This window comes from Pantoea sp. C2G6, assembly GCF_051336815.1.
GTDB lineage: Bacteria > Pseudomonadota > Gammaproteobacteria > Enterobacterales > Enterobacteriaceae > Pantoea.
In genome coordinates this window covers 569034-684376 of sequence record NZ_JBGMNJ010000001.1, presented here as the reverse complement: position 1 = coordinate 684376, position 115343 = coordinate 569034, and the positions used below count along the sequence as shown (strand labels likewise).

The 115343-nt window shown below is 58.5% G+C and carries 108 protein-coding genes (2 of these 108 cut by a window edge); 45 read left to right on the top strand and 63 right to left on the bottom strand.

Annotation, left to right across the window (positions count from 1 at the left end):
- Positions 1–316, top strand: partial view of an NADP-dependent oxidoreductase gene (locus ACCW71_RS03275; protein WP_436369608.1) — the 3' end only. 713 nt of this gene lie to the left of the window's left edge; 316 of the gene's 1029 nt are visible here — the last part of the coding sequence; the start codon falls outside the window, past its left edge; its stop codon occupies positions 314–316.
- Positions 317–359: 43 nt separating this feature from the next.
- Here the strand turns inward: ACCW71_RS03275 and ACCW71_RS03270 are convergent, their stop codons facing one another.
- The 7 genes from ACCW71_RS03270 to ACCW71_RS03240 form a co-directional block, all read right to left on the bottom strand.
- Positions 360–1220, bottom strand: a complete 861-nt coding sequence (locus tag ACCW71_RS03270) for a PfkB family carbohydrate kinase (RefSeq protein WP_436369606.1) — start codon at positions 1218–1220, stop codon at positions 360–362.
- A 2-nt stretch (positions 1221–1222) separates the two neighbouring features.
- Positions 1223–2080 carry a MurR/RpiR family transcriptional regulator gene (locus ACCW71_RS03265; protein ID WP_436369604.1) on the bottom strand — a complete coding sequence of 286 codons (858 nt, stop codon included), beginning with the start codon at positions 2078–2080 and terminating at the stop codon, positions 1223–1225.
- Positions 2080–3051: an ABC transporter permease gene (locus ACCW71_RS03260; protein ID WP_436369603.1), complete on the bottom strand. Its 972-nt coding sequence runs from the start codon at positions 3049–3051 to the stop codon at positions 2080–2082. The genes ACCW71_RS03265 and ACCW71_RS03260 overlap by 1 nt, the downstream gene beginning before the upstream one ends.
- 32 nt (positions 3052–3083) lie before the next feature.
- A complete protein-coding gene (locus ACCW71_RS03255; protein ID WP_436369601.1) occupies positions 3084–4586 on the bottom strand; it encodes a sugar ABC transporter ATP-binding protein in 1503 nt (500 codons plus the stop codon).
- Positions 4587–4602: 16 nt separating this feature from the next.
- Positions 4603–5643 carry a sugar ABC transporter substrate-binding protein gene (locus ACCW71_RS03250; RefSeq protein ID WP_436369599.1) on the bottom strand — a complete coding sequence of 347 codons (1041 nt, stop codon included), beginning with the start codon at positions 5641–5643 and terminating at the stop codon, positions 4603–4605.
- Positions 5644–5698: 55 nt separating this feature from the next.
- A complete protein-coding gene (locus ACCW71_RS03245; protein WP_436369596.1) occupies positions 5699–6679 on the bottom strand; it encodes a TIM barrel protein in 981 nt (326 codons plus the stop codon).
- Between the two features lie 310 nt (positions 6680–6989).
- Positions 6990–9347, bottom strand: coding sequence for a membrane-bound PQQ-dependent dehydrogenase, glucose/quinate/shikimate family (locus ACCW71_RS03240; protein WP_436369595.1), 2358 nt, complete (start codon positions 9345–9347; stop codon positions 6990–6992).
- Between the two features lie 669 nt (positions 9348–10016).
- Here ACCW71_RS03240 and ACCW71_RS03235 point away from each other — a divergent pair.
- Together ACCW71_RS03235 and ACCW71_RS03230 are read left to right on the top strand one after the other, a co-directional pair.
- Positions 10017–11000, top strand: coding sequence for a GT-D fold domain-containing glycosyltransferase (locus tag ACCW71_RS03235; RefSeq protein ID WP_436369594.1), 984 nt, complete (start codon positions 10017–10019; stop codon positions 10998–11000).
- Positions 11001–11186: 186 nt separating this feature from the next.
- Positions 11187–12509: an MFS transporter gene (locus ACCW71_RS03230; RefSeq protein ID WP_436369593.1), complete on the top strand. Its 1323-nt coding sequence runs from the start codon at positions 11187–11189 to the stop codon at positions 12507–12509.
- A 33-nt stretch (positions 12510–12542) separates the two neighbouring features.
- Here the strand turns inward: ACCW71_RS03230 and ACCW71_RS03225 are convergent, their stop codons facing one another.
- From ACCW71_RS03225 to ACCW71_RS03205, 5 genes are all read right to left on the bottom strand, one after another.
- Positions 12543–13187 (bottom strand): DapH/DapD/GlmU-related protein, encoded by a 645-nt coding sequence (locus ACCW71_RS03225; protein ID WP_436369592.1) that lies wholly within the window; start codon positions 13185–13187, stop codon positions 12543–12545.
- A gap of 621 nt (positions 13188–13808) precedes the next feature.
- A complete protein-coding gene (locus tag ACCW71_RS03220; RefSeq protein ID WP_436369590.1) occupies positions 13809–15110 on the bottom strand; it encodes a PQQ-dependent sugar dehydrogenase in 1302 nt (433 codons plus the stop codon).
- Positions 15111–15122: 12 nt separating this feature from the next.
- Entirely contained in the window at positions 15123–15530 is a 408-nt protein-coding gene (locus ACCW71_RS03215) for a DUF2231 domain-containing protein (protein ID WP_436369589.1), read from the bottom strand.
- 165 nt (positions 15531–15695) lie between these two features.
- The gene (locus ACCW71_RS03210) at positions 15696–16811 is read right to left on the bottom strand and encodes an ABC transporter substrate-binding protein (protein WP_436369587.1); all 1116 of its coding nucleotides are present in this window, start codon (positions 16809–16811) and stop codon (positions 15696–15698) included.
- Positions 16812–17058: 247 nt separating this feature from the next.
- On the bottom strand, positions 17059–17697 hold the full coding sequence (locus tag ACCW71_RS03205; RefSeq protein ID WP_436369586.1) for an RpiB/LacA/LacB family sugar-phosphate isomerase: 639 nt from the start codon (positions 17695–17697) through the stop codon (positions 17059–17061).
- Positions 17698–17836: 139 nt separating this feature from the next.
- On the opposite strand from ACCW71_RS03205, the gene ACCW71_RS03200 reads away from it, so the two are divergent.
- Both ACCW71_RS03200 and ACCW71_RS03195 read left to right on the top strand, forming a co-directional pair.
- Positions 17837–18157 carry a cupin domain-containing protein gene (locus ACCW71_RS03200; protein WP_436369585.1) on the top strand — a complete coding sequence of 107 codons (321 nt, stop codon included), beginning with the start codon at positions 17837–17839 and terminating at the stop codon, positions 18155–18157.
- A 274-nt stretch (positions 18158–18431) separates the two neighbouring features.
- Complete coding sequence (locus ACCW71_RS03195) at positions 18432–18677, top strand: hypothetical protein (RefSeq protein ID WP_436369584.1); 246 nt, start codon at positions 18432–18434, stop codon at positions 18675–18677.
- A gap of 171 nt (positions 18678–18848) precedes the next feature.
- On the opposite strand, the gene ACCW71_RS03190 is transcribed toward ACCW71_RS03195, so the two are convergent.
- Positions 18849–18974: a hypothetical protein gene (locus tag ACCW71_RS03190; protein WP_436369583.1), complete on the bottom strand. Its 126-nt coding sequence runs from the start codon at positions 18972–18974 to the stop codon at positions 18849–18851.
- Positions 18975–19273: 299 nt separating this feature from the next.
- Here ACCW71_RS03190 and ACCW71_RS03185 point away from each other — a divergent pair, with 299 nt between their 5' ends.
- Both ACCW71_RS03185 and ACCW71_RS03180 read left to right on the top strand, forming a co-directional pair.
- Positions 19274–20578, top strand: a complete 1305-nt coding sequence (locus ACCW71_RS03185; protein WP_436369582.1) for an MFS transporter — start codon at positions 19274–19276, stop codon at positions 20576–20578.
- 10 nt (positions 20579–20588) lie between these two features.
- A complete protein-coding gene (locus ACCW71_RS03180) occupies positions 20589–21398 on the top strand; it encodes a substrate-binding domain-containing protein (RefSeq protein WP_436369580.1) in 810 nt (269 codons plus the stop codon).
- Here the strand turns inward: ACCW71_RS03180 and ACCW71_RS03175 are convergent.
- The 17 genes from ACCW71_RS03175 to ACCW71_RS03095 all read right to left on the bottom strand — a co-directional run bounded on the left by ACCW71_RS03175 (position 21373) and on the right by ACCW71_RS03095 (position 35547).
- A complete protein-coding gene (locus ACCW71_RS03175) occupies positions 21373–22272 on the bottom strand; it encodes a LysR family transcriptional regulator (protein WP_436369579.1) in 900 nt (299 codons plus the stop codon). The two genes, ACCW71_RS03180 and ACCW71_RS03175, sit on opposite strands and share 26 nt — an antisense overlap.
- 125 nt (positions 22273–22397) lie before the next feature.
- Positions 22398–22826, bottom strand: a complete 429-nt coding sequence (locus ACCW71_RS03170; RefSeq protein WP_436369577.1) for a thiol-disulfide oxidoreductase DCC family protein — start codon at positions 22824–22826, stop codon at positions 22398–22400.
- Complete coding sequence (locus ACCW71_RS03165; RefSeq protein ID WP_436369576.1) at positions 22795–23418, bottom strand: AAA family ATPase; 624 nt, start codon at positions 23416–23418, stop codon at positions 22795–22797. The genes ACCW71_RS03170 and ACCW71_RS03165 overlap by 32 nt, the downstream gene beginning before the upstream one ends.
- A complete protein-coding gene (locus ACCW71_RS03160) occupies positions 23415–23852 on the bottom strand; it encodes a PTS sugar transporter subunit IIA (RefSeq protein WP_436369575.1) in 438 nt (145 codons plus the stop codon). Before ACCW71_RS03160 ends, ACCW71_RS03165 begins: the two co-directional genes overlap by 4 nt.
- A gap of 9 nt (positions 23853–23861) precedes the next feature.
- Complete coding sequence (locus ACCW71_RS03155) at positions 23862–24131, bottom strand: hypothetical protein (protein WP_436369574.1); 270 nt, start codon at positions 24129–24131, stop codon at positions 23862–23864.
- Positions 24132–24228: 97 nt separating this feature from the next.
- A complete protein-coding gene (locus tag ACCW71_RS03150) occupies positions 24229–25071 on the bottom strand; it encodes a class II fructose-bisphosphate aldolase (RefSeq protein WP_436369573.1) in 843 nt (280 codons plus the stop codon).
- A complete protein-coding gene (locus ACCW71_RS03145; protein ID WP_436369571.1) occupies positions 25058–26425 on the bottom strand; it encodes a PTS sugar transporter subunit IIC in 1368 nt (455 codons plus the stop codon). The genes ACCW71_RS03150 and ACCW71_RS03145 overlap by 14 nt, the downstream gene beginning before the upstream one ends.
- Positions 26418–26732 carry a PTS sugar transporter subunit IIB gene (locus ACCW71_RS03140; protein WP_436369570.1) on the bottom strand — a complete coding sequence of 105 codons (315 nt, stop codon included), beginning with the start codon at positions 26730–26732 and terminating at the stop codon, positions 26418–26420. The genes ACCW71_RS03145 and ACCW71_RS03140 overlap by 8 nt, the downstream gene beginning before the upstream one ends.
- Before the next feature lie 11 nt (positions 26733–26743).
- Entirely contained in the window at positions 26744–27724 is a 981-nt protein-coding gene (locus tag ACCW71_RS03135) for a 6-phosphofructokinase (protein ID WP_436369568.1), read from the bottom strand.
- Positions 27725–28205: 481 nt separating this feature from the next.
- The gene (locus ACCW71_RS03130; RefSeq protein WP_436369567.1) at positions 28206–28790 is read right to left on the bottom strand and encodes a YceI family protein; all 585 of its coding nucleotides are present in this window, start codon (positions 28788–28790) and stop codon (positions 28206–28208) included.
- Between the two features lie 114 nt (positions 28791–28904).
- On the bottom strand, positions 28905–31181 hold the full coding sequence (gene pqqF, locus ACCW71_RS03125; protein WP_436369566.1) for a pyrroloquinoline quinone biosynthesis protein PqqF: 2277 nt from the start codon (positions 31179–31181) through the stop codon (positions 28905–28907).
- Positions 31181–32347 carry a pyrroloquinoline quinone biosynthesis protein PqqE gene (gene pqqE, locus ACCW71_RS03120; protein ID WP_436369565.1) on the bottom strand — a complete coding sequence of 389 codons (1167 nt, stop codon included), beginning with the start codon at positions 32345–32347 and terminating at the stop codon, positions 31181–31183. The genes pqqF and pqqE overlap by 1 nt, the downstream gene beginning before the upstream one ends.
- Entirely contained in the window at positions 32310–32588 is a 279-nt protein-coding gene (pqqD, locus tag ACCW71_RS03115; RefSeq protein WP_436369564.1) for a pyrroloquinoline quinone biosynthesis peptide chaperone PqqD, read from the bottom strand. Before pqqD ends, pqqE begins: the two co-directional genes overlap by 38 nt.
- A 3-nt stretch (positions 32589–32591) precedes the next feature.
- Positions 32592–33347: a pyrroloquinoline-quinone synthase PqqC gene (gene pqqC, locus ACCW71_RS03110; protein ID WP_436369563.1), complete on the bottom strand. Its 756-nt coding sequence runs from the start codon at positions 33345–33347 to the stop codon at positions 32592–32594.
- A gap of 3 nt (positions 33348–33350) precedes the next feature.
- On the bottom strand, positions 33351–34268 hold the full coding sequence (gene pqqB, locus ACCW71_RS03105) for a pyrroloquinoline quinone biosynthesis protein PqqB (protein ID WP_436369562.1): 918 nt from the start codon (positions 34266–34268) through the stop codon (positions 33351–33353).
- Between the two features lie 53 nt (positions 34269–34321).
- The gene (pqqA, locus tag ACCW71_RS03100; RefSeq protein ID WP_009090272.1) at positions 34322–34393 is read right to left on the bottom strand and encodes a pyrroloquinoline quinone precursor peptide PqqA; all 72 of its coding nucleotides are present in this window, start codon (positions 34391–34393) and stop codon (positions 34322–34324) included.
- Between the two features lie 137 nt (positions 34394–34530).
- Positions 34531–35547, bottom strand: a complete 1017-nt coding sequence (locus tag ACCW71_RS03095; RefSeq protein WP_436369561.1) for a dipeptidase — start codon at positions 35545–35547, stop codon at positions 34531–34533.
- 166 nt (positions 35548–35713) lie between these two features.
- Here ACCW71_RS03095 and leuA point away from each other — a divergent pair, with 166 nt between their 5' ends.
- Positions 35714–37429, top strand: coding sequence for a 2-isopropylmalate synthase (gene leuA, locus ACCW71_RS03090; protein ID WP_436369559.1), 1716 nt, complete (start codon positions 35714–35716; stop codon positions 37427–37429).
- Here the strand turns inward: leuA and ACCW71_RS03085 are convergent.
- Positions 37350–38129 carry an AraC family transcriptional regulator gene (locus ACCW71_RS03085; protein WP_436369558.1) on the bottom strand — a complete coding sequence of 260 codons (780 nt, stop codon included), beginning with the start codon at positions 38127–38129 and terminating at the stop codon, positions 37350–37352. The genes leuA and ACCW71_RS03085 overlap by 80 nt on opposite strands.
- On the bottom strand, positions 38126–38986 hold the full coding sequence (locus tag ACCW71_RS03080) for an NAD(P)-dependent oxidoreductase (protein ID WP_436369557.1): 861 nt from the start codon (positions 38984–38986) through the stop codon (positions 38126–38128). Before ACCW71_RS03080 ends, ACCW71_RS03085 begins: the two co-directional genes overlap by 4 nt.
- 198 nt (positions 38987–39184) lie before the next feature.
- Between ACCW71_RS03080 and pqqU the strand changes: the two genes are divergently transcribed.
- Together pqqU and ACCW71_RS03070 are read left to right on the top strand one after the other, a co-directional pair.
- A complete protein-coding gene (gene pqqU, locus ACCW71_RS03075) occupies positions 39185–41311 on the top strand; it encodes a TonB-dependent receptor PqqU (RefSeq protein ID WP_436369556.1) in 2127 nt (708 codons plus the stop codon).
- A 335-nt stretch (positions 41312–41646) separates the two neighbouring features.
- A complete protein-coding gene (locus tag ACCW71_RS03070) occupies positions 41647–44850 on the top strand; it encodes an autotransporter outer membrane beta-barrel domain-containing protein (protein ID WP_436369555.1) in 3204 nt (1067 codons plus the stop codon).
- A gap of 72 nt (positions 44851–44922) precedes the next feature.
- On the opposite strand, the gene ACCW71_RS03065 is transcribed toward ACCW71_RS03070, so the two are convergent.
- The 3 genes from ACCW71_RS03065 to ACCW71_RS03055 all read right to left on the bottom strand — a co-directional run bounded on the left by ACCW71_RS03065 (position 44923) and on the right by ACCW71_RS03055 (position 46548).
- A complete protein-coding gene (locus tag ACCW71_RS03065) occupies positions 44923–45483 on the bottom strand; it encodes an isochorismatase family protein (RefSeq protein ID WP_436369554.1) in 561 nt (186 codons plus the stop codon).
- A gap of 15 nt (positions 45484–45498) precedes the next feature.
- The gene (locus ACCW71_RS03060; protein ID WP_436369552.1) at positions 45499–45924 is read right to left on the bottom strand and encodes a MarR family winged helix-turn-helix transcriptional regulator; all 426 of its coding nucleotides are present in this window, start codon (positions 45922–45924) and stop codon (positions 45499–45501) included.
- Positions 45925–45990: 66 nt separating this feature from the next.
- Positions 45991–46548, bottom strand: a complete 558-nt coding sequence (locus ACCW71_RS03055) for a helix-turn-helix domain-containing protein (protein WP_436369551.1) — start codon at positions 46546–46548, stop codon at positions 45991–45993.
- 121 nt (positions 46549–46669) lie between these two features.
- Here ACCW71_RS03055 and ACCW71_RS03050 point away from each other — a divergent pair, with 121 nt between their 5' ends.
- The 4 genes from ACCW71_RS03050 to ACCW71_RS03035 all read left to right on the top strand — a co-directional run bounded on the left by ACCW71_RS03050 (position 46670) and on the right by ACCW71_RS03035 (position 54725).
- Entirely contained in the window at positions 46670–47842 is a 1173-nt protein-coding gene (locus tag ACCW71_RS03050; protein ID WP_436369550.1) for a benzoate/H(+) symporter BenE family transporter, read from the top strand.
- Positions 47843–48013: 171 nt separating this feature from the next.
- Positions 48014–49396 carry an SrfA family protein gene (locus ACCW71_RS03045; RefSeq protein ID WP_436369548.1) on the top strand — a complete coding sequence of 461 codons (1383 nt, stop codon included), beginning with the start codon at positions 48014–48016 and terminating at the stop codon, positions 49394–49396.
- A 2-nt stretch (positions 49397–49398) separates the two neighbouring features.
- The gene (locus tag ACCW71_RS03040; protein WP_436369546.1) at positions 49399–52362 is read left to right on the top strand and encodes a virulence factor SrfB; all 2964 of its coding nucleotides are present in this window, start codon (positions 49399–49401) and stop codon (positions 52360–52362) included.
- Entirely contained in the window at positions 52359–54725 is a 2367-nt protein-coding gene (locus ACCW71_RS03035) for a virulence factor SrfC family protein (RefSeq protein ID WP_436369544.1), read from the top strand. The genes ACCW71_RS03040 and ACCW71_RS03035 overlap by 4 nt, the downstream gene beginning before the upstream one ends.
- On the opposite strand, the gene ACCW71_RS03030 is transcribed toward ACCW71_RS03035, so the two are convergent.
- From ACCW71_RS03030 to ACCW71_RS03020, 3 genes are all read right to left on the bottom strand, one after another.
- Positions 54722–54985, bottom strand: a complete 264-nt coding sequence (locus ACCW71_RS03030) for a barstar family protein (RefSeq protein ID WP_436369543.1) — start codon at positions 54983–54985, stop codon at positions 54722–54724. The genes ACCW71_RS03035 and ACCW71_RS03030 overlap by 4 nt on opposite strands.
- Position 54986: 1 nt before the next feature.
- On the bottom strand, positions 54987–55421 hold the full coding sequence (locus tag ACCW71_RS03025; protein WP_436369541.1) for a ribonuclease domain-containing protein: 435 nt from the start codon (positions 55419–55421) through the stop codon (positions 54987–54989).
- A gap of 86 nt (positions 55422–55507) precedes the next feature.
- A complete protein-coding gene (locus tag ACCW71_RS03020; protein WP_009090299.1) occupies positions 55508–55849 on the bottom strand; it encodes a helix-turn-helix domain-containing protein in 342 nt (113 codons plus the stop codon).
- 298 nt (positions 55850–56147) lie between these two features.
- Between ACCW71_RS03020 and ACCW71_RS03015 the strand changes: the two genes are divergently transcribed.
- On the top strand, positions 56148–57302 hold the full coding sequence (locus ACCW71_RS03015) for an efflux RND transporter periplasmic adaptor subunit (protein ID WP_436369539.1): 1155 nt from the start codon (positions 56148–56150) through the stop codon (positions 57300–57302).
- A 12-nt stretch (positions 57303–57314) separates the two neighbouring features.
- Positions 57315–60467, top strand: coding sequence for a multidrug efflux RND transporter permease subunit OqxB (gene oqxB, locus ACCW71_RS03010; RefSeq protein WP_436369537.1), 3153 nt, complete (start codon positions 57315–57317; stop codon positions 60465–60467).
- A gap of 73 nt (positions 60468–60540) precedes the next feature.
- Here oqxB and ACCW71_RS03005 read toward each other — a convergent pair whose 3' ends face one another.
- The 4 genes from ACCW71_RS03005 to ACCW71_RS02990 all read right to left on the bottom strand — a co-directional run bounded on the left by ACCW71_RS03005 (position 60541) and on the right by ACCW71_RS02990 (position 63263).
- The gene (locus tag ACCW71_RS03005; RefSeq protein ID WP_436369535.1) at positions 60541–60966 is read right to left on the bottom strand and encodes a type II toxin-antitoxin system HicB family antitoxin; all 426 of its coding nucleotides are present in this window, start codon (positions 60964–60966) and stop codon (positions 60541–60543) included.
- A 22-nt stretch (positions 60967–60988) separates the two neighbouring features.
- Positions 60989–61171: a type II toxin-antitoxin system HicA family toxin gene (locus ACCW71_RS03000; RefSeq protein ID WP_436369533.1), complete on the bottom strand. Its 183-nt coding sequence runs from the start codon at positions 61169–61171 to the stop codon at positions 60989–60991.
- 205 nt (positions 61172–61376) lie between these two features.
- Positions 61377–61871, bottom strand: a complete 495-nt coding sequence (locus tag ACCW71_RS02995; protein ID WP_436369532.1) for an RrF2 family transcriptional regulator — start codon at positions 61869–61871, stop codon at positions 61377–61379.
- Between the two features lie 207 nt (positions 61872–62078).
- Positions 62079–63263, bottom strand: coding sequence for an MFS transporter (locus ACCW71_RS02990; protein ID WP_436369531.1), 1185 nt, complete (start codon positions 63261–63263; stop codon positions 62079–62081).
- A gap of 205 nt (positions 63264–63468) precedes the next feature.
- Between ACCW71_RS02990 and tus the strand changes: the two genes are divergently transcribed.
- On the top strand, positions 63469–64398 hold the full coding sequence (gene tus, locus ACCW71_RS02985; protein WP_436369530.1) for a DNA replication terminus site-binding protein: 930 nt from the start codon (positions 63469–63471) through the stop codon (positions 64396–64398).
- Positions 64399–64444: 46 nt separating this feature from the next.
- Here the strand turns inward: tus and fumC are convergent, their stop codons facing one another.
- Complete coding sequence (gene fumC / locus ACCW71_RS02980; protein ID WP_436369529.1) at positions 64445–65842, bottom strand: class II fumarate hydratase; 1398 nt, start codon at positions 65840–65842, stop codon at positions 64445–64447.
- A gap of 201 nt (positions 65843–66043) precedes the next feature.
- Between fumC and manA the strand changes: the two genes are divergently transcribed.
- Entirely contained in the window at positions 66044–67219 is a 1176-nt protein-coding gene (gene manA / locus ACCW71_RS02975; protein ID WP_436369528.1) for a mannose-6-phosphate isomerase, read from the top strand.
- Positions 67220–67351: 132 nt separating this feature from the next.
- Positions 67352–68851 (top strand): YdgA family protein, encoded by a 1500-nt coding sequence (locus ACCW71_RS02970; protein WP_436369526.1) that lies wholly within the window; start codon positions 67352–67354, stop codon positions 68849–68851.
- 44 nt (positions 68852–68895) lie between these two features.
- On the opposite strand, the gene malI is transcribed toward ACCW71_RS02970, so the two are convergent.
- Entirely contained in the window at positions 68896–69921 is a 1026-nt protein-coding gene (malI, locus tag ACCW71_RS02965; protein ID WP_436369525.1) for a Mal regulon transcriptional regulator MalI, read from the bottom strand.
- Positions 69922–70091: 170 nt separating this feature from the next.
- Between malI and malX the strand changes: the two genes are divergently transcribed.
- The 3 genes from malX to add all read left to right on the top strand — a co-directional run bounded on the left by malX (position 70092) and on the right by add (position 74010).
- Entirely contained in the window at positions 70092–71681 is a 1590-nt protein-coding gene (gene malX / locus ACCW71_RS02960; protein ID WP_436369523.1) for a maltose/glucose-specific PTS transporter subunit IIBC, read from the top strand.
- Between the two features lie 17 nt (positions 71682–71698).
- Positions 71699–72871, top strand: a complete 1173-nt coding sequence (locus ACCW71_RS02955; protein WP_436369521.1) for a MalY/PatB family protein — start codon at positions 71699–71701, stop codon at positions 72869–72871.
- Between the two features lie 143 nt (positions 72872–73014).
- Positions 73015–74010, top strand: a complete 996-nt coding sequence (gene add, locus ACCW71_RS02950; RefSeq protein ID WP_436369519.1) for an adenosine deaminase — start codon at positions 73015–73017, stop codon at positions 74008–74010.
- Between the two features lie 374 nt (positions 74011–74384).
- Here the strand turns inward: add and ACCW71_RS02945 are convergent, their stop codons facing one another.
- The 5 genes from ACCW71_RS02945 to ACCW71_RS02925 form a co-directional block, all read right to left on the bottom strand.
- Complete coding sequence (locus tag ACCW71_RS02945; protein WP_436369518.1) at positions 74385–75431, bottom strand: oxidoreductase; 1047 nt, start codon at positions 75429–75431, stop codon at positions 74385–74387.
- A 289-nt stretch (positions 75432–75720) separates the two neighbouring features.
- Positions 75721–76638: an arabinose operon transcriptional regulator AraC gene (araC, locus tag ACCW71_RS02940; RefSeq protein ID WP_436369516.1), complete on the bottom strand. Its 918-nt coding sequence runs from the start codon at positions 76636–76638 to the stop codon at positions 75721–75723.
- Positions 76639–76714: 76 nt separating this feature from the next.
- Complete coding sequence (araH, locus tag ACCW71_RS02935; protein WP_436369514.1) at positions 76715–77701, bottom strand: L-arabinose ABC transporter permease AraH; 987 nt, start codon at positions 77699–77701, stop codon at positions 76715–76717.
- 12 nt (positions 77702–77713) lie between these two features.
- Positions 77714–79234, bottom strand: coding sequence for an L-arabinose ABC transporter ATP-binding protein AraG (gene araG / locus ACCW71_RS02930; protein ID WP_436369512.1), 1521 nt, complete (start codon positions 79232–79234; stop codon positions 77714–77716).
- Positions 79235–79333: 99 nt separating this feature from the next.
- Positions 79334–80317, bottom strand: coding sequence for an arabinose ABC transporter substrate-binding protein (locus ACCW71_RS02925; protein ID WP_436369510.1), 984 nt, complete (start codon positions 80315–80317; stop codon positions 79334–79336).
- A gap of 365 nt (positions 80318–80682) precedes the next feature.
- Between ACCW71_RS02925 and ACCW71_RS02920 the strand changes: the two genes are divergently transcribed.
- Together ACCW71_RS02920 and araA are read left to right on the top strand one after the other, a co-directional pair.
- Positions 80683–82380 carry a ribulokinase gene (locus ACCW71_RS02920; protein ID WP_436369509.1) on the top strand — a complete coding sequence of 566 codons (1698 nt, stop codon included), beginning with the start codon at positions 80683–80685 and terminating at the stop codon, positions 82378–82380.
- Positions 82381–82526: 146 nt separating this feature from the next.
- Positions 82527–84026: an L-arabinose isomerase gene (araA, locus tag ACCW71_RS02915; RefSeq protein WP_436369508.1), complete on the top strand. Its 1500-nt coding sequence runs from the start codon at positions 82527–82529 to the stop codon at positions 84024–84026.
- A 1058-nt stretch (positions 84027–85084) separates the two neighbouring features.
- Here araA and yjfF read toward each other — a convergent pair.
- Genes yjfF through ytfQ form a run of 4 tightly spaced genes read right to left on the bottom strand, consistent with a single transcriptional unit; the run spans position 85085 to position 89608 of the window.
- Positions 85085–86071: a galactofuranose ABC transporter, permease protein YjfF gene (yjfF, locus tag ACCW71_RS02910; RefSeq protein ID WP_436369506.1), complete on the bottom strand. Its 987-nt coding sequence runs from the start codon at positions 86069–86071 to the stop codon at positions 85085–85087.
- On the bottom strand, positions 86068–87084 hold the full coding sequence (ytfT, locus tag ACCW71_RS02905) for a galactofuranose ABC transporter, ATP-binding protein YtfT (protein WP_436369504.1): 1017 nt from the start codon (positions 87082–87084) through the stop codon (positions 86068–86070). The genes yjfF and ytfT overlap by 4 nt, the downstream gene beginning before the upstream one ends.
- A complete protein-coding gene (locus tag ACCW71_RS02900) occupies positions 87077–88597 on the bottom strand; it encodes a sugar ABC transporter ATP-binding protein (RefSeq protein WP_436369503.1) in 1521 nt (506 codons plus the stop codon). The genes ytfT and ACCW71_RS02900 overlap by 8 nt, the downstream gene beginning before the upstream one ends.
- A gap of 54 nt (positions 88598–88651) precedes the next feature.
- Positions 88652–89608 carry a galactofuranose ABC transporter, galactofuranose-binding protein YtfQ gene (ytfQ, locus tag ACCW71_RS02895; protein WP_111140491.1) on the bottom strand — a complete coding sequence of 319 codons (957 nt, stop codon included), beginning with the start codon at positions 89606–89608 and terminating at the stop codon, positions 88652–88654.
- 699 nt (positions 89609–90307) lie between these two features.
- On the opposite strand from ytfQ, the gene ydgT reads away from it, so the two are divergent.
- From ydgT to ACCW71_RS02845, 10 genes are all read left to right on the top strand, one after another.
- The gene (gene ydgT / locus ACCW71_RS02890; RefSeq protein ID WP_436369718.1) at positions 90308–90523 is read left to right on the top strand and encodes a transcription modulator YdgT; all 216 of its coding nucleotides are present in this window, start codon (positions 90308–90310) and stop codon (positions 90521–90523) included.
- Positions 90524–90630: 107 nt separating this feature from the next.
- Positions 90631–91074 (top strand): DUF2569 domain-containing protein, encoded by a 444-nt coding sequence (locus ACCW71_RS02885; RefSeq protein WP_436369501.1) that lies wholly within the window; start codon positions 90631–90633, stop codon positions 91072–91074.
- A gap of 123 nt (positions 91075–91197) precedes the next feature.
- Entirely contained in the window at positions 91198–91779 is a 582-nt protein-coding gene (rsxA, locus tag ACCW71_RS02880; protein WP_436369500.1) for an electron transport complex subunit RsxA, read from the top strand.
- Positions 91779–92357, top strand: a complete 579-nt coding sequence (gene rsxB, locus ACCW71_RS02875) for an electron transport complex subunit RsxB (RefSeq protein WP_436369498.1) — start codon at positions 91779–91781, stop codon at positions 92355–92357. The genes rsxA and rsxB overlap by 1 nt, the downstream gene beginning before the upstream one ends.
- On the top strand, positions 92350–95127 hold the full coding sequence (gene rsxC, locus ACCW71_RS02870) for an electron transport complex subunit RsxC (protein WP_436369497.1): 2778 nt from the start codon (positions 92350–92352) through the stop codon (positions 95125–95127). Before rsxB ends, rsxC begins: the two co-directional genes overlap by 8 nt.
- Positions 95128–96186: an electron transport complex subunit RsxD gene (gene rsxD, locus ACCW71_RS02865; RefSeq protein ID WP_436369496.1), complete on the top strand. Its 1059-nt coding sequence runs from the start codon at positions 95128–95130 to the stop codon at positions 96184–96186.
- 3 nt (positions 96187–96189) lie between these two features.
- Positions 96190–96822, top strand: a complete 633-nt coding sequence (gene rsxG, locus ACCW71_RS02860) for an electron transport complex subunit RsxG (protein ID WP_436369494.1) — start codon at positions 96190–96192, stop codon at positions 96820–96822.
- The gene (locus tag ACCW71_RS02855) at positions 96815–97519 is read left to right on the top strand and encodes an electron transport complex subunit E (protein ID WP_436369493.1); all 705 of its coding nucleotides are present in this window, start codon (positions 96815–96817) and stop codon (positions 97517–97519) included. Before rsxG ends, ACCW71_RS02855 begins: the two co-directional genes overlap by 8 nt.
- A complete protein-coding gene (gene nth / locus ACCW71_RS02850; protein ID WP_436369492.1) occupies positions 97516–98148 on the top strand; it encodes an endonuclease III in 633 nt (210 codons plus the stop codon). Before ACCW71_RS02855 ends, nth begins: the two co-directional genes overlap by 4 nt.
- Before the next feature lie 194 nt (positions 98149–98342).
- Positions 98343–99062: an HPP family protein gene (locus ACCW71_RS02845; protein WP_436369490.1), complete on the top strand. Its 720-nt coding sequence runs from the start codon at positions 98343–98345 to the stop codon at positions 99060–99062.
- A gap of 89 nt (positions 99063–99151) precedes the next feature.
- Here ACCW71_RS02845 and ACCW71_RS02840 read toward each other — a convergent pair whose 3' ends face one another.
- A complete protein-coding gene (locus ACCW71_RS02840) occupies positions 99152–99850 on the bottom strand; it encodes a CTP synthase C-terminal region-related (seleno)protein (protein ID WP_436369488.1) in 699 nt (232 codons plus the stop codon).
- A gap of 668 nt (positions 99851–100518) precedes the next feature.
- On the opposite strand from ACCW71_RS02840, the gene dtpA reads away from it, so the two are divergent.
- On the top strand, positions 100519–102006 hold the full coding sequence (dtpA, locus tag ACCW71_RS02835) for a dipeptide/tripeptide permease DtpA (RefSeq protein WP_436369487.1): 1488 nt from the start codon (positions 100519–100521) through the stop codon (positions 102004–102006).
- A gap of 152 nt (positions 102007–102158) precedes the next feature.
- Entirely contained in the window at positions 102159–102764 is a 606-nt protein-coding gene (gene gstA / locus ACCW71_RS02830; RefSeq protein WP_436369486.1) for a glutathione transferase GstA, read from the top strand.
- Positions 102765–102797: 33 nt separating this feature from the next.
- Here gstA and pdxY read toward each other — a convergent pair whose 3' ends face one another.
- From pdxY to ACCW71_RS02810, 4 genes are all read right to left on the bottom strand, one after another.
- Positions 102798–103658 carry a pyridoxal kinase PdxY gene (gene pdxY, locus ACCW71_RS02825; protein WP_436369485.1) on the bottom strand — a complete coding sequence of 287 codons (861 nt, stop codon included), beginning with the start codon at positions 103656–103658 and terminating at the stop codon, positions 102798–102800.
- 56 nt (positions 103659–103714) lie between these two features.
- Positions 103715–104989: a tyrosine--tRNA ligase gene (gene tyrS, locus ACCW71_RS02820; RefSeq protein WP_436369484.1), complete on the bottom strand. Its 1275-nt coding sequence runs from the start codon at positions 104987–104989 to the stop codon at positions 103715–103717.
- Positions 104990–105130: 141 nt separating this feature from the next.
- Positions 105131–105787 (bottom strand): pyridoxamine 5'-phosphate oxidase, encoded by a 657-nt coding sequence (gene pdxH / locus ACCW71_RS02815; protein ID WP_436369483.1) that lies wholly within the window; start codon positions 105785–105787, stop codon positions 105131–105133.
- Positions 105788–105812: 25 nt separating this feature from the next.
- Positions 105813–106124, bottom strand: a complete 312-nt coding sequence (locus ACCW71_RS02810) for an MliC family protein (RefSeq protein ID WP_436369482.1) — start codon at positions 106122–106124, stop codon at positions 105813–105815.
- Positions 106125–106313: 189 nt separating this feature from the next.
- Here ACCW71_RS02810 and ACCW71_RS02805 point away from each other — a divergent pair, with 189 nt between their 5' ends.
- The 5 genes from ACCW71_RS02805 (at position 106314) to ycgZ (ending at position 108481) form a co-directional block, all read left to right on the top strand.
- Positions 106314–106517, top strand: a complete 204-nt coding sequence (locus tag ACCW71_RS02805) for a hypothetical protein (protein WP_003848989.1) — start codon at positions 106314–106316, stop codon at positions 106515–106517.
- Between the two features lie 332 nt (positions 106518–106849).
- On the top strand, positions 106850–107083 hold the full coding sequence (locus ACCW71_RS02800; protein ID WP_436369481.1) for a YgdI/YgdR family lipoprotein: 234 nt from the start codon (positions 106850–106852) through the stop codon (positions 107081–107083).
- 15 nt (positions 107084–107098) lie between these two features.
- Positions 107099–107329: a YgdI/YgdR family lipoprotein gene (locus tag ACCW71_RS02795; RefSeq protein WP_003848985.1), complete on the top strand. Its 231-nt coding sequence runs from the start codon at positions 107099–107101 to the stop codon at positions 107327–107329.
- A 421-nt stretch (positions 107330–107750) separates the two neighbouring features.
- Positions 107751–108023, top strand: a complete 273-nt coding sequence (locus ACCW71_RS02790; protein WP_436369480.1) for a hypothetical protein — start codon at positions 107751–107753, stop codon at positions 108021–108023.
- Positions 108024–108241: 218 nt separating this feature from the next.
- The gene (gene ycgZ, locus ACCW71_RS02785) at positions 108242–108481 is read left to right on the top strand and encodes a regulatory protein YcgZ (protein WP_436369479.1); all 240 of its coding nucleotides are present in this window, start codon (positions 108242–108244) and stop codon (positions 108479–108481) included.
- A 38-nt stretch (positions 108482–108519) separates the two neighbouring features.
- On the opposite strand, the gene ACCW71_RS02780 is transcribed toward ycgZ, so the two are convergent.
- From ACCW71_RS02780 to umuD, 4 genes are all read right to left on the bottom strand, one after another.
- Entirely contained in the window at positions 108520–108753 is a 234-nt protein-coding gene (locus ACCW71_RS02780; protein WP_436369478.1) for a hypothetical protein, read from the bottom strand.
- 112 nt (positions 108754–108865) lie between these two features.
- On the bottom strand, positions 108866–109480 hold the full coding sequence (locus tag ACCW71_RS02775; protein WP_436369477.1) for a TetR/AcrR family transcriptional regulator: 615 nt from the start codon (positions 109478–109480) through the stop codon (positions 108866–108868).
- 488 nt (positions 109481–109968) lie between these two features.
- On the bottom strand, positions 109969–111237 hold the full coding sequence (umuC, locus tag ACCW71_RS02770; protein ID WP_436369476.1) for a translesion error-prone DNA polymerase V subunit UmuC: 1269 nt from the start codon (positions 111235–111237) through the stop codon (positions 109969–109971).
- A gap of 2 nt (positions 111238–111239) precedes the next feature.
- The gene (gene umuD / locus ACCW71_RS02765; RefSeq protein ID WP_436369475.1) at positions 111240–111659 is read right to left on the bottom strand and encodes a translesion error-prone DNA polymerase V autoproteolytic subunit; all 420 of its coding nucleotides are present in this window, start codon (positions 111657–111659) and stop codon (positions 111240–111242) included.
- A 302-nt stretch (positions 111660–111961) separates the two neighbouring features.
- Here umuD and ACCW71_RS02760 point away from each other — a divergent pair, with 302 nt between their 5' ends.
- Complete coding sequence (locus ACCW71_RS02760; RefSeq protein WP_436369474.1) at positions 111962–112249, top strand: hypothetical protein; 288 nt, start codon at positions 111962–111964, stop codon at positions 112247–112249.
- An 89-nt stretch (positions 112250–112338) separates the two neighbouring features.
- On the opposite strand, the gene ACCW71_RS02755 is transcribed toward ACCW71_RS02760, so the two are convergent.
- The gene (locus ACCW71_RS02755; protein WP_436369473.1) at positions 112339–112563 is read right to left on the bottom strand and encodes a hypothetical protein; all 225 of its coding nucleotides are present in this window, start codon (positions 112561–112563) and stop codon (positions 112339–112341) included.
- Positions 112564–113128: 565 nt separating this feature from the next.
- Here ACCW71_RS02755 and ACCW71_RS02750 point away from each other — a divergent pair.
- The 3 genes from ACCW71_RS02750 to ACCW71_RS02740 form a co-directional block, all read left to right on the top strand.
- Positions 113129–113386, top strand: a complete 258-nt coding sequence (locus tag ACCW71_RS02750) for a biofilm development regulator YmgB/AriR family protein (RefSeq protein ID WP_436369472.1) — start codon at positions 113129–113131, stop codon at positions 113384–113386.
- A 288-nt stretch (positions 113387–113674) separates the two neighbouring features.
- Positions 113675–114523 carry a manganese catalase family protein gene (locus ACCW71_RS02745; protein WP_436369471.1) on the top strand — a complete coding sequence of 283 codons (849 nt, stop codon included), beginning with the start codon at positions 113675–113677 and terminating at the stop codon, positions 114521–114523.
- A gap of 75 nt (positions 114524–114598) precedes the next feature.
- A protein-coding gene (locus ACCW71_RS02740; RefSeq protein WP_436369470.1) for a glucose 1-dehydrogenase crosses the window boundary here: on the top strand, positions 114599–115343 show its 5' portion. It continues 119 nt past the right edge of the window; the window shows 745 of its 864 coding nt (coding positions 1–745); its start codon is at positions 114599–114601; the stop codon falls past the right edge of the window.

Sequence of the window (115343 nt, the reverse complement as noted above, 5' to 3'; positions counted from 1 at the left end):
GAATACCGCTGCGCGCGTGCCGGTCTGCGGTCTGGTCTCCGCCTACAGCCAGCGTGAGCTGCCGCCTGGCCCGGATCGCACCTCGCTGATCATGGCGGGCATTCTGAAGCGTCGCATCCGTATGCAGGGCTTTATCATCTTCCAGGATTATGGCGACCGCTATCCTGAGTTCCTCGACGCGATGCGTCCGCTGGTGGAGAGCAACAAAATCCACTATCGCGAGCATATGATTGAGGGACTGGAAAACGCGCCACAGGCGTTTATCGATATGCTGAATGGCAAAAACTTCGGTAAAACCGTGGTGAAAGTCGGCTGATAAGCCGCTGGCGTGCCGCGTCACTGACGTGGCACGCCGCTCATTAGTGTGACGGTCGTGATACGTGCTCCGCTGCAGCACAGTTCGCCGCAGCCACCGCCTCACTTAAATCTGCCCCGCCGCTTAAGCGCTGACACAGTACCCCGACAAAACAGTCACCGGCACCGTGGGTGCTGACCAGCGTCACTTTCTGCGCCGCCAGGCTCCGGGTCTGACCCGCCTCGCTGTAAGCCACGCCATGCTCACCGGCCGTCACCACCACGCTGGCAAACCGGCTGGCCAGCGATTCCGCGGCAGTGCGCGCTGATGTCAGATCCTGCACGCTGATCCCGCACATATCCCGCGCTTCAATCGCATTGACCACCAGCAGATCGATACAGCCCGCAAAGGCTGCTGACAGCGGCCGCGCGGGTGCGGCGTTCAGACAGACGGTGATTCCCCGCTGCCGCGCCGCCTGGGCTGCACTGAGATTGACCGCTTCCGGCACCTCGTTTTGCAGCACCAGCAGCGACACATCCTGCCAGAAAGCGGGCTGCTCAAAGGTCTTCAGCGCAATCTGCTGATTGGCGTTGGAAACCACCACCGCACCGTAATCCCCTTCGGCGTCAGTGATCGCCACGCTCATGCCGGAGGGCAGCGTCTCTGACACGCTGACGGCCGCGCAATCGACCCCAGCCTGCTGCAACTGATCCCGCAGAAAACGCCCCTGCTGATCGTCTCCGACCGCACCGGCAAAGCGCACCGCTGCCCCGGCGCGGGCCGCCGCCACCGCCTGATTGCCGCCCTTGCCGCCAAACTTATAGTGGCAGGCGCTGCCCATCACCGTTTCGCCTTTCTCCGGGCGATGCGGTGCCTCCAGCATAATGTCGTAATGAAGACTGCCGGTGACTGCAATTTTGCTCATAGTTAGAATTCCCGCAGATCCTGAACCGCATGCTGGGTTTTCATCAGGTTCTTCTCCGCCCGCTTCAGATCTTTCTTGGCGATAGCGACAAACAGCGCATCCAGGATATTAAGCTGGGCGATGCGTGACGCGGCGTTTTCCCCTAACAGATGCGATCCCTGAGAGGTTGAATTGAGTACCACATGCGCGTTGCGGGCGATCGGTGACTCCGCGTAGTTGGTAATGGCGATCACTTTCGCACCATTCCGTCCCGCCAGTCTGACCGGATCGTTCACCGCACGTGTGGCACCCGAATGGCTGATAGCGATAACCACATCGTCATCAGAGAGCACCGCGGCAGACATCAGCATAATGTGCGCGTCATCATAGGCGGTCGACTTGATACCTATCTTCAGCATCTTGTGCGACAGATCGCGCGCCACCGCGGCAGAGCCGCCGACGGCGTAGAGATCGATATGACGCGCCTTAAAGATAATCTCCGCCGCGCGATTAAATTCAGAGACATCCAGAATCGACAAGGTCTCTTCGATCGCCTGGATTGAGGTTCTGAACACTTTGGCCAGCAACTGCTCCGATGAATCATCCGGCTCAATTTCCGCATGCAATCCCGCCACCTCAGACTGGTTGTAATAGATGAGGCCGCTTCTGAAATGTCTGAATCCGGTGAAGTTAAGTTTCTTGGTTATCTTCACGATCATCGCTTCAGAGACATTATTCTCCCGCGCAATCTCTTTTAAAGAGGAGTGCTCGGTAATATCGGTTCGGGCAATAATTGCCTCAGCCACCCGACGTTCTAACGGCGTCAGCTGGGGCAAACGCATGCGAATCTGAGCGCCAATGGCTCGCGGATCTTGCTTCATTACTTGCCTCGGGTCGCCCGGTCAATCAACATCGCTATGATAATAATAAGGCCGGTAGCGAGCAATTGGTAAAAGGCCTGAATGTTCAGCAGCGTCAAGCCATTACGTAACGCGCCGAGGATAATCACCCCAATCAGCGTGCCGAAGATGCTGCCCTTGCCGCCCATCAGCGAAGCGCCACCAATCGCCGCGGCGGCGATGGCGTCCAGCTCCCACAGATTACCGATAGTCGGCTCGGCGGCTCCCAGGCGGCCAATCAGGATCAGCGACGCCAGCGAGGCGAGCAGACCAGAAAAGACATAGACCGTGACCTTGGTGCGCTTCACCGGCACACCCGCGACCCGCGCCGCCTCTTCATTGCCGCCAATCGCCAGAATATATTCCCCCAGCGGGGTTTTATTCATCACCGTCCAGAGCAGCAGCGCAATCACCGCCACAATCACAATCGGCGTCGGAATGCCGAATACGGTACTGTTGATCAGGCTGCGGAAGGCGAGCGGAATACCGAAGATCGGATTGCCGCCGGTGTAGATCAGCGCGATGGCCCGGAACAGCGACAGGCCGCCCAGCGTGACGATAAAGGGTTGCAGCCCGGCGTAGGCGATCAGCGACCCGCTGAACAGACCGCAGACTGCGCCAACGCCGAGCGTGGCGAGGATCGCCAGCGGCACTGGTACGCCAGCCACCATCAGGGTCGCGCCCAGTACCGCCGAGAGCGCAGCCGTGGGGCCGACCGAGAGATCAATCCCGCCGGAGATAATCACCAGCGTCATACCCAGCGCGATTAAGGCGTTGATCGACGACTGCTGTAATATATTCAGCAGGTTGGGCACGGTAAAAAAGACCGGTGACAGAAAGGAAAATGTCACCACGATAATTAATAAGCCAATCAAGGTGCCGGCATCGCGCAGATTAAATTTAAGCCGCGACGAAGGTCGGCTATCCGACCGGGCAGAGGTCTGAGTCATCATAGTTATAACCTTTAGTCGTGTCAGGTAAGGGGTCAGGCGGTCTGATCAACATCTTTAATGGCAAAGCGGGCGATGTTCTCTTCGGTAATCGCGCTGCCGGTTAACTCTTTGGTTATCCGGCCCTCCCGCATCACCAGTACCCGATCGGAGATGCGCATGATCTCGGTCATCTCTGACGAAACCACCACGATCGCTTTCCCCGCCTGGGCCAGCTTTTCAATCAGGGCGTAGATCTCCGATTTGGCCCCGATGTCGATGCCGCGCGTTGGCTCATCAAACAGAAACACATTGGCGTCCGCGGCGACCCAGCGACCGATAATCACTTTCTGCTGGTTGCCCCCGCTCAGCGTGCCGATGGTTTTTTCAATATCGAGCGGCCGCAGCCGGAGATCGCCCATCACAGCCTGCGCCTCACGATTCAGCCGCGGCTGACTGAGCAGACCCAGTGAGGTGAAACGGTGCATTGAAGGCAGCGCCATATTCATCTTCACCGCCCGCTCCCGGATAATGCCCTCTTTTTTACGATCTTCCGGCACCAGGCCAATGCCGGCGCGGATCGCCGCCCGCACGTTGTGATTGCTGACCTGAGTGCCATTGACGCTCACCGTGCCGCGGGTGCGTTTGTCGATGCCGGCGATCAGCTTGAGCAGTTCGGTACGTCCCGCCCCGACCAGCCCGGCGATCCCCAGCACTTCACCGGCCCGGACGCTGAAGTTCGCCCCGACCACCTCGTGACCCCGGCTCAGATCCTCGACCCGCAGCACTTCCCGGTCGCTGACGAAAGCCTGATGATCGAGCTTGTCGATTTTTCGTCCCACCATCCGCGCGACGATACTCTCTTCATCCTCATCACAGATATTCACCACCCCAACCTGCCTGCCATCCCGCATAATGGTAGCGCGGTCACACACCCGGAAAATCTCATTCATCTTGTGTGACACGTAGATCAGCGACACCCCGGTCGATTTCAGATCGGCAATCAGCTCCGCCAGCCGGTCAAACTCGCGGGGCGTCAGGCTGGAGGTCGGCTCATCCATGGCGATGATTTTGGCGTCGTCCAGCAGCGCCCGCGCAATCTCCACAATCTGCTGCTGCGACACCTTAAGCTCCCGAATTGGCGTTCGCGGATCGATAGTGGGATCGAGCGTTTTCAGAATCAGCGTGGCGCGCGCCAGCTGCGCTTTCTTATCCACCCACCAGCCGCCCGCGCGGGTCAGCGGGCGGCCCAGAAACATGTTCTGTGCCACGGAAAGCTCCGGTACGTGCTGCAACTCCTGGTGGATCATCGCGATACCGGCCTGTCGGGCGCTGAGCGGACTTTTAATCTGCACCACCGCCCCGTTGACGCTGATCTCACCACTATCGGCCCCGCGTACGCCGGAGAGGATATTCAGCAGCGTGGACTTGCCCGCGCCGTTCTCTCCAATCAGCGCGTGAACCTCGCCGGGCCGTACCGAAAAATCGACATCCTGCAACGCGGCGGCGTTGCCGTAGCGTTTACTGATGCCGCGCATAATCAGGCGAAACTGTTCCATACCCGCTCCGACGAACTTATTGCTGGGCCAGAAGCTGACGCAACCGGTTGTTGTCTTTGGTGGAGAACGCCTCAACGTTCTCTTTGGTGATCAGCGCCTGCGGCGTTGAGATAACCCGTGACAGCTTCTGGCCGTTGATCAGGCGGATCATCACATCCATCGCCACCTCACCGGTCAGCACCGGGAAGCTGTCCACCGTGCCGGTCAGTTCGCCGCGCTTAATCGAGGCGTAGGCGTTGGAAATCCCGTCGGTACCGAAGATCGCCACCTGTGACGCCTTGTTCTGTGCCCGCACCGCTTCCACCACGCCCAGCGCCATGGTGTCGTTGTTGGCGTAGAAGCCGATCAGATCGGGATGCTGTTGCAGAATGGTCGAGGCGGCGTTAAACGCCTGCTCGCGGCTCCAGTTGGCGGGCACGCTGGCAACGATGGTGAACTTACCGGCGCTGTCCAGCGTCTCTTTGAAACCGCGGGTGCGTTGTCCGGCGGCATAGACGCCCGGCTGCCCTTCAATCACCGCCACTTTGCCGCCCTGCGGATGGTGCTGAATAAACCATTTCGCCACCCGCACGCCATTATCTTTCTGGACGTTGCCGACGTAGTAGCGGGCATTCGGCATTACCGCATCGTTGACGTTCACCACCGGGATATTTTTACTGTTGGCGCTCTCCAGCGCAGGCTCCAGGTTGATGTCGGTCTGTGGCGAGACCAGCAGGCCGTTAAAGCCCTGCGAGATCAGGGTCTCGGCAATCGACAGCTGACCGAGCTGATCGTCTTCGTTGGCGGCGGCCTGATAGGCGACGGTAACGCCATATTTCTTCGCTGCGGCCTCGTAGCCCTGGCCGAGCAGACGCCAGTATTCATTGGTCAGGGTTTTCGATACCCCGCCAATTTTCAGCGATTTATCCACCTCAGGCAGTGCGCCATATCGGGTGTCGAGCTGGGTCCAGTCGGTGCGATCCGGTTCAGTGTCAGATTGCAGCGGAGCCAGTTCCGCCGCATAGACGGTGCTGCACAGCAGGGAGGAAGCGATGAGCGCGAGCAGACGTTTTTTCATTTTTTTATTCTCAGCATGTAGGTAGAGGTTTTCTGTTCTTAACGTTAATCGGCAGTCAGCGTGCCAGCATGATCTCATTGACGATCTGCTGTGAGGCGACCGCATCCTGACGCGCAATCGCCGACAGTAATTCAGCGTTGTCGTGCAGCTGGTCACAGAGTTTCAGTAAGCGGGTCACGGTGGCGATGTTGCTTTCCGCTTCACGGATCGGGTCGAGGCCGCTGGCGTCCGGGAAGGTGTCGAAATAGTAGGCGCCGCTGTAGCCGTCACGCTGCATCTGCCAGAGAAACTCCAGCGTGGCGCGCGGATTGACCGAGCCGACCATCAGGCCGTCATCGCGTTTGCCCCAGCCGTCGTTGAGGTCCAGGCCGAGCAGCCGTGAGCGGCGCGCCACCATCGCCGCGGCGTAGGCCGGGATCTCGTTGGCAAACAGCACATGGGCAAAATCCAGGGTGATCCCGAGGTTGGGGCAGCCCGCCTCCTCCACCGCCAGCAGACAGGTGGTGGCGTTAGGAAAGATACTGTAGGCGCGCGGCTCATTGGGTTTGTATTCGATGCTGACGTCGACGTCGGGCGCATACTCCGCCACTTCACGCACCGCGCTGACCGCGTCCTCCCAGATCTTCTTATAGTCCGCCTGGAAGCAGTAGTCGAAGCCATCCTGCCCCATCCACAGCGTCATCAGCCGTGAGCCAAACTCCCGGCCAGCGTCGATACCGCGCTTGGTCAGCTCAATCGCTTCGCGACGCACTTTCGGGTCCGGGTGGGTAAAGGCGCCGATTTTGAACTGCGGCGCATCCCAGCGCATCTGCATGCCGTTGACCGCCAGGCCCGCGTCAGCAATCGCCTGGCGCAGGGTGGCGATGTCGCTGGTGAGATGCTGCGGAAAGTTAAGATCGAGATGGGTCAGGCCGTTGACCTTTCCTGCGCGGGCCACCATCTGCAACACTGACGGCTTGCCCTGTAAGTCGGGCCAGTAGAGGTGTGCGCCCGAGGCGAACGAGTTGAGACGGGTAGCAAATTTCAGTTCCGACATAAGGGTCAATCCTTCAGAGTGCGTATTGTGAAGTACTTTTCATATTCACAGTTAATTGTGAAGTTATGTATTAATCTACGCCTCGCGGCTTAATGCGCAAGTCTGTCAGAACGGGGAAATCACCAAACTGGGAGAGATGTCACGAAATAGTTTCAGTGTGTTATCAGATGGTATGCGGGCAATAGCGGGAGAAAGAAGTGTAAAAACAACCGGTTATCGCACAGGGTCGGGACAGAAGTCTGACAGGAAGAGGCGTAAAAAAAGCTGAGCGCCAGGGCGGCGCTCAGCAGGTCAGGATGACGTCAGCGGGTTATTTCAGGCGGAAAGCCACAACGCTGTCGCCCTGGGTGGTGCCGAGCGAGCCGTGGCCGCCTGCGGCAATCACCACGTATTGCTTACCATCTTTACCCATAAAGGTGGATGGCGTCGCCTGCGCGCCGGCGCTCAGTTCAGTCTGCCACAGCAGTTCACCGGTGGTGCTGTCGTAGGCCCGGAAGAAGTTATCCGCCGTCGCCCCGTGGAACACCAGATCACCCGCGGTCATCAGCGGTCCGCCGTGCGCCACCATCCCCATCGGGAAACCGAGCGGGAAACGGCCCGGCAGGAAGCTGGTTTTCAGGTTTTTAGTGGTGCCGACGCGGCGCAGCCATGCGGTTTTGCCGGTGGTCAGATCCACTCCCACCATCCGTCCCCAGGGTGGCGCGATGCAGGGAATGCCCAGACCGGATGCCATCTGCTGGATATGGATCGCGTAGTCACCGTGGAAGTTCTCATTCCAGTAGGGAGTACCATCTTTGGTGAAGGTACGCTGGGTTTCGGTTTCCGGCGTGCGCTTAATCAGGTTGTATTTGTAAGCCAGGCGCACCGGTGCCGCAATCAGCATCTGACGCTGCGGATCAACCGCGACTGAACCCCAGTTAAACACCCCGATGTTGCCAGGGAAAATCAGCGAGCCTTTTTCGGTCGGCGGCGTCCATGGATTCCCGTCATAACGCAGCTCGCGGAAGGTGGTGCGGCAGGCCATCTGGTCAAACGGCGTGATGCCCCACATTGACTTTTCCGTCAGCGGCTGCGGGATGAAGTTCAGGCTGGAGACCGGCTGGGTCGCCGCATACTGTTCACCCTGGATACCATCGGTAGAGACCTTAACCTGCTCCACCGGGTAGACCGGCTCACCGGTCAGACGGTTGAGCACAAACAGGTTGCCGGTTTTGGTCGGCAGGATTACCGCGGGCTGCGGCTTGCCCTGATAGTTAATGTCCACCAGCGACGGCTGAGACGGGTTATCGCGATCCCACAGGTCGTGGTTGGCACTCTGATAACGCCACTTAAAGGCACCGGTTTTCAGATCCAGCGCCACCAGCGCGTCACGGAATTTTTCGGTGTTGCTGGCAGGATCGCGCTCAATACCAACTTCATCCGGCGAGGCGTTACCAAACGGCACATAGACCAGGCCATTTTTCAGATCGGCGCTCAGCGTCGCCCAGGCAACCGGCGTATCCTGCGGATAGGTCGCTCCCGGCGCGACCGGCGCGGTCTTGTCCGGGTTGGCCGGATCGAAGTTCCACACCAGGCGACCGCTGACGGCGTCGTAGGCGCGGATCACACCCGATGGATTGCCGCTGTTGAAGCCGTTATCCATTACCGAACCGCCGACAATCACCAGATTGCCCGCCACCAGCGGAGCCGCGGTCTGCATCAGCGCGTGCGGACGCAGCTGGCCCATGTTGGCGCGCAGATTGACCACCCCGTTATCACCAAAGTCCGCGCAGGGCTTGCCGGTGTCGGCATCCAGCGCCAGCAGGCGGGCATCGGTGGTGGCGTTGAAGATACGCTTGCGGCAGATCGCCGGCTCTGCGCCCTGCTGCTGCGCGGCCTGCTGACCGGCGTCGAAGTAACTCACGCCGCGACAGGTCTGGTGCTGTTGCAGATAAGAGCGGTTTTTATCCGGTGCGGTTTTCCACTTCACCGCGCCGGTTTCCGGGTCAAGGGCGTGAACCTCGTTATGCGGCGTACAGAAGTAGAGCATGCCGTTGGCTTTCAGCGGCGTCGCTTCAAAGGTGTATTCGGTGGCATCATCACCCTGACGCAGATCGCCGGTGTGATAGGTCCAGGCCACTTCCAGATTTTTGACGTTCTCTTTGGTGATCTGATTCAGCGCGGAGAAACGCTGGCCCTCTGTGGTGCCGCCGTACGCGCTCCACTCCTGCGTCGCTCCGCCGGTTGCTGAGGCGTTACGTGGCGTGGTGATGGTGCCCTGCTGTGGCAGCGGATCGTAGAAGCAGAGGCCGATAACCAGCAGCACCATTACGCCTACTGAGCCACCCAGCAGCGGATGAAAGGCGCGCTGCCCTTTATAGAGCGAACGCACCACCCACGGCATCGCCAGCCAGAGGCCCAGCACGCCAAACAGGTCGCCGCGCGGGATCCACTGCCACTTATCGAAGCCGACTTCCCAGACAATCCAGAGCAGGGTTATCCACATCAGCACGGCATAGAGCGTCAGCGCGCTGCGCTTATTCAGAAACAGCAGGATCGCGCTGAGCAGCACGCCCACGCCCATCAGCGCGTAAAAAGCGCTGCCTCCTGCCAGCAGGAGTTCTCCTCCCATGTAGATCAGGGCGACAGCAAATATCGCCATGATGATACTGGTTATTTTCGTGATCATGATCCATCCCCGGGTCATTAGCGGCACTAAAAAGTGAAATAAGAAACATAAATTCAACGAGATCTTAACTTACGTTTGAAATATGTAAAAACATGTACAAAGGTAAAACATTAAACAATTTTATCTAAAAACCGCTGCCGACTGGCCCTGACGCCACTTTTTTTACTTCCTGAAGAGGAAATAACGCGATATTCATCACAAATTATTAACCATAAGCCCGACACGACCGCACCTTTTGTTCAAAGCTGCTGCTTTATCAGACAAGCCGCGCTTCAGTAATGGCCGCTGAAGTTTGATCGGCCAATCATTTCCAGTGTCAAATAAGCATAATGGTTCCCTTCTTCTCCTCTGCAATAATTCTTATTGCTATAATCGGCAATGTTTTTGCCCTTCCCGCTTTATCCCGCAACCTTTCAACGCTGGCGCGGTGTTATAAACCGCTGCCAGCAATTTTAATTAGCGGATAAGCGCGCCGGGGAAAAATTAATGGCTGCGGCTAAAAGGAAAAATACATTAACAATGAAGGGAATCTTCGTGATGAAAACGATTTCAGATATTCCGTAGTCTGGCGATTGGTTTGAGTGTGATATATATCAGCTCACTCTTTATTAATCTTTCCTGCCAGCTGGCAGGATTTTCTCTGGCAGCAATAACCCAGGCAGGTTTTCTATGTCCGCATTACACGCTATTTATCGCAAGCTGCGTTTTCCTTTTAAGTTTATTAATGCCGCCATTCGTTATCCGAGAGCGCAGGCGCGGGTAAAACGTTATTCGGTGATGTCGATAGAAGAAACCATCGACCAGCTGTTAAATAATCCACAATTATCGCTGGCCCGTTATGGCGACGGTGAACTGGAGATGACCTGGTATAAAAATATTGGCTTCCAGCCGTTCGACCCGCGTCTCTCCGCGCGGCTCAAGGCGCTGCTCCAGCAGGCAGAGGCGAACCCGCACTGCCTGATTTGTCTGCCGGATGCCTTTCGCACCACCCGCAATATGCGTTCAGGATCGGCCCTGTTCTGGTTCTTTCATAAATCATTTTACTTTAAATATTATGACGCTCTGCTGAATAAGCAGTACCAGTATGGAAATACCTCAGTAACCCGTCCCTGGCACGATTATAAAAGCAAGGCTCTCTCCCGGACGATATTTGATAAATTCAAACAGCTTTATCAGGATCGCCGGTTATTAGTGGTGGAAGGCAGCGGTACACGCCTGGGATTAGGCAACGATTTACTGGCCGGGGCGCAGGAAGTCAAACGAATTACCACCTTAAATCGTAATGCTTTTTCTGTTTATGACCGCCTGCTTTCGTCTGTATTAGCCCACGCGGTTAACTATGATCTGGTATTAATTTCATTAGGACCGACGGCTACTGTGCTGGCCGCTGATTTAAGCCAGCACGGTATTCGCGCCATTGATAGCGGCCACGTCGATATTGAATATGAATGGATGCTCGCCAATGCCAGCCAGAAAATAAAAGTGGAGGGGAAAAACGTCAACGAAGCGGGCGTGTTGCTGAGCGAACAGAGCGCCGTGGCGGATGCCAGCTATCAGCAGCAGATTTTACAGCACGTGGGTGAGACGCCGGAGGCTGAAACCCTGACGATCCCGCTGCCTCACGCCAGCGCCAGCCAGCATCATGCGGCCTGACTCCCCCTTGTCAGGCAGCTGCTGCACCGCATTGATGCGCAGACAAATAATTAGCAGGGTCAGGTAAACCTCGCGCGCGGGCTGAATGGCCCGCAGCCCCCGCCCGCCCTGGTTCCGGCCGCTGCGCGCGCATTCCGGCATCTATTTTGCTTACTCCTTCTGTGACCTTTATTCAGGAGAAGTGAGATGAACCCAGGCCGTTACCGTTACACCATATTTTCACTGCTGTTCCTGATCGCCCTGATCAACTACATCGATCGCGGCGCCCTGTCGTTTGCCGCCAACGCCATCGCGGCGGAGTATCACTTCAGCAAGGTCCAGCTTGGCGCTGTGCTGGGCTATTTTGGCTTTGGCTATCTGTTCGGTTCGCTGTGCGGCGGTTTTCTGGCCGACCGTATCGGCACTAAGCGCGTCTGGCTGCTGGCCGGTGTGCTCTGGTCGCTGCTGGAGATCGCCACCGCCTGGGCGGGCGATCTCGGCATGGCGCTGTTTGGCGGCTCCGCCATTATGGGGTTTGCCGCGCTGCGTATTCTGTTTGGCTTTTCCGAAGGCCCCGCCTATGCGCTGATGAACAAAGCGATTGCACACTGGGCACCCGATAACGAGCGCGGCTTTGCGCTGGGTATCGGCCTGCTCTCAACCCAGGTCGGCGCCCTGCTGACCGCTCCGATTGCGGTGGGCCTGCTGCTGCTGACCGGTGACTGGCGCATGATGTTTATTCTGCTGGGGATCTTCTCCCTGCTGGCGATGGCGCTGTTCGCCCGCGCCTTCAGCGACGGCCCCGAAACGAGCCGGGCCACCAGCGTGGCAGAGCGCGCGCTGATCCAGCAGGGACAGCGCCGCAGCAGCGGCGACAGCGTGCCGTTGCCCTGGTGGCGCTTCTTTACCAGCCGTACGCTGGTCTGCAACGCACTGGGCTATTTTTCGTTTCTCTACATCACCTTTACGCTGGTGACCTGGATGCCGAAATATTTGCAGGACAATTTCCATTATGACCTGCACTCGCTCTGGTACGTGGCGATGATCCCGTGGAGCGGTGCCTGCCTGACCGTGCTGCTGGGCGGACGAATTGCCGATTATCTGCTGGCCCGCTTCAATAATCTGCGGCTGGCCCGCAATCTGTTTGCCGCCGTCACCCTGTGTGGCACCGCCTGCTGCTTTATGGCGATCCCTTACGTGCCGTCGGCGGCGGGGATTATCGCACTGATGACGCTGGGCAACGCGCTGAACGCGCTGGTGAATAATGTCTACTGGTCGGTGGTGATCGATGTCACCCCGAAAGCGTCGGTCGGCACCTACAGCGGCATGACGCTGGCGATAGCGAATCTGGCGGCGATTATTTCCCCGATGCTCTGCGGCTGGCTGGCGGAATATTATGGCTATAACGCGATGTTTACCGTCACCGCGCTGATCGCCTTTGGCAGTATGCTGGCGATGACGCTGCTCCAGCCGGAGAAGCCGCTGGTGGCCGAGGCCCGCAGCGGCGTGGCGGACGCCTCCGCCGCCTGAGGTTTGCCTGCCCGCACGCTGCGGGCAGATGCTTCAGCTGTCGGGCCCGGCGTCGTGCCGCTGGCAGAATTGCTCAATATCGCCCTGCTGGAAGTCAGCCAGATGCGCCAGCAGTTTCTCCAGCGGCCAGTTCCACCAGGCAATGCGTTGCAGACGGGCGGCGATGGCGGGGGTAAAGCGCATCCGCAGCGGCCTAGCCGGAACCCCGCCCACCACGCTGTAAGGCGCGACATCTTTGGTCACCACCGCGCCAGCCGCCAGCACCGCGCCATCCCCCACCGTCACGCCGGGCAGCACGATAACCGCGTGACCGATCCAGACATCATGACCAATTACCACCCGGGCGGCCCGTCGCGCGGCAAAGAAGCCCTGATCGCGTCGGGCGTCGGGGTGGTAATACTCCGGGCAGTAGGTAAAGCGATGCTGAGAGGCGCGATCCATTGGATGATTGGGCGCACCGATGCGCACCTGATTCGCGATCGCGCAGAAGCGACCGACCTGGGTGTCAGCCAGAGAGCAGTGCTCACCGACATAGGAGAAGTCACCCAGTTCGCTATATTCCAGCGTGCTGTGCGCCAGAATTTCACACTGTTTTCCAACAGAGGTTTCGCGCATCCGCACACTCTCATCAATCCAGCTGTGCTCAAGGCGGGCGGGCATAACGGCGGCAAGTGACATAAAACTCCCGGTCTGAATAAGCGACGCCCGGGCGGCGTGCTTTTGCCGCACCACTTTAACGGCGGCTGATGACAGCCCGTTGACAATGAAAAAAGGCGGAGTGGTTAGCTCCGCCTTGTTTCAAGTTCCGGTTAACCTGCGTGACCGGTCAGTTGCATAAGGGCAACGATGATCTGCAAGATGACCCGGATGATCTCCAGAATCAGCTTAGTCAGTTCCATCACTTTCCTTCTCCTTTTACAGGAGCGCGCTGTTCGGCAACCAGGGCTTTGACTCTACCCGCCGGGCGCCTAAGCACATCTTTGTGGAGAGGGCTGAGCGGCACTCATGGTTAAAGCCACAGGCCAGCACCACCTGATGCCTGCCGGGATTTTAAAACCGTGCCCCTGGGAGCGGCCAGTCGACTATGAGGCGAGACTCAACGCTCAACACCTGTATAAACATACAGCATTTTGGCGAAACTTGAAATCCTTAGCGGCACATTTTACAATCTGTGATGTGGAGAGGGCTGAGCACCTCGTTCGCCACGCGGTTACCAGCCGGGTCGCGAACAAAAAATAAAGGATTTGGCATCGCGCCAAATCCTTTTTTTATGCCTGCTGTTTTTGTCGGGCTAGCGCGTTACTTTGCCGCGCTGATGCGCCAGATGCTGTTGCCCGCATCGTCAGCAATCAATACCCCGCCTTCGCGATCGCTGGCCAGACCCACCGGCAAACCCCGTACCTGCTTCTGATCGTCCGTCAGGAAGCCAGAGACCACCGTCTGCGGCTGCCCCACCGGCTTGCCGTTTTCGAATTTCACCCACACCACTTTGTAGCCATTCAGCGGCGTGCGGTTCCAGCTGCCATGCTCACTGATAAAGGCCCCGCCCCGATACTGCGGCATATTCTCCGCGCTGTAGAACAGCAGCCCCAGCGGCGCAACGTGTGAACTCAGCGCGTAATCGGGCTTGATCGCCTTCTCAACCAGGTCGGGACGCTGCGGTTCGGCGCGGGTATCCACATGCTGACCATAGTAGCTGTAAGGCCAGCCATAAAAGCCCTTATCCTCAACCGAAGTCATGTAGTCAGGCACCAGGTCAGAACCGATCTCATCGCGCTCATTGACCACCGCCCAGAGTTTGCCGCTCTGCGGTTCCCACTGCAATCCGGTGGGGTTGCGCAGGCCGCTGGCGAAGATACGGCTGGCACCGCTGGCCGCGTCCACCTCCAGCACCGCCGCACGACGATACTCTGCGCCGATGCCATTCTCGGTGATGTTACTGTTGGAACCGACCCCGACGTAGAGTTTGCTGCCATCCGGGCTGGCTAACAGCGATTTGGTCCAGTGGTGGTTAATCGGGCCGCCCGGCAGCTCCGTCACCTCTTCCGGTGCGGTGCGGATCTCGGTCTCCCCTTCGCGATAGGGGAATTTCACCAGGCTGTCAGCATTGGCGACATAGAGGGTATTGCCGATCAGCTGCATGCCGAACGGCGAGTGCAGGTTTTCGATAAAGCGGTGCTGCTCCCATTTGCCATTGACGTTGCGCAGCAGCGTGATGCGATTGCCGCCTGCGCCGCCCTTGCCGGAGGCTTTCTGCACGATCCCCATAATCAGCTGTTTAGGCCGGGTGGTGGGTTTCGGCGGGCCGTTCGATTCCGCCACCAGCACATCATTATTTGGCAGGACGTAAACCTGACGCGGGTGCTGGAGATTATCGGCGATCTTTTCAATCTTCAGACCCTCTGCCACCTTCGGCTTCTCACCCGCTTTCCACGGCGTTCCTTCCGGCACCTGCATCGGCGGCATAAAGAAGTTCTGCGCTTTTGGCAGCTCCGGGTTGGGGCCGGTCTGTTTTTGCGGATCGATCTGTGCGCCATCATCACAGCCGGCCAGCAGAGCGGCGAGGCTGAGCGCCAGCAGCGTTTTATGCGGAATGTTCATGGTGGCTCCTCCTTAAGCGCTACGCTGACGTAACGCAAGTTGCACATTCGCCAGCAGCAGCAGCGCTACCACCAGCGTCGAAAGCGTCACGCCCAGCGGTATCACAGCGGCGGCATCACGGCTGTGAATAAACGCATTGACGATCGCGATCGCGATAGCCACCAGCCAGAGCCAGAAATGGCCCTTTTCCGCGCTGTCGCTGCCACGAAACAGATAAACCAGCGCAATGAGTCGCGGCACGATGGCCAGTATCAGTCCCAGCGCAATCAGCCAGCCTGCGGCATCGGTCCAGAACAGCACAAAGGTCTGGCTGTAGAGAATGTCGAACAGCCAGGCCGCGACAAAAAAGCCCAGCGGCACCGGCTCCAGCAGAGCGTACAGCGTCACGGCGAATGCCGATCTTCCCGAGGTATTGCGCATGTTTCTCTCCATTTTTAACGTGAATGCGGTTCGGGTCGGCGCGCACGCGACTCAGCGCGCCCGACCCGACGCCTGTAAAAGATTAGTAAACTTAAAGAGAAACCGTGGGTTTATTCGGCAGGAACTGGAAATAGCGCGGATGACCTCCCTGTCATCGCGCAGCGATCAGAACTTATCGGCGGGCAGTGTTACCCAGTAACCTGGCTGGTAAGGCAGCGGCAGGAACTTCTCGTGGAACTCCCGGAAGGTCGCATCGGGATCGAGATCGGCGAAGAGATCGGGATGCAGCCACTTCGCCAGCGCCTGGATCGCCACAAACTGGTAAGGGCTGTCGTAAAACTGATGCCAGATGGCGTGCGCCTGACCATTGTGCGCCACCGGCAGGGTTTTAAAGGCGTCACGCATCATCAGGGTTTTCAGACGCGCCTGGGCCTCGGTGGTATTGGCACCCGGACCGACGCCGACCCACTTACCTGCGGTGTTGTAATTTTTCCAGTTGGCCCCGGTGACCACCACCACATCGGGACGGCTGGCGATAATCTGCTCCGGGTTCAGCGTGCCGAAGGTGCCAGGGATCAGATCTTTGGCGATATTGCGCCCGCCCGCCACTTCCACCATCTGACCAAAGTTCTCATTACCAAATGACATACAACATTCGTCGCTGTAGCCACCAGCGCGGTCAATCATCACGGTGGGCCGATAGCCGGTAAAGTTCTTCAGACGCGAGGTGACACGCTCGATCTGCTGCTGGCGGAAGCGGATAATTTCCTGAGCACGTTCCGGTTTGTTCACCAGCTCGCCCATGATGCGGATACTTTTCTCCGCGTTCACAAACGGCGCTTCGCGGAAGTCGATAAACACCACCGGCACGCCCACGGCCTGCAACTTCTCGGTCAGCTTGCCCTCATCCGTGGCCGCTTTCGACTCCAGGTTCATCAGCACCAGATCGGGCTTCAGGGTTAACGCCTGTTCGATGTTAAAGGTGCCATCTTTCGCGCCGCCAAAGGTCGGCAGCTTTTTAATCTGCGGATAGCGCTTTTCATAGGCCTGATAGCCATCCCAGTCCGCTTTGGGCAAATCGTCACGCCAGCCAATCACCCGCTTAAACGGCGCGTCGGTGTCAAAGGCGGCCAGCAGATAGATCTGACGGCCTTCACCCAGAATGATCCGTTTTGCTTCCTGCGGCACCTCGACCTGACGCCCCGCCACATCAGTGATCGTTCTGGCCGAAGCCGTCGTAGCCAGCGTAAGCAGCCCCAGCGCTAAAAACCATTTTTTCATTGTAAGAACCCACACAAATGATAATGAGAATTATTAATGTAAAGCGGCGTTACTATTACTTAAAACAGCGGTCAGGGGAAGTCATCGCAAAGGATATTTTCATCGGGAAATCAGCACAGAAGTCGCATCAGGATGCCGGAAAGGAGGGGCCACCGCCGGAATGATGGCGAGCTGACAGGTGACGCAGAGAAAAAGGCGCATAAAAAAGGCCGGGCAATCCCGGCCTCATCCTGCCCGTTGTCGCAGCTTACTGCGTCAGCTGACGGACAAAAGCGACGATCTCCTGATCTTTACCCTGCTCAGACAGGCACTGCTGGAAACGCGGGCCGCTGACGGCGGTGCGCACCAGTTCTGGATCGATAGCGCGCAGCGTGTCGAGATAGTTCTCTTTGATCACCGCCGCCTTCACTTCATTCAACAGACCGGCGTTGCGCACCTGTGGCTCTCTGCGCTCTGGCGGATAGCCCATGCCTTTCTCACCGGTAAAGGCTTTCTCAAAAATAAAGCGCAGGTTGAGTTCCGCCCCCCAGCCGAAGCCTTTCGCGAACGGCAGAGCCAGCGCGTTACCGTTATTGATTTGTGCAAACAGGTAGGCATCGGCGGGATCGATACAGTAACCGCAGTTGACGCCAGGATGGATGTTCAGCGACATCAGCGCACCCTGCCCGGTGCCGCAGCCCGCAACCACGAAATCCACCGCCTGGCTGTTAAGCAGAATGCTGGCCTGAATACCCAGGTGGATATAGGTCAGATGGTGATCCTGCTCATCGCTCATGCCGGTGTTAAAGACCTGATGACCCAGCGGCTGTGCCACGCCTTCCAGTTCTTTCAACACGATAGCGTTTTTAGCCGCCTGGCTGTTTTCCATCATTAATGCGATTTTCATGATCTACCCTTAGCAATTAATTGAAACACCGTTTCATTTTAATGAAAAACCACTAAAGTGCATGGACTAATTCACCTGTCCGCTGTGAGTGGGGTCACAAAACAGCCACCACAGCCACGCCCATCGCAAGAGGATGACCATGTTTATCTATCATAAAGAACGACCACTGGAAGAGTTGGGAAACGGCGTAAGCCGACGTGTGCTGGCCTGTGGTGGCAGCATGATGGCGGTTGAAGTGACCTTTGCAGAGGGCGCTGTCGGCCCGCTGCATCATCATCGCCATGAACAGCTGACCTATGTGCTGAGCGGGCGGTTTGCTTTCACCATTGATGGCGAAACCCGGGAGGTGGGCGCAGGCGATACGCTCTATAAGGCGCCTGATGTGGTGCACGGCTGCGTCTGTCTGGAGGCGGGTGTGCTGCTGGATACCTTCACGCCGCAACGCGAAGATTTTTTGTAAGCCCTGTTTTGTGTGCGGCCCGCCGGGCCGCTGACGCTTTAAGCCGGGTGCTCCCCCTCTTTTTTTTAACGCCCGGTTTGCCAGATAACATCGCAGGTTTACGAAAAAAACCGGCTTCCGCTAACCGAATGATTAACCGGGATTTAGTCTCAGGCCGCGCTACGCTTAGCCTGCGGTGAAAAATGAATCGCCCCCTTTTCTGTACAAAATTCGGATCGTTGTATAAGTTTAATAGCAACAGCGTTCGTTTTTTAACCCAGAACAGGATAAAAATATGCCAATGCAAAACACCCTCACACTGCCCGTGGGTCACAACGCGCCGGTTAAAAATGAGTTCAGTTCATCTTTTTCCGTCTCAGAGCAGGACAAACTCAATTTTCTGGTGGAAGAGCTGATGGAGGCAGGTAAAGAGAAGAGCTGCATGGAGCTGCTGCGCCATCTGGCGTCGGCCGACAGCGTCGAAGAAGAGGCCTGCTGCCGTGAGCTGCTGATGTTACTGATGGCGAAACCCCAGCGGTAACGGCCAGTCAGCCGCGTTTTCTTACCCGCACTCCTCCCCGCAAGCCAGACTCCTCTGTTCAGGCGCGCCATGCGCCCGTGAACAGCTCAGCTAAGGTAACGCCCTCTGAACGCCCGGAACTGACCGGCAGCGGATGCTGTCACACCCGGCGGGTTATCCAGCCTCTGATCATTAACTCAGCTCAAGCGCGACCAGCACCCCGGCGATCTGCCGGTGAGCAGACGCCACAAAATGCAGCCTTATCCGGTTTTCCGGTGGCAAATGGGTTAACGGAAACGTACGCAATCCGCTAAACATGCCCTGCTCCTGCATAGAGTCAGAGAGAACGCTTATCCGCTGCCAGACGTGGATCTGCCTGTTACAGGGTTATGAATTCTGTCACATTTCTGCAAACTCTTTCCCGCCACAGCCAGCGAGGAGCCGAAGCTGTCGCTTTTGCTAACCCGCTGAAAAATATTCAATTCCTTTGATAACGCCTGGCAATCATGCAAGGCAGACATCAATCAATGCCGTTTTTGCACTTATTTAGCGCCGGGCGCTGATCCACTCTGCTGCCACAGGCGCGGCAAAAAGCGTCATACCTTACGGAGCGACAGATGCAGACGACCTCACCCATGACCACCCGCGCCCGGACGGGCGCAATCTTCCGAGTGACCTCAGGCAACTTTCTCGAACAGTTCGATTTCTTCCTGTTCGGTTTTTACGCCACCTATATCGCCCACACCTTCTTCCCGGCCAGCAGCGAGTTCGCCTCCCTGATGATGACCTTTGCGGTGTTTGGCGCCGGCTTTCTGATGCGCCCACTCGGCGCGGTGGTGCTGGGGGCTTACATCGATAAGGTGGGCCGCCGTAAAGGCTTGATCGTCACCCTCTCGATTATGGCGATGGGTACTTTCCTGATCGTGCTGATCCCCTCTTACCAGAGCATTGGCCTGTGGGCACCGCTGCTGGTGCTGCTGGGTCGCCTGCTCCAGGGCTTCTCCGCCGGTGCGGAGCTGGGCGGCGTATCGGTCTACCTGGCGGAGATCGCCACGCCGGGCCGCAAAGGTTTCTACACCAGCTGGCAGTCGGGCAGTCAGCAGGTGGCGATTATGGTGGCGGCGGCACTCGGCTTTATCCTCAACGCGGTGCTGGCAGAAAGCGCCATCCGCGAGTGGGGCTGGCGCATTCCGTTCCTGTTAGGCTGTCTGATCGTGCCGTTTATCTTTCTGCTGCGCCGCAAACTGGAAGAGACGCAGGAGTTTCACAACCGTCGTACCCATCCTGAGGTAAAACAGGTGTTCCGCATTCTGCTCGCCAACTGGCAGGTAGTGATCGCGGGCATGCTGATGGTGGCGATGACCACCACCGCCTTCTACCTGATTACCGTCTACGCCCCGACCTTTGGCAAAAAGGTGCTGATGCTCAGCGCCTCTGACAGCCTGCTGGTGACGTTGCTGGTGGCGGTCTCAAACTTTATCTGGCTGCCGATTGGCGGCGCGCTCTCCGACCGCTTTGGCCGCAGGCCGATCCTGATCGCCATGACGCTGCTGGCGCTGGCTACCAGCTATCCTGCGCTGAGCCTGCTGGCGGCCGCCCCTGGCTTCTCAATGATGCTGGGCGTGCTGCTGTGGCTCTCGATGATCTACGGCCTCTATAACGGCGCGATGATCCCGGCCCTGACCGAAATCATGCCGGCAGAAGTGCGGGTGGCGGGATTCTCGCTGGCCTACAGCCTGGCGACCGCGCTGTTTGGCGGTTTTACCCCGGTGATGTCGACCGGTCTGATTGAGCTGACCGGCGATAAAGCGTCACCCGGCTACTGGATGAGCTTTGCCGCACTCTGCGCCATGGGCGCGACACATTATCTCTATCGCCGCACCCGCAATAGCGTATCGCCTGCTCATGGAACCGTTAGCTGAGGAACTGAAGATGAAACTGAAAACGATGTCGCTCTACGCTGCCCTGCTGTTCAGCGTGGCGGGCAACGCCACCGCACAGGCTAAAGAACTGACGGTGATGATCTCCGGCGGGTTTAAGGCGGCGTGGGATAGCCTGTCGCCCCGCTTTGCTCAGCGCGAAGGGATCACCCTCCACTCGGTCGCTGGCCCGTCGATGGGCAAAACGCCGCAGGCGATCCCGGCGCGGCTGGCGCGCGGTGAACCGGCCGATGTGGTGATTATGGTCGGGGATGCCCTGAGCAATCTGGAAAAGCAGGGAGAGACACTGCCAGGCTCACGGGTGGAACTCGCTGACTCCCGCATCGGCGCGGTGATTAAACAGGGCAGCGCGCCGGTTAAGATCGGCAGCGAAAATGAGTTGCGCAGCGCCCTGCTCAACGCCCGTTCCATCGCCTACTCCGACAGCGCCAGCGGCAACTATGTCAGCAGCCAGCTATTCAGACGACTGGGGATTGAAGAGCAGGTCAAAGCGAAGGCGGTTAAAGTTGAGCGTATTCCGGTCGCCTCCGAGGTCGCCGCGGGCAAGTACGCCATCGGCTTTCAGCAGGTCAGCGAGCTGCTGCCGGTGGCGGGCGTCACCTTTATTGGCGAACTGCCGGAGCAGTTGCAATACACCACCCGTTTCGCCGGTGCCGTAGTGCGCAAGTCAGCGCAGCCGGATGAGGCGGCGAAGCTGCTGCGCTGGCTCGCCTCGCCCGAGGCACAGCAGGCGGTGCACGCCAGCGGGCTGCACAGGGTGAAAACGTCAAAACCGGTTAAAGTCGCTGATACTGTTCAATAATCAGATTCTCCAGCTCACCCGCGATGTGCGACAGCGTCCGGCCACTTTTACGCAGCAACCCCAGGGTCCGTTTCACTTCGGGCTCGGTTAACGGCACCGCGGTTAACAGGGCGTGATCGTAGCCGGGCATCGACATCGCGGGGACGGCAGCAATGCCGAGTCCCGCCTCAACCATCCCCAGCATCGTGGTCACATGCCGGGTCTCACAGACAGAGGGCTTCTCCGGCACGATCGCCTGCAACGCCTGATCCAGCAGGTTGCGATTGCCGGAGGTTTTATCCAGCCCGATCCACTCAGCGTGATAAAACTCCCGCCAGCTCAGGCTCTTCTTGCCGGCTAGCGGATGATCGCGCCGGCAGGCGGCGACATAGGGGTCCTCCAGCAGCGGCAGAAAATGGACATCGGGCTGGGAACGGCTGGAGAAGCTGATGCCGAAGTCTGCCTGACCGCCGATCACCGCGTCATAGACGTCCGCCGCGCTGCTGTCGATCAGCTTGACCCGCACCCGCGGATAGCGGGCCTGAAACTGCCGGATCATCTCCGGCATAAAATAGTAGGCGGCAGAAGGCACGCACGCCACGGTGATCAGGCCGGTACGGGTTAAACTCACCTCGCTCAGATCGGCCATCACCTCTTCAAAATCAGCCAGCAGTTTTTCGGCGCGCTGCGCAAACGCATGGCCTTTCAGCGTCAGGGTGACGCGACGGGTGGTGCGCTCAAACAGCCGGATGCCCAGCGTGGTTTCCAGCTTATCTATCCGGCGGCTCAGGGCCGACTGAGAGAGGCAGATCGACTCCGCCGCGAGGCGGAAATTGCCAAACTCTACCAGCGCGCGAAACGCATAGAGATCGTTGAGATCGAGATTAACCGGCATAAATCCCTCTATCCGTGGCTGACCGCCCGCCTGTCAGGGGTAAGTAAGCGGCCAGACCTTCAGGTGCTTTTCATTCCCTGGAGAATAGCATGATGTGGCGTCTCTTCCCCCGCTGAGGTATCCCTTCACAGCGAATGCAGAAACCGGCCGGGATAGTCGGGGGTGATAGCGTGCTGAGTGTCGTAGCGGCCAAACAGTTTATAGCGGTTCAGAGCGATGCGGTCATAGGCAAAGTTACTCAGCGCATCAGGAAAGTGGCGCAGCACGGCCAGTCCGCGCCACGGAGCCGGTAAGTGCTGCATCACGCGGAACACCGCCTGCGCCCGCAGCCAGTGCTGGTTGTCAGCGATATAGACGATGGTGCTGATATTCTCTTGCGGTAGCCCAGCCCAGCGCAGCAGCGCCTTGCCCTGCTCGCTCTGCACCGAGGCAAAGCGGACCTGCCGCGCCAGCTGATGACGCAGCAGAAAATGGACCCAGCCGTTGCACAGCTTACAGACGCCGTCATAGAGCACGGCGCTCTCACCGGTTTGCAGATAAGGGGGTGACGACATCCGGTAACACCTCATTTGGCTGATGATGAGGTGAAGTGTAGCGGGTTCTGCTGAGTTGCTGTTGCAGCCAGGCGATCACGGCGGCGACGTCCTGATCCCCGGCGTCCACCTTCAGCACCGGCCCCAGCGCCATCGGTGCGGCCTGCTGCGCCAGTTGTCGCAGTTCGGGCAGGTACTCCGCACCGGGATGGCCCGGCAGCCGCTGCGACAGCCGCGCCTGATAGCGCGCCACCGCCATTTCCGGCGCAATCTCCAGCCACAGCTCCAGCACCTGCTCCACACCCGCCTGCTTCAGTCCCTGCTCCAGCAGCGCGCGGGGCTGAAAACCAAACCAGGCGTCGATCAGCCAGACCGGGGTCGCCGGGGCCTGCGCGACGATATTCCAGATCGCCTGGTACGCCGCACAGCCCAGTTGCCGGTTGCGCTGGCGATCGACCGGCGCAAAGCAGCTCATAAAGGGCTCTTTCAGGCTGTCGAGGGTCAGCACCGGCCAGCCAAAGTGCTGTGACAGCGCGCGCGTCAGGGTACTTTTTCCCGAAGCCGGGATGCCGTTGACCAGCACGACACGTTTAGGGGGCGTTTTCAGCGTCATAATATATCGATAACCTCCGCCACGCTGCTGGCCTGCCGTAACCGGACCAGCGTCGCCTCATCTTCCAGCAGCGACACAATCGCCCGGATCCCCTCTTCGATATGCGCATTGCTGTCACGCGCGCCAAACATAATCACAATGTCCGCTTTATCACTCCCCTCAAAAGAGATCGGCTCGGTGAGCAGGATCAGGCTGAAACAGTCGCGGATCACCCCGGCTTCCGGCCGGGCATGAGGAATAGCGATGCCCTCTTCAAACACATAGTAAGCGCCATGCGTCAGCGTATTGGCGATCACCGCGTCGGGATAAGAAGCGTGAAGATAGCCGCCGCTCACCAGCGGCTCGGCGGCCAGCGCAATCACCTGACGCCAGTCCGTGGCGTCAATTCCAATCTGAATCGCGTTTGCCTCTTGTAATAACTGTTTAATCGTCATCAGCTCTCCTTAAATCGACTGGCGCACCACATTGCGTAATTCATCGATTTTGACAAACAGCGCATCAATGTCATTGCGGTAGCGACGGCTTTTGGCAAATAAACTCAATGCCCGGTTATATTCCAGCATTAATTGTTTTTGCGTTTCGCCATCGCGCGGGTTAATAGCCAGCTGCTGTTCCAGTTGTGTTATTTTCTCGCGGCTTAATTCAGCCAGCTGATCCTGCTGCTCTGCATCGGGCTGCTCTCCCGCCGGAGACTTTTTCAGGAATCCAAACATAGGCTCTCCTCTCCCGAATGGCGCCAGGGCACCTCAGGTTAGTAAACAGAATAGCGATTCTTTGAAACTCAGATCCCGCGGAATATCCGACGGGTAATTAACGAAATAACTGCATCTTCTCCACCAGCACGTTAGTCACGGCATCGTTGGCGGGTACCAGGAAATTACGCACGCTGTCATTGACCTTGCCTTTTTCAAAGGTCGATTTACACTGCGCCACCCACTGCACGTTCATTTCGGTGCCGACATTCACCTTCTCAATGCCGCTGCTCACCGCCAGCCGCATATCCTCATCGCTGACCCCAGTGCCGCCGTGCAGTACCAGCGGAGTATGGGTCGCCGCGGTGATCTCCGCCAGCCGCTGATGCTGAATATGCGCTTTGCCGGTATAGAGGCCATGCACGGTGCCAATCGAGATCGCCAGCATATCGACGCCGGTCTCCTCTACAAAGCGGCGCGCGTCTTCCACCGGCGTAAAGGCAATCGCCTCCATTTCGACACACTTGCCATCTTCCGAACCGCCAATCGCGCCCAGCTCCGCTTCGACCGAAACCTGATGCGGCCGCGCCATATCGATCACCCGGCGGGTATTAGCGATATTCTCCTCAATCGGCAGATGGGAACCGTCATACATCACCGAACTGAAACCGGCATCAATCGCGGTCTGAATCGCGGCTAAATCGGAACAGTGATCGAGATGCAGACAGGTCGGCACCCCTGAACTTTCTGACAGCGACTTAATCGCATCCACTAAAAGTTTATGGCCGAGATATTTCGCCGTACCGGTGGATATCTGGATCATTAATGGGCTATTGGTTTTCTCCGCCGCTTTAAAATAGGCGGGCAGCATCTCCAGGCAGTGAAGATTAAAGGAGCCTACCGCTTTAAAGTCGCGCTGTTTAGCCAGCGTTAACAGATCGGCGAAGTTATAAAGTTTCATGAATTTTTTCCTCTTGAGGCTTAGTGGATTTGCCGTTAACAAACCAGGCAAGCGCGGTAACAAAAGCAATAAACAGAGCGACGAACAGCCAGTTATTCTGGAAGGCATGGCCCAGCACCAGACCGGTACTGATGACGTCAGAGTCGCTGAAGGTGACGCCGGTGAAACCGTAGCTCTCCAGCATCGGCACCAGGATGGCGGGCAGCAAGGTAATAAAGAGTCCGTGAACGAAGCCGCCGATCATCGCGCCGCGTCGTCCGCCCATCGCATTACCAAACACCCCGGCGGTGCCACCGGCAAAGAAGTTGGTCAGCAGGCCAGGCAGGATCATCGCCAGACCGAACATCGGGAAGACGAGCATGCCGACGATGGAGCCAAGCGTGGTGGCGAGGAAGCCGACGATCACCGCGTTCGGGGCGTAGGGAAACATCACCGGGCAATCCAGAGCCGGTCTGGCATCCGGCACGACACGCATCGCGATACCACGGAACGCCGGCACCAGTTCGTTGAGCAGCAGGCGGACGCCGCTGTAGAGCACAAACACCCCGGCGACAAACTGAATCGACTGCATAAAGGCGTACATCAGGTAGTTCATGCCGTTGCTGTACTGGGCGATGAATGCCGGACCGGCTGCCAGCGCGGGGATCAGGTACATCGGCACCATCACCAGCGCCATCGACAGATAGGTATCCTGGAGGAACTTGAAGTTATCGGGCAGTTTCAGATCTTCGGTCGAGCGCGATCCTTTCCCCACCACCTTCGCCACCGCCGCCGTCACCAGATAACCAATGGTGCAGAAGTGACCCAGCGCAACATCGTCGGAGTCGGTGATACGTCGCACCACCGGCTGCGCCAGCGCGGGCATCACCACCGCCATAATGCCGCCGAAGATGCCGCCGGTCAGGATCAGCGGCAGTCCGGTCAGCCCGGCCTTGTAGCCGATGACCGCGCCAATGGTCGCCATCCAGAGCAGCGCCTGACCGGTGAGGAAGATGTACTTAAACGGCGTCAGTCGGGCGATGATGATATTGACGATAAAGATCACCAGCAGCGTCAGCGCCACTTCCGACCCCAGCTCACGGTTCGCCAGCCCGGCGATGGCGGCGACATCGGTGATATAGCCGCGCATCCCGAAACCCTGGGTAAAAATGGTGTTCAGGAAGGTCAGCGTACCAACGATAATATTGATACCCGCCATCATAATTAAAAAGCCCAGCAGGGTTTTGAAGGTGCCTTCCACCACCTTGCCCGCCGATTTTTTTTGCAGCAGCAGACCAATCAGGGCAATAAAGGCGATCAGAATAGACGCCTGCCCCAGCAGATCTTTTACCAAGAAGTCGATCACACTATTCATGGGCAGCAACCTTCAGGTTGTGTTCTTTTAAAAAGGCCAGGATCTTCTGCTCTATTTCCGCTTTATCGGTCAGGCGGTTCAGAATAATCACCCGCTTAATCTGCTCTGGCGTGGCGTCGGCATTTAACACATCGGCAAAGGCTTTCTGCGTCAGAATCATGTCGGACTTAAAGGCGTTCGCTTCTGAAATGGTGGTGTGATCAATATCCGCCTCAATCTCCAGCTTTTTTAATACCGCTTTTGCGCTCATCTCAATCGCAAAACTGGAGCCTAAGCCGCAACCGCAGACACATAATATTTTCAGCATGGTTTTCTTCCTCACAATATATGGAGTTGTTTAGCGAGTTTGTAATGGTGCCCGTCGGTATCGACCAGGCGTTTTTGCATGCTTATTAAATCAATCGGAATCGGTTTATTGCTGCCATTAATAATGACCGCTTTATTCCGCATACCTGACTGAATACACCGCACCACTTCACTGGCCATAATGGTGCCCTGATAGATCTCTTCGCAGGTGGGGTCGCCATTGCGCAGTCCGTAACCGAGAATGGTTTTACGGACCCGCACGCCAATCAGTGGCTCTAACTGTTTGATTAAGGTGTCGATGGCGCCCTGAAAACCGGGTGAATATTCCCGGGTGTAGCCTTCCGAGCAGAGGATCACCACGCTGTTCTGCTCTGCCAGCCGTTGGGTGACGCGTTGTGCCAGCTCTGCCAGCGGGATCTGGCACTCCGGGATCAGGGCGAAATCGGCGTTGGATTTAATCGCTGATTGCAGGGTTAATTCGCCGCAATAGCCGCCCAGTAACTCCAGCATAAATACCCGACCGGTTAAGGCGCGTCCGGTATTCCGCAGTTTCGCCACCTCTTTTAAAACCTGCTCACAGGCGGTGGAGAAACCCAGCGTATAATCACTGCCAAACACATCATTATCGATGGTCATGCCGACGCCGAAACAGTTGACGCCGAACTCCGACAGGGTGTGCAGAAATTGCAGCGATCCGTCACCGCCCGCCAGAATTAATACCTCAATCCGGGCGCTTTTCAGCTGACGCGCAATCATTTCATATTCGCTGCGTAGCAGTTTCTTCTCCGTCCTTCCCGACTGCATTACCGGAATGGAGGCGATGGAAAAGTCGAGCAGATCGCGCTGGCTAATCTCACGATGATGATTGGCCAGCAGACCCGGAATACCGCCGTCAAATATCACCATCTCCGCCTGAGCCAGCCGCCCAATCTGAAAGACAAAATTATTAATGCCGGTGACATCCCCACCGCTGATCACCATTCCAATTCGCATTACGCTCACCTCACTGGCTGATTACCGCTGAGGGCCATTGTTCCGGTAAGCGGGGTTGTTATTTGCAGGTGAGATCACAGTTACGCGCGGTATTTCCCGGCACGGATGGTTGACAGCGGCTTTTAGACCCCTTTATTTGTGATAAATATCACATTTCCTGTTTATCGGACGCCGTTAAGGATGCCAGTTAAATCAGTGAGTTACTTAGAAGCGCAGCTGAACATGAACGCAGAGCGTCAGGGCGGTTATGACGCCAATCGCTGATGTTGCAGATTTGTGATTTTCACCTCATTTTTCCCGGTTCGGAGCCGGACAGGCGTCAGGAAAAGCGGTGTGTGAATAAACCGGCTGGCGCTGAGGGAGTTATTTTGCGGTGCAGGCGTGCAAAAGAGGGTGAGTTCGGGCGGCTGGGCCGGAGTAGGAAGCGAAAGAGTGTGGGGGTAAGCGTGGCGCAGCAGAAGCCTGCTGCGCCGGGGGAAGATTACTTCGCGTAGGCTTCGGTGGAGAGCGTCAGCATGACCTCATCACCCACCGCAGGCACATACTTGTCCAGCTTAAAGTCAGAACGCTTGATGGTGCCGGTGGCGTCAAAACCGATCGCCTGCTTCTTCACCATCGGGTGTTCACCCTGCTTATTCAGCGTGGCGTGCAGCGTGACCGGTTTGGTAATGCCTTTCAGGGTCAGGTTGCCTTCAACGTCAAATTTGTTATCGCCCTTCGCGACCACTTTGGTGCTGTGGAAGGTGGCTGTCGGATATTTCGCGGTGTCGAAGTACTCAGCGCCTTTGAACTCTTTGGTCAGGGCGGCGACGTGGCTGTCGATTTTGCTGACCGGCAGGGTCACGTCAACACGGGATTGTTCCGGGTGATCTTTATCGAACACCAGCGTACCGCTGGCATCAGGAATATCCGCAGTAGGTTTTGAGAAGCCGAAATGGTTCCAGCTGACAATCACCGACGTATGCTCAGGGTTCAGCTGATAGTGCATCGCCTCGGCCTGAGATAAAGGCGCATAGAGCGCGGCAACGGCTAACAGGGGCAGTGCAGTACGGGCGAAATTCTTCACGGTCAATTCCTTGAGCTGATAAAAAGTAACCTGAGTGTGGTGCAATTTGCCGGTAATAGACAGTGAAGAGATTTGTCGGGTATTTTCAAATAAATTCAGCAAGTTTGTGCCGCGCTACCCTTTCGCTCCGCCGGTGAACAGCACCCGCCAGCGGCGGCGATCCTGAATCAGGCTGTGGTGCAGCTGCCGCAGGTCGGCATGGCTCAGCGCCTCTATCTGTGCCGCGTCCAGCCCGGCCAGGCCATTATCCCGCCGTAACCGCGCCAGTGGCTGATCCTCCTGCCCGCTCAGCAGCCGCGCCTTCAGCGCCGCCAGATCGCAACCGGCCAGGGTTTCGCTGAACGCACGCAGGAAGTTGCGACAGTAGCGCAGCAGTGACAGCGCGCTGTAGTCAGGCGACTGTAGCGCGAACAGCACGCCATCTTCATCGGCGCAGCGCAGATAGCGGCTGCTCACCACATAACCAATCGGCTGTTCAACCCGGTAACGCTGGAAAAAATGGGGCTCATAGAGCAGCGCCAGCGCCCGCAGCGCGGCCAGCTCGCCAGGACGGTGCAGCGGAATAAACAGCAGCAGCGCGTTGTCGGGGCTGGCGTGCGGCAGGCGCGTCATGCCGGTTTGTGTGGTCATGCGCTTCGGCGCTGAAGCGGGATTAACCGGCAGCGGCAGCGCGCTCAGCCGGTGGGCGATCAGCGAGTGCAGCGCCGCGTTGCCGCCCTTCAGCGCCGCCCGCCAGCAGCCCGGTGTAAAAGTAGCCGCCAGCTGGTAAGGCAACTGGCGCAGCAGCGCGCGAATGGCGATGCTCTCCTGTGGCGGCAGCGCCTCCTCTTCAACCGGCGGCGTCAGGGCGGCGACCAGCTGCGCGAGCGCCTGGTCCGCCACCGCCGCATCCGGGGTCAGTTGCAGCGTCAGCTGCCAGACGCCCTCCACTTCCTGCCAGCGTCCGTGACCGCCCTGATGACGCAGGGTAGCAAACAGCGGACGCAGCCGCCTGCCCAGGGTTTCACCCGCCGCCAGGGTAAAGGTGGAATAGAATTCCGGTCGCAGGATCAGAGTCGCCAGTCGCTCGTCAGGCTGATGATGAGGTAACGGCACCGCCTGCGCGGGCAGCGGCGCGCACGTCAGGGCATGATCGAGCGGGTAGAAGCTGAAATCCGCGGGCGGCAGCGCGGCGGGTACTGATGGCTGCCAGTGACTCAGTGCCAGGGTGAAGCCCTGGGTCATAAGATGTTCCGTCGCCGTCTGCGGCGCAACGCGCAGCCGCGTGCCGGGCGCGTCGCGCAGTTTATCCAGCAGCGTCAGCAGGTCAGGCAGCGTCTCATCCGCGGCAAAGCCCAGCGCGCGCTGGCGTAACTGCTCCAGCGGTGACAGCGCGGCAAAACGCTGCTGCGCCAGCTGATGATAGTGCTGATGCTGCCGTTTATCCGTCTGGCGCAGCGCCGCAAGGTAGCGATCGACCAGCGCATTCACCTGTTCGGGCTCGCGGGTCTCGATGCCCAGCGCCAGCCAGACCGCGTTTTCAGCCTGGTAGAGCCACTTCAGCTCCAGCGTATCTGCCAGCTGCTGCTGGCGCAGCGTCGCCAGCAGCGAGCCCGGCGCCTCATCCAGCAGAAATTCACGCCATAACGTGACACTGTCACAGCTATCCAGCAGCCAGCTGCGCCACAGCGCCGCCGGCGCCCGCTCCGCCAGCTGCCAGTCGGTCACCTGGCCCAGTTGCGGGAGTGCCGGTGCCTGCGGCCACTGGCCGGCAGGCAGCGCGCGTGCAAAGTCCTGTGCCAGCTGTTCCAGCTCATCCAGCGGCTGCGGACCCTGTAACCAGAGCCGCAGGTTGCCCGCCACATAGTGACGCTGGTGGAACTGGCGCAGCGCCCGTTGCAGCGCGGGCAGCACATCGCCAAAGGCGGCGCGGCTGCCGATGCGGAAGCGCTGAAACTCTGCGGGCGACGCCACGGCGTGCAGCAGGGCCGCCTCGATGCGGGATGGCCGATCGCGCTGTAACAGCTGATATTCCGCCTCAATCACCGCCACTTCCTGCGCGATCGCCCGGTTATCGAGCAGCGGATGGCAGATCATATCCTGCAAACGCGCCAGCCCGTCAGCCAGCAGCGACGGCGTGACGGCAAAAAAGAAGGCGCTGTGGCGCGCCAGGGTGGTGGCGTTGACCTGACCGCCCTGCGCCTGCACCCAGCTCATCAGTCGCCCTGCGTCGGGCCAGCCGCTGCTGCCGGTAAACAGCAGATGCTCCAGCAGGTGGGCCAGTCCCGGCCAGCGATCGGGTTCGTCGTGACTGCCCGCGCCCACCTGAATCAGCGCCGCGGCCTGGCTGGCATCCGCCTGCTCTACCAGCTCAACCGTCAGGCCATTGATCTCCAGGCCGCGCCGCCGCATCAGAGGTTCCCGGTTTTGTAGATAAGCTGCGAATTGGTGCGGTTACGGAACTGCAACTGACCAATTCTGATGTCGCTGCAATCCGCCTGACGCCGGGCTTCGAGGATTTTGCCGTGGTGCGGTGATTTACTACAGACCGGATCGGTGTTGTCAGCATTGCCGGTCAGCATATAAGCCTGACAGCGGCAGCCGCCAAAATCTTTCTCTTTCTCATCGCAGGAGCGGCATGGCTCCGGCATCCAGTCGAAACCGCGATAGCGATTAAAGCCGAACGAGTGGTACCAGATATCTTCCAGGCTCTGCGTCAGCACCGAGGGAAACTCAACCGGCAGCTGGCGCGCGCTGTGACACGGCAGCGCGGTGCCTTCCGGCGTCACGCTGAGGAAGATGGCTCCCCAGCCGCCCATGCAGGGTTTGGGGCGCTCTTCGTAATAGTCGGGCGTGACAAACAGCAGATTGGTCAGGCTGCCGCTGGCGCTCATCCGCTCACGATAGCGGTTCACCACCGCTTCCGCCTGGACGATCTGCTCGCGGGTGGGCAGCAATCCTTCGCGGTTCAGCTGCGCCCAGCCATAGAACTGACAGGTGGCCAGCTCAACGTCATCCGCCTCCAGCTCGATGCAGAGGTCAATGATTTTATCAATCTGGTCGATATTATGGCGATGCAACACGAAGTTCAGCACCATCGGATAGCCGTGCGCCTTCACCGCTTTCGCCATCTCCAGCTTCTGCTGAAACGCTTTCTTTGAGCCCGCCAGTGCCGCATTCAGGGTTTCGTCACTCGCCTGGAAGCTGATCTGGATATGATCCAGCCCCGCCTCGCTGAACGCATCCAGCTTTTTCTCGGTCAGGCCAATACCAGAGGTGATCAGGTTGGTATAGAAACCGAGATCGCGCGCCGCCTGAATCAGCTCCGGCAGATCTTTACGGGTCAGCGGTTCGCCGCCGGAAAAACCGAGCTGGACGCTGCCCATGGCGCGCGCCTGGCGAAACACCTCAATCCACTGCGCGGTGGTCAGCTCCTGCTCCTGCTGTGCGAAATCGAGCGGGTTAGAGCAGTAAGGGCACTGTAACGGACAGCGATAGGTCAGCTCGGCCAGCAGCCAGAGCGGCGGATTAACGCCAGGTTTATGCGGGGTCACGGAACTGTATCCACTTCTGTTCATAGGCTGATTGCAGGAACTCTTTCACGTCCGGCCCGACGCCACCCGCTTCCGGGAAGCGGCTATCCAGGGTGGCAATAATCGCGGCGACATCCTGTTTCCCATCCACCAGCTCAAGGATCGCGGCGGCGGTTTCGTTCAGCTTCGCCATCCCTTCGGGATAGAGCACTACGTGGCTCTGCTGAGCGGCTTCCCACTGCATACGGTAGCCGCGGCGAAACGCGGCAATGGTGTTGTCATTCATGAATTATACCAGTCGGGTGGTGTGCCACGCCGCCTTGTCGGTGACGGTGTGATAAGGCGGACGTTTCAGCTCGTAAGCCATCGTCATCGCGTCCAGCATGCTCCATAAAATATCGAGTTTAAACTGTAAAATTTCCAGCATGCGGTTCTGCGTGTCGGCGGTGGTGAAATATTCCAGCGCCAGCGCCAGGCCATGCTCCACATCGCGGTTCGCCTGACTCAGGCGGCTGCGGAAGTAAAAATAGCCCTCCTCTTTGATCCACGGATAGTGCTGCGGCCAGCTGTCGAGGCGCGACTGGTGGATCTGCGGCGCGAACAGCTCGGTCAGTGAACTGCACGCCGCCTCCTGCCAGTTGGCGCGGCGGGCAAAGTTAACATAGGCGTCCACCGCAAAACGCACGCCCGGCAGCACATGCTGTTCCGACAGCAGCGCTTCGCGTGTCAGGCCCACCGCCTCACCCAGTTGCAGCCAGGCTTCAATGCCCCCTTCCTGACCGTTGCTGCCGTCGTGATCGAGGATGCGCTGCACCCATTTACGCCGGGTAGCCGGATCGGGACAGTTAGCCATGATCGCCGCGTCTTTCAGCGGGATGGTGGTCTGGTAATAGAAGCGGTTCGCTACCCAGCCCTGAATCTGCTCGCGCGTCGCCTGGCCATTATGCATCGCGATGTGATAGGGATGATGAATATGGTAGTAAGCGCCTTTGGCGCGCAGTGCCTGTTCAAAAGCCTGCGGCGACAGCGTTTCGGTGATCTGCATGATTTAGCCCTGAAGGTGGATCGCCATCCCGTCCCAGCTCACCTCTATGCCCTGCTGCGTCAGGAACTGACGCTGGGGTGACTGTTCGTTAAGGATCGGGTTGGTGTTGTTAATGTGGATCAGAATTTTGCGCTTTGCCGGCAGCGACGCCAGCAGCGCCATCAGCCCCTGCTCTTCCGCCAGCGCCAGATGGCCCATCGCCCGGCCGGTGTTATGGCCGACGCCGGTGGTGAGCAGCTCATCATCCTGCCAGACAGTGCCATCAATCAGCAGGCAGTCCGCCTTTTGCAGCCACGGCAGGATCACCGCGTCGGGTTCACCCAGCCCTGGCGCATAGAGCAGCGTCTGGCCATTGGCCCGGTTTTCAATAAACAGCGCCACGTTATGACCCGGCAGCGGCCGGTCACGATAGGGCGAGTAAGGCGGCGCGTTGCTGATGATCGGAATGGCGGTGAACTGGAGATCGCCACAGACATCGACGCTGAACGGCGTCAGCGGCGCGATGGGCCGGTGCTGTAAGCCGCCGTTCCAGTGGCTGAGCATCGGGAAGATCGGGAAGCCGCTGCTGAGATCGGCATGCACTTCCGGCGTGCACCACACCTGGTGCGGACACCCTTCACGCAGGCTGAGCAGCCCGGTGGTGTGATCGATCTGACTGTCGGTAAGAATGATCGCGCCAATCGCCGTGCCGCGCAGCACGCCCTGGCGGGTCAGTTCCGGGGTATGCAGCATCTGCTGGCTGATGTCGGGAGAGGCATTGCATAACACCCACTCTTCACCGTTGTCGCTGAGGATAATCGACGACTGCGTGCGAGCCTGGGCCTGAATGGTGCCGTTACGCACGCCGTGGCAGTTGGCGCAGTTACAGTTCCACTGCGGGAATCCGCCACCTGCGGCTGAACCAAGGACTTTGATAAACATAGAGGAGAGCCGGAAGTTGAAAAAAATGCCCGCACAGAGGGCGGGCAGAACGATTAACGGTTGGAGATGTAAAGAGTCACTTCCAGACCGAGACGCAGATCAACGAAGGTTGGTTTTTTCCACATAATTTATTTCCTCTTGAGTAACAGTAAGCCAGAAAAGCGCGTGACCGCAGTGTAATGCGACCCCGGTCACAATTTTCCTGGCAGATGGTGCGCCAATGGCGCGTCGGGATCAAGCCCGGAACGTAATGAAATTGTTATTACAGCCCAATCTGACGCAGAACCCGTTGCCAGTTTCCCCACGCCAGTTTCTCTGTCAGTCTCTGATCATAGCCTGCTTCATGGAAAGCGGCGAGCAGTCGCGGCATTCCGCTGACATCACCCAGCGCGTCCGGTGGGGTGATCCCGTCGAAGTCGGAGCCAAACGCGACGTGATCGCTGCCCATTATCTTCAACAGGTGATCACAATGCTTAACAATTGTTGTTAACGGGGTGTCACCGACACGTTTACCGTCGGCGCGCAGAAAGGCGTTACCAAAGTTGATGCCGACCAGGCCGCCGCTGTCGCGGATCGTCCGCAGCTGATCATCGGTGAGGTTACGCGGCTGCGGGCAGAGCGCATGAGCATTGGAGTGGCTGGCGACCAGCGGCGCAGCAGAGAGCCGGGCGGTGTCCCGGAACGCCTTTTCGTTCATATGCGACACGTCGATCATCATCTTCAGCGCATTCGCCTGCGCAATCAGTCGCTCTCCCGCCGGGGTCAGGCCAGGGCCGGTGTCGGGCGAACCGGGAAAGCGACCGCTGACCCCCTGCCCGAAGCGGTTGGGCAGATTCCAGAATGGCCCGATGCTGCGTACCCCCGCCTGCCAGAAGGCGTGCAGTTGCTCACCCTCTTCATCCAGCGCGTCCGCGCCTTCAATATGCGCCACCAGCGCCAGTACCCCGGCGGCGCGGCAGGCGGCGATCTCTTCGCTGCTGCGGCAGAGCCGCGCCCGCCCCGCTGAGGCCTCAGCCAGCTGTTGCAGGATCTGAAGCTGCTGCCACATGATCGTCAGCGGTTCATACGGCTCGCTGGCGCGGGCCGGAACGGTCTGTGCAATGTACGCCTGCGGAGGCACAAAGATCGCAAACAGCCCGCCGCCCAGCCCGCCCTGCTGAATGCGCGGAAAGTCGAGGTGGCCCCGTTCAATGCCCTGATAAAACGCCTGTGCGGGCGCATCGCGATGATGCAGCCAGAGGTTGAGCAGCAGGTCGTTGTGACCGTCAAAAATCAGCATAAGCGTCCACCCGAATAAACAGGCGACCATGCTAACCCTGCCTGGCCGATTCATCAAACCGCAGCGCACGCAGGGTGTTGTCACTTTTGCGCATCAGGTTGTCAGCGTTGCGCGCGCGCGCCAGAGAGCGTGGCGGCAGACTGGTAAAAAAACCGAGGAGAACCCGATGCTGAACCAACCCGCTGATAAATATTGCCCCTCCCCGCTGATGGATCTGCCCGATCGCCAGTGGCCTTCGCGCCGGCTGACTCAGGCCCCGCGCTGGCTCGCTACCGATTTACGTGACGGCAATCAGGCGCTGGCCGAACCGATGGACCGCGAGCGAAAAATGGCGTTCTGGGAGCTGCTGCTGCGCTGCGGTTTCCGGGAGATTGAGGTCGCCTTTCCCTCGGCGTCGCAGACAGATTTTGATTTCGTCCGCGACCTGATTGAGCAGCAGCGCATCCCGCAGGATGTGACCTTGCAGGTGCTGACGCAGGCGCGTGAGGATCTGATCGCCCGCACTTTTGTCGCACTCCAGGGCGCCCCCCGCGCCATCGTGCATCTCTATAACGCCACCGCGCCGCTGTTTCGTGAGCGGGTGTTTAAGCAGAGCAAAGCGGAGATCGTGGCGCTGGCCACCGCGGGCGCACGGCAGATCCGCAGCGGATGCGAGGCGCAGCCGGAGACCCACTGGACCTTTGAATATTCGCCAGAGACCTTCTGCTTTACCGAGCCGGAGTTTGTGCTGGAAATCTGCGAGGCGGTGGCGGAAGTCTGGCAACCTGACGCGCAGCGGCCGATGATCATTAACCTGCCCGCCACGGTGGAGGTCAACACGCCTAACGTCTATGCCGACCAGATTGAGTACTTCTGCCGTCACTTCAGCCGTCGTGACGCCGTCTGCATCAGCGTCCATCCGCACAACGATCGCGGCACCGGCGTCGCCTGCGCGGAACTCGCCCTGCTGGCGGGCGCTGACCGGGTCGAGGGCTGCCTGTTTGGTAACGGTGAACGTACCGGCAATGTCGATCTGGTGACGCTGGCGCTCAATCTCTATACCCAGGGCATCGCGCCACAGCTCGATTTCAGCCAGATGCATCAGGTGATTGAGGTGGTCACCCGCTGTAACCAGCTGCCGGTACATCCACGCCATCCCTATGCGGGCGAGCTGGTTTTCACCGCCTTTTCCGGTTCGCACCAGGACGCGATTAAAAAAGGGTTCGCCTTCCGCGATCAGCAGCAGGAGCAGCAGTGGCAGATGCCCTATCTGCCGCTGGACCCGGCCGACATTGGCTGTAGCTATGAGGCGGTGATCCGCGTAAACAGCCAGTCGGGGAAAAGCGGTGCCGCCTGGCTGCTGGAGCAGAATCACGGTTTACAGCTGCCACGTGCGCTGCAACAGGAGTTCAGCCGTACTGTTCAGCAGGAGACCGACCGGCACGGCAAAGAGATGACGCACTATGCGCTGTGGCAACTCTTCTGCCGCCAGTATGGGGTGACGCAGCCCGCGGTGGCCTTACAGCGCGCTGACAGCCAGAGTGACAGCGGCGGGCAGACGCAGATCAGCGCCAGCGTGGTTTACCAGTCGCAATCGCTGAGGCTGATCGGCAGCGGTAACGGCTGGCTGTCGGCGGCGGTCAACGCCCTGCGCAGCGCGTTTGATCTGCATCTGACCATTGAGCACTATCACGAACACACGCTGGGACGGCGCAGCGACAGCCGCTCTGTCGCCTATGTCAGCTGCGTGGACGCCAGTGGCGCACGCGCCTGGGGAGTGAGTATTGACAATGACACCGCCCGCGCCGCGTTGCAGGCGCTGCTCAGCGCGGCGGGCTGCTTTCTGTCGGTGGAAAGTAGTCAGTCGGAGCCACCCCCAGCAGACGACGAAACATCGCGCTGAAGGCACTGGGGCTTTCATAGCCCAGCTCCAGCGCCACCCGCAGCACAGAGTCGCCCTGCGCCAGTCGCGTCAGGGCGATCGCCAGACGGGCGCGTCGCACCCAGTCACTGAACTGCAAACCGGTTTCGCGCATAAAATGGCGGGCCAGAGTGCGGCCTGAGACATTGAGCTGGGCGCTGGCCCGCAGCAGCGTCCAGCTTTCACCGGGCTGCTGCTGGATCTGCGCGCACAGCGCCTGTAAGCGAGGGCTGTGCGGTGTCGGCAGCGCAAAGGGCAGCACATCCATGCCGCGAATCTCATCCAGAATCAGCTCCGTCACCCGCTCAGCCCGACTGCCTGCCGGGTAACGCGCCGGCAGGCCAAGTGCGCTGACAATCAGTTCGCGCAGCAGCGGCGAAATCTGCACCACCTGACAGCTGGCGGGCAGATCGGCACGCGCCAGCGGATCGATAAACAGCGTGCGCGCCGCCACGCGGCCGGTGATCTGGAGCGCATGGCGGGTAAAGGCGGGCAGCCAGACGCCGCGACTGGGCGGCACAATCCAGCTGCCATACTCCGTTTCTACCCGGACCACGCCGCTCAGCGTGTGGATCAGCTGCGCGCAGGCGTGCTGATGCCAGGGCTCACTGGCACCGTGCGGATAATCGTGCGCCAGGGGCACCAGCGGACGGTGGCTGAAATCAAAATGCTGCTGACTCATTGCGCCTTGAGGTAGCGGTAGATCACCGCCAGATCCTCTTCACCCTGTCCGGCATCCACCGCCTGCTGCCAGAGCTGCGCGATATTCTCCAGCGCGGGCAGTGGCGTCTCTGACGCATCCAGCGCCAGCCGGGCATCTTTCAGCGCCCAGATCAGCTGCATCTGCGGCGTGTAGTCGTCGCTGGCGATCATTCCCAGCTTCATTTTCGCATAGGGCGCGGCCAGCGGACCGCCCTCCAGCACCTGCCACAGATCGTCGGTGGAGAAGCCGAACTGCTCTGCCAGCCGGGTGCTCTCCGCCAGGCTTTGCATCATGCCGATCAGCCAGCTGTTGATCACCAGCTTCATCCGGCTGCTTTTCCCCGCCTCGCCCAGCCACTGCGTGCCCTTACTGATGGCGGCAAACACCGCTTCGGCGGCCTGCGCCCGGCTTTGATCGCCACTGGCCAGTATCAGAATCTGCGCATTTTCCGCCGGTGCTTTGGTACCGGAGACCGGCGCATCAATCAGCAGCAGATCGGGGCGGGCCTGCGCGAAGAAAGCGATCAGCGCGTCGGTTTTCTCTACGCCGATGGTGCCCATCTGGCACAGCGTCGCGCCCGCTTTAAAATCCTCTTTTACCTGATGCAGCACCTGTTCAGTGGTGTCACCATCGGAGAGCATGGCGATCACCACATCCGCGTCACGCACCGCCTCTTCTGGCGAGTCAGCCAGCTGCAATCCGGCATCCAGCAGATCTTCCCCCCGAGCGCGGGTGCGGTTCCAGCCATGCACGCGAAAGCCTTTTTTCAGCAGGTTGGCAGCAAACGCATGCCCCATTGCACCCAATCCCAGAACCGCGACTTCAGGTTGTTTCATGCTGACTCCCTTATGATGTTATGTGCCGGCATCCGACAGACGCGGGTGCGATAGCGGCAGAAAAGATGGGTTTCAGCCTGGCGGCAAATGCAAAAAAAATCCAGCCCGAAACGGTGTACCCTTACTTCTCAATCCCTTACTCTACGCGGCAGGTATTACCGCGGGTTCACCCCCTCTTATTTTTCAGGCTGCTTATTAATGAAAATCCTTGCTCTGCGTCGGGCGACGCTACCGCTGTTGACGCTGCCCGTCCTTTTTCCGCTGCCGCTGCTGGCGGCGGACAATAACAATACTCTGGTAGTCAGCGCCGCACCGGCGGAAAACGGCCTTAACGAACTGGATACGCCCGCCGCCCTCAGCGTGGTGAGTGGCGACGAGATGCGCCAGGCGGCTGCGCGCGTCAATCTGTCAGAAAACCTCAGCAGCGTGCCCGGCCTGCAAATCCAGAACCGGCAGAATTACGCCCAGGATTTGCAACTGTCGATGCGCGGCTTTGGTTCCCGTTCCACCTTTGGCGTGCGCGGATTGCGCATTTATGTGGATGGCATTCCCGCCACCATGCCGGATGGCCAGTCGCAGACCTCCAATATCGACATCGGCTCGATTGATCATGTTGAGGTGCTGCGCGGCCCCTTCTCCGCCCTTTATGGCAACGCCTCAGGCGGCGTAATCAATGTCACCACCCAGCAGGGTCAGCAGCCGCCCACGCTGGAAGTCAGTAGCTGGTACGGCAGCTATGGCAGCTGGCGCAACAGCGTGAAAGCCAGCGGCGCTACCGGTGACGGCAGCCATGCCGGTGATGTCAACTACACCGTCTCCGCCTCGCGCTTTACCACCCACGGCTACCGTGACCACAGCGCCGCGCAGCGCAATCTGGGTAACGCCCGGCTTGGCGTGCGCATCGACGATCTCAGCACCCTGACGCTGCTGTTTAACAGCGTGCATATCGACGCTCAGGATCCTGGCGGCTTAACCCCGGCGCAGTGGCGTGACAATCCGCGTCAGGTGGTGAGCAACGTTTCGCTCTACAACACCCGTAAGACGGTCGATCAGACCCAGGGCGGCCTGCGTTACCAGCGCCAGATGAGCGAGAATGACGATCTCAGCGTGATGCTCTACGCTGGCATCCGCGAAACCACCCAGTTTCAGTCGATTCCTGCCGCCGTTCAGCGTCCCCCGTCTCATCCCGGCGGTGTGATCGACCTGACGCGCCACTATCAGGGCGTGGATACCCGCTGGACCCATCGCGATACACTGCTGTCGATCCCGGTGGCGCTGACCGGCGGCCTCGACTACGAAACCATGACCGAACGCCGTAAAGGCTATGAAAATTTCACCGTCAGCGACGGCGTGACTCACCTCGGCGATCAGGGCAATCTGCGGCGCAACGAGCGTAATCTGATGTGGACGCTCGATCCCTATCTGCAAACCGCCTGGCAGCTGACCGATAAGCTGTCGCTGGATGCGGGGGTCCGCTTCAGCACCGTCAACTTCGACTCCAATGACTTTTATGTCCGGCCCGGCAACGGCGACGACAGCGGTGAAGCGCGCTACCACAAGTGGCTGCCTGCCGCCGCGTTGAAGTATGCCTTTGAGCCGGGCTGGAATGGCTGGATCTCCGCCGGGCGCGGTTTTGAGACCCCGACCATCAACGAACTCTCTTATCGTGCCGATACCACCACCGGCCTGAATCTGGGGCTCCGACCTGCCACCAGCGACACGCTGGAGATCGGCAGCAAAAAGCGGATCGGCAACGGTCTGCTCAGTGCGGCCCTGTTCCAGACCGACACTCAGGATGAGATTGTGGCGGACGCCAGCAGCGGTGGACGCACCACCTATAAAAACGCCGGAGAGACCCGACGCCGCGGTCTGGAGTTAAGTCTGGATCAACAGTTTGCCTGGGACTGGCGGCTGAAAATGGCCTATACCCTGCTGGATGCGCGCTACCGCAGCAACGCCTGCGGCAGCGACAGCTGCGACGGGAAACGCATCCCAGGGATTGCCCGGAATATGCTCTATGCCGGAGTGGGGTATCTGCCGGAGCAGGGTTTCTATGCCGGCAGTGAAGTGCGCTATCTGAGCCAGATTGCAGCTGACGACCACAATGCAGTTAATACGCCCTCTTACACCGTGGCGGCGCTGAACAGCGGCTATAAGTGGCGGGTCGATAACTGGACGCTGGATCTCTTTGGCCGGGTCGATAATCTGTTTGACAGACACTATGTGGGTTCGGTAATTGTGAATGAAAGTAATGGCCGCTACTTTGAATCCGCGCCGGGGCGGAATTACAGCCTGGGCGTCTCATTAAGTTACGCATTCCTTTAATTAACAAACGGGCCAGAATTGGCCCGTTTTATTTTATTTTTTCTTTTCCTTCACCCTTAAATAATTATATCAGCTGGCTATTTCCGCCTGTCGCAGCGTCTCAGCTGGCATTACCCCTTCCCCTAATTCCATTCTGAAAACGATAACCCACCCTTAAATCAGATCTCCTTTTGGGAGTGAAAAGTTTAAGAAGAGGCTTATTTAATTGGCAATGTTTTGCTTTTTTCCTGATAAATTAGCGTCAAATTAAAACTATCAACCCCGCCGCCAGATTAAATTACCTCAATCCTCATGTGCGGCCTGATCGTTAATAGCATACAGGGAATGTTTCTTAAATGAAAAAAGTAAACTCACGTCACTTAACACCACTTGCAATTATAATCGGATTAATCCTGAGTGGAGCCGCGACCGGTGAAAATATCGGAAGCCAGTATGGGACCGATATAACACTGAATGATGGTGATATTGTTACCGGTGATGCCATCTATAACAACAGCGGCCTGTACGGCATAATCAACCCCTATAAACAGACCGGCACGGTTGAATTAGGTAAGAACTCTGTGGTTAATGTTACCGATGCGGCTAATTATGCGCGCGGTATTATTATCTGGGGCGACAAGAGTACGCTGAATGCGGATGGCCTGAGCCTGAATGTCAGTGGTGACCGGGCAAATGGTCTTAATCTGATTGGCGACGGCGTTGTCGCCAACCTGGGCAGTGGCTCCGCCATCAATGTCACCGGAACCGGGAACGTCATTGCCAACGGGGTCACGATAAAGGGCGGTTCCTCACTAACCGCCGACGCCCTCTCAATCTCCACCACGGGCAACTATGGGGTTGGTCTCACTATCACTAACCCTGGCAGCAGCGCTGACCTGGGTACGCTAAGCAGCGTAACGACCAGCGGTGACCGAAGCGGCGGGATTATTATCGACGCCTTAAACGGCAAGGCGTCGTCCAGCCCGACCTCAATCACCGCCAGTCAGCTTAGCATCAGCACCGCGGGGAGTTACTCCAATGGACTGGAGATGCAGGCGAATACCAGCGTGGATTTAGGAACGGGCAGCAGCGTGATTACCACCGGAGAGAGCTCTACCGGCATCTGGGATTTTGGTGATCTCAGCGCAGATAATCTGACTATATCGACGTCGGGAAGTGATTCAATCGCGCTGGAAGTCCGTGGTGATGGCACGGCTGATATTGGTGCTGACAGTCATGTTACGTCGGAAAAAGCGGGCGGCATTGTTGCCAGCGGCACCAATGCGACGGTGAATTTTAAAGGAACAGCAGAACAGCGCAATACCATTAAAGCCGGTGGTTCATATGGTGCATCGGCACAAACCTCGACTTCTTATGTCAATCTGGATGAGACCGATATTACCAGCACCGACATGGGCTTATGGGCATTGAATAGCGGTCATATCACCGGGAATAATCTGACTATTCAAAGCGCGTCAGTGGAAAGAGGTGCGGTTTATGCATTAGCCGGTGGCGATATTAATTTAACCGGTGATTTAGCCATTACCATGCCTTCAACAGAAGCATTAGCCATAGCTACGGAATATCATGAGGGTTATGCTGCTGGCGTTATTAACGTTAACAGTAAAGTTAATATGACCGGCTCCGTGAATTCCAACGGCGGGAAGATTGATTTAACCCTGCTGCCGGGTTCAGTCTGGGAAGGTAATGCCACCAGCGACAATATTGACAGCGGCTATTTAAATGCCTCATTAGAGAAGAGTGAATGGTATGTCAGCGGCAACTCAAATCTTGATCTGCTGAATCTGACTAACAGTACCGTGGATTTTACCCGGGCGACCTCCACAACCGGTTACACCACATTAACCGTCGCCGATTTAACCGGGGCGGGTAATTTTAATATGCGTGTTGATCTGGTCGGTGATGGCGATGGCGTGAATAACGGCGGCGATAAGCTGGTCGTTACTAACAGCAGCGCGGGCGACCATACTCTCTCCTTTGTTAACCAGGGGAGCCTGGCCACCACGGGTAATGAGCATTTAACCGTGGTTGAAACACCCGATGGCGTCGCCAATTTCACCTCAAAATCTGACGTCGAACTGGGTGGCTACCTTTATACCGTTGGTAAAACAGGCAATAACTGGGAACTCTATTCGTCAGGCTCTGCGCCAACACCGGTTGATCCGGTCACGCCAGATACGCCAGACACCCCTGTTACGCCGGATACCCCGGACACGCCTGTGACACCAGATACCCCAGACACGCCTGTGACACCAGATACCCCAGACACGCCTGTGACGCCGGATACCCCGGACACGCCTGTTACACCAGATACCCCGGACACGCCTGTGACACCGGATACACCAGACACGCCTGTGACACCGGATACGCCAGACACGCCTGTTACGCCGGATACGCCAGACACGCCTGTGACACCGGATACCCCGGACACGCCTGTGACGCCGGATACTCCAGACACGCCTGTCACACCGGATACCCCTGCGACGCCAGACACCCCGGCCACACCGGATACCCCTGCGACGCCAGATACTCCGGCTACACCGGATACCCCTGCGACGCCAGATACTCCGGCCACACCGGATACCCCTGTGACGCCGGACACCCCAACACCGACCAATAACAAGCCGATTACCACTACGGCGGATGCAGGCGGTAATTTCCTGCATATCAGCTATCTGCTCAACTATGTGGAAACGCAGACCCTGCTTCAGCGTCTGGGGGACATCCGCCAGAGCGAAGCGAAAGGTAATGTCTGGTTACGCGGCTACGGCGGCAGACTGAGCTCTTTTGCCGGTGGCAGACTGAGTGGTTTCGATATGAACTACAGCGGCTTCCAGTTTGGCGTCGATAAGAACCTGATCGAAGATCAAAAACTGTTTGGCGGCCTGTTTATGGGCACCACCCACGCTTCGCCAGAGTATCGTGGCGGTGACGGCACGGCTGAATCACAGCATGCCGGGGCGTATCTCACCTGGGTGGCAGAAAACGGTTTCTACATTGATCAGATTGTTAAAATCAATCGGGTAAAAAATCAGTTCAGCGTCAAAGACAGCCAGCAGAACCAGGTGTCCGGTCAGGCTAAATCAACCGGCATCAGCGCATCGATTGAAACCGGGAAACGTTTTAGCTTCTCCCCTGACAATCAGGGCTTCTATCTTGAACCCCAGGCGCAGTTAACCGTGGGCCGTCAGAAAGGATCACAGACCCGGGCCAGCAACGGATTGATCGTCGCGTTTAAAGATTATGATTCAGTCTATGGCCGCGTCAGCGCGCTGGCGGGATACAGTCAGCAGAGTGACAACATCAACTATAACGCCTACTTCAAAACCGGCATGGTTCGTGAGTTCTCAGCCAATATGCAGTATGCATTGAACGGTTCAAAAGAGAGAGCGGGCTTCAGCGGTAACGGCTGGAACAACGGACTGGGGATTAGTGCGAGTCTGAACAATACCCATAACTTCTATCTGGAGGCGGATCTCACCACCGGAGAGCGTTTCAACCAACGCCAGATCAACGCAGGGTATCGTTTCAGCTTCTGATTGAGTAAGTCTGTTTCCGTTACCACTGTCCTGCCAGCGATGGCAGGACATTTTTTTGCCCGCGCAGTCGCGTCAGGCGCTGCGCTGTAATAAGGCTGCAATATCTGCGCTGCTGCCGGTTTCGCCCAGCCGCGGGAAGATCAGATTCACGCTGTTATTGTGGGTATCGATATTAAGATCGGTCATCGCATCGGTGGCTAACGTGACGTTGTAACCTAACTCATACGCCTGGCGTGCCGTGGACTCTACCCCGATGCTGGTCGCGATACCGCAGATCACTACCTGCGTTATTCCGCGCTGCTGCAATTCCTGATGCAACGGCGTAGCGTGAAACGCGCCCCAGGTTTTTTTTGTGATGGTGAGATCACCCTGCTGCGGCGTCATCGCCGGAACCAGCGTGGCCCAGTCAGCCGGTAACTCGCCGCTGTGACGCGCCTGTTCGTTGCGGCCTGGCGCCCCACCGGCCACGTTAACCAGCACCACCGGCAGTGCTTTCTCACGAAACGCCTGCACCAGTCGGGCGCAGCGTTCGATCACCGGCTGCGGCTGATGAACCAGCGGCAGCGCCACAATGCCCTGTTGCAGATCGATAACAATCAGCGCGGTTTTTGTATCAAGTGTGGTTACAGCCATAGGAGATCCTCAGAATTAGTGGTCAGCGAGTCGTTGCAGTAAGGGAAGAGTTTCAATCAGCTGCTGCTGTTCCGCCGGGCTGAACCGCGTCTCCAGCGTCTGGATCAGCCAGTCGTCGCGCATCGCGCGGCTGGCGGCGATCACCGCCAGAGCGAGGTCGGTCGGGCGATAGCAGGTTTTGCGGCCATCATGGGGATCGGGGTCACCCGCCACCATTCCCGCGGCCAGCAAACCGGCGACCGTGGTGCCCATTGACTGCGTGCGCACTCCTTCGGCGGCGGCCAGTTGCGTCACCGTCATCGCGCCGTCGCGCACCAGATGACCCAGCACCGCCAGCTGCGACCAGGTGAGCTCGCCCGCCGGGGCGGATTCCCGCAGCCGCCGGCCCAGCTTGCCCACCAGCATGCGCAGCATCGTGGCCGATTCAGTCAGATCGCTCATTTCTCTCTCCCCGGATAAGCGCAAAGTATAGAGATACGAAGGTAAACTGTGTAGTTTGCCCTGGTATCAATTTGTAACCCCTGGCCGATGCAGATAGTGGATCAGGCTGTGAAAGCGCAGCGGCGTGTTAAGCGGATTGCGATAGCTGTGCGCCACATCGGCACTGAACTGAAACGCCTCGCCGCACTGCAAACGTCGCCAGAGATCGCCGACACCCAGCAGCAGCTCTCCCTCAATTACTACCACCTGCTCGATACAGCCCGCCTCATGGGGCGACGAATGGCTCTGTGCGCCCGCCGCCAGCTCCACCGCCAGCAGGTCAAACCGTAGTTGCGGATCGTAAGGCAGCAGCGGCTGCACCGACATCTCCGCATTCGGCTGGCTGAAGCCCGCCACATCCCCGGCTGGCACTACGCGGCCATTGATAAAGAATGAAAACGGGACGTTGAAACCGGTGGCGATCTTCCATAGCGTCGCCACCGTCGGGCTCGATTCACCGCGCTCAATCTGTCCCAGCATCGCTTTACTGACGCCGGTGCGTTCCGCCGCCAGCGTCAGGCTCCAGCCATTCGCCTGACGCAGCTGTCTCAGCGCGCTGCTCAGGTGTTGCTGAACATCTGCCATCGTCTCTCCTGAATCTTCTCGTCAGCCTGATGACTGACGTTATGGAGCCAGTGTAACACTTGTGCGTTATAGCGCATCATGCGACCATGTGCGCTATAACGCACAAGGGAGTCATCCGATCATGAAAAGAGGGAGTCGTTCTTTATTCACCCTGCCGATGCTGGTTTCCGGCTTTGTGGCGGTGCTGGTGAGCTACAGCAGCAGCGGGGCCATTATCTATCAGGTTTTTCAGGCGGCGGGGGCATCGCCAGCGCAGATTGGCGGCTGGCTGTCGGTGCTGGGGATCGCGATGGGGATCGCCTCGCTCGGGCTGTCGCTGCGCTACCGCATGCCGGTGCTGGCAGCCTGGTCGACGCCCGGCGCGGCGCTGCTGGCGACCAGTTTTCACGGCATCTCACTCAATCAGGCGGTCGGGGTGTTTATCTTCGCCAATCTGCTGATTGTGCTCTGTGGCGTCACCGGCCTGTTTGCCCGCCTGATGCACTATATTCCCGCCTCGCTGGCCTCGGCGATGCTGGCCGGGATCCTGCTGCGCTTCGGGTTACAGACCTTCGCCGACTTACAGATTAACTTTGTGCTGTGCGGCAGCATGTGTCTGGCCTGGCTGCTGGCGCGGCGCTGGCTGGCACGCTATGCGATTCTGGTGACGATGCTGGTGGGCATCGCGGTAGCGCTGGCGCAGCATGCCATCCACTTTCCGCCGCAGCCAGTTATGCTGGCGCTGCCGCAACCGGTGATGCCGCACTTCAGCCTGGCGACGCTGCTGGGAATTGGCCTGCCCTATTTCCTGGTGACGATGGCGTCGCAGAATACGCCAGGCATTGCGACCTTACAGGCGCACGGCTACCAGCCCCCGGTTTCCGCCCTGATCAGCTGGACCGGCCTGATTGCGCTGCTGCTATCCCCGTTCGGCGGCTTTTCGGTCTGCGTGGCGGCGATTACCGCGGCAATCTGTATGAGCGAAGAGGTGGACCCCGACCCGCAACAGCGCTGGCGCGCCGCGGCGCTGGCGGGCCTGTTTTATCTGCTGGCGGGGGCGTCAGGCGCGCTGATCGCCGTGCTGTTCAGCGCGCTGCCCGCGGTGCTGATTGAGGCGCTGGCCGGACTGGCCCTGCTCGCCACGCTCGGCAGCAGCCTGCAACGCGCGCTGGAGCAGCCCGCCGAACGGGACAGTGCGCTTATCACCTTTCTGATTACCGCGTCCGGTGTCACACTGCTGGGCATCGGCCCCGCCTTCTGGGGACTGGCGGGCGGCGTGATGGCCCATCTGCTGCTGCGCCGCAAAGCTCGCTGAAGGCACGTTATTATCCGGTCTGGCGGTTACTTTTCCGCCAGCCAGTGAAAAAACCGCCGGAATTACCCCCTTTTCCCGCGTTTGATTTGTCATTGTCCCGCGTAAAATCAACCCAATCGTCGATAACACGCGATTTTCTGCCTCAGACAACGACCGATAAGGGCCCAACAGGTGGCAAAAACTTTTCTGCGCAGCGGTAATCTGGATGCGGTTCTGGCATTAGGTGAAAATGGCCAGCCGGTCTACGCCTCAGCGCTGCAAATTCGTGAAACCCTGCGCCTGCGCCGTCAGAGCGCACTGGCAGATTGCCTGGCGATCCCCCAGGCCAACGAACGGGGCGATCGCCTCGACTGGTATGCACCGTTCAGCGGGCGGGTGAAATCCTGGCTCGGTGCCAGCGATCATGAGCGCCGTGCGGCGCTGCAACTGCTGACCGCCTGTCAGCAGGATATGCAGGATCTCAGTACGCGCGCGCGCGCGGCGGAGAACCCGGCGATGCGGCTGTTTGGCGCGCTGCTGAGCAAAACCCTGCAATTTCCCGATCAGCAATATGTCTATCTGGTGGATGGCAAACCGGTTATCACCTTCTGGGGCTTTGTCGATGCCCAGGCGCGCAGCCGCGATGACGCACTGGCCTGCCTGCGTGATAGCCTGGAAGAGAGCCTGCCAACCGTGCTGGTTGAACCACTGCCGGAGCCGCCTGCCGCGCCGCTTCTCATCGCTGAACCCGAACCTGAAGCGGAACCGGAAGCCGCCGTCGAGCCGCCCCCTGCGGTGGCCGCAGTGGTCGACCCGCTGCCGGTCACGCCTGCGCCAGCCCGGCGCCGTTTCCGCGTCTGGTATCTGTTGCCACCGGTGGCGATTGCCGCGGCGGTAGTGGTCGCGCTGCTGCTGCATCGTCCGCAGCCGGCGGTGACGCCGGTGGTGAAAGCCACGCCGGTAGCGCAGCCCACTGCCACTGCCGCGGTCACACCCGCCACACCGGTTACGCCGGTTACGCCGGTTACACCGGTTGCGCCTGCTGTGACTATCGCGCCGCCTGCGGTGATGGCCTCCGCGGAGCAACTCTCCACCTCGCTGCCGCAAAAACCGGCCAGCGAGGCTCCCGCCGAAGCCACACCTGCGGCTCCATCTGCTACCCTTGCCAGTGTCGTCACCCCCGCCGTGCCGGCCGGACCTGACGATCTGATTGTGACACCCGATGCGGTGCGCGATGGTCAGGTACAGGTGATTGATGGCCGCTGGCGCGTCACCATTAACCAGATGAAGACGCCAACCGGCAAACCGCCGGTGATGCAGTTCCAGTTCAAAAATGGCAAAGGCAGCGTGCAGATCGCCCAGGGTAACACCAGCTGCAAAGCCGATGTCAGCGCCGCCATGACCAGTGCCGGAAATCTGGTGATCGAGAGCCGCTATACCGCGAAGTGCCAGAATAAATCGCGCTACCGCATGCCGCTGCTGGTCTGCCATGCGAATATTGGCGCGGCGGTGTGTGAGGCGCAGTATGGTGAGGAGCGGGTCTTCCCGATGACGATTAAGCGTGAGAGTAAATAACGATGCTGGCTCCCCTGATCGATGACAAACAAAAAATTTCGCTGATTGAAAACAGCGGCGTGCAGTTCCTGGATTTCGGCCTGCAACTCTCCGCCACCGCGGCGCGTCGCCAGTTTGTGCGCCAGACCGCCAACGGCCCGCTGCTGCGCCTCAATGTCGATGGCAACAGCGGTAAATTTCTGCTCTACCCGGAAGATGGCGGCGCGCCAGAGGTGGTCCGCCCGGAGTCCGACATTGCGCTGGCCGATTCGCTGACCCTGCTGTCAGCCTGCTGGCTGCCCCTGCCGATGCTGCGCTGCGCCAGCGGCCGTCGCTTTATCGGCGGCCCGGAAAACTGGGCGCGGATGCGGCTGGTCGCCCTGCCCGCACCCGATGCGGCCGGGAATACCCATCGCGTCAGCCTGGCTTTTGATACCCGCTGCGTAGCGGAACAGGATGGCGGCGAACAGCTGGGCCTCACCGCGGCGGACGCACAGAACGGCGTCACCTTTGCCCTCGCCTGGCACAACTATGAGCTGGGTGACTTTCTTGACCTCACCTGGGTGGATGGCTGGCTGCGCGAAGCCTTTACCGATCGGGTTGCCGATCGCCGCGAACAGGCGATTAATCAGGCGCTGCGGGAGTTCGAGTACCAGGCGCACTACCTCAATCTGCTGGAGCTGCTGGGCGAGCAGCTTGATCTCAGCGAGATCCACATTCAGGCCGCCACCTTGCAGACCCCGGCGGTCAACGTCGATATTATTCTCGACGTCGGCAACTCCCACACCTGCGGCATTCTGGTGGAAGATCACCCGGAAGAGAGCAATGGCCTGAAGCAGACTTACGAGTTGCAGCTGCGCGATCTGTCGCAGCCGCATCAGGTCTATAACGAGCTGTTTGACAGCCGTCTTGAATTTGCCGAAGCGCGTTTTGGTAAGGCGAACTTTTCGCTGGAGAGCGGGCGCGAGCAGGCCTTTATGTGGCCCTCCCTGACCCGCGTCGGCCGTGAAGCGAGCCGACTGGCCCTGCAACGGGTCGGCCTGGAAGGCAGCACCGGCCTCTCCAGCCCGCGTCGTTACCTGTGGGATGAGGCGCGCTATCAGCCAGGCTGGCGTTTCAACACCGCGGGCGGTCAGGCTGAACCGCTGGCCTATGCCGCCCCCTTTACCACGCTGCTCAACGATGAGGGCCAGCCGCTTTCCACGCTGGCCCCGGACGATCGCCTGCCGGTCTTTTCCCCGCACTACAGCCGCAGTTCGCTGATGACCTTTATGCTGTGTGAACTGCTGGCTCAGGCGCTGATGCAGATGAACAGCGCAGCGCAGCGTCAGCGGATGCCGCAGAGCCACGCGCCGCGTCAGCTGCGCCATGTGATCCTGACCTTGCCTTCGGCGATGCCAAAGCCGGAGCGTGAAATTTTCCGTCGCCGGATGCAGGAAGCGCTGGCGCTGGTCTGGAAAGCGGAAGGCTGGCTGGCTGATCAGCAGGATCTGCCGTCGTTGGCCCCACGCCAGAGCACCCGACCGCTGCCGGATGTGCAGATGGAGTGGGATGAGGCGACCTGTGGCCAGATGGTCTGGCTGTTTAATGAAACACAGGTCAACTTCGCCGGTCGCGCCGAAGATTTCTTCAGCAGCATGGCCCGGCCGGATCGCCCGCGCGACGCCGACGAACTGCCGGGTAAGAGCCTGCGTATCGCCTCGATCGATATTGGTGGCGGCACCACCGATCTGGCGATCACCCAGTACCGTCTGGATGATGGTCAGGGCAATAACGTCAAAATTACCCCGCGCCTGCTGTTCCGCGAAGGCTTTAAAGTGGCGGGCGACGACATCCTGCTGGATGTGATCCAGCTGTGGATTTTACCGGCGCTGCAACAGCATCTGCAAAAAGCGGGTCTGACGCTGGCGGAACCGCTGATGAACAAGCTGTTCGGGCATGACAGCCGCATGGATGGTCAGGCGACGCTGCGCCAGCAGGTCACTTTACAGCTGTTTATCCCGCTGGCGCAGGCGGTGCTGGAGCGCTACGAAAACTGGGACCCGCTGGAGAGCCACGCCGAAATCAACGCGCTATTTGGCGAACTGGTCGATCAGCCGCCAGGGGAAGCGGTGCTGGCGTTTGTTAATGGCGAAATTCAGCGTGAGCTGGGCGGAAACAGCCGCTTCGACCTGCTCCAGGTGCCGCTGGTGGTGAGCCTCTCTCAGCTGCATGGCGAATTTATGCAGCACCGGATGGCGATTATCCCGGCGCTGCGCTCCATGTGTGAAGTGGTGTCGCTCTATCAGTGTGACGTGCTGCTCCTCACCGGACGTCCGTCACGTTTTCCGGGCATTCAGGCGCTGGTGCGCCATCTGCAACCGCTGCCGGGCAGCCGCATTCTGTCGCTGGAAGGCTATCACACCAGCGACTGGTATCCGTTTAACAAGCATGGCCGCATCGATAACCCGAAATCGACGGCGGCGGTCGGCGCGATGCTCTGCCTGCTGGCGCTGGATCTGCGTCTCAGCAGCTTCTGGTTCCGCGCCGGAGACTTTGAACCTTACTCCACCATCCGCTATCTTGGCATGCTCGACGAAAATCAGGCGCTGACGGACGAAAACCTCTGCTACAGCGAAATTGATCTCGACGATCCCGGCTTTGCGCTGGATAAAAAGAGCAGTTTCCGCATCCGCGGCAACGTCTGCCTCGGCTTCCGCCAGCTCGATAACGAGCGCTGGCCCGCCTCGCCGCTCTATAGCCTGACGCTGAACGACGCCACCCTGGCGCGTAAAGTGGCCGGTGAGAGCGTACTGCGTATCCGGCTGGCGGTGAAAGCCGGTCCCGACGCGCCCGGCCCGGAAAGCCTGGTGCTGAGCGATGCGCGACTGGATGATGGCACCCGCGTGCCGCTGGAGCAGTTAAGTCTGAAGCTGAATACCCTGTCGGCCACCGGCAATGCCAATGCGCAATACTGGATTGACAGCGGGAGCGTATGTAAACGATGAAAGCCGTAAAGCCCCGTCAGCCGCAAACGCTGGCAAAACGTCTCAGCCTGTTGCAGGACGCCCTGAATAACAGCCTGAGCTGGATTGAAACCACCCGTGAGCAGTCGCCACGGCTGGCGCTGGAAGCGGAGACCCTGACATTGCAACTGCGCCAGGCGCGGGTGCAGACCCAGGCGCTGGCGCAGCAGGTCGCCCGTCCGGTGACGCTGGCGCTGTTTGGTCAGTCGCAGGCGGGTAAAGCCTGGCTGCTGAATGAGATGGTCGCCGACGCCCAGGGTCAGCTGGTGACCCGCATGGGCGAAAAGTCACTGAACTGGTTTCAGCACATTAATCCCGACAATCTCGACTTTGCCACCGCCACCCGCTTCAGCCATCAGCGTGAGCCGCTGTCGGGCGAATGGCCGGTTGAACTGACGCTGTTAAGCGAAGCGGAACTTATCCGGCTGATGGTCGCCTGCGCCGGACCCGCCACGCCCGATGTCGCCCAGCTCGACAGCGCCATTCAGCGCCTGCAACGCCATCGCCTCGCCACCCCGCTCGCCGGTCTGGAGAGCGATGCGCTGGTGACGCTCTGGTCCTGGTGCCGTCGCCGTCCCCATTACGACACGCGGCTGGACCGCCACTTCTGGCCGCAGACGGTGGCGCTGGCCCCGTGGCTGAGCGTTGACGATCGGGTGCAGCTCTTTTCGCTGCTCTGGCCCGCCGAACCGGCGCTGAGTGAGATGCTGCGCACTCTGCTGCATCTGCGCCATCAGCTGCGTAACAGCAGCCGGGTGCTGGCCCCGTTAACCCTGCTGACCGATGCCTCCCTGCTGCCCGCCGAACAGCTGATTGTGCCGGCCAGCGAACAGGATCAGGGTCTGGCGGTGGAAGTCTGTCCGCTGAACGGCAATCGCATCAATAAACCGCAGAGCGTGCCGCTGGGACTGCTCAGCTTACTGACGCTGGAAGTGCTGGTGCCGCTCAGCTCCACGCCGCGCACCGCGCTGTATGACGAAGCGGATATGCTGGAACTGCCCGCGCCGGGTCAGCCGAATGATGCGGCGACTCAGGAGGAGCGCGCGCGACTGCAACAGCAGGACCCGCTGCGGGCGCGGCTGCTGGAGCAGAAGCGCGCCCTGCTGCCGGGCTGGTATGCCGCGCGTCAGGCGATCGACCTGCTGCTGGTCTGCACCGCCGCCAGCCAGCGCCAGGACGCTGACCTTGCCAGCGAAACGCTGCGCGAATGGCAGCGGCAGCAGCCAGCCCAGGAGGCGGCTGAGAAACCGCGCCTGATCTGGGCGATCACCCCTTATGACGCCCGCCATCAGCAGATCAATGTGGATGAAGCGGTGCAGCGTCAGATGGGGCAGCCGGGTCAGCACTGGGGATCGATGCTGGCGCTGGATCGTGCGGGTGTGGATCGCATGGTGAGCTGGCTACAGGATGAGATGCAGCCAGAGGCGCGCCGCGACCTGCTGCTGGCGCAGCTGGCACAGATTCAGCATACCGTGGTGGAGCGGCGCTTACTGCCGTGGACCGAAGCGGGTGCCAGCCCGGAACAGGCCGCACGTAAACAGAATATCGCCGACACGCTGCTGAAATGTCTCCAGCATCGCACCGGCCTGCATGGTGAGCTGCTGGAACGGCTGCAACCGCCGCGTGAGGCGTTGCGTCAGCTATGGCTCAATCAGTCAGCGCTGTCGGGCAGCTCAACCCCAAACCTTCAGGCACCGGAGAACCAGTTCGGTATCGGGTTTGAATTTGATCTGTTTAGCGAGAGCGTGCATGAGGTGCCGGTTCAGCCGCGCCAGAGTCCGCAGGGGGCGCAGCAGTTTCCGCGTCAGGTGCTGCTGTTGTGGCTCGACCATCTGCGCCAGCTGCCAGAAAACCGCAGCCTGCTGGCCTTACTGAATATCGATAAGGCGACCATGGAGTGGCTGGTTGAGGAGCTGATTACCGCCAGCTTCCGCGCCGATATGACGCAGAAGCTGCAACAGGCGCTGCATGAGCCCGATAGCCAGAGCGTGACCCATGAATCGCGCGCCGATCGTCAGGTGACGCGGGCGATGACGGTGCTGGGAGATTTTGTCGCCTGGCTCGGCTTTTTGCAGCGGCCGGAAGCGGAACGTCCCGCCAGCCGGGTTAACCGGGGTCAGGCGATTTTCTCGCGGCCCCCGGCACCCAGCGTCAGCTTCAGCGCCGGTCAGCGTCTGACTAAGCTCTCTGCGGCACCGGCTAACCATACCGCCTACTACATCTACGACTGGCTGGTCGGGTTAAATCAGGTGATCATTGAGAATAATGGCTACACCGGCGGCGGCGATCTGCCGCTGGCGGCACGCGAAGCGCTGATTGCCCTGCTGAAACCGCTGCGCGCTTAATCCCTGATCAGGCGCAGCTCGCCCGCCAGCGACTGCGCCGCCTCTTCCAGCAGCGCCAGCACCGGCGCTAAATCCGCCTGATGAGCCGCGTAATGCTGCAACCGCAGCGTGGCGGGCAGCGCCATCCCGCCGGTCAGCCAGTCCCACAGCGCATCCAGATTATGACCAAAGTCCGGCGGGCAGTCGCTCTGTGCCGCAAACTGCTGATAAAAGGCGGCGCGGGTGGTCAGCTGCCGCAGATCAAAGCTCAGATTCAGCATCTCAGGGCACCTGTCTGAAGCTGCGGTAGTGATCGGTGGAGAGAAACACCAGCCCGTCAGAGGAGTAGACCAGGCGATCGGCGTCGCGCCGTCCGCAACGATAGTTCACATCCGCCTCATACCACTGGCGGCCCGCACGCACTGGCAGACGCTTTTCACGATTGGCAAAACGATCGCCGCCGATGGCTTTACCGGGCAGCACCTCGCACAGGTTGCCTTTCGCCGGGTTCCAGCCACGCCTGCGCGCATCGCTTTTGGTCAGGTAGTAGTCAGGCAGTTGCTGATGTTGCAGCACCCAGCGCGCCACGGTGTGGGCGTCGGTCAGCGCGGCGATATCCGCCTGAGCCGGGGCTGAAACCGAATTAATATAGGGTTTAAGGCCGTAGAAGCAGGCCGCGAGGACCAGGAAAAGTCCAATCCAGAGTTTTTTTGACATGATGGCATCCGTGACGACAGGATGCAGATGATACCAGTTTTGCGCGCTGAGAAAAGCGCGGGCCAGACGTGCTGGCCCTGGCGAGGTTATGCAGCGTGCGAATCCCCGCTGTGTCGACGCCATGCACCGGGTGCCACGCCATACTGACGCTTAAAGCTGCGATTAAACGATTGCTGAGAATCGAAGCCCAGTGAGATCGCCACATTGAGGATCGGTTCGTCGGTGCTGGTCAGGCGATCGGCCGACTTTTTCAGCTTCTTAACCCGGATATACTCACCCAGCGGATAGCCGGTGTGCTCTTTGAACATGCGTTGCAGGTGCCATTTGGAGTAACCGGCGCGCTCGGAAACCGTATCCAGGTCCAGGCGTGCTTCAATGTTGTTATCAATCCAGTCGATTAAATCGTGAATAAAGGCGTCACTCATCATTCCAGTCTCTCCGTCGCCGTGGTGAATAGTATTAGTATCAGTTGCAGTTACACTTAAGGGTGGCTGACTATGTCATTTAATGCAAGTTTAATTAGTACATTAAATGCCGCACTGTTTGCAGGGTCTTTGCTGATTTGCTCAGAGTTGCAGCACTGCGCCCCAAACCGCACATAAAGTGTATCTGTTATTCTTGCAGTTGCCAGCGACGCCAGCCTACACTTCCCGCGATTAATTGCAATATTGAAAGTTGCAAATATTGGCCTGCTGGTCGTCTTTTATCTATCGCGGAATAACAACAATGACTACGAACCGGGTTCGTCAGGGTTTTGCCCTGTTGGGGATGGCGCTGATTATCAGCCTGCTGAGCGGCTGCGATAAGGGGGTGGCGCAGAACGCCCCGCCCCCGCCGCCGGAAGTGAGTGTGGCGCAGGTGCTGATCAAGCCAGTCAGCCAGTGGGACAATTTCAATGGCCGGGTGGAAGCGGTGCAGAGCGTCCAGCTGCGTCCGCGCGTCTCGGGCTACATTGAATCGGTTAACTATCGTGAAGGCGATGAGGTTAAAAAGGGCCAGGTGCTGTTTACCATTGATGACCGCAGCTATCGTGCCGCGCTGGAGCAGGCTAAAGCGGAACTGGCCAGGGCGCGCAGCCAGGCGACGCTGGCCCGCAGTGAGTCGGGTCGCGGCGAGAAGCTGATTGGCACCCAGGCGATCTCCCGTGAAGTCTGGGAGCAGCGCCGCTCCGCCGCCAGCCAGGCGCAGGCGGATGTGCTGGCCGCCGAGGCCGCTGTCCAGATGGCGCAGCTCAACCTCGACTTCACCCGCGTCACCGCACCGATTGATGGTCGCGCCAGCCGGGCGATGATCACCGCCGGTAATCTGGTGACCGCAGGCGACAGCGCCAGCGTGCTGACTACCCTGGTGTCGCAGCAGAATATGTATGTCTATTTCGATGTCGATGAGAACACTTTTCTGCACTATCAGGCGATGGCGCGTGAAGGCCAGCAGCGTCATGCGCTGCCGGTAGAGATCGCGCTGGTCGGCGAACAGGGCTTCCCGCATCAGGGTAAAGTCGACTTCCTCGATAACCAGCTCACCGCCAGCACCGGCACCATTCGCATGCGCGCCCTGCTCGATAATCAACAGCGCCAGTTCACCCCCGGCCTCTTCGCCCGCGTGCGTCTGCCCGGCAGCGCCCGCTCTGACGCCATGCTGATTGATGACAAAGCGGTGCTGACCGATCAGGACCGTAAATATGTCTACGTGGTGGATGCGGAAGGCAAAGCGCAGCGGCGCGACATCCAGCCCGGCGCGATGGTGGAGGGTCTGCGCATCGTTAAATCGGGACTGCAAGCGGGTGACAGAGTGATCGTCGCCGGTCTGCAAAAGGTATTTATGCCCGGCATGCCGGTCACTGCTCAGCAGGTCGCCATGCGTGCGGCAGCCGCTCACTAATCCGAGGCCGCTATGGACTTTTCCCGCTTTTTTATCGACCGGCCTATTTTTGCCGCGGTGCTGTCGATCCTGATTTTTGTCACCGGAGTGATCGCGATTCCGCTGCTGCCGATCAGTGAGTATCCCGACGTCGTCCCGCCCAGCGTGCAGGTGCGCGCCGAATATCCGGGTGCCAACCCGAAAGTGATCGCCGACTCGGTGGCGACGCCGCTTGAAGAGGCGATCAACGGCGTCGAAAACATGATGTATATGAAGTCGGTTGCCGGTTCTGACGGCGTGCTGGTGACCACTGTCACCTTCCGTCCCGGCACCGATCCCGACCAGGCGCAGGTGCAGGTGCAGAACCGCGTGGCGCAGGCGGAGGCGCGTCTGCCGGAAGATGTGCGTCGGCTGGGGGTAACAACCCAGAAGATGTCGCCGACCCTGACGCTGGTCGTGCATATGTTCTCGCCCAACAATACCTATGACTCGCTCTACCTGCGTAACTACGCCACCCTTAAGGTGAAGGATGAGCTGGCCCGTCTGCCGGGTGTCGGTCAGATCCAGATTTTCGGCGCGGGTGAATATGCGATGCGCGTCTGGCTCGATCCCAACAAAGTGGCGGCGCGCGGTTTAACCGCTTCGGATGTCGTCACCGCGATGCAGGAGCAGAACGTGCAGGTCTCCGCCGGTCAGCTCGGGGCTGAGCCGCTGAAGAAGCAGAGTGATTTTCTGCTGTCGATCAACACCCAGGGGAGACTGGAGAGCGAGCAGCAGTTTGGCGATATTATCCTGAAAACCTCAGAGGATGGTTCGCTGGTGCGGCTGCGCGATGTGGCGCGGATTGAGATGGGATCGGGCAGCTATGCGCTGCGCTCCCAGCTGAACAACAAAGATGCGGTCGGTATCGGCATCTTCCAGGCCCCCGGCGCGAATGCCATCGACCTCTCCAACGCGGTGCGCGCCAAAATGGATGAGCTGGCGACCCGCTTCCCCAACGATGTGAAATGGGCGGCGCCTTACGATCCTACCGTGTTTGTCCGCGACTCGATCAAGGCGGTGGTGCAGACCCTGCTGGAAGCGGTGATCCTGGTGGTGCTGGTCGTTATCCTGTTCCTTCAGACCTGGCGCGCTTCCATCATTCCGCTGCTGGCGGTGCCGGTGTCGGTGGTCGGTACCTTCAGCGTGCTCTATCTGCTCGGCTTCTCGCTCAACACCCTGAGCCTGTTCGGGCTGGTGCTGGCGATAGGTATCGTGGTGGATGACGCCATCGTGGTGGTGGAGAACGTCGAACGTAACATTGAGATGGGGCTGTCGCCGCGCGCCGCTGCGCACCAGGCGATGCGTGAAGTCTCCGGGCCGATCATCGCCATCGCGCTGGTGCTGTGCGCGGTGTTCGTGCCGATGGCGTTTTTGTCGGGCGTCACCGGACAGTTTTATAAGCAGTTCGCCACCACCATCGCCATCTCCACGGTGATCTCAGCCATCAACTCCCTGACGCTCTCACCGGCGCTGGCGGCGATGCTGCTGAAAGATCACCACGCGCCGAAAGATCGCCTGACGCGGATTATTGACGCGCTGTTTGGCTGGCTGTTCCGGCCGTTCAACCGCTTCTTCCAGCGCAGCGCGCATGGCTATGAGTCACTGGTCGGCCGTACCCTGCGTCGCCGTGGCGCGGTGTTCGCGGTCTATCTGCTGCTGCTGGGCGGCGCCGGATGGATGTTCCACACCGTGCCGGGCGGTTTTATCCCGACCCAGGATAAGCTCTACCTGATTGGCGGCGTGAAGATGCCGGAAGGCTCGTCGCTGGCGCGTACCGATGAAGTGATTCGCAAGATGAGCGAAATCGGTATGCAGACCGACGGCGTCGCCTATGCGGTGGCCTTCCCCGGTCTGAATGCGTTGCAGTTTACCAACACCCCGAACAGCGGGACGGTGTTCTTCGGCCTGAAGCCGTTTAATGAGCGTAAACATACCGCTGCGGAGATCAACGCCGAGATCAATGCCAAAATCGCGCAGATTCAGCAGGGCTTTGGCTTCTCGATTATGCCGCCGCCGATTCTGGGGCTGGGTCAGGGTTCAGGCTATTCGCTCTATGTGCAGGATCGCGCCGGTCTGGGCTATGGCGCGTTGCAGACCGCGATTAATACCCTGTCGGGCAGCATTATGCAGACGCCAGGCATGCACTTCCCGATCTCCTCTTATCAGGCCAATGTGCCGCAGCTGGATGTGCAGGTGGATCGTGATAAGGCGAAAGCCCAGGGCGTGTCGCTGACCGCGCTGTTCAGCACCCTGCAAACCTATCTCGGCTCGTCCTACGTCAATGACTTTAACCGCTTTGGTCGCACCTGGCGGGTGATGGCGCAGGCCGATGGAGAGTTCCGCGACAGCGTTGAAGATATTGCCAGCCTGCGTACCCGCAACGATCGCGGAGAGATGGTGCCGATTGGCAGCATGGTGAATATCACCACCACCTACGGTCCCGACCCGGTGATCCGCTATAACGGCTATCCGGCGGCGGATTTGATTGGTGATGCCGATCCGCGCGTGCTCTCCTCGGCGCAGGCGATGAGTCAGCTGGAGGCGATGTCCGGTCAGCTGCTGCCTAACGGCATGAACATCGAGTGGACCGATCTGAGTTATCAGCAGTCAACTCAGGGCAACACCGCGCTGATTGTCTTCCCGATGGCGGTGCTGCTGGCGTTCCTGGTGCTGGCGGCGCTGTACGAGAGCTGGACGCTGCCGCTGGCGGTGATCCTGATTGTACCGATGACCCTGCTTTCGGCGCTGTTCGGCGTCTGGCTGACCGGCGGCGATAACAACGTCTTTGTGCAGGTCGGACTGGTGGTGCTGATGGGGCTGGCCTGTAAGAACGCCATTCTCATCGTCGAGTTTGCGCGGGAGCTGGAGATTCAGGGTAAAGGGATTGTGGAAGCGGCGCTGGAAGCCTGTCGCCTGCGTCTGCGCCCTATCGTGATGACCTCCATCGCCTTTATCGCCGGCACCATACCCTTGATTCTGGGTGAAGGCGCCGGGGCGGAAGTGCGCGGCGTAACCGGTATCACAGTCTTCTCCGGTATGCTCGGGGTGACGCTGTTCGGCCTGTTCCTGACGCCGGTGTTCTATGTCGCCCTGCGCAAGCTGGTGACACGCCGGTCGAAGAGTGCAGAATCCGTGACAGTGTAACCCGCAGATGACAACAGGGGCGATCGTAAGATCGCCCCTTTTTTTGCTGTGATGGGTTTGCTCAGCCCTATGATCAGGTGCGAATCTCAACCTGAGCTTTTCGTCCGAGCTGCGCCAGCGCCAGTTCAACCTTTTCAACTTTCGATGAATGTTCAACATCCAGTAACCGATCCACCTGGGGGCCGTTTACGCCTAACTGACGTGCAAGATCGGCTTTGCGCGTGCCGGTTTCAATCATCGCGTTATAGAGAGCCGCTTTCATTGCCACCAGCACTGGTACAGAAACAACGTATTCCCCCTCCTGCGGTTTACTGGCCACCGGAATCGGACGACGGCTATCCATTTCAAGAGAAATCGCGGTTACCAGACCATCTTCAGCTTCAGCCAGCGCTTCATCAACGGTATCACCCACTGAATGCAGTAATGGCAGGTCCCGACATGACACCTCGTAGGTGTCGGTTTTAGTGTCATGAGTTAATTTGACGGCATAATTAAACATAGGGTTACCTCATTGATCAGGCTTACAAGCCCAGATCTTTTAAAATTTTTCTTCGCGTCCCTTCAGGCATCTCTTTTGCTCCATGATCCGGGAAAATGGATTGCCTGTCGCCCAGAAAGACCTTGAAATGGCTGCTGCCACTGCGATGCCTGGTTAAGATAGCGCCTTGCTGAATCAGCCAGCGTCTGAATTCACTGTACTTCATCGCGTTCCCTCGCTGTTAATGAGTAAAAGCATAACATTTTTGTTTATCAAAACAACATTTTTGTTGCATCGCTAACAAATGTCTGCCGTTACACCTGCCGAACCATTTCAGTTAACGATGATTGCGATTCAATCAAGGTGAATCGCGATTAAGCGCGGCTTGAGGATGGGACACCCCCTCATGACAGCCATAAAAAAAGCCGCTGTCAGCGGCTTTTTTTGCAGAGGTCATCAATCTCTTCGGGATCGGGTTCCGGCACGGCGGTGCAGTTGCTGGTATCGCGTTTCTTCAGCTCATTCAGCGCGTCTGCCACGGTGCGTTTCGCCAGCACATCCAGCGACGCCTGCTCGGCTTCATCGGCAATCGACTTGAAGTACCAGCAGAGGTTGGCGCTGACCAGACAGCGCGGTGCCACATCGGGACGGGCGGCCCAGATTTTTTTGTCTTCAATCACGGAGACGTAAATATCCCGCAGGGTGATCTCCGCCGCCGGACGGCCCAGATGAATCGAACCGGTACGGCCCAGCGTTGAGACGATAATGCCGTCACGGGTCAGCGGGACCATTAATTTTCGTATGAAACTGGGATTCGCTTCCAGCCCGTAGGCCAGAATCGCGCTGGTAGAGCGTTTTCCCATTTGCTCCGCCATCGCTACGCTCAGAACCATTTGCAAAGCTGTCGGGAAGCGGTAATCAAGCATTTATTTATCCTGAGTTGCGGTGCATCTTATTGTTTTATTGCCGCATAAGTGAACAATCAATGAGCAATAAATATAACAAACACTGTTGCTTTTTTGAAGCAAGGCCGCGGAGACAAGGCACGTATTCACCAAAGTCTGCGGCGCGATAGCACAGGGTGCTTACCCTGCTAACGGCCCTGCCCGGCTGCGGCCTGGCAGCGGCGGGCGTTACGCCGACGCCGCCGGGGTGGCCGGCAGGCGCTGCTTCAGCGCTATCACCAGCACCACGTTAAAGATTGCCAGGGCGCAAAGCAACCACAGCGTGGCCGGGGCCCCCATCTTTTCAAACAGATACCCACCGATAAGCGGGGTCAGCGCCTGGCCGATCAACGCCGGACGCGCCATTTTCCCCACCACAATCGCGTAGGACTCTGGTTTGACCATCGCCAGCGGTAAAGTTCCGCGTACGATGGCACGTAAGCCATTTCCTGCGCCATACAGCACCATACTCAGCAGCGCCATCTGCGGCATCAGTGCCAGCAGCAGCAAGCCCAGCGCCACCAGGCCGACCGAGAAAAAGGTGGTGCGAATCGGGTGGCTGCGTTTAAAAGCGATGTCGACCACACGAGCGCCCACCTGACAGGGGCCGAGCACCGCGCTGATCGCCAGCGCCGACGTCAGCGTGTGTCCGCTCGCCTGCAACAGGGCAATCAGCTGCACTGACATCGCGGTCATAATCACCGATGCCAGGGTGAAGATGGCACACAGCAGCCAGAAAATAGCTGGTGCAATCTCTGCGCTGGCGGGCTGCGAGGCGGGCCGCTTCACCAGCCGGGCGCCCTGACCTGCCGGTAAGGCGAACAGATAGGCTGGCAGCACGCAGATCACCAGCAGCGCCGCGATAATCAGCGACGCGCCGCGCCAGCCAAAGCCATGAATTAACAGGGCCGTCCCCGGCCAGACCAGCGTGGTGCAGAAGCCGGAAATCAGGGTGATACCGGTAATCGCCGCCCGCGCCTGTCCGCCATAGCAGGTTCCCAGCGTGGCAAACAGCGCATCATACAGCCCCATCGCCATGCCGATACCGATGATCACCCAGGCAAACAGAAACAGCGGCAGAGTATGGCTGGAGGCCATGATCACCAGGCCCAGCGCCATCACCACCCCGCCCATCGCCAGCAGCAGCCGGCCGCCGGTCCGGGCAATAATCCGTCCGGTTAAGGGAGCCAGCAGGCCCGAGACCAGAATGCCGGTAGAGAGCGCGCCATAGATCCACTGCTGCGACCAGCCCGTCTCCGCCGCGATAGGATTGGCCATCACCGCCATCAGATAGAAGGAGCCGCCCCAGGAGAGAATCTGTACCAGGCCAAGAGTGATAATGGCGGCAATGCGCGGTTTCGGGTTCGCAATCAATGGAATAGTCTCTTCGTTAGCAGGCAAACCGTTTTATAACATGTTCCGGCACCAGCCAGAATGGATGATGCCCTTTTCCCTGTCCTCGCCAGGCAGGCCGCACGGTTTATTATAACTAACAAATAGTATGTTGTAACTACAAAAGAGATTGCGCGCCGCGCGGGCTTCTGCCACATTATGGACGTTGTAACTATGGAGGCACCGAATGGCACGTTATGACCTGGTTTCCGATCTGCATCAATGTGTGAATGAGCTGGAACAGGCGCTGGGCGAATTACGCCAGCAGATTGAGGCGCAGCCGCTGCTGATCGCCCGCGTCTTCAGCCTGCCGCCCATCGTTAAAGGCCAGGAGCATGAGGCGATTACGCAGATTGCGGTCGAGCAGCATCTCGGCGAAAGCGCGCGCGCCATGGCGCTGGAGCACTACTGCCGTCTGTTTATGCAGCATCAGTCCGAAAAGCTCAGCACCAAAGCGGCGGTACGACTGCCTGGTGCCCTGTGCATCGAATGTGATGAGCAGCGTGAAGCGGAGATCGCCACCCAGGTCGATACCATTAACCAGCTGAAAGCGCGGCTTGAGCAGCTGATTACGGTGGAGTCGGGGCTGCCGAGCGAGGCGCGTTTTGAGTTCGTCCATCAGCATCTGCGCGGGCTGATTACCCTGAACGCCTACCGCACTATTACTCTGCTCAACGCCCCGGACAGCCTGCGATTTGGCTGGGCCAACAAACATATTATCAAGAATATGAAACGCGAAGAGGTGATCGCCCAGCTGGAGAAAAGCCTCAAGGCGGGACGGGCGCAGGCGCCGTGGTCACGGGAACAGTGGGCAGAGAAAGTGCAGGAGGAGCTGGCGAGCGTGCGCGCCCTGCCCGCGTCAGCCCGGCTTAAAATCAAGCGTCCGGTAAAAGTCCAGCCGATTGCGCGCGTCTGGCGTGCCGACGAGAAAAAGCAGACGCAGCTGGCCTGCCCGTCGCCGATTCTGGTGATCTGCCGCGATCGCAGTCAGGTGCCGGTGCTGGGCGAGCTGCTAAGTTATGACGCCGACAACATCACCCATCGCCACAAACCGGCCGCCGAACCGCTGAATCTGCTGATCCCGCGCCTGCACCTGTGGGTAGATTGCCCGGTTTAAAGCCAGAAAAGGCCAGCAGGGGCTGGCCTCAGACTCTTCATCCATCTTACGACTTCATACTGCCGACCATCTCTTCCGGCCGCACCCAGGCGTCAAACTCCTCTTCGGTCAGATAACCGAGTTTGAGCGCTGAGCCTTTCAGCGTCAGTCCCTCTTTGTGCGCCTTTTTCGCGATTTCCGCCGCTTTGTCATAACCGATATGGGTGTTCAGCGCCGTCACCAGCATCAGTGATTCGTTGAGCAGCTGATCGATACGCTCACGCACCGGCTCAATGCCGACGGCACAGTGATGATTAAAGCTCTCCATGCCGTCCGCCAGCAGGCGAATCGATTGCAGGAAGTTATGGATCACCATCGGACGGAAGACGTTCAGCTCAAAGTTGCCGGAGGCGCCGCCCATATTGATCGCGACATCGTTACCCATCACCTGGCAGCAGAGCATGGTCATCGCCTCGCACTGGGTCGGATTGACTTTGCCTGGCATGATCGAGCTGCCGGGTTCATTTTCCGGGATAGCGATTTCGCCGATGCCGCAACGCGGACCGGAGGAGAGCCAGCGCACATCGTTGGCGATTTTCATCAGCGAGGCGGCCAGCCCTTTCAGCGCGCCGTGCGCATGGACCAGCGCATCACAGGTCGCCAGCGCTTCGAACTTGTTTGGCGCGGTAACAAACGGCTGCTGCGTCAGCTCAGCCAGCGCTTGCGCCACCCGCACCGCATATTCCGGGTGAGTATTCAGCCCGGTGCCTACCGCCGTGCCGCCCAGCGCCAGCTCCGCCACGTGCGGAATGCTCTGCTCAATATGCTTCAGGTTATGCTCCAGCATCGCTACCCAGCCGGAGATCTCCTGGCCCAGCGTCAGCGGCGTGGCATCCTGGAGGTGGGTACGGCCAATCTTGACGATATCTTTAAAGGCCTCAGACTTCTGGCTCAGGGTGGCTTTCAGCACCTCAATCTGCGGGATCAGCTGCTCGCGCAGGGCGATCACCGCGGCGACGTGCATCGCGGTCGGGAAGACATCATTGGAACTCTGGCTCTTGTTCACATCGTCGTTGGGATGGACCAGCCGCGACATGCCACGCTCCCCGCCGAGGATTTCGCTGGCGCGGTTTGCCAGCACTTCATTCATGTTCATGTTGGTCTGCGTACCGGAACCGGTCTGCCAGATCGCCAGCGGAAACTCCCCGCTGTGGCGATCGGCCAGTACCTCATCTGCGGCGCTGATGATAGCCTCAGCGCGCTCAGCCGGCAGCAGCCCCAGATCGCGGTTGACGCTGGCAGCGGCGCGCTTGGTCAGCGCCAGCGCATGCACCAGTGCGGTCGGCATTTTTTCGGTTGAGATGCGGAAGTGTTCCAGTGAGCGCTGTGTCTGCGCGCCCCAGAGTTTGTCTGCCGGTACATCAATGGGTCCCATTGAATCTTTCTCAATGCGATTGACTGCCATGAAGAGGTCTCCTTCGCCTTGCGGTAAATGAATGATCGTCCGATGGGTCGCTGTCAGGCTCGGCCACCGGGCGGCCAGGATAATGATATACAATAATTTAACATTATCAGAGCTTAGCCTCCTTTTGCGCCCGATATGTATTTTCACCGCTATTTTCTGCTTTAATACCGGCAATAATTTCCCGTAATAAAGGGCTTGATGATGCAAAAAATGAACAATTCGCTGCAAAATTATGCGTGGGGCAGCAAAACAGCGTTGACTGAACTTTATGGTATTGCGAATCCACAAGGCGTGCCGATGGCCGAACTCTGGATGGGGGCGCATCCGAAGAGTCCTTCCACCGTGGATGACCAGGGCACCCCGCGCTCGCTGCGTGAGGTGATTGACGCCAATCCGGTCGCCACGCTGGGCGCGGCGGTGGCGCAGCGCTTCGGTGAACTGCCCTTCCTGTTTAAAGTGTTATGCGCCGATCAGCCGCTCTCGATTCAGGTGCATCCCAGCAAAAGCGCGGCTGAAATCGGTTTTGCCCGCGAGAATGCCGCCGGTATCCCGCTGAGCGCCGCGGAGCGTAACTATAAAGATGCCAACCATAAGCCGGAGCTGGTTTACGCACTGACCCCGTTTCAGGCGATGAACGGCTTCCGCACCCTGACGGAGATGGTGTCGCTGCTGGAGCCGGTCGCCGGCGCACATCCGCAGATTGCCCATTTTTTGCAGCATCCCGATCAGGATACGCTGGCGGCGCTGTTCGCGACCCTGCTGTCGCTGGAGGGTGAGGAAAAATCGCTGGCGCTGGGGGTGCTGAAATCGGTGCTCGATGCACAGCAGGGCGAACCCTGGCAGACCATCCGGCTCATTGCCGCGGAGTACCCCGACGACAGCGGCCTGTTTTCTCCGCTGCTGCTGAACGTGATCACCCTGCAACCGGGTGAGGCGATGTTCCTCTACGCTGAAACCCCGCATGCCTATCTGAACGGCGTGGCGCTGGAGGTGATGGCCAACTCCGATAACGTGTTACGGGCCGGATTAACGCCAAAATATATCGACATCCCGGAGCTGATGGCGAACCTGCGCTTCGAGGAGAAGCCCGCCGCGACGCTGCTGACGCAGCCTGAGCAACAGGGCAGCACCCTGCGCTTCCCGATCCCGGTGGATGATTTCGCCTTTGCTATCCATACCTTAAGCGCGGAACCGCAGACGCTGACGCAGCAGAGCGCCGCCGTGCTGTTCTGTATCGAGGGTCAGGCGGTGATCGCCAGAGGCGAGCAGCAGCTGACGCTGAAGCCGGGCGAATCCTGCTTTATCGCCGCCAGCGAAGCGCCGGTAAGCGCAGCCGGGACGGGCCGACTGGCACGGGTATTTAATGAGTTAGGCTGAAGCGGCTGACGGCATCCCGGTTAACTGCTATTATTTCAAGCTATTAGCTTTTAAACGCCTGCGGGCGTTTTTCTTCGGTCGTCAGGGCAGACCTGCGGCATAAGCGGACTCAAGGATAAGGACGAATCAGCAATGAAAAAGACCAACGTTGCCGTGGGCGTAATCATCGCTCTGGGCGTAATCTGGACCGGCGCGGCATGGTTCACCGGTAAGCAAATTGAAAGCCACATGGACCAGCTGGTGCAGAACGCCAATACCCAGCTGAATGCTTATGCCCCCAACAGCCGCCTGAAGATCAGCTATCAGGATTATCAGCGTGGCGTGTTCAGCAGCAAGGCCAATCTGGTGGTGCAGGCCAGTTCACAGACCGAAGATAACGCCCTGCTGAAGCCGGGTCAGAGCATCATTCTGAATGAAACCATCGATCACGGTCCCTTCCCCTTCGCACAGCTCAAGCATTTCAATCTGATCCCGAGCATGGCCTCCGTGCATACCGAACTGGCTAACACCGACGCGGTGAAAAAGCTGTTTGCGCTGACCGGGAACAAGTCGCTGATCAATGCGGATACCCGCATCGGTTACAGCGGCGCGACCGATACCGCGCTGCGCCTGCTGCCGATTGACTATCAGAATGCGCAAAGCGGCGAGCGTCTGGCCACCAATGGCGGCACCTTTAACATCAGCGCTGACAACAAAGGCGATAAAGTGTCGCTGGATAGCGATGTCGGCAGCCTCGCCCTGACCAGCAAAAACGAGCTGGATCAGCCGGTGCTGTTTACGCTGAATGGTCTGAAGTTCAGCGGCAACAGCCATCTCAGCCCGGAAGGGGTGCGGGTTGGCGATCAGTCGATTGATATTGAGAAGGTCAATGCCAGCATCAACGGCCAGGATGCCCTGACGCTGCACAAGATGAAGGGTTCCTCCTCTTTCGATAACAACGCCGGTAAGATTGGCGGCGACATCGATTATAAGGTGGAAAGCGTTCAGTTGCAGAAGCAGGACTTTGGTCAGGCGGCGCTGAAAATGAAGCTGTCGCAGTTTGATGCCCAGGCGGTTAAAGCCTTCTCCGATCGCTACAACGCCCAGATGCAGCAACTGCTGAATCAGCCCGGCGTGACGGATGACCCGGTTCGGTATCAGGCAGGGGTGCACGATATTCTGATGAGCAATCTGCCGCTGCTGCTGAAGGGATCGCCTTCCCTCAGCATCGCGCCGCTGAGCTGGAAAAACGATAAAGGTGAGAGCACCTTTAATCTGACCGCCAGCTTCAACGATCCCGCCACCGTCACCGGCGAAGCGCAGGATCTGAACGGCATGGTTGACCGGGTGCTGAAAACGCTCGACAGCAAGCTGACCATCAATATGCCAATGGCCACCGAGACCATGCATAAAGTGGGTCTGGCAGAGGGCTATCAGGCCGATGATGCGCAGAAGCTGGCCGATCAGCAGGTGAAAGGTCTGGCGGCGATGGGCCAGATGTTCCGTCTGACCCAGCAGCAGGATAATAATATTGTGACCAGCCTTCAGTACGCCAACGGTCAGGTGACCATGAACGGCGACAAAATGACGCTGGCGCAGTTCCTGTCACGCTATATGCTGGGGATGCCGACCAGCGAAGGGATGCCGCAGTAACGTCCCGCATGACCACGCATCAGGCGACCTTCGGGTCGCCTTTTTTATGCCGAGCCGCGCACCACCAGCTGGGGGGCCACAATCACATTCTGCGGGGCCGCGTCCGGCTGCGCCATGCGTTGCAGGATACGTTCAGCGGCTACCCGTCCCACCTCCCTGGCGGAGCTGGTCACGACGGTTAACGGCGGGTCGGTCAGTTCCGCCTGCGGTTCATCGCCAAATCCCATCAGCGCCAGTTGCCGTTCATAATAGCTGTCCACCGCCCCGCGACCAAAAGTGCGGCCGGTGCGCAGCAGCCCGAAGTAGCATCCCAGCGCGGCGGTGGTGTTGGAGGCCAGCACCGCGGTCAGTTGGGGATGTTGCTGAAGCAGCGCGACCGCCGCGTCGGCGGCCTCTTTTTGCGTGCTGCCGCATTCAATAATCCACTCCGGCCGGAACGGCAAACCATATTGCAGCAGGGTGGCACAGTAGCCGCCCAGCCGTTCGGCGCGGGATAAAGAGGCGCTGTGACCGCCCAGCCAGGCGATGCGCTGATGGCCCTGACGGATCAGGTATTCGGTGGCGAGGCGGGCGGCCTGGGCATTGTCCGGGCGGATCGCATCCACCTCCTCCAGACTGCTGGCGCGCGCGGCGCAGACCAGCGCCATTTGCAGCTCACGGGCCCGCGCTCCAATCTGGCCCGCCTTATCGGCACCGCCGCCCAGTACCACGCCATCCACCCCCTGCGCCACCAGGGATTCAAAACAGCGATTCAGATGCTGGCTCTGTTTACCGCTCTGGGTCAGGAACAGCAGCTTGCCCTGCTTTTCCAGTGCGTCGCTCAGCCCGGCGGTCATCTCCGCATAAAAGGGTTCACTGAGATCGCGCACGATCAGCCCGACCACACCGCTTTCTCCGCCCCGCAGCATGGTCGCCGACCGGTTACGCACAAAGCCGAGTTGCTCAATGGCCTGATTAACCCGTGTTATGGTCGCCGCAGAGATCCGCCCTTTGCCGGAGAGCACCAGCGAAACCGTGGTCACCGAGACCCCTGCCGCCGCCGCCACATCATTGATGGTGATTTTACTCATGGCATGACTCATCTGAATAGAAAACCGAATTAAGGTAAAACGTTACACCGTCTGAGTGTTCAATAATATCAGCCATGCTCCGATTAGTGTGATACAGCGCGCATAACCCTTTGGTAAAACGTTTTATCCTCACGCATCTTTACTCTGTGGGCCCTTAATCAGGAGCGATCATGTCACCGTTACGCCCGAAAATGTCCGTCTGGGAATTTTTCCAGAGCCTGGGGAAAACCTTTATGCTGCCGGTTGCCCTGCTCTCCTTCTGCGGCATTATGCTCGGCATTGGCAGTTCGCTGAGCAGCCGCGATGTCCTGACCCTGCTGCCGGTGCTGGATCACCCCTGGCTGCAATATCTGTTTCTCTGGATGGCGAAGCTCGGCTCCTTTGCCTTCAGCTACCTGCCAGTGATGTTTGCGGTCGCCATTCCACTGGGTATGGCCCGTGAGAATAAGGGCGTCGCAGCGTTTGCCGGTTTTGTCGGCTATGCGGTGCTGAACCTCAGCATCAACTTCTGGCTGACCATTCATGGCATTCTGCCCAGCGCAGACGCCGCGGTGCTGAAAGCGAACAACGTTCAGCCGATCCTCGGCATTCCTTCCATCGATACCGGGATCCTCGGAGCGGTGATCGTGGGGATTGTGGTGTTCTGGCTGCATGAGCGCTTTCATAACATCCGGCTGCCCGACGCGCTGGCCTTCTTTGGCGGCACCCGCTTTGTGCCGATTATCACCACCCTGGTGGCGGGTCTGCTGGGACTGGTGGTCCCCTTGATCTGGCCTTTTTTCGCCCGCGGCATTACCGGCTTAGGCTGGATGATCAACAGCGCGGGTGACTTTGGTCCGATGATTTTTGGCACCGGCGAACGCCTGCTGCTGCCCTTTGGCCTGCAACATATTCTGGTGGCGATTATGCGTTTCACCGATGCGGGCGGCACGCTGGAAGTGTGCGGCAAGAGCGTGAGCGGCGCGCTGACCATCTTCCAGGCGCAGCTCGCCTGCCCGGAGACGCACGGTTTTGCTGAAAGCGCGACCCGCTTTCTGTCGCAGGGTAAAATGCCCGCCTTCCTCGGCGGACTGCCCGGCGCGGCACTGGCGATCTACCACTGCGCCCGCCCGGAGAACCGCCACAAAATTAAAGGGCTGCTGATCTCCGGCGTGGTGGCCTGCGTGGTTGGCGGCACCACCGAACCGATTGAGTTTTTATTCCTGTTTGTGGCGCCGTTCCTCTATCTGATCCATGCCCTGCTGACCGGTATCGGCTTCAGCGTGATGGCGATGCTGGGCGTGACCATCGGCAATACCGACGGCAATATCATCGACTTCGTGGTGTTTGGCGTGCTGCATGGCCTGGCGACCAAATGGTACTGGGTGCCGCTGGTCGCGCTGATCTGGTTTATCGGCTACTACCTGATCTTCCGCTTCGCTATTCTGCACTTCAATATCAGAACGCCGGGCCGTGAGGTGGAGAGTACCAGTGCGCTGGTGCAGCAGGTCAGCAACGCCGGGAAAGGCAAGTCCGGCTACAACTCACCGGCAATTCTGGCGGCGCTGGGCGGGGTAGAGAATATCACCTCACTGGATAATTGCCTGACCCGCCTGCGTTTAACCCTGGCGGATATGAGCAAAGTGGATGACGCGGCGCTGAAAGCCAATGGTGCAATTGGCGTGGTCCATCTTAACCAGACCAGTTTGCAGGTGGTGATCGGGCCGCAGGTGCAGTCGGTGAAAGATGAGCTGTCACACCTGATGAATGTTACCGCCTGATGACGAGGGAACCGCTGATGTTTAACTTCGATGAGGTGATCGACCGCCGGGGCAGCTGGTCAACCCAGTGGGATTTTGTCGCCGATCGCTTTGGCGTCCCCGATCTGCTGCCGTTTACCATCTCCGACATGGACTTTCAGACCGCCCCGGCGGTGCGTGATGCGCTGGCGCAGCGCCTCGCGCATGGCGTGCTGGGCTACAGTCGCTGGCAGCATGACGATTTTCTCTCAGCCTGCTGCCACTGGATGAGCAGCCGTTTCCACTATCAGCCCGATCCTGACAGCCTGGTATACGGCCCTTCGGTGATCTACATGGTGGCGCAGATGGTGCGCCACTGGAGCGCGCCGGATGACGAGGTGGTGCTCCATACCCCCGCCTACGACGCATTTTATAAAACGGTGCGCGGCAATCAGCGGCAGGTGCTGGAGATGCCATTGCACTATCGTGAGGGCCGCTGGCACTGCGATATGGCGGCGCTGGAGAGGCGGCTGGCGCGCCCGCGCTGCAAAATTCTGCTGCTGTGCAGCCCGCACAATCCCACCGGCAAAGTCTGGACGGCGGCGGAGCTACAGCAGATGGCCGCGCTTTGCGCCCGCTACGATGTGCGGGTGATCAGCGACGAGATCCATATGGATCTGGTCATCGGCAGCCAGCCGCATCTTCCTTGGGGCCGCGTGGCGCGCAGCGACTGGGCGCTGTTTACCTCGGCGTCAAAAAGCTTCAACGTGCCCGGTCTCACCGGGGCCTGGGGGATTATCCCGCAGGCGGCCGATCGTGCGGCCTGGTTTCAGGCGCTGAAAAATGCCGATGGACTCTCTTCGCCCGCGGTGCTGGCGGTGGCCGCGCACATCGCCGCTTACCGCCACGGCGCGCCCTGGCTCGACGCCCTGCGCGGCTATCTGAAGGGTAATCTTGCTCAGGTGGCTGAGCGGCTGAACGCCGCGTTTCCTGCGCTCCGCTGGCAGATCCCGGAGGCGACCTATCTCGCCTGGCTCGATTTTCGTGCGCTGGGTGTCAGCGAAGAGGCGCTGCAACAGGCGCTGATTCAGCAGCGGGTCGCCATCATGCCGGGGTCGACCTACGGCAGTGCCGGCAGCGGTTTTCTGCGCCTTAACGTCGGCTGTCCGCGCAGTAAAGTTGATGAGGGTCTGACGCGCTTAATGGCCGCCGTTCGCTCTCTGCCGCTCTGACCGCCGCCGGCGGGACGCCTGTTGCCCGCCGGTTATGGATAATTAACCAGCAGCCGACCCGGTTGTTGCGCAAATAGCTGGCGCTGTTGCGCAGGATATTTTTATAATGCTCTGCACTTCACCGACAATTGAGCGAGTGCACCATGATCGATTCTAAAATTCCTCTGACAGACATTCACCGCCACCTTGATGGCAACATCCGTGCACAAACCATTCTCGATCTGGGTCGCCAGTTTAATCTTGCCCTGCCCGCTTCCACCCTTGAAACCCTGCGTCCGCATGTGCAGGTTGGCGAGAATGAGCCTGACCTGGTGAGCTTTTTACAGAAACTCGACTGGGGCGTGAAAGTGCTGGGCGATCTCGATGCCTGCCGCCGGATTGCCCTGGAGAACGTGGAAGATGCCGCCCGCGCCGGTATTCACTATGCGGAACTGCGTTTTTCGCCTGGCTATATGGCGATGACCCACAACCTGCCGATCGCTGGCGTGGTTGAGGCAGTGATCGACGGCGTGCGGGCCGGCCGTCAGCAGCACAATATCGACGTGCGGCTGATTGGGATTATGAGCCGCACCTTTGGCGAAGAGGCCTGTCTGAGTGAGCTGGACGGTCTGCTGGCCCACCGCGATCACATTACGGCGGTGGATCTGGCGGGTGATGAGCTGGGCTTTCCCGGCAGCGAGTTTCTGAGCCACTTTACCCAGGCGCGTGATGCCGGTTTCCGGGTCACAGTGCATGCGGGTGAAGCCGCCGGACCGGAGAGCATCTGGCAGGCGATTCGCGAACTGGGCGCTGAGCGTATCGGTCATGGCGTTAAGGCGATTGAAGATCGCGCGCTGATGGATTTCCTCGCCGAGCACCATATCGGTATCGAATCGTGCCTGACCTCCAATATCCAGACCAGCACCGTGCCGTCACTGGCGCAGCATCCGCTCAAAACCTTCCTTGAGCATGGTATTCTTGCGACCATCAACACTGATGACCCGGCGGTTCAGGGAATTGAACTGGCGCATGAGTATCAGCACGCCGCCCCGGCGGCCGGACTGAGCGCCCCGCAGATCCGTCAGGCGCAGGAAAACGGTCTGACTATCGCCTTCCTGAGCGAAGCGGAGAAAGCGGCGATTCGCGCCCGCGTACAGTAATTCGCTGGCGGCAGACATAAAAAACGGGCCGGATAACCGGCCCGTCACTCTGCTGCCCTGGCACACTCAGGGCAATTCTGACAGCCACGCATATGCCTGACGCGCAGGGAACAGGGTCAGAAGAGGAAAGCGTCCCGCGCCATGGACAAAAACGCCGGGAGCGTTTTTGAACAACGTTACGCGTTGGCCCGGCAACGGGCGCACCTCAGGGATGAGGTGCGTAATCGCGCGGGCCGAGCATGCCATGGATGGCGGCTTTTGCGTCTTTCCGATCTGACCCTGTTCTCTGCGCTGGTTCGGTCTTGCAGTTGGTACTGCTAACAAAACGGGCCGGATAACCGGCCCGTTCTGCTTTCTGCGTCAGCGCCTGCCGATCAGACGCGCTTCAGCGACATGGTCTGGCGTTTCTCGGCTGATTGCAGGCCCAGCTCGATCAACTCCATCACCTGAATCGCCTCTTCCGCCGTCACCGGATTGTTACCGCATCCGGCTATCGCATCACGAATACCCGCGTAATAAGCCGGATAGTTGCCCGGCTGGGTCAGCTGACTGCTCTCCTTCAGGGAATCGCCGTCGACCAGTGTCAGGGTGCCATCGCGCATGTCATAACCCCAGTCTTCCTGCGGCGGGAAATTCCCCGACTTCAGGCGATCTTCCTGCGGATCAAGACCATATTTGACGTAGCTGCCGCGGGTGCCGTGGACGGTGTAACGCGCCGATTCTGCCGCCACCAGCATGCTGGCATGCAGCACCACGCGCCGCTGTGGATAGGTCAGTGTGGCGTGGAAGTAGTCGGTGGTCTGCGCGCCCGGACGCATCTCCGCCAGATCGACGTTAATCGCGACTGGCGGACCAAAAAGTTGCAGCGCCTGGTCCAGCAGATGTGGTCCCAGGTCATACCAGATGCCGCTGCCCGCGCCCTTCATTTCCCGCCAGCGGTTGCGCACCTCCAGCCGGAAACGGTCAAAGTGAGACTCGAAGTAACGTACTTCGCCCAGCGTACCGGCATCCAGCAGCGATTTCAGCGTCAGGAAATCGCTGTCCCAGCGGCGGTTATGGAACACTGACAGCAGCAGCCCTTTGGCTTTGGCCAGCGCATCCAGCTCACGCGCCTGTGACAACGTCACGGTAAACGGCTTATCGACCACCACATGCTTACCGGCATTCAGCGCCGCTTTGGCCAGCGGGAAGTGGGTGTCATTGGGCGTAGGGATCACAATCAGTTGCAACGTCGGATCGTCCAGCAGCGCCTGAGGGTCGGCCACCACCTTAACGGCGGGCCAGTCGGCGTGGACTTTGCTGGCGTCGCTACTGGAAATGGCGGCCAGCTCAACATCCGGCGTCCCCGCAATCAGCGGGGCGTGAAACGTTTTACTGGCGAAACCGTAGCCGATCAGACCAACACGTAATTTATCGCTCATTTTGATTCCTCGTGGATTCTGAGCCATCAGGCGTAATTGTTGTAGACAGTCTGGACACGGACAGCGCGGAACAACCGGAGCGTACACGTCGTACGTGAGGATTACTCGCTACGCTCGCCCTTTCAGGGCCGCCCTGACGGGCGTTCAGGTTGCTAAAGCAGCCTGTGTGAGCACTGCCCAGGTTCAGACTGACAAATAAAATAGCCTGATGGGATAGGATCTTAGTCGCTAACCTGATTGATTTAAGACTATTAACCAGGTGAGGACAAGGAGGAATTCCCCGAAAAAACTAAGAGATAGCACTCTGCGCCAGGGGCCAGGCGGTCTGGGTCGCCAGGCTGTCGTGCGCATCCTGGTTACGGCGACGGAAGTCGCTGGGGCTGACGCCGACCCGCTTGCGGAACACCCGCGAGAAATAGAGCTGGTCATCATAGCCCACTTCACGCCCGACGCTGGCGATCGGCTCCTGAGTAGTCTGCAACAGCAGTTTGGCGCGGATCACCCGCTGATCTTCCCGCCAGCGCAGCAGGTTGACCCCCATCTGCTCACGAAACAGGTGCGCCAGCCGCGACGGTGAGAGACAGACGTGGCGCGCCACCTCTTCAATCTTCACCTCGCTGGCGAGATGGTTGGTAACATACTGGCACGCTTCGATAACCCGCGGATCGCGGATTAACTGATGGCTGCGCGGATCTTCTTCCACCGCGCGCAGCAGCAGCCGCTCCAGCAGGTTCATCGCCAGCTCCTCGGCAAAGCGGCGACCGGAGTTGTGCGTCTGTTCAATACTGGCGAACAGCCGATCAAACTCTCCGCGCAGCGATTCCGGCAGCAGCAGTCGCCCGACGCCCTCCTGCTCATCCTGCCAGCGCAGCCAGTCCTGCCAGTAGGCGCGTGGACGGAAGTAGACCCAGCGGTGAAACCACTGCGGGCTATCCGGCGCGCGGCCATAGTAGTGGGCGGTTTTTGGCTGAAACAGCAGCATTTCGCCCGGCTCGCAGTCAAACGCCCGCTCGCCGTCAAATACCCGTCCTTTGCCTTTGATGGTGAGATTCAGGATGTACCCTTTCATGCCGTGCGGGCGATCGATAAAGAAATCGAGTGGGCCATCAGCGGTGATCGGCGTCAGTCCCGCCACCAGCCAGGCATTGAATGAATAACCCGGCAGCAAGGGGTTTTGCTGCCCGGCGGGTGATTCGCGGTGATACATAGCGTCCTCACTCAGTCTGTTATTGTTCGGATAGCCCGCAGAGGCCGCAGCGTCTGCGGGCCAACGACTCGCCCAATCAGGCTTTATGTTTTTGTTTGTAGCGGTCAAATATCACCGCGGCTAACAGTATCAGACCGCGCACCACATACTGTGAGAATGGCGAGATATTCAATAAATTCATCGCATTCTCTACCGTACCGAGGATTAGCACCCCCGCCACCACGTAAGAGATCTTGCCGATGCCGCCTTTCAGCGACACGCCGCCCAGTACGCAGGCAGAAATCACCACCAGCTCATAGCCCAGCGAGGTCATCGGCTGGCCGCTGGTCATCCGCGACGCCAGAATAATTCCGGCCGCCGCCGACACCAGGCCGGAGAGGATAAAAATGATAATGCGGGTACGCACCACCGGGACACCGGCCAGCCGCGCCGCTTCTTCATTGCCGCCAATCGCCAGGGTGTTACGGCCAAAGGTGGTTTTGTTAAGCAGGAAGCCAAAAATCAGCATGGTGGCGATAGTGAGCCAGATGGGGGCCGGCACGCCCAGCCAGTTGGCGAAGCCCAGCGCGAAGAAGCGCTCATCCTCAATGCCGACCGCTTTACCGTCGGAGAAGATGTAGGCCAGACCGCGCACAATCTGCATGGTCGCCAGCGTGGTGATCAGGGCGTTGATCTTCAGCCGGGCAATCACAAAGCCGTTGATAAAACCGGTGATCATGCCGAGCACCAGACCGGCGGCGACGCCGATCCACAGGCTTTCGGTCATGTTAATCACCACAGCCGTGACCACACCCGCGCAGGCGATGACCGAGGCGACCGACAGGTCGAAATCCCCGGAGGCGAGGCAGAAGAGCATGCCGCAGGCGACCATGCCGGACATCGACATCGCCAGCCCCAGCCCTTTCATATTGATAAACGAACCAAAGTTCGGCACAAAGATGGCACAGACAATAAACAGCAGCGCAAACACCACCAGCATGCCGAAGTTGTCCCAGATGCGTCCCAGTTGCAGGCCGCTGCGTGAAGCGGTCGGAGGCGTATTTGAGGTCGTGGATGAAGCCATGATGATCTCCTGTCAGGCCACGGCGGCCGCTTGGGTGGTTTTAGGCATTGCCAGGCTCAGCGTCTGCTGCTCCGTGGCGTCGTCGTGCAGGACTTCTCCGGCAATCGCCCCTTCACGCATCACCACGATGCGGTCCGCGAGGCCCATCACTTCCGGTAAGTCGCTGGAGGCGAACAGCACCGCGATGCCCTGGTTCGCCAGCTGGTAAATCAGGTTATAAATCTCATGCTTAGCGCCGACATCGATGCCGCGCGTCGGCTCATCCAGCAGGATCACTTTCATCTCTTCCGATAACCAGCGGCCCAGAATCGCCTTCTGCTGATTGCCACCGGAGAGGTTCATGATCAGCTGGTCGGCGCTGGGGGTTTTGATGTTCAGCGAGCGGATATGGCTGTCGGCGTTACGGTTTTCCCACTCATTTTTGATCAGGCAACCGGCGCTGAGGTTGTGACGCCGGGCGCTGATGTTGATGTTGTCGCGCACCGAGTGCACCGGAATAATTCCTTCCGCTTTGCGATCTTCCGGGCAGAGCATAATACCTGCGCGAATCGCGTCGATTGGCTCACGCAGCGGCAGCGGCTTGCCATCCAGCATCACCTGACCGCCACGCAGCCGGGTGCCGCCGAACAGACCTTTCAGCAGTTCACTGCGTCCCGCGCCGACCAGGCCAAACAGCCCGACGATTTCACCGGCATGGACCTTGAGCGAAATCGGCGTGCGCACCCCCTTCGCTTCGACCTTATCCAGCTCCAGCCGCACCGCTCCTTTGGGACGCGGTGAGTAGCCATAAATATCACCGAGGTTGCGCCCCACCATCGCCTGCACCAGGTCGTCGTGATGGGTGTTGGCCATGTCGGTGAAGGTGCGCACGTAGCGACCATCTTTAAACACCGTAATGGCATCGCTCAGGGCAAAGATCTCCTCCATGCGATGCGAAACATAGAGCACCACCCGTCCCTCCTGGCGGAGCTGGCGGATGACGCGAAACAGGTTGTCGATTTCACGGGCTGACAGCGAACTGGTCGGCTCATCAAAGGCGATAATGCGCGCGTTACGCGCCAGCGCTTTGGCGATCTCCACCATCTGCCACTGCCCCAGCGACAGATATTTCAGCGGCATGTCGGGATCAATATCCATGCCGAGATTTTTCAGTTGCAGACCCGCTTCGTAGCGCATCAGCTTGCGGTTAACCAGGCCATGTTTGTGCGGGATCTGACCGAGATAGATGTTCTCCGCCACGCTCATCTCCGGCACCAGATGCAGCTCCTGGTAAATAATGGCGACTCCGGCATCGAGTGCGTCGGTGGTACGCACAAAGTTCATCGGCTGGCCTTTGATGCGGATCTCACCGCCGCTCGGCTGATAGCTGCCGCTGAGTATTTTTAACAGCGTCGATTTGCCCGCGCCGTTTTCGCCCATCAACGCATGGACTTCACCGCCGCGGCAGTCGAAAGAGATATCCTGCAACGCTTTCACGCCAGGAAAAGTTTTACTGATGCCATGAAACGACAGAAATGCTGAATCAGTGTTCATGTTTATCCTCACTCTTTCGCACCGTCAGCCGGTGATGGCGGGCGGCGCGAAATGGGCTATGAAGGATGCCAGGCGACGTTCAGCCTGGCAGGCTCAGGGTTACATCAGTCCTTTTTTCGCCAGTTCCGTTTTGAAGTTGTCACGGGTGATCAGCACCACATCGGTCACTTCGGTGAATTTCGGTGGCTCTTCACCTTTGCTGACCCAGTTGTAGAGCATCTGGCTGCTCTTATAGCCATGAATGTCCGGGCTTGGCAGCAGCGATCCGTAGAAGCCGGTCGCCTTGTCTTTTGACAGTTCGCTGATCGCGTCCACGCCGTTGATACCAATGCCGATCACGTCAGCCGCTTTAAAGCCCTGACCTTCGGTGGCGCGCACGCCGCCCAGCACAGTGTTGTCGTTCATGCCGACAATCAGCCAGTGTTTCACTTCAGGATGCTGCACCAGCAGGGAGTTACCGGCGTCAAACGCGCCAGGGATGTCGTTGGATTTGGTTGGCACCTGGTAGATCTGAGCGGCCGGGAAGCCCGCCGCTTTGATCGCCTCCATTGAGCCGCTGGTACGACGACGCGCGGTGTCGAGTTCGTTGGCGGTAATCGCCATCACGCCGGTGGTTTTCACATCCCAGCCGCGTTTCTGCATCTCTTTATAGAGTTCCTGGCCCTGACGCTCACCAATTTTGGTGGCGGCCATCATCACCAGCGGCACGGTGTCCATGGGCTTGCCTTTGGCGGTGACAAACTGGTCATCGACGGCGATGACTTTCAGACCGTAGCCGCGCGCTTTCGCCATGATGGCGGAGCCGAGTTTCGGATCGGGCGTACAGATAACGAAACCTTTCGCGCCGTTCGCCGCCAGGCTGTCGATGGCGTTCAGGGTTTTTTCACCATCTGGCACCGCAATTTTGATGACATCAAAGCCCAGATCTTTGCCGGCTTTGTCGGCGAATTTCCACTCAGTCTGGAACCAGGGCTCTTCTGGTTGCTTGACTAAGAACCCCAGCTTCATGGTCTCGGCGATAGCGGATTGTGACATAACCGCTGCCAGACCGATGGCCGCGAACGCTTTAGTGAATTTATGCATGATGCTCTCCGGTACCAGGTTATTTTTCGCTGCTAATAACGAATCGGTGTAAACGCTACCAGTTTGTTTTGTTTTGTGGGTACAGCCATAAATCAGTGCGTTAGGTTGCTATGTGCTGTCAGCCTGTCCAGACGCTGGGCTAGTTTTAGCGGGATTAGCGAAGAAAAATGTAGAGCGGTATCACATCTTAAAATCACGGCAGAATGGTCCATATATTCAGCGAATTTAACCGGTCGTTAACTTTTGCAATGGATCACAAAATCACTGTCGATGGCAGAAAAGTGCATATTGTCAGCCAGCGATGACTAACTCATCTGACGCGCCGAACCCAGGATACAGGAGTTAACTCACAACAGGAGATTCCGATGCGTGCTGGAGCCATCACCCTTGGGCTGGATTTTGGTAGTGATTCGGTGCGTGCGCTGGCCGTGGACTGTTTTAGCGGCAGCGAGTTGCAGAGCGCGGTGTGCAATTACCCGCGCTGGCAGCAGGGCTTATACAGCGATCCGCACACCAACCGTTTTCGTCACCATCCACAGGATTACATCGACGCGATGGAGCAGGCGCTGCTCGGCGTGCTGAATGCACTGAGCGACGAGCAGCGCAACGCCGTGGTCGGCATTGGCGTTGACAGCACCGGCTCTACCCCGGCACCGATCGACCGCGACGGCAACGTGCTGGCGCTGCGCCCGGAGTTCGCCGACAACCCCAACGCGATGTTTGTGCTGTGGAAAGATCACACCGCGATAGAAGAGGCGGAAGAGATCAATCAGCTCTGCCACAGCGGCCGTTTTCAGGATTACAGCCGCTATATCGGCGGCATCTACTCCTCAGAGTGGTTCTGGGCCAAGATCCTGCACGTGTCGCGTGAAGATGCGGCAGTACGCGAGGCCGCCGTCTCCTGGGTCGAGCTGTGCGACTGGGTGCCTGCCCTGTTAAGCGGCACCACCGCGCCCGACAGGCTGCGCCGCGGTCGCTGTGCCGCCGGGCATAAAGCGCTGTGGCACGGCGACTGGAACGGTCTGCCCGATGTCGATTTTCTTAACGCGCTCGATCCGATGCTGACTCAGCAGCTCGACTCCCCGCTGTTCACCGACACCTGGACCGCCGATCTGCCGGTCGGCACGCTGAGCCCGGCGTGGGCGCAACGGCTCGGCCTGCCGCAAACCGTGACCCTCTCCGGTGGTGCGTTTGACTGCCACATGGGCGCAGTCGGTGGCGGCGCAAAACCTTACACGCTGGTGAAAGTGATCGGCACCTCAACCTGCGACATCCTGATTGCGGATGCGGAACAGGTGGGCGATCGCGCCATTAAAGGCATTTGTGGTCAGGTCGATGGCAGCGTGATGCCGGGCGCTGTTGGTCTGGAAGCGGGTCAGTCGGCCTTTGGCGATATTTACGCCTGGTTCAGCCGGTTACTCGGCTGGCCGCTGCAACTGGCGGCGCAGCAGCATCCGGCGCTGAAGCCGCAGCTGGCGGAGATGCAAAAGAATCTGATTAAAGATCTGACCGAGGCCTGGGCCGCTAATCCGCAGCTCGATCACCTGCCGGTGGTGCTCGACTGGTTCAACGGTCGTCGCACGCCCAATGCCAATCAGCGACTGAAAGGGGTAATTACCGATCTCAATCTCGGCACCGACGCCCCGGCGCTGTTTGGTGGCCTGGTCGCCGCCACCGCGTTTGGCGCGCGCGCCATCATGGAGTGTTTTGAGCAGCAGCAGATCCCGGTGGAGAGCATTCTGACGCTGGGCGGCATCGCGCGTAAATCGCCCGCCATTATGCAGGCCTGCTGTGACGTGATGAACCGGCCGCTGGATATTGTCGCCTCTGACGAATGCTGTGCGCTGGGTGCGGCGATCTTTGCCGCCGTCGCCGCTGGCGTCTACGCCAGCGTACCGGAGGCGCAGCAGGTAATGGCCAGCCCGATCGCCGTCACCCTGCAACCCGATCCGGCGCGCGTCGCCCGCTATCAACAACTTTATCAACGCTATCAACAATGGTGCGTGACGGCTGAACCGCAGTACGCCGCCCGCCCCGCTTCCGCTACGAGCCTATCCCAGTAGGCGTCATTGTTGCAGGCAGTCTGAACACGGACAGCGCGGAACAACCGGAGCGTACACGTAGTACGTGAGGATTGTGAGCACTGCCCAGGTTCAGACTGACAAATAAAATAGCCTATTGGGGTAGGCTCAAAGTTAAGGAGTGATTTATGGAACAATCAAACAGCTACAGCGTGTGGTTTGTCATCGGCACGCAGCACCTCTACGGGGCGGAGACGTTACGCCAGGTCGAACAGAATGCGCGTCAGGTGGTCGAGGGATTAAATCAGGCTGGCTTACCGCTGCGTCTGGAGCTGAAACCGCTGGTGAAATCACCGGATGAAGCGCTGGCCCTGTGTCTCGACGCCAACTATGACAAACAGTGCGTCGGTATCATTACCTGGCTGCACACCTTCTCCCCGGCCAAAATGTGGATCGGCGGTCTGAGCGTGCTGAATAAGCCGCTGCTGCAATTCCATACCCAGTTCAACGCGGAGATCCCGTGGGACAGTATGGACATGGACTTTATGAACCTGAACCAGACCGCGCACGGCGGCCGTGAGTTCGGTTTCATTGGCGCACGTATGGGCCTGCAACACAGCGTCGTCACCGGCCACTGGCAGGATAGCGCCAGCCAGCAGCGGCTCGGCAACTGGATGCGTGCAGCCCTGGCGAAACAGGCCAGTCAGCAGCTGAAGGTCGCACGTTTTGGCGACAATATGCGTGAAGTGGCCGTAACCGAAGGCGATAAAGTCGCGGCACAGATCCAGTTTGGCTACTCAGTGAATGGCTGGGGCGTCGGCGATCTGGTTGAGGTGATCAACGACGTTAGCGATGGCGACGTTGCTGCTCTGATCGACGAGTATGAAAGCCTTTATCGCTTTACCGATGTCGCCGCATCGGGTGGCGAAAAGCGTCAGAACGTGCTGGATGCGGCGCGTATCGAACTCGGCCTGAAGCGCTTTCTGGAAGCGGAAGGCTGTCACGCCTTTACCACCAACTTCCAGACGCTGCACGGCATGACACAGCTGCCCGGTCTGGCGGTTCAGCGTCTGATGGGCCAGGGCTATGGTTTTGCCGGTGAAGGCGACTGGAAAACGGCCGCGCTGCTGCGCATTTTCAAAGTGCTGGCGGGCGATCGTCAAGGCGGCACCTCATTTATGGAGGATTACACCTATCACTTCTCGCCGGGCAACGATCTGGTGCTGGGTTCGCACATGCTGGAAGTTTGTCCCTCGATTGCCATTGAGGAGAAGCCGCTGATCGATGTGCAGTTCCTGGGCATCGGTGATAAAGCCGATCCGGCGCGGATGATTTTCTCCACCCCTGCGGGTCGGGCGATCAACGCCAGCGTGATCGATATGGGCGATCGTTTCCGTCTGCTGGTCAACGTGGTTGACGCCATTGAGCAGCCGAAACCGCTGCCGAAGCTGCCGGTTGCACGCGCGCTGTGGCATGCTCAGCCCTCACTGGCGACCGCTTCCGAAGCCTGGATTCTGGGCGGCGGTGCGCACCATACGGTATTCAGCCAGGCGCTGACGCTGGAGGATATGTATCTGTATGGTGAGATGAACGACATTGAAGTGCTGGTGATTGATGAGCACACACGTTTACCGGCGTTCAAAGATGCGCTGCGCTGGAACGAGGCGTATTACCGGTTGAAGCGTTAATTTTAGTAAACGCTACTGCTCGTCAGAAATGACGGGCAGTTATATCCTCGTGCTGGAATCTCAACATACTGCAAATCGTTTTCCTGCCGTTAATGCCTGTTCCACTACCCATCACCCCCTCCTTTTTGCTACATCAGTGCATACTTTTAAAAGCAATGACCAGGCCCGATCGGGAAGGAATGGTCTGCCTGAAAAGCAAAGCGTCCGCGCCAGGGATGGCGCGGCCGATCCGCATGGATGCGGGAATCCTTTGCGATCAGGCAGTCCTTTCCTGACCTTTCGCCTCATCTGAAAGCGATGGTTTCATTCCCTCAACCCATAAAAAATTCAACCTCCTGCTTCTCGAAGCGATGCATCAGCCCAGCCGGGAAGGAATGGTCTGCCTGAAAAGCAAAGCGTCCGCGCCAGGGATGGCGCGGCCGATCCGCATGGAGGCGGGAATCCTTTGCGATCAGGCAGTCCTTTCCTGACCTTTCGCCTCATCTGAAAGCGATGGTTTTATTCCCTCCACCCATAAAAAATTCAACCTCCTGCTTCTCAAAGCGAGGCATCAGCCCAACCGGGAAGGAATGGTCTGCCTGAAGAGCAAAGCGTCCGCGCCAGGGATGGCGCGGCCGATCCGCATGGAGGCGGGAATCCTTTGCGATCAGGCAGCCCTTTCCTGACCTTTCGCCTCATCTGAAAGCGATGGTTTCATTAACTCCCCCCATAAAAAATTCAACCTTCTGCTTATCAAAGCGAGGCATCAGCCCAGCCGGGAAGGAATGGTCTGCCTGAAAAGCAAAGCGTCCGCGCCAGGGATGGCGAGGCCGATCCGCATGGAGGCGGGAATCCTTTGCGATCAGGCACTCCTTTCCTGACCCTGCACATTAACCCTCAGCTACGCCCATTAAGCGCCAGCCACCCGCAATCATTCCCTGCCAGACAAACGAGAACGAGCATAGACAGTTAAGCCCTTAACAGCAACGGCGATCACCGGCGGTTAAACAGAAGAATGGAAAGAGGGAGAATTAAATCAGAGGGAGGCAAAGGCGGCTCTGCCGAGCCGCCCTGCTGACTCAGGTCGTTAATCGCTTAACCGGCGCGTTCTGCTGACGATCCCAGATCACCGTCAACAGACGCTGCAAAGCGATAAACGCAAACAGCAGAATACCAATCGCAATCTTGGTCCACCATGAACTCAGCGTCCCGTCGAAATTAATCCATGTCTGAATCAGCCCCTGAATCAACACGCCAAACAGCGTGCCCAGCACCGTCCCGACACCGCCGGATAACAGCGTGCCGCCAATCACCACCGAGGCGATCGCATCCAGCTCCACCCCCAGCCCCGCCAGCGCATAGCCTGCCGAGGTATAGATGGAAAACACGATCCCGGCCAGCGTGGCCAGCGTGGTCGAAAGCATATAAATCTTGATGGTCGTCGCGCGGGTCGACACCCCCATCAACTGGGCCGAGGTCAGATTGCCGCCAATCGCATACACCCGGTTGCCGAAGCGGGTGCGGTGCGCCAGGATAATCCCGCCAATCACCACCACCAGCATAATCACCGCCAGCAGACTCAGACGTCCCCCACCCGGCACCTTCCACGCCAGACCAGACAGCAGGGTATAAAACGGATGATCGATAGGAATTGAGTTTTCAGACACCAGATAACTGCACCCGCGCAGAAAAAACATTCCCGCCAGCGTAATAATAAACGCCGGGATCTTCAGCGCATCGATCAGCCAGCCCATCATCGCGCCAAACAGCGCGCCCATGGAGAGAATCAGCGCAAACGCCAGCAACGGATCGACATGGAAATCGCCAATCGCCCGCGCCATAAAAACGCCGGTAAAGGCGATCACCGCTCCGACCGACAGATCGATACCGCCCGATAAAATCACAAACGTCATGCCGACGGCGATAATCCCCAGAAAAGCATTATCGGTCAGGATATTGCAGATCACCCGGGTGGACGCAAAACCGGGAAACTGACTCAGACAAAACAGGTAGCCCGCCACAAACACCAGCAAGGTGATCATCAGCGGAAGATGACGTTTAATCATGTCGGCCGTCTCCGTTTCAGTAACGCAATAAAGCGTGGTGACTGCAACAACAGCACGCACATCACCACCACCGCTTTCACCACCTGATTCAACTCAGGCGGGAAGCCGGAAAGCAGAATCCCGGTATTCATCGACTGAATAATCAGCGCCCCAATCAGCGACAACACCAGATTAAATCGGCCACCCATCAGCGACGCCCCACCAATCACCACGGCGAGAATCGCATCCAGCTCCAGCCATAACCCGGCGTTATTGGCATCGGCACCGCGAATATCGGCCGCGACAATCAACCCCGCCACCGCCGCGCAGACGCCGCTAATCGCATAGGTCGACATCACCACCAGCCAGCCCGTCACCCCCGCATTACGCGCGGCGCGCAGATTAATCCCCACCGCTTCGATAAACAGACCCAGCGCGGTTTTGCGCGTCAGCAGCCAGACGGCCAGCGCCACCACCAGGGTAATCCACACCGGCACCGGCAACATCCACAACGACCCGTTGCCAAACCAGCCGAGACTGTCACTGTCGAAGGTCACAATCTGCCCCTGCGTAATCAACTGGGCGATACCGCGCCCGGCGACCATCAGAATCAGCGTCGCGACAAAGGGCTGAATCCGCAGCAGCGCCACCAGCACCCCATTCCAGATCCCGCAGGCCAGACCCGTACCCAGCGTCACCAGAATAATAAACGGCACACTGTGTCCGGCGACGGTCAGCGTGGCGGCGGTGGCACCCGCAATCGCCATCACCGCCCCGACGGAAAGATCAATCCCGCCGGTGGCGATCACCAGCGTCATGCCAATCGCCAGCAAGGCGACCGGGGCCGCACGGTTGAGAATATCGATCGGGCTGCCGAACAGCCGCCCGTCCTGGAGATGAACCGCAAAAAAGTTATTCGCCACCAGGCTGTCGATCAACAGCACCAGCAGCAGGGCGGCGACTTGCGGCATCCCCGGCGGCAGTTTCAGCTTACGGCGTGGTGATTTTTCAGGTGTCATAGGGTACTCAAGCATGTTGTGCCCCTCCGTCAGCGATAGCATTCACAATCGACGCCACTGACAGCTGCTCCAGCGGGATCTCTGCCACCTGCTTCAGATCGCGCATAATCAGCACCCGATCGGCATAACCCACCAGCTCTTCGAGTTCAGAGGAGATCACCAGCAGCGCCAGACCATCAGCGCACAGGGATTCAATTAAACGGATAATCTCGGCGTGCGCGCCCACATCAATGCCGCGCGTCGGTTCGTCGAGGATCAAAAACTGCGGTTTGGTCACCAGCCAGCGCGACAACAACACCTTCTGCTGATTGCCGCCCGATAACAGCTCCACCGGCTGTTCGGCGTGCGGGGTCCGAATACCGAGACTCTTAATAAAACGATCGGCTATCGCCTGCTGCTCGCGCCGCTTAATCGGCCGCAGCCAGCCGCGCTGCGCCTGCAACGCCAGAATGATATTCTCCCGTACCGAGGCCGCACCAATAATGCCGTCGGTTTTACGATCCTCCGGGCAGAATCCCATTCCCAGCTGCGACGCTCTGGCGGGATTGGTAATGCGCTGCACCTTGCCTTTGATCTTTGCAGTACCGCGATCGGCCCGACGAATACCAAACAGCACTTCAGCGGTCTCCGTCCGTCCCGACCCCAGCAGCCCCGCCAGCCCCACCACTTCACCCGGCCGCACCGCCAGATTAAACGGCTCAATGGTGCCCTTCTTACCGTAATCTTCAAACGACACCACCGGCTGATTGCTGCGCAGCGTACTGCCCTGACGCTGCAACGCCGTCTCCAGCAGCTCACGTCCCAGCATCAGCTTAATCAGATCAATCTGCGGCAGCGTGGCGGTATCCCGGGTGGCGATAAACTGCCCGTTGCGCAGCACGGTAATCCGATCGGTAATACGATAGACCTGATCGAGAAAATGGGTCACAAAAATCAGGCTCATCCCCCTGGCTTTCAGCTGCGCCATCAGGGTAAACAGCATCTCCACTTCGCTGGCGTCCAGGCTGGCGGTCGGCTCATCCAGAATCAGCACCTGCGCCGAGAGATCCACCGCGCGGCAGATGGCGATAATCTGCTGCATCGCCACCGAGTAGTGACCCAGCGGGCGCGTCACGTCGAGCGAAAAGCCATAATTGCGCATCAGCGCATCGGCATCACGCACCATACGACGACGATCGAGCATACCAAAACGCCGCGGCTCGCGACCAATATAGAGGTTATCCGCCACCGACATATTCGGCAGCATATTCACCTCCTGATAGACGGTGCCGATCCCCATCTCCTGCGCCTGCGCCGTATTGTGCGGCGTAATCGGCTTACCGTTCAGCGTAATGGTGCCCGCGTCCCGGCTGTAGACGCCGGTCAGCACCTTAATCAGGGTCGATTTACCGGCACCGTTCTCCCCCAGCAGCGCCATAATCTCCCCTTTGCGAATATCAAAGGAAACATTGTTCAGCGCTTTAACACCGGGAAACGCTTTGCTGACGCCACTGATGGATAACAGCGATGTTTCATTCTGCGTGGTCATTCTGCTTACTCCGCCTTACGTCATCAAAAACCGCCCCGGAGGGCGGTCTGCGGCTTAGTAACCCATTCCTTTTTTGGTCTCCAGCTCCTTCTGCGCGTCAGCAGGCAGGAACAGCTTCGACTCGGTCTTGATCACTTTCGGCGGCAGGGTGCCATCTTTCTTAAATTTCTCCAGCGCATCAAATGCCGGTCCCGCCATATTGGGCGTCAGCTCAACGTTGGCATTGGCTTCACCGGCCAGCATCGCTTTGTAAATATCCGGCACGCCATCAATCGATCCGGTCAGAATATCTTTGCCCGGCTTCAGCCCGGCCTCTTTAATCGCCTGGATCGCACCGATCGCCATATCATCGTTATGGGCGTAAACCATGCAGATGTTTTTGCCGTTGTTCTCCGCCTTAATAAAGCTCTCCATCACCTCTTTACCCTTACTGCGGGTAAAATCACCGGACTGCGAACGGATCACTTTAATATTAGGGTGGTTGCTGATCGCCTCCGCGAAGCCTTTTTTACGATCGATCGCCACGCTGGCTCCCACCGTCCCCTGCAACTCCACCACGTTACACTGCTTGTCGCCGACGGTTTTCACCAGCCAGTCGCCAATCAGCTTGCCTTCCAGCACGTTATCCGCGGTGACTACCGCCTGATAGAGCGATTTGTCTTTCACCACGATGGCGCGATCCAGCAGATAAACCGGGATTTTGGCATCTTTGGCTTCTTCCAGCACCGGCTCCCAGCCGGTCTGTACCACCGGGGCGATAAAGATCGCATCCACGCCCTGGGCGATGAACGAGCGCACCGCCTTGATCTGGTTCTCCTGCTTCTGCTGTCCATCGGCAATTTTCAGGGTAATACCGCGTTTTTTCGCTTCGCTTTTCGCCACGTTGGTTTCCGCTGAGCGCCAGCCAGATTCTGAGCCCACCTGCGAGAAGCCAACCGTCATATCCGCAGCCAGTACCGGACCGGTCAACGCGGCGCTGACCAGCGTGGTCAGAAGTAAACGTTTCCACATAGTTTTTATTCCTCTGAAAGGCGTTTGCTGTTTAGGGTAGAGAGCACGCTTAGCCTGGACTAAAACCCGGTGCATAATGGCGACATGCTTCACAAAACAGAGCAATTTAAAGGAGTTACGTGCGGAAGGCGGGGTAATTTCTGATAGGGTTATGGATTAAACGGCTGACCCAAAAAATAATGCCGGTTAAATAATTGTAATAAACAGAATCGTTTATGTGTAACGCTGCTGGAAACGATTACAGCCAGGCGTACAAAATGGGTTATCAGGCGGACGCTGAACAAAAAATGGGTTTTGTGATTCTCCGCACAATGCGGCCTTTGCTCGCCCGCCGCGGCGAATCTCCGATCGCGCCGACGATGAAATTCAGCCAGCTTTAACCCTTTTGCGCCGCACGGTGGAATAAAAGCGGATCTTCAGTGAGAAAAGCGTTTTACCGGCGCAGTCAGCGTGTAACAGGTTCAGCTTTCTGCTTACATCAGCCGAAAAACCGCCCTGCCGCCGCTTACCCTTCGCGTCGGGCCTTAACGCCTGACACGGCGTTTCATTGCGCTAACATAAAGCGGTATAAATGGACTTTTAGTGACACATCCGGTGCGTTTGTCTGATTTTTCCTTTTTTTCACAGCCTGATCTGGACAGTCTGAGCCGGCTCCCTATACTGACCACTCCTTTGTTACTTCTATCTGTTATGGCAATGATGACTGCGCACGATTACCTGCTTAAATTTCGCAAAGTAAATAATTCAGACAGTCTGGAAAAGCTCTTCGACCACCTTAACTACTCACTTACTGATGACAGGGAAATCATTAATATGTACCGGGCTGCCGACCATCGACGCGCTGAACTGGCGTCAGGCGGACGGTTATATGATCTCGGCCGGGTGCCCCGGACAGTGTGGCGTTATGTGGTGTGATCCCTGCTGAACTCTCCTCTTTTTACCTCTGACGTTGTCTGGATGGGCGAGCCCGTCTGGACATGTTATTCTGCTGCGCTTCGACTCCCGAGACAGGAATAACTACGATGAATGAACAGGTTGCTGCGCCGCGTATTGGTGGCTGGCTGTTGCTGCCGCTCGCCTGGCTGATCATGACCCTGTTAACCACCGTTCTGGTCGTGGCGATGTATCTGACGCCGCTGTTTAATCCCGAATGGCGCGCGGCGCTCTTCTCACACGGCACCACCCTCTTCTCCTACTGGGCGATCTCGCTGCTGACCGCCGTGGCGGTCTGGGCCTACAGTCTGTGGATCAGCTGGCTGTTCTTTAAGCGCTCGCGCCGCCTGCCGCGCCACTACCTGCTCTGGCTGCTGGTAACCGTGCTGTTAGCGCTGAAAACCTTCGCCTTTACGCCGGTCACGGACAGCCGGGCGCTACAGACGCTGCTGCTGTCGCTGCTGGCCGCGTCGATTTTCGCGCCCTATTTCAAGCGTTCGGCGCGGGTTAAAACCACCTTTATCGCGCCATAAAAGTGTGAGTTATGTCAGGAATTTAATTCTGAGTGCGGTCTGCCACTCTGCGGAGGGCGCGGGTGTTGAGATACGCCGCGCTATCAATGATAATAAGCCGCTTTCTGGCCACCAGGCGAAAAAATGACCGATTATCTGCTTCTTTTTGTGGGCACCGTGCTGGTAAATAACTTCGTTTTAGTGAAGTTTCTCGGCCTTTGTCCGTTTATGGGCGTTTCCAAAAAACTGGAAACGGCGATTGGCATGGGCCTCGCCACCACTTTTGTGATCACCCTGGCCTCGATCTGCGCCTGGCTGGTCAACCACCTGATCCTGCTGCCGCTTGATCTGGTCTATCTGCGCACCATGTCCTATATCCTGGTGATCGCGGTCGTCGTGCAGTTCACCGAAATGGTGGTGCGCAAAACCAGCCCGTCGCTTTACCGTCTGCTGGGGATTTTCCTGCCGCTGATCACCACCAACTGCGCGGTGCTGGGCGTTCCGCTGCTGAGCGTCAACCTCAATCACACCTTTATGCAGGCCGCGCTTTATGGCTTCAGCGCCTCTCTCGGCTTCTCGCTGGTGATGGTGCTGTTCGCGGGCATGCGTGAGCGGCTGGTACTGGCCAACGTTCCGGCCCCGTTTAAAGGTAACTCTATCGCCCTGATTACCGCTGGCCTGATGGCGCTGGCGTTTATGGGCTTTACTGGTCTGGTGAAATTCTGATGAGCCCCATCTGGATAGCGGTTGCGGTATTAAGTGCGCTGAGCCTGGTGTTTGGTGCGCTGCTGGGTTACGCCTCACGCCGCTTTAAAGTTGAAGAAGATCCCATCGTTGAGCAAATTGACGCCGTTCTGCCACAGAGCCAGTGCGGACAGTGCGGCTACCCTGGCTGCCGCCCCTATGCCGATGCGGTCGGTAACAATGGCGAAGCGATCAACAAGTGCGCGCCAGGCGGTGAGCAGACCATGCTCAAGCTGGCGGCGCTGCTTAACGTCGACCCTCAGCCGATTGATGGCGACGAGGCGGCGAAAGATCCGGTGCGCACCGTGGCCTTTATCGATGAAGCCAACTGCATCGGCTGCACCAAATGTATTCAGGCCTGTCCGGTCGATGCTATTGTCGGGGCGACCCGCGCCATGCACACCGTGCTGAGCGACGTCTGCACCGGCTGCGATCTCTGTGTGGCACCCTGCCCGACCGACTGCATTGAAATGCGCCCTGTGGCTACCACGCCTGCCAACTGGAAGTGGGATCTGAATACCATCCCTGTGCGGGTCATCCCGGTTGAAACTCATGCTTAACCTGTTTAACTTTCTGAAAAAAGAGAAGATCTGGGATTTTCAGGGCGGCATTCATCCGCCGGAAATGAAAACCCAGTCTAACGGCACCCCGCTCAGCGAACTGCCGCTGCCGCACCGCTTTATTATCCCGCTGAAGCAGCACATTGGTCATGAAGGTGAAATCTGCGTCTCGCCGGGTGACAGGGTGCTGCGCGGTCAGCCGCTGACCTTTGGCACCGGCCGGATGCTGCCGGTGCATGCGCCGACTTCCGGGACAATTGAGGCGATCGGTCAGCATATGACCGCCCATCCGTCGGGTCTCTCTGAGCTTTGCATCTTCCTGACCCCGGATGGCGATGACCGCTGGATGCCGCTCGATCCGCTGCCCGACTACCGTCAGCATCCGCGCGCCGATATCGTGCAGCGCATTCACGACGCCGGGATCGCCGGGCTGGGTGGCGCGGGCTTTCCGACCGCCACCAAGCTGAAAGGCGGCCTGCGCGGGGTTAAGACCCTGATTATCAACGCCGCGGAGTGTGAGCCTTACATCACCGCGGACGATCGGCTGATGCAGGATTACGCCGCCGAGGTGCTGGAAGGCAGCCGGATTCTCGGCTGGGTGTTGCAGGCTGAGCGGGTGCTGATTGGCATTGAAGATAACAAGCCTGAAGCGATTGCCGCGCTGAAACAGGCGCTGGGCAACGAGCGCGATCTGCAAATCCGGGTGATCCCGACCAAATACCCTTCTGGCGGGGCCAAGCAGCTGACCCGCATTCTCACCGGCATGGAAGTGCCGCACGGCGGACGCTCCACCGATATCGGGGTGCTGATGCAGAACGTCGGCACCGCCTGGGCGGTGAAGCGCGCGATTATTCATGGCGAACCGATCACCGAACGGGTGGTGACCCTGACCGGCGAGGCGATTGCGCAGCCGCGTAACGTCTGGAGCCGTCTCGGAACGCCGATCAGTCATCTGCTGCATCAGGTCGGCTTCACGCCAGCGCCGCGCCAGATGGTGATCATGGGCGGCCCGCTGATGGGCTTTACCCTGCCGTCGCTGGATGTGCCGGTGGTGAAGATCACCAACTGTATTCTCGCCCCCTCTGCCAGTGAAATGGGCAATAACGACGAAGAGCAATCCTGCATTCGCTGTTCCGCCTGCGCGGACGCCTGCCCGGCGAAGCTGCTGCCGCAGCAGCTTTACTGGTATAGCCAGGGCGGCGATCACGATAAGGCGCGCGCTCACCACATCGATGACTGCATTGAGTGTGGCGCCTGCGCCTATGTCTGCCCGAGCAATATCCCGCTGGTGCAATATTATCGTCAGGAAAAAGCGGAGCTGCGCGCCATCGATCTGGAAGCGAAGCGCACGCTGGAAGCCAAAGCCCGCTTCGAGGCGCGTCAGGCGCGACTGGAGCGTGAGAAACAGGCGCGTGAAGCGCGTCATGAAGAGGCGAAACAGCGGGTCGCCCGTTCAGATAACAGTGAACTGGCCGCCGCCAAAGCGCGGGTGAAAGCCCGTCAGGTCACCGAGCCGGATGAAGCGACGGCGGAAGCCCAGCGTGAAGCGCGCCACGCCCAGGCGCGTCTGCGTCAGGCTGAGAAGCAGGCGGAAACTCAGGCGCTGAGTCGTCAGACCACCGATCCGCGTAAAGCCGCGGTTGAAGCGGCGATTGCCCGCGCCAAAGCGAAGAAAACCGCACCGGTTGAGGCGGCTGAAGCGCAGGCTGAGGCCGGAACCGATCCGCGCAAAGCGGCCGTCGAAGCGGCGATTGCCCGCGCCAAAGCGAAAAAAGCGGCGCAGGCCGAGAACGTAGCAGAGGCTGAACAGCCTGCTGCTGACGCCGCAACGCCAGCTGAAGCCGACGACCCGCGCAAAGCCGCGGTGCAGGCCGCTATCGCCCGCGCCAAAGCGAAGAAAGCAGCGCAGGCGGAGAGCGCGGCAGAGGCTGAGCAGCCTGCTGCGGACGCCGCAACGCCACCTGAAGCCGACGACCCGCGCAAAGCCGCGGTGCAGGCGGCTATCGCCCGCGCCAAAGCCAAAAAAGCGGCGCAGGCGGAAGGCGTAACAGCGGCTGAGCAGCCTGCTGCGGAAGCCGCAACGCCAGCTGAAGCCGACGACCCGCGTAAAGCTGCGGTGCAGGCGGCCATCGCCCGCGCTAAAGCCAAAAAAGCGGCGCAGGCGGAGAGCGCAACCGAAGCTGAGCAGCCTGCTGCTGACGCCGCAACGCCAGCTGAAGCCGACGACCCGCGTAAAGCCGCGGTGCAGGCCGCTATCGCCCGCGCCAAAACGAAAAAAGCGGCGCAGGCGGAAAGCGCGGCAGAGGCTGAGCAGCCTGCTGCTGACGCCGCAACGCCAGCTGAAGCCGACGACCCGCGTAAAGCCGCGGTGCAGGCGGCCATCGCCCGCGCCAAAGCGAAGAAAGCAGCGCAGGCGGAGAGTGCCGCGGCTGAACAGCCTGCTGCGGAGGCCGCAACGCCAGCTGAATCCAACGACCCACGCAAAGCCGCGGTGCAGGCGGCCATCGCCCGCGCCAAAGCGAAAAAAGCGGCGCAGGCTGAGAGTGCCGCAGCTGCCGCCTCCCGCGACGCGGCGGCGATCGCCACCGCCGCGCACCATGCGGTAGAAAAAGCGGAACAGGCGCAGGAGCAGGCGAACAACGCCAATGCGGAACCGGAACAGGCACCTGAACTGAATCAACCTGACGATGCGCGCAAAGCGGCTATTGCCGCCGCCATCGCCCGTGCCAGAGCGCGTAAAGCGCAGTCGTCTACGACGCTTGAGGATTAAATGGCTTTTCGTATCGCAAGTTCCCCTTATACCCATAATCGCCGCAGCACCGGCAACATCATGTTGCTGGTGGTACTGGCCGCGGTGCCGGGTTTTGCCGCGCAGTGTTATTTCTTTGGTTACGGCAGCTTAATCCAGGTTCTGCTGGCGACGCTGACCGCCTGGCTGACCGAAGCGGCGATTCTGCGGCTGCGTAACGCGCCGGTGGCCAGCAATCTGGCCGATAACTCGGCGCTGCTGACCGCGGTGCTGATCGGCATCAGTCTGCCGCCGCTGGCTCCCTGGTGGCTGGTGGTGATCGGCACCTTTTTTGCTATCGTCATTGCCAAACAGCTCTACGGCGGCCTGGGCCAGAACCCCTTTAACCCGGCGATGGTCGGCTATGTGGTGCTGCTGATCTCCTTTCCGGTACAGATGACCAGCTGGCTGCCGCCCGATACGCTTCAGGCGATCAAACCCACGCTGCTCGACAGCCTGAGCATGGTGTTCCGCGGGCATACCCTGGCGGGCGACACCATGCAGCAGTTACAGCTCGGCGTGGATGGCATCAGTCAGGCGACCCCGCTGGATACCTTTAAAACCGGTCTGCGTGCCGGCCACAGCGCAGAACATCTACTGGCGCAGCCGATCTACAGCGGCGTGCTGGCGGGTCTGGGCTGGCAGTGGGTCAATGTTGGCTATCTGGCGGGCGGTCTGCTGCTGCTGTGGAAAAAGGCTATCCGCTGGCATATTCCGGCAGCCATGCTGCTGTCGCTGGCGTTCTGTGCCACCCTGGGCTGGTTCTTCTCGCCCGCGTCGCTCAACAGCCCGCTGATCCACCTCTTCTCCGGGGCGACGATGCTGGGGGCCTTCTTTATTGCCACCGATCCGGTGACGGCCTCCACCACCAACCGCGGCCGCCTGATTTATGGCGTGCTGATTGGGCTGCTGGTCTGGCTGATCCGCAGCTTTGGCGGTTATCCCGATGGCGTCGCTTTCGCCGTACTGCTGGCGAATATCTGTGTGCCGCTTATCGACTACTACACCCAGCCGCGCGTTTACGGCCATCAGAAGGATTAAGCGATGCTGGCGACAATTCGCAAAAATGGAGTGACGCTGGCGATCTTTGCCGCCATCACCACCGCGGCCACCGCCGTGGTGAACACCGTCACCCGCCCTACGGTGGAGCATCAGACCCAGCTTCAGCAGAAAAATCTGCTGGATCAGGTGGTGCCAACCGACCTGTATGATAACCACATCCAGCAAGATTGTTACGTTGTCACGGATGCGGCGCTGGGTAACAACGCCCCGCATCACCTCTATCTGGCGCGTAAAAATGGTCAGCCGGTCGCCGCGGCGCTGGAGACCACCGCGCCTGACGGCTATTCTGGTGCGATACAGATGCTGGTCGGGGCTGATTTCCAGGGTAAAGTACTGGGCGTGCGGGTGATTGAGCACCATGAAACCCCTGGCCTGGGGGATAAGATTGAGCTGCGTATCTCGGACTGGATTAACAGTTTTAACGGCAAAGTGGTGCATGGCCCGGCGGATAAAGCCTTTGCCGTCAAAAAAGATGGCGGTGAGTTCGATCAGTTTACCGGTGCCACTATTACCCCGCGCGCGGTGGTCAATGCGACCAAACGCACCGCGCTGTTGATGAAAACGCTGCCGGAGAAACTCTCTTCGTTACCGCTATGTGGAGACACCCATGAGTGAAGCTAAAAATCTGCTGGTTGGCGGATTGTGGAAGAACAACTCTGCGCTGGTGCAGCTGCTGGGTCTCTGCCCGCTGCTGGCGGTGACGGCGACCGCCACCAACGCCCTGGGATTAGGCCTGGCGACCACGCTGGTGCTGACCCTGACCAACAGTTTTATCTCCGCCTCGCGCCGCTGGGTGCCGTCGGAGATCCGCATCCCGATCTACGTGATGATCATCGCCTCGGTGGTGAGCTGCGTGCAGATGCTGATCAACGCCTACGCCTATGGTCTCTACCAGTCGCTGGGCATTTTTATCCCGCTGATCGTCACCAACTGCATCGTGGTGGGCCGCGCCGAAGCGGTCGCCTCTAAAAGCAGCATCCCGCTTGCCGCGCTGGACGGTTTCGCCATCGGCATGGGTGCCACCTGCGCCATGGTGGTACTGGGATCGCTGCGCGAAATTATCGGCAGCGGCACCCTGTTTAACGGCGCTGACCAGCTGCTGGGCCCCTGGGCGAAATCACTGCGGATTGAAGTGGTGCACTTTGACTCACCGATGCTGCTGGCGATGCTGCCGCCCGGCGCGTTTATTGGCCTGGGTATGATGCTGGCGGGCAAATACCTGATCGATCAGAAAATGAAGCAACGTGCCGCCGCGCGGGCCGAGGCGGCTGACACCGCGGCCCCGCAGGGCGTGACCGGGAAAGCGCTGTGAACCAGACTAAACGTATCGCGATTCTGACCCGCTTGCAGCAGAACAACCCGCATCCGACCACCGAGCTGAACTTCAGCTCGCCGTTTGAACTGCTGATTGCGGTGCTGCTCTCAGCGCAGGCCACCGACGTCAGCGTCAACAAAGCCACCGCGAAGCTCTATCCGGTGGCCAACACCCCCGCGGCGATGCTGGCGCTGGGGGTGGATGGCGTAAAGGCGTACATCAAAACCATCGGCCTGTTTAACAGCAAAGCGGAGAATGTGATCAAAACCTGCCGCATCCTGCTGGAGCAACATAACGGCGAGGTGCCGGAAGATCGCGCGGCGCTGGAAGCTCTGCCTGGCGTCGGGCGTAAAACCGCCAATGTGGTCCTGAATACCGCCTTTGGCTGGCCAACGATTGCGGTCGATACCCATATCTTCCGCGTCTGTAACCGCACCCGCTTTGCGCCGGGTAAAAATGTCGAACAGGTTGAGGAGAAGCTGCTGAAAGTGGTCCCTGCGGCCTTTAAGGTCGACTGCCATCACTGGCTGATCCTGCACGGTCGCTATACCTGCGTGGCACGTAAACCGCGCTGCGGCTCCTGTCTGATTGAAGATCTGTGCGAGTATCCTGACAAGGTTGAGTAACCGCTGCACACTGACCCGCTACGGCGGGTTTTTTATTAGCTGATGCCGCACTGCTTTTTTCCCCACCTGCCCGACACTTCCCGAGCCAGCCCGCGGAATAACGTTACAGTTTGTCGGGTTGTTACATTGATGTTGATGATGGAAAATCCCCGCCTCTTACTATAAGAAAATGTTATGACACGGTGAGTAAAGTAATGCTTAAACCTTCTTCTGCCGGGCAACACCCCCTGCGCCTGTTTCTGGCGCGACTCTGGCCGCATCCGCTGGCGGTCAGCAAAAAGCAGGTGGTCATCGCCAGCCTGGGTGCAGGCCTCGGCCTGGTGCTGACCAGTCTGCTGAGCCACTGGATGCTGGGCGAGCTGAACCTGTGGTTTGTGGCCCCGCTCGGTGCCTCGGCGGTATTACTGTTTGGCCTGCCCGCCAGCCCGCTGGCGCAGCCCTGGTCGGTGGTGGGTGGCAACAGCCTGTCGGCGCTGGCCGGGGTGATGATTAGCCGGCTGATCCCCGATCCCGCGATAGCCTGCGGCGTGGCGGCCTGTGCGGCCATTCTGTTGATGTTCTGGCTGCGCTGTCTGCACCCGCCAGGTGGCGCGGTGGCCCTCACCGCCATTTTAGGCGGGCCAGCGGTGCAGCATCTCGGCTATCACTTTGTGCTGACACCGATTCTGCTGAATTCGCTGATCCTGGCGCTGGTGGCGCTGCTGTTTAATAACCTGGCCGGTCGCCGCTATCCGCACCCGCTGGCACCGCAGGAGATTAAACCGGAGCCGGTGGCGATGCCGGTCCCGGTGACGCGCGCCGATTTGCAGCTAGCGCTACAGGGTGGTGAACTGCTGGATATTGACGAAGATGATTTGCAGGCGCTGCTGATGCGCGCGGAAGAGATCGCCCAGCAGCGTCAGTTCAGCCGCTGAAGTCGGTAAGTGACCGGCCTATCTCTGAGGGTGAGGCCGGTCCTCGATGCCGATGGCCTCCCTGTGACAGTGTCACAGGAAGGAGAGAGTCAGCGTTGCGCCAGAGCAGCCTGCATCCAGGCAATCACCAGCGGTGAGTCCTTCTGCTGTAAGGCGGCGCGCTCCGACTGGAACAGCGTTGCGATAAAGAAAGGATGTTCCGGCAGTTCCACACCGCGCACATCGCCCGCCTCGTCCCAGGCGGTAATGCGCAGCGTTTTATCACCCAGCGCCGCGCTGAATTCCGGGTTAACGCCAAAGTTGCAGTGATAGCCTTCATCGCTGTCGAGCGTGCCATAGGCCGCCGCAATACGTGAACCGGGTTCAAACCTCACTGCGCCCCGCTGCTCCACCAGCGAACAGCTCAGCGGCGCGATCACCATCCGCCCGGCCTGATCCGTTTCGGCATGCGCCGCGTCCTGCCAGCCCAGCGCATTACGCGCATATTCAATCACCGCATACTGAAAGCCGCCACAGGAGCCGAGAAAGGGTTTTCCGCTTTCGCGCGCCCAGCGGATAGTGGCAAAAACGCCTGCATCATTACGATAAGGGCTGCCAGGCACCACCCAGACCGCATCGCTTTGCCGGAGCTGATCCGGCTCACTAAGCTGCTCAGTGGCGATCCATTCCGCCTCAACCGGGATATTCAGCCTGTGGGCGGCGCGTTCAATAGCAAGGGGAATGGCCTGATGGGCAACCGCATTTGCGCGGTAGTCACCGACCAGTGATAAACGTAAAGGGGAAGACATAGGGCGATCCTGCTGAGAGAAACTTAAAGGTTACGGCAATGTTAATTTTCTGTCGAGCAGCGGCTTGCGCCTGGCGGTAAAAAGAGGATTTTCCGGCTCAAACCGGCGCACTACGGTGCCGCACTGGCCTTTTTTTAACCGGGAATGTGTCTCAGAGGTAAGCTGATTTCCTTGTCATTGTGGCGACGCAACCGATTTCTTCTTTTACTTTATGAAATAAATCACCAGTTTGTGCGCAGGATCGCTATTCGGCTACTTTTGCAGCGATGCAGGCTGCCTGGCGTCTGATAACTCGTCACATTGACCACTAATCCGCCACCAACCTCCCATTAGTGCTGCTGAACCGGCATTCATTGAACTATTTATCTGGATTATCTGTAAATAGCAGTTAATCTCGATCTTAACCCGCCGGCAACGCACCCACTGACGTTTTATACTGAAAGCCTGCGCCGCTTCAAAACTAAAAACTAATTAACACTTTTTTATAAGGTTTTTTACCCAACATCCTCGCGCTCAGCGGGTTGTCAGAAAATTCTTGCCCTGCCGCGCGTAATCAGCCAAATTAGGCGCCGCTTTTCCCTTCTAATTACAATCCTGCGCATGGAAAACTCACATGACGCGGACTTAATTCCTGTCCCGAAACAGGGTATGTAAAAACTGAGGTACATGTGTCAACTGCAAACAAACACACTGATGAGACGGTCAGTCTCAATGCGTTTAAACAGCCAAAGGCGTTCTACTTAATCTTCTCGATTGAACTCTGGGAACGTTTTGGCTTCTATGGCCTCCAGGCGATCATGGCGGTTTATCTGGTGAAGCAGCTGGGAATGTCCGAATCGGACTCCATCACGCTCTTCTCCTCTTTCAGCGCGCTGGTCTACGGCCTGGTGGCCATTGGCGGCTGGCTCGGTGACAAAGTGCTGGGGACCAAACGTGTGATCGTGCTGGGTGTACTGGTACTGGCGCTGGGCTATGCGCTGGTGGCCTTCTCCGGCCATCACGTCAGCATCGTCTACATCGGTATGGCGACGATTGCCGTGGGCAGCGGCCTGTTTAAGGCGAACCCTTCTTCACTGCTCTCGACCTGCTACGACAAAGATGATCCGCGTATCGACGGTGCCTTCACCATGTTCTATATGTCGATCAACATCGGTTCGCTGTTTTCAATGATGCTGACCCCGTGGTTAGCGGAGAAATATGGCTACAGCGTCGCCTTCTCGCTGTGCGTGATTGGTCTGGTGATCACCCTGTTTAACTTCCTGTTCTGCAAACGCATGGTCAAGGATTACGGCTCTAAGCCAGACTTTGCGCCGTTGCAGGTCGGTAAACTGCTGATGACGCTGGTGGGCATTGTGGCGCTGATCGCGCTGGCGAACTGGATGCTGCATCATCAGGTTATCGCCCGGCTGGTGCTGGCGGTGATTGCGCTGGGTATCGTGCTGGTGTTTGCTAAAGAGGCTTTTGCCCTCCAGGGTGCGGCGCGGCGTAAAATGATTGTGGCTTTCCTGCTGATGGTCGAAGCGATTCTGTTCTTCGTGCTCTATATGCAGATGCCGACTTCACTCAACTTCTTTGCTATCCGCAACGTTGAGCACACTATCCTCGGCATTACCTTTGCACCAGAGCAGTTCCAGGCACTGAACCCGTTCTGGATTATGCTGGCCAGTCCGCTGCTGGCGGCGCTCTATAACAAGCTCGGCGATAAACTGCCAATGCCGCACAAGTTTGCCCTGGGTATGGTGCTCTGCTCCGGTGCCTTCCTGGTGCTCCCGGTGGGCGCGAAGTTCGCCAGCGATGCCGGTATCGTTTCCGTAAACTGGCTGATTCTGAGCTACGCCTTGCAGAGTATCGGTGAACTGATGATCTCCGGCCTTGGCCTGGCGATGGTGGCGCAGCTGGTGCCACAGCGTCTGATGGGCTTTATCATGGGCTCGTGGTTCCTGACCACCGCCGGTGCAGCCGTGATTGCCGGTAAAGTGGCTAACCTGATGGCGGTGCCTGAAAACGTGACCGACCCGCTGATTTCACTGGCGACCTACAGCCATGTGTTCCAGCAGATTGGTATCGTCACCGCCATTATCGCGCTGCTGATGCTGATTACCGCGCCGGTGCTGAACCGCATGACGCTCGATTCCGAAGCGGATTCAAAAGCGTAATCGCCTCTCTGTCTGCGACTAAGCCGGGCGCTCTGCCCGGCTTTTTTATGGCTGATTGCCATCCCCCGCACAGATCCCTGATCCCTGTCACGGGTATTGCCCTGCTGAGCCTTTACTATGTTGTGATCCCATTGCAACAAGGAGGCATGTTCATGAAACTGTTTTGCAAAGCGGGTGCCTGCTCTCTCTCACCCCATATTGTCATGCGTGAATGCGGACTCGACTTCACCCAGGTGAATGTGGATCTGGCAACCAAAATGACCGAACGGGGCGAGGATTTCAGGCAGATCAACCCCAAAGGACAGGTCCCGGCGCTCCAGCTCAGTGATGGCAGCGTGCTGACCGAGGGCGTCGCGATTGTACAGTATCTGGCGGATCTCAAGCCTGATCGCCATCTGCTGGCCCCGGTGGGCAGCATGACCCGTTATCACACCCTTGAGTGGCTCAGCTACATCAGCAGTGAGCTGCATAAAGCCTTTGGGCCGCTGTTCCGTCGGGACGCTTCAGAAGCCGATAAAACCCAGGCCCGCACGCTGCTCGAAGCCCGGTTTCGTTTTGTCGATGAGGCGCTCCAGAACCGGCAGTGGCTGATGGGTCTGCATTTCAGCGTGGCGGACGCCTACCTGTTTGTGGTCACACGCTGGGCCAAAGCCCTGAAGCTGGATCTGTCGGACTGTGACGCGCTGGAGACGTGGTTTGATCGCACGGCGGAGCGCCCTGCGGTACAGGCGGCGCTGAAAGCGGAAGGGTTGATTTGAATAAACAGGGCCGGTTAATCCGGCCCTGACAGGTTACAGCTTCTCAGCCGCGAAGTGCTGCACCGGATGCGCGATAGCCTCCTGTGCCGCCACCAGTTGCAGCTCATACTCGCCCATCTCATGGGTCTTCAGCATCACTTCATACACCGCCGCGGTAACGTGCTCCAGCGCCTGCTGGTGTGATTTGCCCTGAAGCAGATTCACCAGCAGCAGGCCGCTGGTGAGATCGCCCACTCCCACCGGCTGACGGACACCAAAGTCAACCAGCGGACGGCTGATGTGCCACGCCTCTTCGGCGGTCACCAGCAGCATTTCGAAGCGATCGCTGCGCCGGCCGGCGCGCGCCAGATGTTTCACCAGCACCACCTTCGACCCCTGCGCAATCAGCGAGCGGGCAGCGTCCACAGCGGCGTCCACGTCAGTGACGGTGCGCTCGCTCAGCATCTCCAGCTCCAGCAGATTCGGCGCAATGATGTCGCTGGCGGGCAGCGCCATTTTGCAGTGAAACTCCGCCACACCCGGCGCCACAATGCAGCCTTTTTCCGGGTGGCCCATCACCGGATCGCAGAAGTACCAGGCGTTGGGGTTGGCCGCCTTGACCTGACGGACAATCTGCAAAATCTGCTCACCCTGCTCCGCCGATCCCAGATAGCCGCTCAGTACCGCGTCACAGGTCTTCAGACGGTCGATGTCGGCAATGCCTTTAACGATGTCGGTGAGATGGGTTGCCGGCATCACCGTACCGGTCCAGTGGCCATATTGCGTATGGTTGGAAAACTGCACGGTATTCAGCGGCCAGACGTTTGCGCCCAGTCGCTGCATCGGAAAGACCGCGGCCGCGTTACCGGCGTGACCAAAAACAACGTGCGACTGAATCGCTAAGATATTTTTCACTTGTTTGCCCTGTCCAGCCTTGCCATAAAAAAGGGCCGGAAACCGGCCCTGAAATCTTACTGCCAGTTAATCAGACAGTAATGTTTCTTGCCACGACGCAGCAGCGTATAGCGATTAAACAGTTTGTCGCTGTCGCTGAAGCGGTATTCCGCATCGGACTGCTTTTCACCGTTCAGCGAGACCGCGTTGGAGCCGATCATGGTACGCGCCTGACCACGAGACGGCACCAGTTCCGCTTTTACCAGCGCCTGTTGCAGATCGTCCTCCGCGCTCAGCGTGATGGTTGGCATCCCATCCTGCGCCAGCTGTTCGAAGTCCGCTTCGGTCATCTCACTCACCGAGCCGGAGAACAGACTGGCCGTGATGCGCTTCGCAGCCGCCAGGCCCGCTTCGCCATGCACCAGACGTGTCACCTGATCGGCCAGCACATACTGCGCACGTGGCGCGGTGCCACTGTTTTTGTCCTCTTCTTCCAGCGCATTAATCTCTTCGATGCTCAGGAAGGTGAAGAACTTCAGGAAACGGTAGACGTCGGCGTCAGCGGTGTTGATCCAGAACTGGTAGAATTTGTACGGGCTGGTTTTCTTCGCATCCAGCCAGACTGCGCCGCCTTCGGTTTTACCAAATTTGGTGCCGTCAGACTTAGTGATTAATGGCACGGTCAGGCCAAACACCTGGTTCTGATGCAGACGACGGGTCAGATCGATACCGGAGGTGATGTTACCCCACTGATCCGAGCCGCCAATCTGCAACGACACGCCGTGACGTTCGTTCAGGCAGGCGAAATCGTAGCCCTGAAGCAGGTTGTACGAAAACTCGGTGAAGGAGATCCCCTGATCGTCACGGTTAAGACGCTGCTTCACCGCTTCTTTGTTGATCATCTGATTGACGGAGAAGTGCTTACCGATGTCACGCAGGAAGGTCAGCACGTTCATGCTGCCAAACCAGTCGTAGTTATTGGCGGCGATAGCACTGTTGCTGCCGCAATCAAAGTCGAGGAAGGGCGCAACCTGCTGGCGGATCTTTTCCACCCACTCACCGACGGTTTCGCTGGTATTAAGTTTACGCTCTGCGGCTTTAAAGCTCGGGTCGCCAATCAGACCGGTGGCACCACCGACCAGCGCGACCGGTTTATGTCCGGCATCCTGAAAACGCTTCAGGCAGAGCAGCGGCACCAGATGACCCAAATGCAAGCTGTCAGCGGTGGGGTCAAAGCCGCAATAGAGCGAAATTGGCCCCTGCGCCAGTTTCTCTGTCAGCGCCTCTTCATCCGTCACCTGGGCAATTAAGCCCCTCTCCTGCAATTGTTGTATCAGGTTACTGCTGGTCATCACTGACTCCAAAATTGATCAGACTGCACCTATGCTGGTACACAGCTTTCCGCTGAGTTGCGGAATCGAAAAAAATGAGGGCTATAGCATAAAGCGCTGACGCTTTCTGTGCCAGCGCTGATCGGCGGGAAAATGGCAGATTCAGGGGGCCAGGCGATCGATTTTCCAGCTATCGCCATCGCGCTGATAGATGAAACGATCGTGCAGGCGATGTTCGCCGCCCTGCCAGAACTCCAGCGTGTGAAATTTCACCCGATAGCCGCCCCAGAAACTGGGCAACGGCACTTCGCCCTGCTGGAACTTCTGTTTCAGCTCCAGGAACTTCCCTTCCAGAATGCCGCGTGCCGAAATCCGGCTCGACTGCTTCGAGACCCAGGCCCCAATCTGGCTGTCACGCGGGCGGCTGTGGAAATATTTCAGCACCTCCAGCGGCGACAGCTTCTCCACTTCGCCCAGCACCATCACCTGACGCTCCAGAAAATGCCACGGGAAATGCAGCGAAATACGCGGATTGTGTGCCAGCTGTAACGCCTTGCGGCTGCCGAGGTTGGTATAAAACACCATACCCTGCGCATCAAAGTGCTTCAGCAGCACGATGCGCTGCCACGGCTGGCCCTGCTCATCCACGGTCGCCACGGTCATGGCGGTGGGATCGGGCAGCCTGGCCTCACAGGCCTGACTCAGCCACTGTTCAAACAGCGCCATCGGATCGTCCGGCAGATCCTTGCGGCGTAATCCACCGCGGGTATATTCACGCCGCAGATGGGCAATGGTGTGTAGCGTTTCGCTGTCGCTCATAAAACTCCCCTGTTCAGATAAAGAGTCAGCTGGCGGGTTGCAGCTCACAATCATTCACGACCACTTTATCGTTACGTTCGATAAATGCGCCGTTCCCTTTGGACCAGAAGACATAGGTATTATCGCTGTAGCGGGCGCCTGAGGCGGATACCGTCTGCTTCAGCGTTAATGGCTGACCATCCATAATGAAACTGACCTGCTGCTGCGCCTGATCCAGCGTGACGGTCAGCGGCAGCGTCCCGCAGCGATAGTGCAGGATCTGTGGCGACGGCGGCTGACTGTGCATCAGGCTACAGCCCGACAGCAGCAGCGCGACAACGGGTAATCCTCTCAACATAAGCGGGTCTCCTTCACCAGTGAAGCTGGCATTATAAGAAGGATTGCGCGTGAAGTAAGTGGGAATCGGCGCTAATCTGGCCGATCAGGTTACACAGCCCGAATTAGTGCGGCTTATCAGGCGGTTGTCTGAATGCACAGGCGGCTTTCTCAGGCTACGCTCTATAGATCTTAAGCGAGGAAGACAAACATGAAATTTGATAACGAAGATGCATTCAAGCTGGCGGTCGCTTTTATGAACCACAAAGAGAATGCCACCATTGCCAGCAGCTACTTTAAAACCTTTATCGACACCTATCAGAAATTTGACCGCTGGCTCAGCGCCTCAGACCCGGTCAGCGCGATGAAAGCGGAAAAAGCGGCCGCCAAAGCGGGCGAGGATTCCATTCTCTGATCGCTTTTTACCCTTCACCCGACAGCCGCCTGGTTGTCGGGGAGATTAAATCGCCCGATCCAGCCATGAATATCCAGACACCTTCCGCACCCTTTCGCCCGCCAGCGCGATTATTTTCCGCTTCAGTAGCGCGCTTATTCCGCTGTTACCCGACCGCGCCACCGGCGAATTAAATTTGCAATAAATGCTCTTTCCGGCTGGCGTGACCGCAAATTAAGCTGGCATCGGCGCTTTTCGCTTAAAAAAAACGCAGCGAAGCGTCAGCGGGCCAGCAAACTCTATAAAGGCGTCTATGCTGTAAACGTCTGGATATTGTTCAAGGAGCAGAAAAAATGAAAATGAAATCCCTGTCAGCCATCGCATTAATGGCCCTTTGTTTAGGCAGCCTGGCAGGTTGCGCGTCGAACCAGTCGATCAAGACCACGGATGGCCGCACCATTGTCACTGATGGCAAACCACAAATTGATTCTGATACGGGTCTGGTTTCTTATCGCGATGCTCAGACTGGAAAAACTGAGCAGATCAATCGCAATGAGATCAGTAATATGAGTGAACTTGATAACTGATATAAGGTGAATAAAATGAAAAAAGCGCTGATTTTACCGCTCGCCGCATTGATTGGTATGACCGTATTAACCGGCTGCACCCGTACCAGTTATGCGATTCAGACTAACGATGGACGCACCATTATTAGTGATGGCAAACCTTCAGAATCGGATGCCGGCCTGCTGGCGTATACCGATGCCAATGGCGTTAAGCAGCAGATTAACAAAGCTGACGTTAAAGCGGTCTCTGAAGTTCCGCACAAATAAATTTCCGCCTGCCCCGCAGGAGAGTGAATATTTTAATAAAGCCGCCTCAGGGCGGCTTTATTTTTGCCGCTGCTCAGCCGTTTAAAAGAGTTTACCCCCCGGATTAATTTTTCCGCCGGTGCCGCGATTCTGGCCCCGCTCTGGCTGAGACCATCGCGACCGAATAAAAAACCTGACTTCCTTACCGCAATTTCAGGCAAGCCTGTTATTTTTAACCCACCCCACCGATTAAAGATCCTCTGTAAAAAAAATCAGCGCTGGCTTTATCCTGTGATATGAACCGCTTATTTCTTCGCTCAAAAGTTCAGTTTATTTTTTGATGATTTTGATAGGAACTGCCTGTGGATTTTAACTTTTGCTATAGAGAAGCTTTAACTAAACTCTTTATATCGTTATTCAGCAATGCACTCAGGAGGCAGCAATGGTTTATCACGACAAAACTATCGGCCATAAGATTCTTGGTGAAGCAGCGATTAATCTGGCGTTTGCAGAGCAGGAGATTACCCTTGTCTCCCTGATTCGTCAGTTGGGGATCATGGCTGAGAATGAGAGTAACGATGATCGCGTGGCGCAGATTGCCGATGCCCGCCACTGGCTCAAAGGCTTTATTGAATCTTCAACCCGCGAACGCGCCGAACTGAACTGGCTGGTAGTGACCGGACAAGCCCCGGTAACGCTGAAAGATTACCGCTGATTTTCTGGCGAGTCGCTCTGCCACGGGCACCGATTCGGGTGCCCGTTTGTTCTCTTTTATCCTGCCATACTCTGCGCCAGCGACTGGTTTTTTATGCATCCCGTGCTGAAAACAGCGCTTCCCACCGGTCACGCTGAAAATATCTATACAGACTTTGATTCTTTGTATAGATTTACCGCCAGACGATCGTTTTTTCCTCACTGACCAGGAACCCAGCTATGTACCCGAACCAGAGACTGCCGCAGACGGCAGACGATATTGCCCGTTATTTTAACGCGGCGAGCCTGCCCTCACAGCAGGAGACTTTGGGACAGGTCATAATGGAAATTCTGCACGCCGGTCATAACATCAATCGTAAAGCGATCTGCACCAAACTGCTGCGTCGCCTTGAAACCGCCTCTACCGAAGAAGAAGAGCGCCATTATCGCGTGCTGATCAGCCTGCTGTTTGGCCGTTAATCCTGACGCCTGTCCGCTTTTACTGCCCGTGCAGTTGGTCAGTGAAGTTTACGCGCCAGCAGGCGCATGGCTTTCTGACAGGTAAGCCGGATCTGATGGTCGGGTGAGCGTACCCGTAAATGGTGCAGTGCATTGATAATCTCATGAACCTCAAGCGCGGCATCGGGCTTAATCAGGCGTGAAACGACTTTGCCAATTAACGCACGCATCTCATCATCAATGTTCAGCTCATCATCTGTCACTTCTTCTCCCTGACGGGCTACCGCACCCATCCTTTGTGGCCTGCTCCCTCTTTTCAGCCGGACGCTGACTCGCTTAATGCAGCGCTGACGAACAGGGTTGTGATTCCGGCATTAGGAAGCGATCACCTCCTAATTCATTAAATTAATCCAGCACCTTCAGCGCCAGAGCCAGCGTCTGCTGCTCGTCTGCAATATCGCCCACTTTGCCGACCACCCGCATGCCAAAGGCGATGCAGAGGATCACGCCAGCAGCCGCTTCGCTATCAAGCGTGGCGGTAATGGAGCCATCCTGCTGCCCCTGCTCCAGCAGTGACACCAGAAAACGCTGGTTGCGCTGTACCACCTCATCAATACGCTGCGCCAGCGCCTTATCCAGCGTCTGCAAGGCAATCGCGCTGGCGACCACCAGACAGCCGCGTCGTCCCTCCACCGCCCGTGCTGAATCCAGGTAGAACTGCAACAGTTCGGTGACTTTTTCCCGTCCGCTGGTGCAGGGCAGCAGTCTGCGACGTAAATCAGCATTACGCAGCAGCAGATAGCGTTCAAACACCAGCAGAAACAGCGAGTGTTTATCTTTAAACGCCTTATAGATGCTGCCCGCCGAAAGGCTCATCGCCTCACTCAGATCGGTCATTGACGTTGCGTGATAGCCCTTTTGCCGGAAAACGATCATGGCGTGATCCAGAGCCTGTTCAATATCGAACTCCCGGGGGCGTCCCCGCTCTCTGTTTTTATGCGCTGTGGCTATTGTGATCATCGTTACCGGCCAGGGGGGAGCAGGCTCCCGTTAAAATCAACAGGGGATTCTATCTCAGCGACAGGTAATAAGTACAGGCGATGCCGCTCCGCGCGCCGGGCTAGCTAAGGGAGTGGTTAGCCTGGCTAAGGCGTGATTGTGGATGAATGGGTGCACGCCTGGTGATTCCTCTATGCTGATTCTGCCAGGAAATATTTCCGCATAGGTAACGTCAGGTTTCCTCTACAGGCCACACCTGTGTGGATAGCGCGTGACAGTGCGGTTTTATCCCAGCCCGGCGCTTTGACCGAAATCGCAAATAAGTTAGTGGAAAGATTTGAAACAAGCCTGGTTTCGGTAAGGCAGTAGAGACCTTACAGAGACACTCACATCACCGACTTTCGGTTCTGTATTGCCTGTTTTTCCAGGGTCATTGACCTGAAGCGGAGCCCGATAAGCCGTTGTGCCCTGCTCTGCCGACCGTATCAGTCTGTCACGTTCAGACGCCGTCAAAACAGTCGGGCAACAGGAATATCGCTCAGGCGCGTCGTATACGCAGGTGACAGCATGTCGCGCTTCATCGCCCATTCTTTGTTGATCCCCTGCCCGGCAAACCAGAGCTTTCCCCTGCCGCTCTGGTTAAGGGTGTCAACCAGCTGCATCAGCACTTCGCTGCCGCGCCGCGGCTGATACGCATCAAACAGATCGAGCTGGGCTACGCCGTGACTGAAAAAGTCCCCCAGCACGATACCCGCCTTCATATAGCGATGTCCCTCCATCCAGATATTATCGAGACACGCCACGGCGACACGGATTATATCGCGGGTATCGTGAGTCGGGATCAGCAACTGGCCGGTGGATTGATTGCCATAAAAGATTTCGCCCGCCGCATGGGGGCTGGTACGCACAAACACCCCGACCTGGCGGCAATATTGCTTCTCCCGCCGCAGCTTTTCGGCGGCGCGTTCCGCATAGGCGCAAATCGCCTCCCGCATCTGACCGTAGTCGGAGATGCGGCTGCCAAATGAACGTGAACAGATGATTTGCTGTTTCACCGGCGTCAGCAGCGCCAGCTCCAGGCAGGATTCGCCACGCAGCTCTCTGACGGTGCGCTCCAGCACCACGCTGAACTGCTTACGAATGGTATCAGGACGCTGATCGGCCAGATCTTTCGCCGTCATAATCCCCATGGCGTTAAGCCGCTGGCTGAGACGCCGACCCACACCCCAGACTTCAGCCACTTCAATCAGCCCCAGCAGCTTTTTTTGTCGCACCGGATCTGACAGGTCAACCACCCCACCGGTTTTACGCCATTTTTTCGCCGCAAAATTAGCGAGCTTGGCCAGCGTTTTGGTCTGCGCAATACCGACCCCTACCGTCAGGTGAGCCTCTTTGTGCACCCGCGCTTTGACCTGCTGACCAAAGCTCTCCAGCGCCATACAGTTTTCGACGCCGGTCAGATCCAGAAAGGCTTCGTCGATGGAGTAGATCTCCACCGACGGCGCCATCTCTTCCAGAATCGTCATCACCCGGTGGCTCATATCGGCGTAAAGCGCATAGTTCGAGCTGAAGACCTGCACGGCATGGCGTGTCAGTTCCTCGCGCATTTTAAAATAGGGCGCGCCCATTTTAATGCCGATCGCTTTCGCCTCGGCGCTGCGCGCAATCACACAACCGTCGTTGTTCGACAGCACCACCACCGGCTTGCCTTTCAGATCGGGCCGGAAAACCGTTTCGCATGAAGCGTAAAAGCTGTTGACGTCAACCAGCGCGAACATAGTCAGTGGGTCGATTTAATTACAAAGGTCACTACGCCAAACACCTCCAGCGCATCTTCGGTCTGGATAGCGATCGGCTTGAATTTGGTGTTCATCGGCATCAGTTGCAGGCAGGGGTGAAGCTGAAGGCGCTTAACGGTGAACTCTCCTTCGACGGCGGCGACCACAATATCGCCATGCGCGGCGGTCAGGGAGCTGTCAACCACCAGCATGTCACCGTCATTTATCCCCGCCTCAATCATCGACTCGCCGCTGACCCGGACAAAATAGGTGGCGCTCGGACGCTGTACCATCAGCGCATTCAGATCGATGCGCTGCTCAACATAATCCTGAGCTGGCGAGGGAAATCCGCACGGCACACGTTCGATATAGAGGGGTAACGGCATAGCGGCGCGAAGGTCCGCTGGTTTAATGAATTCCATCTTTTCACTCCTTCTGGTTATTACTGTATATAAACACAGTAATATTGAATTACCCGTTTAATCAAGCGCAACGGAAAAGGTTTAAGCGAAGGGGTTGATGGCTATGTACTTTTTTTTCAGCGCTTTTTTGCCGCTGGCGTCATATTCAGCAGAAAGCGGTTATTTGTGCCGCAGCCACAGATTATTATCACCGGCGCGACAGAGTAACGGTCCTTATCGATCGGCCAGCTGATTGTTTTTACTTAAGGAAAATCTGACAACGGCTGTCGCGCCTCTGACAGGGTTTGAATATTGAACGCCGCATGGCTATTCTGCGATTTTTAATCATGGAGGTGACGATGACAGAGAACGATCGAATCAAACAGCTTGAAGCGGCCGTGCAGCAATTAACCGTCGAGACCACGGTATTAAAAGCGATACTCGGTCAGCAAATTGCGCTGAATAATCTCAACTACAAAGGGAAATTTGACGATGTGCTGGCGGCGCTGGCGAAAGAATATGCGGAACGCGGTCTGGAAGAGGGAAATAACCGGGCGATCCATGACGCCCTGCGTGAGTACATTAAATATGAACCGCCGGCAGCAGAATAACCAGGCCTCCGGCAGCGCCATGCTGCCGGGCTTTACCGGCGCGCTGCCACAGAAAGCCCCGCCCCGCCTTTCCAGCTGGCGGCCGCTCGTTACACCTCGCTGTCACTCTCCAGCGCATCCTGAATGGCGTCAGCCAGATTGGCGATTTCATTGGCGACCGCCTGTAAATCCCAGGCCGCTTTTGAGCCGGTGGCCCCGGTCGATGCGCTGACCGACTCTTTTGCCACGGCAAGCGCCGCAGCGACCGCCACTGAGCGTTTATGTTGTTCTGGCGTAATACCCGCAGGCGGAAGCGCGAAATAGTCGTTAACCATGATCCTTTCCTTGTAATGAATAAACGTGATGAGTAACTGCGATGAGTAAGGCGTCAACCTTAGTCTTCTGCACCGGGTGTGGGAAGTGAATTATGCCGTACGCCCGCTCAGACGGATAAGATTGCAGCAGACCGGTTAACGGAGGGGATTCTTTTACACCAAAACCTGTACAGCTTTTTATAACCGGCACCTGAAAAACGCTTTTTTACTCGCCAGATCGCTTTCAGAAAAACCGCACTGACGCGGTAAGGAAAACGCTGCGCAATCCGACAATAAAGTTAACTATCTGTATTTAATAATATAAACATCAATACCTCACCGCCCGCCTGTAAACATGCATCTGAGATACACCACCGACCAGACACATTTTGTCAAATTTCATTGTACAAGTTTCAATTTCTTGTATAACTTTGTCTCGTGATGTTAAATCACTTGTAACGAAAGGTGCTTTGCACCGCATCTGAAGGTGTTGTGGATTTCCACCTTCAGATGCATTTTTTTTGCGTCAACCGCTGACCGGACCTGAACCGACGCACTCTTCCCCCTATTTCTTATGAGGCCTGACATGCAAACAACATTGACTACAGAGTCTCAGATTTCTGAACATTTCATGAACTCTGGCAAAGCGCTTACCACTGAAAAAGCGGTCATTGCCGCGGTTCATGCCGAACTCGCCCATGCCAAAGCGCACGTCTCTGATAAGGACGTTGTGCTGGGCCTGATTCATCGCCTCGAAAGCGAGCGTGATGTGATTAAACAGGATATTTACCGACAGGCGCTGGAACATGTTTTGCAGAGCGCGTCGGCCAACAGTAACAGCTAAAAACCTGTGTCTGTCTGTAACGGAACGTAAATTCGCACGGATGCTTTTCCTTCCCGGAATCGGCCCCTTCAACGGGGCTTTTTTATTGGCCCGGCGTAACGCCATCAGCCCGCGGTTTAACGGTCCGCACGCCTCAGTTGCCGGACCAGATATATCTCTGCTATTCGCCTTTTTTACCGCTTAATCCCCCTTAAATTCAATTTAATCTCTCTCGTTCCGCTTTCATTCTGGGGTATCTGTGTCCAGGCTTTTCTGCATCAGGTGCAAACACAGACGAGGAAAATAACCATGTTTCATCATTCATCAAAAATGCAGTTCCCGGTTCGTGTAGAGAAGCCCGATCCCGAGTTTGCCATGCTGTTACAGCAAGCCATCGGCGGCGTCGAAGGTGAGATTCGCGTGGCGATGCAATACTTCTTCCAGGCCATGGGCGCGCGTGGCGATGCGCGGATTCGGGATCTGCTGATCTCCACCGCAACCGAAGAGCTGAGCCATATCGAAATGCTGGGCCACGCCGTGGCGCTGAACCTGGAAGGGGCACCGCTCTCTTACCAGGAGGCCTCGGCGAAAGATCCGGTGGTCAATGCGATTCTGGGCGGTATGAATCCGCGCCACATCCTCTCCTCCGGTCTGGCGGCGATGCCGGTGAACGCCAACGGCATGCCTTTCGATATGAGTCACATCTACGCTTCTGGCAACGTGGCGGCTGACATGCTGGCTAACGTTACCGCTGAAGCCACCGGTCGCGTTCTGGCTACCCGCCTCTACAACATGACCGAAGATAAAGGGATGAAGGATTTCCTGTCGTTCCTGATCGCCCGTGACACCATGCACCAGCAGCAGTGGCTGGCGGTGATCGAAGAGATGGGTGGCCTGAACGCTTCCCTGCCGATCCCGAACAGCTTCCCGCAGGAGCATGAGGCGCAGGAGCACTCCTATTACTGCCTGAACACCTCGCTGGATAAACCGCTACCGGAAGGTCGCTGGAGCAACGGCCCGGCTTACGACGGCCACGGCCAGTTCAGTGCGAAACAGCAGCCGGAGATGCTGGGTCAGGAGCCGGTGCTGGGTAACGCCCGTCCCGGTTCAGGCGCGCAGTCAGAGCAGATTGATGGCGTGACACCGCCGAAGCCTTGATTCATCCCGCACTACACCCCCGGTCAGGACCGCGCTTTGTGGCCCTGACCGGCCTGTTTTTAAGGAGGAATATTGATGTCATCCACTCAGCGTCCACAGCCCCCGTTCCCGGAGCAGCAGCAGAACTGGCCCGGCAGCACCACCGCGATGCAGCCTCAGCCCGATCACGGCGAAGAGAGTTACCAGGGGTCAGGCCGGCTGGCGGGTAAGAAAGCCATTATTACCGGCGGCGACTCCGGCATTGGCCGCGCGGTTGCCATCGCCTTTGCCCGTGAGGGTGCCGATGTACTGATCTCTTATCTTGATGAGCATGAAGATGCCCAGGATACCGCCCGGCTGGTGGAGGCGGCAGGTCAGAAGGCGCTGCTGGTTCCCGGCGACATCACCGACGCCGCCCACTGTGCTGCGATTGTTGAGCAAGCGGCAGAAGTGTTTGGTGAGATCCATATCGTGGTCAACAACGCGGCCTATCAGATGACGCGGGAATCGCTGGATGAGATCAGCGACGACGAGTTTGACCGGACGATGAAAACCAATATTTATGCGATGTTCCATATTACCAAAGCGGCCGTGCGGCATATGCCAGCAGGCGGCTCGATCATTAACACCGCGTCGATCAATGCTGACCAGCCGAAGCCGAAGCTGCTCGCCTACTCCGCCACCAAAGCCGCGATTATCAACTTCTCCGGCGGCCTGGCGGCCCTGCTGGCGGAGAAAGGCATCCGTGCCAACGCGGTCGCGCCCGGTCCCATCTGGACGCCGCTGATCCCCTCAACCATGCCGGTTGAGCAGGTGAAGAATTTTGGCAGTGAAGTGCCGA

Bases quoted from the DNA above. Each gene is read 5' to 3' on its own strand.
- ACCW71_RS03270 (WP_436369606.1), bottom strand. From the start codon at position 1,220: ATGAGCAAAATTGCAGTCACCGGCAGTCTTCATTACGACATTATGCTG.
- ACCW71_RS03265 (WP_436369604.1), bottom strand. From the start codon at position 2,080: ATGAAGCAAGATCCGCGAGCCATTGGCGCTCAGATTCGCATGCGTTTG.
- ACCW71_RS03260 (WP_436369603.1), bottom strand. From the start codon at position 3,051: ATGATGACTCAGACCTCTGCCCGGTCGGATAGCCGACCTTCGTCGCGG.
- ACCW71_RS03255 (WP_436369601.1), bottom strand. From the start codon at position 4,586: ATGGAACAGTTTCGCCTGATTATGCGCGGCATCAGTAAACGCTACGGC.
- ACCW71_RS03250 (WP_436369599.1), bottom strand. From the start codon at position 5,643: ATGAAAAAACGTCTGCTCGCGCTCATCGCTTCCTCCCTGCTGTGCAGC.
- ACCW71_RS03245 (WP_436369596.1), bottom strand. From the start codon at position 6,679: ATGTCGGAACTGAAATTTGCTACCCGTCTCAACTCGTTCGCCTCGGGC.
- ACCW71_RS03240 (WP_436369595.1), bottom strand. From the start codon at position 9,347: ATGATCACGAAAATAACCAGTATCATCATGGCGATATTTGCTGTCGCC.
- ACCW71_RS03235 (WP_436369594.1), top strand. From the start codon at position 10,017: ATGTCCGCATTACACGCTATTTATCGCAAGCTGCGTTTTCCTTTTAAG.
- ACCW71_RS03230 (WP_436369593.1), top strand. From the start codon at position 11,187: ATGAACCCAGGCCGTTACCGTTACACCATATTTTCACTGCTGTTCCTG.
- ACCW71_RS03225 (WP_436369592.1), bottom strand. From the start codon at position 13,187: ATGTCACTTGCCGCCGTTATGCCCGCCCGCCTTGAGCACAGCTGGATT.
- ACCW71_RS03220 (WP_436369590.1), bottom strand. From the start codon at position 15,110: ATGAACATTCCGCATAAAACGCTGCTGGCGCTCAGCCTCGCCGCTCTG.
- ACCW71_RS03215 (WP_436369589.1), bottom strand. From the start codon at position 15,530: ATGCGCAATACCTCGGGAAGATCGGCATTCGCCGTGACGCTGTACGCT.
- ACCW71_RS03210 (WP_436369587.1), bottom strand. From the start codon at position 16,811: ATGAAAAAATGGTTTTTAGCGCTGGGGCTGCTTACGCTGGCTACGACG.
- ACCW71_RS03205 (WP_436369586.1), bottom strand. From the start codon at position 17,697: ATGAAAATCGCATTAATGATGGAAAACAGCCAGGCGGCTAAAAACGCT.
- ACCW71_RS03200 (WP_436369585.1), top strand. From the start codon at position 17,837: ATGTTTATCTATCATAAAGAACGACCACTGGAAGAGTTGGGAAACGGC.
- ACCW71_RS03195 (WP_436369584.1), top strand. From the start codon at position 18,432: ATGCCAATGCAAAACACCCTCACACTGCCCGTGGGTCACAACGCGCCG.
- ACCW71_RS03190 (WP_436369583.1), bottom strand. From the start codon at position 18,974: ATGTTTAGCGGATTGCGTACGTTTCCGTTAACCCATTTGCCACCGGAA.
- ACCW71_RS03185 (WP_436369582.1), top strand. From the start codon at position 19,274: ATGCAGACGACCTCACCCATGACCACCCGCGCCCGGACGGGCGCAATC.
- ACCW71_RS03180 (WP_436369580.1), top strand. From the start codon at position 20,589: ATGAAACTGAAAACGATGTCGCTCTACGCTGCCCTGCTGTTCAGCGTG.
- ACCW71_RS03175 (WP_436369579.1), bottom strand. From the start codon at position 22,272: ATGCCGGTTAATCTCGATCTCAACGATCTCTATGCGTTTCGCGCGCTG.
- ACCW71_RS03170 (WP_436369577.1), bottom strand. From the start codon at position 22,826: ATGTCGTCACCCCCTTATCTGCAAACCGGTGAGAGCGCCGTGCTCTAT.
- ACCW71_RS03165 (WP_436369576.1), bottom strand. From the start codon at position 23,418: ATGACGCTGAAAACGCCCCCTAAACGTGTCGTGCTGGTCAACGGCATC.
- ACCW71_RS03160 (WP_436369575.1), bottom strand. From the start codon at position 23,852: ATGACGATTAAACAGTTATTACAAGAGGCAAACGCGATTCAGATTGGA.
- ACCW71_RS03155 (WP_436369574.1), bottom strand. From the start codon at position 24,131: ATGTTTGGATTCCTGAAAAAGTCTCCGGCGGGAGAGCAGCCCGATGCA.
- ACCW71_RS03150 (WP_436369573.1), bottom strand. From the start codon at position 25,071: ATGAAACTTTATAACTTCGCCGATCTGTTAACGCTGGCTAAACAGCGC.
- ACCW71_RS03145 (WP_436369571.1), bottom strand. From the start codon at position 26,425: ATGAATAGTGTGATCGACTTCTTGGTAAAAGATCTGCTGGGGCAGGCG.
- ACCW71_RS03140 (WP_436369570.1), bottom strand. From the start codon at position 26,732: ATGCTGAAAATATTATGTGTCTGCGGTTGCGGCTTAGGCTCCAGTTTT.
- ACCW71_RS03135 (WP_436369568.1), bottom strand. From the start codon at position 27,724: ATGCGAATTGGAATGGTGATCAGCGGTGGGGATGTCACCGGCATTAAT.
- pqqF (WP_436369566.1), bottom strand. From the start codon at position 31,181: ATGCGGCGGCGCGGCCTGGAGATCAATGGCCTGACGGTTGAGCTGGTA.
- pqqE (WP_436369565.1), bottom strand. From the start codon at position 32,347: ATGAACAGAAGTGGATACAGTTCCGTGACCCCGCATAAACCTGGCGTT.
- pqqD (WP_436369564.1), bottom strand. From the start codon at position 32,588: ATGAATGACAACACCATTGCCGCGTTTCGCCGCGGCTACCGTATGCAG.
- pqqC (WP_436369563.1), bottom strand. From the start codon at position 33,347: ATGCAGATCACCGAAACGCTGTCGCCGCAGGCTTTTGAACAGGCACTG.
- pqqB (WP_436369562.1), bottom strand. From the start codon at position 34,268: ATGTTTATCAAAGTCCTTGGTTCAGCCGCAGGTGGCGGATTCCCGCAG.
- ACCW71_RS03095 (WP_436369561.1), bottom strand. From the start codon at position 35,547: ATGCTGATTTTTGACGGTCACAACGACCTGCTGCTCAACCTCTGGCTG.
- leuA (WP_436369559.1), top strand. From the start codon at position 35,714: ATGCTGAACCAACCCGCTGATAAATATTGCCCCTCCCCGCTGATGGAT.
- ACCW71_RS03085 (WP_436369558.1), bottom strand. From the start codon at position 38,129: ATGAGTCAGCAGCATTTTGATTTCAGCCACCGTCCGCTGGTGCCCCTG.
- ACCW71_RS03080 (WP_436369557.1), bottom strand. From the start codon at position 38,986: ATGAAACAACCTGAAGTCGCGGTTCTGGGATTGGGTGCAATGGGGCAT.
- pqqU (WP_436369556.1), top strand. From the start codon at position 39,185: ATGAAAATCCTTGCTCTGCGTCGGGCGACGCTACCGCTGTTGACGCTG.
- ACCW71_RS03070 (WP_436369555.1), top strand. From the start codon at position 41,647: ATGAAAAAAGTAAACTCACGTCACTTAACACCACTTGCAATTATAATC.
- ACCW71_RS03065 (WP_436369554.1), bottom strand. From the start codon at position 45,483: ATGGCTGTAACCACACTTGATACAAAAACCGCGCTGATTGTTATCGAT.
- ACCW71_RS03060 (WP_436369552.1), bottom strand. From the start codon at position 45,924: ATGAGCGATCTGACTGAATCGGCCACGATGCTGCGCATGCTGGTGGGC.
- ACCW71_RS03055 (WP_436369551.1), bottom strand. From the start codon at position 46,548: ATGGCAGATGTTCAGCAACACCTGAGCAGCGCGCTGAGACAGCTGCGT.
- ACCW71_RS03050 (WP_436369550.1), top strand. From the start codon at position 46,670: ATGAAAAGAGGGAGTCGTTCTTTATTCACCCTGCCGATGCTGGTTTCC.
- ACCW71_RS03040 (WP_436369546.1), top strand. From the start codon at position 49,399: ATGCTGGCTCCCCTGATCGATGACAAACAAAAAATTTCGCTGATTGAA.
- ACCW71_RS03035 (WP_436369544.1), top strand. From the start codon at position 52,359: ATGAAAGCCGTAAAGCCCCGTCAGCCGCAAACGCTGGCAAAACGTCTC.
- ACCW71_RS03030 (WP_436369543.1), bottom strand. From the start codon at position 54,985: ATGCTGAATCTGAGCTTTGATCTGCGGCAGCTGACCACCCGCGCCGCC.
- ACCW71_RS03025 (WP_436369541.1), bottom strand. From the start codon at position 55,421: ATGTCAAAAAAACTCTGGATTGGACTTTTCCTGGTCCTCGCGGCCTGC.
- ACCW71_RS03020 (WP_009090299.1), bottom strand. From the start codon at position 55,849: ATGATGAGTGACGCCTTTATTCACGATTTAATCGACTGGATTGATAAC.
- ACCW71_RS03015 (WP_436369539.1), top strand. From the start codon at position 56,148: ATGACTACGAACCGGGTTCGTCAGGGTTTTGCCCTGTTGGGGATGGCG.
- oqxB (WP_436369537.1), top strand. From the start codon at position 57,315: ATGGACTTTTCCCGCTTTTTTATCGACCGGCCTATTTTTGCCGCGGTG.
- ACCW71_RS03005 (WP_436369535.1), bottom strand. From the start codon at position 60,966: ATGTTTAATTATGCCGTCAAATTAACTCATGACACTAAAACCGACACC.
- ACCW71_RS03000 (WP_436369533.1), bottom strand. From the start codon at position 61,171: ATGAAGTACAGTGAATTCAGACGCTGGCTGATTCAGCAAGGCGCTATC.
- ACCW71_RS02995 (WP_436369532.1), bottom strand. From the start codon at position 61,871: ATGCTTGATTACCGCTTCCCGACAGCTTTGCAAATGGTTCTGAGCGTA.
- tus (WP_436369530.1), top strand. From the start codon at position 63,469: ATGGCACGTTATGACCTGGTTTCCGATCTGCATCAATGTGTGAATGAG.
- fumC (WP_436369529.1), bottom strand. From the start codon at position 65,842: ATGGCAGTCAATCGCATTGAGAAAGATTCAATGGGACCCATTGATGTA.
- manA (WP_436369528.1), top strand. From the start codon at position 66,044: ATGCAAAAAATGAACAATTCGCTGCAAAATTATGCGTGGGGCAGCAAA.
- ACCW71_RS02970 (WP_436369526.1), top strand. From the start codon at position 67,352: ATGAAAAAGACCAACGTTGCCGTGGGCGTAATCATCGCTCTGGGCGTA.
- malI (WP_436369525.1), bottom strand. From the start codon at position 69,921: ATGAGTAAAATCACCATCAATGATGTGGCGGCGGCGGCAGGGGTCTCG.
- malX (WP_436369523.1), top strand. From the start codon at position 70,092: ATGTCACCGTTACGCCCGAAAATGTCCGTCTGGGAATTTTTCCAGAGC.
- ACCW71_RS02955 (WP_436369521.1), top strand. From the start codon at position 71,699: ATGTTTAACTTCGATGAGGTGATCGACCGCCGGGGCAGCTGGTCAACC.
- add (WP_436369519.1), top strand. From the start codon at position 73,015: ATGATCGATTCTAAAATTCCTCTGACAGACATTCACCGCCACCTTGAT.
- ACCW71_RS02945 (WP_436369518.1), bottom strand. From the start codon at position 75,431: ATGAGCGATAAATTACGTGTTGGTCTGATCGGCTACGGTTTCGCCAGT.
- araC (WP_436369516.1), bottom strand. From the start codon at position 76,638: ATGTATCACCGCGAATCACCCGCCGGGCAGCAAAACCCCTTGCTGCCG.
- araH (WP_436369514.1), bottom strand. From the start codon at position 77,701: ATGGCTTCATCCACGACCTCAAATACGCCTCCGACCGCTTCACGCAGC.
- araG (WP_436369512.1), bottom strand. From the start codon at position 79,234: ATGAACACTGATTCAGCATTTCTGTCGTTTCATGGCATCAGTAAAACT.
- ACCW71_RS02925 (WP_436369510.1), bottom strand. From the start codon at position 80,317: ATGCATAAATTCACTAAAGCGTTCGCGGCCATCGGTCTGGCAGCGGTT.
- ACCW71_RS02920 (WP_436369509.1), top strand. From the start codon at position 80,683: ATGCGTGCTGGAGCCATCACCCTTGGGCTGGATTTTGGTAGTGATTCG.
- araA (WP_436369508.1), top strand. From the start codon at position 82,527: ATGGAACAATCAAACAGCTACAGCGTGTGGTTTGTCATCGGCACGCAG.
- yjfF (WP_436369506.1), bottom strand. From the start codon at position 86,071: ATGATTAAACGTCATCTTCCGCTGATGATCACCTTGCTGGTGTTTGTG.
- ytfT (WP_436369504.1), bottom strand. From the start codon at position 87,084: ATGCTTGAGTACCCTATGACACCTGAAAAATCACCACGCCGTAAGCTG.
- ACCW71_RS02900 (WP_436369503.1), bottom strand. From the start codon at position 88,597: ATGACCACGCAGAATGAAACATCGCTGTTATCCATCAGTGGCGTCAGC.
- ytfQ (WP_111140491.1), bottom strand. From the start codon at position 89,608: ATGTGGAAACGTTTACTTCTGACCACGCTGGTCAGCGCCGCGTTGACC.
- ydgT (WP_436369718.1), top strand. From the start codon at position 90,308: ATGACTGCGCACGATTACCTGCTTAAATTTCGCAAAGTAAATAATTCA.
- ACCW71_RS02885 (WP_436369501.1), top strand. From the start codon at position 90,631: ATGAATGAACAGGTTGCTGCGCCGCGTATTGGTGGCTGGCTGTTGCTG.
- rsxA (WP_436369500.1), top strand. From the start codon at position 91,198: ATGACCGATTATCTGCTTCTTTTTGTGGGCACCGTGCTGGTAAATAAC.
- rsxB (WP_436369498.1), top strand. From the start codon at position 91,779: ATGAGCCCCATCTGGATAGCGGTTGCGGTATTAAGTGCGCTGAGCCTG.
- rsxC (WP_436369497.1), top strand. From the start codon at position 92,350: ATGCTTAACCTGTTTAACTTTCTGAAAAAAGAGAAGATCTGGGATTTT.
- rsxD (WP_436369496.1), top strand. From the start codon at position 95,128: ATGGCTTTTCGTATCGCAAGTTCCCCTTATACCCATAATCGCCGCAGC.
- rsxG (WP_436369494.1), top strand. From the start codon at position 96,190: ATGCTGGCGACAATTCGCAAAAATGGAGTGACGCTGGCGATCTTTGCC.
- ACCW71_RS02855 (WP_436369493.1), top strand. From the start codon at position 96,815: ATGAGTGAAGCTAAAAATCTGCTGGTTGGCGGATTGTGGAAGAACAAC.
- ACCW71_RS02845 (WP_436369490.1), top strand. From the start codon at position 98,343: ATGCTTAAACCTTCTTCTGCCGGGCAACACCCCCTGCGCCTGTTTCTG.
- ACCW71_RS02840 (WP_436369488.1), bottom strand. From the start codon at position 99,850: ATGTCTTCCCCTTTACGTTTATCACTGGTCGGTGACTACCGCGCAAAT.
- gstA (WP_436369486.1), top strand. From the start codon at position 102,159: ATGAAACTGTTTTGCAAAGCGGGTGCCTGCTCTCTCTCACCCCATATT.
- tyrS (WP_436369484.1), bottom strand. From the start codon at position 104,989: ATGACCAGCAGTAACCTGATACAACAATTGCAGGAGAGGGGCTTAATT.
- pdxH (WP_436369483.1), bottom strand. From the start codon at position 105,787: ATGAGCGACAGCGAAACGCTACACACCATTGCCCATCTGCGGCGTGAA.
- ACCW71_RS02810 (WP_436369482.1), bottom strand. From the start codon at position 106,124: ATGTTGAGAGGATTACCCGTTGTCGCGCTGCTGCTGTCGGGCTGTAGC.
- ACCW71_RS02805 (WP_003848989.1), top strand. From the start codon at position 106,314: ATGAAATTTGATAACGAAGATGCATTCAAGCTGGCGGTCGCTTTTATG.
- ACCW71_RS02800 (WP_436369481.1), top strand. From the start codon at position 106,850: ATGAAAATGAAATCCCTGTCAGCCATCGCATTAATGGCCCTTTGTTTA.
- ACCW71_RS02795 (WP_003848985.1), top strand. From the start codon at position 107,099: ATGAAAAAAGCGCTGATTTTACCGCTCGCCGCATTGATTGGTATGACC.
- ACCW71_RS02790 (WP_436369480.1), top strand. From the start codon at position 107,751: ATGGTTTATCACGACAAAACTATCGGCCATAAGATTCTTGGTGAAGCA.
- ycgZ (WP_436369479.1), top strand. From the start codon at position 108,242: ATGTACCCGAACCAGAGACTGCCGCAGACGGCAGACGATATTGCCCGT.
- ACCW71_RS02780 (WP_436369478.1), bottom strand. From the start codon at position 108,753: ATGGGTGCGGTAGCCCGTCAGGGAGAAGAAGTGACAGATGATGAGCTG.
- ACCW71_RS02775 (WP_436369477.1), bottom strand. From the start codon at position 109,480: ATGATCACAATAGCCACAGCGCATAAAAACAGAGAGCGGGGACGCCCC.
- umuC (WP_436369476.1), bottom strand. From the start codon at position 111,237: ATGTTCGCGCTGGTTGACGTCAACAGCTTTTACGCTTCATGCGAAACG.
- umuD (WP_436369475.1), bottom strand. From the start codon at position 111,659: ATGGAATTCATTAAACCAGCGGACCTTCGCGCCGCTATGCCGTTACCC.
- ACCW71_RS02760 (WP_436369474.1), top strand. From the start codon at position 111,962: ATGGCTATTCTGCGATTTTTAATCATGGAGGTGACGATGACAGAGAAC.
- ACCW71_RS02755 (WP_436369473.1), bottom strand. From the start codon at position 112,563: ATGGTTAACGACTATTTCGCGCTTCCGCCTGCGGGTATTACGCCAGAA.
- ACCW71_RS02750 (WP_436369472.1), top strand. From the start codon at position 113,129: ATGCAAACAACATTGACTACAGAGTCTCAGATTTCTGAACATTTCATG.
- ACCW71_RS02745 (WP_436369471.1), top strand. From the start codon at position 113,675: ATGTTTCATCATTCATCAAAAATGCAGTTCCCGGTTCGTGTAGAGAAG.